Below are 115,343 nucleotides of genomic sequence, written 5' to 3' on the forward strand. Positions count from 1 at the left end.
ACACCGGGAAAAGTCATTAAACCGAAAAATCCCTATTTAATGGAAGAAGAGTCGGTTTGTGCAGAGAAACAATCAGAAGCACAGGCAAAAGAGCCTAAAAGCTCAAAAATTAGTAACGAGCAACGTGCAAAGACTGTGATTCGTCTACCTGATTTTGATACCGTCAAAGATGATCCGATACAATATGCCCATGCCTCACGCGTGATGCATGGTGAGACGAATCCAGGCAATGCACGGCCTTTATTGCAAAAACACATGCAACGCTATATTTGGGTAAATCCGCCGCCTATACCGCTCACCATGAGTGAAATGGATGGCGTATTTGATTTATCCTATTCACGTTTGCCGCATACAGGATATGGGAAAGCCAACATACCTGCGTTTGAAATGATTCAGCATTCAGTGAACATCATGCGCGGATGTTTTGGTGGCTGTTCGTTTTGTTCGATAACCGAGCATGAAGGACGTATTATTCAAAGCCGTTCAGAAGACTCGATTATCAAAGAAATTGAAGCGATTAGAGATACTTCGCCTAACTTTACTGGGCATATATCCGACTTGGGTGGGCCTACGGCGAATATGTATCGCCTGGCTTGTAAAGATGAAAAGATAGAGCAAGCCTGTCGCAGGCCTTCCTGTGTATTCCCGGGTATTTGTGAAAACCTGAATACTGATCATACCCCGTTAATTAAACTATACCGGCGTGCACGAGCCTTACCGGGAATTAAGAAAATATTAATCGCATCAGGGTTACGCTACGATCTGGCTGTTGAATCACCTGAATATGTTAAAGAGCTGGTTACCCATCATGTTGGTGGTTATTTAAAAATTGCACCGGAACATACTGAGCAAGGTCCTTTATCTAAAATGATGAAACCAGGTATGGGCAGCTATGACTCATTCAAACAAATGTTTGAGAAATATTCGAAGGAAGCCGGCAAAGAACAATATCTTATCCCTTATTTTATTGCAGCACACCCCGGTACAGAAGATCTGGATATGCTTAACCTTGCATTATGGTTAAAGCGGCATGATTTCCGAGCTGATCAGGTACAGGCCTTTTTGCCTTCACCGATGTCAATTGCTACCGCGATGTACCATTCAGGTAAAGATACCTTGAATAAAGTAAGTCGTAGGGAAGTATCCAATATGACTATTCCCAAAGGTATAAAACAACGCCGTTTGCATAAAGCTTTTTTACGTTACCACGACCCCAAAAACTGGCCGTTACTGAGAGAAGCTCTGAAAAATATGGGGCGCGCAGATTTAATTGGCAATGGTAAGCAACAGCTTATTCCCAATTGGCAACCTAAAGAAGGAGGGAAAGATGACAGAATTAAGGGTAAAGGGAATACTTTTAGAACTCAGAGGGTAGATAATAACCCACGCCGCGCACCTGCGAAAAAAAGCTATAATAAAACCAGATAAAAGGCTTTTCAAAAGACAAATAAGCGCATATAATACTCGCTCTTTAGCTGGTGTAGCTCAATCGGTAGAGCAACTGATTTGTAATCAGTAGGTCGCGGGTTCGATTCCCATCACCAGCTCCATATTTCAACTTACTCATGGATAAGAGTGGGCGTATAAACAGTTTATACGCTGGTGTAGCTCAATCGGTAGAGCAACTGATTTGTAATCAGTAGGTCGCGGGTTCGATTCCCATCACCAGCTCCATATATAAAGCCCTGTTGCATATTAATGTAACAGGGCTTTTTTTTTGCCTGCCATTGTAGCCAATTTCAGATATTTATCTTGAGTGCCCCTGCCTTATAGACCTCTGAACCTTTGCCTGGTTTTTTACCGGAGAAAGGAGGCTTGTCTTACCGTATGACACAGAAGTGATATATCTCGATATTAAGGGTGACTGAAAGGGTATAGCTAAATGCTATGAAGCAAATATTTACAGAGCAACACGGATGCATACCTTAAACAAATAAAGGCGCCATTTGTCGCCAATAACGGCCACTATGTGCTCTTTCATGCCAGTGCTGTAGTTTATGGCTAACGCCTTTGCTGGCTAAAATTGAGCTCAAATGGTGGTTGTTATCCAGAAAAGGGTCTTGCTCACCAATCACCAAAGTAATATCCATTGCCCTTAAATGGTCTATATGCCAGGCGCAATCAAGATTCGGCAAAAAATGGGTAGGGGTATTAAAGTAAATATCCTCGTTGTAATATCCATCGAACAGATTCTTAAAGCAATCGACATCAAGTGTTAAATCGTAACGCCCTGAAAAGGCGACCAGTTTTTTAAATAGCTGAGGGTGACGAAAGGCAATATTTGCAGCCTGGAAAGCACCTAAACTTAGGCCATGCGAAATTACACAATCAAACTGATTTTTATGCTGCATAAAAGGAAACACTTCCTGCAAAACATAAGCTTCATAGTTTTTTTGGCGTTCTATACGCCCATGGGGATGTGCCCACCAGCAATAAAAACTTTCTGTATCCACACTATCAATGCAATATAATTGCAAGCACCCTTGGTCGATTTTATTTTGTAAGGCGTTGACCATACCCAGTTGTTCATATTCATAAAAGCGCCCGCCCCGGGTAGGAAATACCAGCACTTTTGCACCTGCATGACCAAAAATCAGTAATTCCATATCACGTTGTAAATGCTCACTCCACCATTTGTGATATTCACGATTCATTATCAACTCCGCAATAAGTAGTCATCAGTTTGGTTTATCAAGTGGTTTAAAAAAATCATCTATTTCCTGCAGTAATTGTTGTTCCTGTTGTTCACGCTCAGGATAGTCAAAATGACCAGCATTCAAAACAAATAAACGTTTGTATTTATGAGTGGCATTATAAATAGTAAATTGGCCAGGCGGTGCCACGCAAGGATCATAAAGTGCACAAGCATAATGCACCGGCATTCTAATGCGTTTTGCTGCAGTTGCGGCATCGTAATAACCTAACACTTTTAGCGTCTGTTTTTTATGCATACAGTAAAACTGTTGCTGACTTAACGCACTACCAATAGTGGGCAGACGCAAGCGCAACGGATGATGTCCAAAAGTCGGTACATTAAAATGACCCCTGGCAATACGTTGCTCATAAGCTAAAGCCAGAGCGCCAATACCACCACTAAAGCTAATACCTAAATAACCCAGGTGTCCTGATAATTGGGGAAATAAGCGCAATATTGCGCTGACGCCTAACCATATATCCTCAACACACCCACCGATAATATATTGGTTTAATGTGTCAATATTATGTAAAACATGCCATTTAGGATCAGTAGAAATAGATTTATGACTGCTTAAAGATAAACCGCGAGAGCAAGGAAACAGTAACGCGGCATCTTTAAAGGGAAGATGAAAATCCGGTGTATCGCGGCCACCATAGCCATGCCCAATAATAAACCCCCGCTTAAACACGCCAGACTCGGGGAGCAACAACCAGCCACGGATATTAAATTGTCCGGTAGATAAATAACTAACATCAAAGATACGCCACCCAGAATGATTCTTGCCGGTATCCTTAATTTGTGGCATTGCCTGCAGGCTTAAAGCATCCTGATAACGCTTTTGCCAAAATGTATCAAATCCAGCTGGTTCTCTGGGTGGTTTTATTTGTAGTAATTGTTTTAATTTATAACCATAAGTGGGGTCAAACTCGTAGGTATCAGACATATCATTTAATAGAGCATGAGAAAATTAAAAAGCATTCCAATACTTTCAAATTTAGCATATCATTATTACATCTCTTAGTGGATTATATTCGTGAGTTGAATTATTCTAAATGGTTTTTCAGACTGATGCAGGGAGGCTTTGGAAAATCTTTCTTGACCTCTTTAGGCTCCTCGGCTACTCTGCAAAGCAAGAAATAGTTAGCTCCATTCGTGTACATTGCTGAGAAGTGATGCTTAAAACTTACCTACCTGATATTAATCATAATTTATGTGGCAACTTCTTCTTCCAAACGTAGTCGGTCTTTGGGTGGTAATAGATCCTATCGGCACCATTCCAGTTTTTATTTCGGTAACAAAAAATTTATCCCCGAAACATCGTAGAAAAACCGCCATAAAAGCCGTTGCATTTGCAGCCTTGATTTTGTTATTTTTTTTATGTGTAGGACAGATATTACTGGAAGCTTTAGATATTCCGCTGGTTTCTTTCCAAATTACTGGTGGAATCATCTTGTTTTTGTTTGCCCTGACCATGATCTTCGGAGATTCCAAGCCGCAACAAGAAGAGCAATTGGAAATTGAAGCAGGGAAGGATTGTGCTGTATTTCCTTTGGCCATGCCTTCCATTGCTTCGCCAGGAGCCATGCTTGCCGTTGTGGTATTGACGGATAATAACCGATATGACCTGTACAGTCAGATGGTTACCGCTTCGGCGATGATGATAGTGTTATTGGCTACCTTGATATTGTTGCTGAGTGCGGGCTGGATTTTACGCATTATTGGTAAGTCAGGAGCTGGTATCATAAGTCGAGTGATGGGGCTGATACTGGCTACTGTGGCGACAGAATACATTTTATCAGGATTGAAACTCTATTTTCAGTCAGTATAATCAGTATAAAAGGAGTGATAAATAATGAGAGCAAGTGCTAGTCCTAGTCCTGTGCATACAATATTTGTATCTTTGCTATGCAGTTTTATTTTAACGGCTTGTGATGATTGGACGCTGGAAAATGAGGTTTTACAGCCCAACAATACGGATGATAGCTCTTTTTTTTATTTGTTAAAAGAAAATAATCTTTCATTAACTCAAGAAAAGACTGTTTATGTTCCTGTTTATTCAGATATTTTTGTATCGGGAGGGGGTAAGCTGAATCTGGCGATTACCTTGAGTATCCGTAATACGGATTTTAAATACCCGCTGATTGTTAATAATGTAAATTATTACAATACCGCTGGAAAATTAATCGAAAATTACCTGAAAGTACCGTATCTTTTAGAACCCATGGCATCGACACATTTTTTTGTTAGTCAGGCTGATGCACGCGGCGGGATAGGCGCTAACTTTATTGTAAAATGGTCGGCAAACAAACTCGCCAATAAACCGGTTGTTGAAGCTGTTATGGCTGGCTCTACGGGAACACAGGGAATGTCTTTTATGAGCACTGGGCGAGAAATAGAAGATAACGAGCAAGCCTCATTTGCCCCTAAAAGCGAATGACCGCGCGAAATATCTGTTCGCTTAAAATGCGTTAGCCGCTAAAAAATCAATGGTTCTGATGATTCTGTCCATGGGGAATATTTCTCCATAACACTCATAAATAGCTGACACTGGATAAAATGATCCAGCCAGGCTTGTAAATTATGATAAGGCGACAGGTAGAACCAGTCTCTATCAACCAAAGCAAACTGGCGAATAAAAGGGAAAATGCCTATGTCAGCCATGGAAACGTTATCACCCATCAAAAAATGATGCTGACCAAGCCGATGTTCTAATAAAGTGAGAAACTGCTCTCCCTGACTCCGGTAATATTCAGCAGATTGTTCCGGGTGCTGATCTGCGTATTTGTAACGGTCTAGCCAGTTTTTAAAGATGAAGTCATTGTCATCTAACAGGCTATAAATTAGACCTGAGGCATCAGCATTTTCTTTAGGCAGCCATGCGTAGGGATCATTTTGTTCTAATGCCCAATGCATAATATCGCGACTTTCATCAATGATAGTTCCATTGCCTAGCAGCAACACTGGAACAGTCCCTTTTGCGGAGCTTTGTAACATTTCCGCAGGCTTGTTTTTTAATTCGATTTCACGTAGGTATACTTTAATTCCGCTATATTTTAGTGCCATACGAGCACGAATCGCATAGGGGCAGCGACGAAAGGAATACAGTATTGCTCGATCTGGAGCTAGGTGTTGACGTTTTTTAGTCATATATCAATTTGATATTTCTTAGCTGGCCTAATGAAGACTGTTTTTCAATCCAGACTGGCTTTTGATTGCATCAAAAGCCAGTCACTGCGTGGCGTGAATTAAGCATTATTTATTTAACGTTTCAGCTTTGCCTGGAGAATCTTATTAACTTCACCAGGGTTTGCTTTACCCTTTGAAGCTTGCATGGTTTGTCCGACAAAAAAGCCAAACACTTTATCTTTGCCGCTTAAATATTGCTCAACCTGCCCAGGATTATCGGCGATTATTTTATCAATAATCGCTTCAATCGCTCCGCTATCAGTGATTTGTTTTAGACCTTGTGCTTCAATAATGGTATCGGCATTATCGTCACTGGTCCACATAGCTTCAAATACCCGCTTGGCAATTTTACCAGAGATGGTATTGTCGGCAATACGCTTCAATAGGCCTGCCATACGTTTATATGCAACAGGTGACTGGCTAATCTCCAGTCCTTGCTTATTGAGTGCGCCTAATAGGTCACTCGTCACCCAGTTGCTGCATATTTTTGCATCGCAGCCGGACTCCTTGACTAAATCCTCAAAGTAATTCGCCAGGTCTTTGGAGCTGGATAAGTTTGTTGCAGTTTCAGCGTCTAACTTATAGTCTGCTATAAAACGTTCTCTTTTACGCTGAGGTAATTCAGGTAATTCTGCTTTGACCTCCGCACGCAACTCTTTACTGATAAATACTGGTAATAAGTCAGGATCAGGGAAGTAACGGTAATCGTTTGCTTCTTCCTTGCTGCGCATGGAGCGTGTTTCATTTTTATCCGCATCATACAGGCGCGTTTCCTGTGTAATTTTTCCTCCGGCTTCAATAATATCAATCTGACGTTCAACTTCGATATTAATGGCTTTTTCCACAAATTTGAAGGAGTTAATATTTTTCAGCTCGGTACGTGTACCATATTCTTCCTGGCCTACTCGGCGCACTGAGACATTGGCATCACAGCGGAATGAGCCTTCCTGCATATTACCATCACAAATATCCAGATATTGCACCAGTTCGTGAATTTTGCGCATATAAGCAACTGCATCTTTGGCAGAGCGCATATCAGGTTCTGATACAATTTCTAGTAAAGGGGTGCCCGCACGGTTCAAGTCGATGCCTGTTAAGCCATGAAAGTCTTCATGTAATGACTTTCCCGCATCCTCTTCTAAATGCGCACGCGTGACACCCACGCGTTTAGTTTTGCCATCGACCTGAATGTCCATGTGACCGATACCGACGATAGGGTGATCCATCTGGCTGATTTGGTAGCCTTTGGGTAAATCCGGGTAGAAGTAATTTTTTCTGGCAAACACTGAGTAGTCGGCAATTTCAGCTTCAATTGCCATGCCAAATTTGACCGCCATACGCACGGCTTCCTTATTCAATACAGGTAATACGCCTGGAAAGCCTAAATCAACGGCACAGGCTTGCGTATTTGGTTCAGCACCGTAGGCAGTCGATGCACCCGAAAATATTTTTGATTTTGTTGCCAGTTGGGCATGTATTTCCAGCCCGATAACAGTTTCCCATTGCATAGTATGACTCCTTACGCAAATCCTTGCGGTGTGTGTTGATGCCAGTCGGTGACTTGCTGATATTGGTGTGCCACATTGAGCAGTTTTGCTTCGGCAAAGTAATTGCCAATAATCTGTAAGCCTACTGGTTTATTCTCTATAAAGCCTGCAGGAATAGACATGGCAGGCAAGCCAGCCAGATTAATGGCAATGGTATAGATATCCGCCAGATACATTTCGATAGGATCACTGGTTTTTTCACCGATACCAAATGCCGGAGTAGGGGAGACAGGGCCCATAATGACATCGACTTGTTCCAGTGCTTTATTAAAATCATCACTGATTAAGCGACGAATTTTTTGTGCCTTGATGTAATAGGCATCGTAATAACCTTCAGATAAAGCATAGGTGCCTACTAGAATACGGCGTTTTACTTCTGTGCCAAAGCCTTCGCCCCTTGAGCGAATATACAGGTCGCTCAGGTCTACTGGATTAGCGCAACGATAGCCAAAACGCACGCCATCCATACGCGAAAGGTTTGCTGAACATTCCGCGGGGGCAATGACATAATAAGCTGGAATAGCGAGCTTTAAATTAGGCATGGAAACTTCGATGACTTCCGCGCCCATTTTTTTATATTCATTAATCGCTGTTTCAATAACGGTGCCCATATCGCTGTTTAATGCGGCATCGAAGAATTCTTTAGGTAGACCAATTTTTAAACCTGCAAGGCTATTGTTTAGGCCTGCACTATAATCGGGAACTTCGAGTTCAACGCTAGTTGAATCTTTGGGATCAAATCCTGCCATCGCCTGGAGCATTAAAGCTGCATCTTCGGCAGTTTGGGTCATTGGGCCGCCTTGATCCAGGCTGGATGCATAAGCAATCATGCCATAGCGTGAAACACGCCCATAAGTAGGCTTTAAACCGGTAATACCGCAGAGAGCAGCAGGCTGGCGAATAGAACCGCCGGTATCTGTTCCAGTTGCTCCGGGAATTAAACGTGCGGCAATAGCAGCGGCAGAACCGCCGGATGAACCGCCGGGTACCGTATTAGTTGCCCAGGGGTTGTGTACTGCACCATAAAAACTGGTTTCATTGGACGAGCCCATGGCGAATTCGTCCATATTTAATTTACCCAGAGTCACAGTGCCAGCCGCATTAAGTTTTTCTACAACGGTAGCATTATAGGGCGCAATAAAATTATCCAGCATTTTTGAACCACAACTGGTTTTTATGCCCTGGGTGCAAAATATATCTTTATGAGCGATGGGTACCCCTGTTAGCAACGGTGCGTTACCTTTTGAAAGCGCTATATCAGCTTGCTGCGCAGTCGAAAGAGCCTGTGCTTCTGTAATGCTTATAAAGCTATTCAGGTTTTGGTGCTGCTTGATACGGTCAAGATAGGTCCGGGTTAGTTCTGTACTGGAATAGTCCCCGGCTTGTAATCCCTTAACCAGTTGTGCAATAGTGTTAGTGTGCATGTATAATTTCCTTATTCGATAACTTTGGGAACAAGATACAGGTTTGCTTCAACTTGCGGGGCAATAGCCTGAAAAGCTTCTCGTTGATTGATTTCGCTGACTTGATCAGTACGTAAACGTTGTGCCTGATCAAGAGGGTGCGCCATAGGTGCGACGTTATCGGTGTTGATAGTGCCCATCTGGGCAACTAAATCTAACATACCTGATAAATCTTTGGCATAGGACTCGGTGTCCTGGGTATCAATTCCCAGGCGTGCTAAATAGGCAATTTTATTAACATCATCAGCTGTTAACGACATTTTAACTCCACTAAACTATAGGGTTCTCAACTAATTTTTTCACCTTTTTCTGACCTGTGTTTTGGTCTGAAAAATAACGAATAATGCAATATGATACTTTATATCTTGCCCAAATGCCTCATTGATTGTTAAAGTATCAAGATTTTCTATGTGTTCAGGAACAGAAATTAATGTTTAATAAAATACGTGGCATGTTTTCTAATGATTTATCAATTGATTTAGGAACGGCCAATACACTAATTTATATACCCGGACAAGGTATAGTCCTCAATGAGCCTTCTGTGGTTGCTATTAAAGAAGACAGGTTACGCGGTTCAAAAATGATTGCTGCTGTCGGTTCGGATGCAAAGCTGATGTTAGGCCGTACGCCTGGAAATATCACTGCTATTCGCCCATTAAAAGATGGGGTGATTGCTGATTTTGCAGTAACTGAGCGGATGTTGCGCGAATTTATCAAAAAAGTTCATCAGAACAAATTTTTTCGTCCTAGCCCACGTATTTTAATTTGTGTGCCTTGCGGTTCTACTCAAGTTGAACGGCGAGCCATTAGAGAGTCAGCTGCGATGGCAGGTGCGCGTGAGGTATATCTTATCGAAGAGCCTATGTCCGCGGCTATTGGCGCTGGTTTACCGGTTGATGAAGCGCATGGATCTATGGTACTGGATATAGGCGGCGGTACATCTGAAGTGGCAATTATCTCACTTAATGGTATCGTGTATTCAGCTTCAGTCAGAATTGGCGGAGATCGGTTTGATGAGGCTATCATTAATTATGTACGTAGAAATTACGGTACATTAATTGGTGAAGCAACCGCTGAAAGAATTAAGCATGAAATCGGTACCGCTTACCCGGGTAGTGAAATCATGGAGATCGAAGTTAAAGGACGTAATTTAGCTGAGGGTGTACCACGCAGTTTTACTTTGAACAGTAATGAAATTTTGGAAGCTTTACAAGAGCCTTTGTCAGGTATTGTAGGCGCCGTGAAAGTTGCGCTGGAACAAACTCCGCCTGAATTGGGTGCCGATGTCGCGACTCGTGGTATCGTGTTAACAGGCGGGGGCGCTTTATTAAAAGATATTGATCGATTGATTGCTGAAGAAACTGGTTTGCCTGTTTTTATAGCAGATGACCCTCTAACTTGCGTTGCCCGGGGAGGAGGTATGGTTCTGGAAATGCTGGATGAAAAGGGCTTATCTGCTTTTTCCTTAGAATAATATGATTTAAGTGAAAAAAGGGTGTAACTCTTAAAATAGGAACCTGCATATATCAGCTTTAAGATAGGTGGCATTGATTTTTTAGTCTGCGAATTCATTCAGCAGACTAAAGAGCTGCCTCAAGATTACTAATAACGTTTATTGCTTAGTAACAATAAATGCAACGCCAAGCTAATAACTAGCTGGCTGCAGAACTTTATTTTTCCCTTTTTATCAGGTAAACGACTATAAAACTTTTATTTGCTACGGGCCCGTCCATTAATACACGTTTTCTTATCGTGCTTCTGTTGTCTATTGCCCTGATTGTGGCTGAACAAAACAGCAACACGTTAAAGCCTCTGCGCGACTTGTTATCGGTATTTGTTTATCCTGTCCAGTACGTAGTCGACCTTCCTAAAAGTCTATTTAAAAATACTATCGAATCATTTAAGGGCTATGAAGAACTACTCAGTGAGAATAAAAATCTAAAAAGACAGCAACTTATTTATAGTGCAAAATTATTAAAGTTTGCTGACTTAGAGAAAGAAAATATTCGTTTGCGTTCATTATTAGACAGTTCATTTAAACTGGGTGAGCAAGTACTGGTAGCTGAGTTATTATCTGTAAATCTTGCACCTTATGAGCATGTGGTAGTGGTTAACAAGGGCAGTCGCTTTGGAGTTTCTAAAGGACAGGCCGTGTTAGATGAAAATGGCATAGTTGGCCAGGTTGCCAGAGCACTGCCATTAAGTTCTGAAATTATTTTAATTACCGATCCAAATCATGCCATTCCAGTGCAGGTAAACCGGAATGGATTGCATACTATTGCTATTGGTAGTGGGCAGTTAAATAAATTGAATTTACCTTTTTTACCTAATAATGCAGATATAGTACCCGGTGATTTATTAGTCACTTCAGGGTTGGGCGGGGTGTTTCCTCAAGGCTACCCTGTCGCAGTAGTGAGTTCCTTTGTTGAACAGCCGGATAAACCCTTTGCTATTATTCAGGCTGAGCCTACCGCGGCTTTAAACACCAGTAGAGAACTGTTAATTGTGTGGAATAATGATCAGGTCATTCCTCTCAGCAATCCAGTAGTGGTTGAAAAAAATGGTACAGATTAGGGAGGTATCATTGTTAGGATATTGGTTAACAATAGTCCTTGCCATGGCCTTAACAATTATCCCCTGGTCTACACCCATATTAGACTTGACTCCTGACTGGGTTTTACTGGTTTTAATCTATTGGGCCTTGGCCTCACCTGAAACAGCAAGTGTCGGTAAAGCCTGGTTTGCCGGTTTACTTGTTGATGTTTTGACCGGACAATTGTTAGGACAGTATGCACTTGCTTATGCTTTCAGTATCTATCTGAGTGTCAAGCAGCAAAAACGCATCAGGCATACACCTATTATTCAACAAAGTTTATTTGTTAGTCTTATCCTGCTGGTTGCCCAGATAATTATTTTTTGGGTGGAACGCATTAATGGACAGACTCTACCAATGCAATTCTGGCTATCCGTTCTGACAGGTGGATTAGTCTGGCCAATTATATTAATGTTAATGCGCAAAATACGTTTCTTTTCATACTAATGCATCGATACCAGGGAATAAAAGACAGTTTTGTAGAGAACCATATTTTTTTAAGTAGAACGGTTATCCTGTTTATATTGATGCTGCTATTAATAGCTGTGCTAATAGCACGGCTTATTTATTTACAGGTAGTTGGGCACAGCCAGTATCACGGTATGGCAACTAATAACCGCATTAAGGTGACGTCAGTACCACCCACCCGCGGAATTATTTATGATAAGCACGGGCGGATTCTTGCTGAAAATTTACCGTCTTATAGTCTGGAGATTATTCCAGATCAGGTTGTTGATATGGACGATACCTTGCAGCGTTTGCAATCGGCATTAGCCATTCCTGAAGAAAAAATAGAGGCCTTTAAAAAACATAGGAATCGTTATAAGCATTTCGATAGTATCCCTTTGTTAATGCAACTGAGTCAACTTGAGGTTGCCAAGTTCGCGGTGCTAAGGCATACCTTTCCAGGTGTCGATATACAGGCACGTCTAATCCGCCATTATCCTTATGCAGAGTTGACTGCGCATGTCGTTGGCTATGTTGGACGGATTAATGAACAAGAATTAAAAGTACTTCCCGAATCTGAGTATCGTTCTATACATACCATTGGCAAAGTTGGGGTAGAGCTTGCTTATGAAGATATTTTACGGGGGCATGCGGGATATTCTGAAATAGAAACCAACGCGCTGGGCAAACCAATTAATGAGTTAGGTAAAATTAAGCCGACCCCCGGTGCAGATATCTATCTGACATTAGATGTTGATTTGCAAAAGGTTGCTTATGATGCTTTGGCAGAATATAACGGTGCTGTAGTCGCAATTGATTTGCAAACCGGTGGCGTGCTGGTGCAGGTAAGTAAAGCAAGTTTTGACCCGAACTCATTTGTTTCAGGCATCAGTTATGCTGACTATAAGGCACTCAATACGTCTAAAAATAAACCTTTATTTGATCGTGTGTTGCGCGGACAGTATCCGCCAGGTTCAACTTTAAAGCCGTTTATTGGTTTGGCAGGCCTGGAATATAACGTGACCAATATGCATCAGACATTGTTTTGCCCTGGCTATTATAAGTTGCCAAATCAATCGCATAAATATAGAGACTGGAAAAAATGGGGCCATGGTAGGGTTAATCTGGATATTGCCATTACCCAATCTTGTGATGTCTATTTTTATGATATGTCTCTTGCTTTAGGGATCGATAAATTATCCACTTTTTTACATAAATTTGGTTTTGGTCAACAAACAGGGATTGACTTAAAAGGGGAGAAGGCAGGTTTATTGCCTTCCAGAGAATGGAAACGTATCCACCGTGAGCAAGCCTGGTTTCCTGGTGAGACACTCATTACTGGAATCGGACAAGGATTCACTCAGGTGACGCCCATACAATTAGCTCAGGCAACCGCAACACTGGCGAATCAAGGGAAAATCCTTACCCCTTATTTAGCCGAACGAATTATTGATAATGAGAGAGAAATAGTAGCCAAACACACTGTACAGCAAGATATCGGGCTAAAGCCAGCTAATGTTAAGGATATAATTAATGCTATGGTGCATGTGGTCCATTCTCCTAGAGGAACAGCAAAACGAATAGCAAATGACATAGACTATCAGATCGCTGGTAAAACCGGAACGGCTCAGGTGTATACCATTAAGCAAGATGAGGAGTATGACGAGGAGGAGATAGCCTTCAATATGCGTGATCATGCCCTGTTTATTGCCTTTGCCCCCGCTGATAACCCGAAAATTGCAGTTGCTGTGATAGCTGAACATGGTAGCCATGGGAGTTCAATTGCTGCTCCTATTGCTGCCACAGTGATTAAGCAATATCTGGCAGATAAATAGGCCAATATTAATAAAACTATATGTAGGGCTATTACGGCACTACTAAAGATACATTTATGTAGCGAAACAATCGAGAAAACGATTCATGAAGATAGAACACAGAGCCGAACAATTTAAAGAGTATTCTTTAATTGGCCGCTTATTACGTAAGTTACATATAGATATTCCACTCCTGATCGGTTTGCTACTGCTATTGATATTAAGTTCTATGATGCTTTATAGCACCGGTAATAAAGAAATGGCTTTGTTGATTCGCCAGTCTGCTCGTATGGGGGTGGCGGGTGTGTTAATGATCATTTTAGCGCATGTAGATCCCAAGCAATTTCAACGTTCTTCAATCTTACTTTATAGTATTGGAGTGATTTTATTAGCCGCAGTTTTATTGGTTGGCGATGTTGGGAAAGGAGCGCAGCGCTGGCTAGATTTAGGCATATTTCGTTTTCAACCCTCAGAAATGATTAAAATCACTACGCCTATGATGGTCGCCTGGTATTTGTCGAGGCATGAGATTCCTCCGAAATGGCGGCATATTTTTATAGCGACGGCCTTAATTTTAATACCTACCATATTAATAGTACGCCAGCCAGATTTAGGGACATCATTATTAGTTGCAAGTTCCGGTGCCTCAGTATTGTATTTTGCTGGATTGTCCTGGCGTTTTTTATTAATCAGTATGATCAGCTTAGCAGCACTTGCTCCAGTATATTGGCAGTTTTTTATGCGCGAATATCAAAAGGATAGGGTACTTACCTTTTTAGATCCAGAAGCAGACCCTATGGGTAAAGGCTATCATATTATACAATCGAAAATTGCTATTGGTTCAGGGGGCGTCTACGGTAAAGGCTGGCAAGGAAATACCCAGTCACAATTAGATTTTTTACCGGAAAGTTCAACCGATTTTATTTTTGCTGTGTTTGCCGAGGAATTTGGTTTGATAGGCTGCCTGGGTTTATTAGCCGTGTATATATTTATTATTGCACGAGGCTTATATATTGCAGTACAAGCGCAAGATACCTATGGGCGCTTATTAGCCGGTAGTCTGGTGTGTACATTTTTCGTCTATGCCTTCGTCAATATCGGCATGGTTATCGGTATTTTACCGGTAGTCGGGGTTCCGCTACCTTTAATAAGTTACGGAGGAACCTCCATGGTCACTCTATTTGCCGGATTTGGTATCTTGATGTCTATCCACACACATAAGAAAATGCTGCCTAGTTGAGTAATGTACATCAAATCAGTTTTTTGGGAGCGGAGACGGCCAGCCTGCATTATGCAGGAAAGCAGCCAGTTTTCCCGGAATAAAGCAATTATTCTATGCATATCCTAATGCCATCAAAAAGATGCCTATCGTGCTTTTATAGCCTTAACCGAAAGAGGAGCATAGTGGCTTAAAAAGAATTAAAGGTTAGAGCACCCTTTGAAGCCCTTTAATGCTGGTATAGAATAAAACCAGAAATATTCAAAAAATCACCTGATATGTTTCAAGCTGACCTATTTGAAATCATGGTGCTACGTGGTGAAACCTGACAGTCAAGGAAAAGGAATACTAGTGAGAAAGAGTAGTGGGGGAGTAATACGGCAGCATAATTCAAAACTAATTATCATTGGGCGCCTAGTAGATACTTTCGTTATTGGGTTGACTTTTTGGTCAGTATTGGAAATGAATTATATGAACTGGCAGCCCGAATATACGTGGTGGTTACTGATTTCAATTTTTAGTTTTCAAATATTTTCGGAATTCAATGACCTATATAAGGAGAGCAGAGGTGTAGCGCTTAGTGATTTGACCTATAACGTTGCTATCTCCTGGGTTTGTGCAATATTTATTTTAGTTGTCGTTAACCAAGTGAATCAAGTCATTAGCGACATAGACAAGAGAATATTTTTTTATTGGATTGTAGCAGTGCCGATTGAGTTAATGTCCTGGCACATTATACTTTCTGAGATAGCGGGTAAGTTTAGAAGCATGGGGAGAAATACTCGCAAAGTGGCTATTGTTGGTAACACACGCATAGGACGCGAGTTAAGCGATGTTTTTATTAATGAAAGCTGGATGGGGCTTAATTTTGTAGGTTTTTTTGATGACAGAATAAAGCAACGAGAAGAACAAGAACAAGAACAAGAGTGCGTAGGAAATTTCAGTCAGGTCATTAGTCAAGCAAAGTCAGGGGAGGTAGACTTAGTGTATATTGCCTTGCCTTTAAAAGCAGAAAACAGAATTAAAGTAATATTGGCCGAATTGTCGGATACTACGGCCTCTGTTTACTATGTGCCGGACTTATTTGTTTTTGATTTATTGCGGTCTAAGTTTAGTTTCATGAAAGGAATTCCCATTGTTAGTGTGCATGATACGCCATTCTATGGGGTGGGCGGCGTGCTTAAACGGATATTTGATGTTGTTGTTGGCTTTTTGATTTTATGTGTCATTTTGGTGCCTATGATAATAATAGCTTTAGCTATTAAAGTAACGTCGCCAGGGAATGTGCTTTTTAAGCAACGCAGATATGGGTTTCGAGGTGAAGAGATTGTGGTGTGGAAATTTCGGTCTATGACAGTGACTGAAGATGGCCATAATGTTCGGCAAGCTCAAAAACACGATCCGAGAATTACTAAATTAGGCGCTTTTTTAAGACGAACTTCTCTGGATGAGCTGCCGCAGTTCATTAATGTTCTTCAGGGACGAATGTCAATTGTGGGGCCCAGGCCGCACGCTGTGACCCATAATGAATTTTATCGAGGCCAAATAAAAGGCTATATGCTTAGGCATAAAGTCAAACCAGGAATAACTGGGTTGGCACAAATAAGCGGTTTTCGTGGAGAAACCAATACCTTGGATAAAATGGAAGGTAGAGTGCGGTATGATCTGGAATATATACGTAAATGGTCTTTATGGCTGGATGTAAAAATTGTGTTTTTGACTGTATTTAAAGGTTTTGTAGGTGCAAAAGCTTACTGAGTTGTTAAATAAAAAATGCGTTTATTGCTTTGTCTTTATTGATAATCTGTTCCTTATCTCGGTTTCTTTTGATTATTTATTATGGCGTTTGTTTTAAATCAAGGGGTTATATTTTTTTAGGTGAGAAATAGGATGTAAAAGCATTAACCTGTCCCTTAGTACAGTAGAAGTAGTTGTATTTTCTTGATAAACTTAGTTCCAAAGTTAGGTCTTAGGGTATTTGATCGATACTTTATTGAAGGCGTATGATTTTTATTTTTTGCCAAACATTTTGTGAGGTGGGGACGGAAAGCTTCAGGTCTCATTAATGATGATGAGATAGCTGAGTTGCATATATATCATGAAAACTTAAACTTACCGTAGGTAAGAACATTATTTTGGAGATTTAAAATGTTAAAAAAATTTAGTATGAAAGCTATATTCTTGTTAGCAAGTTTGCTACTTATGACAGGTACTGCGCAAGCATCTACTATGGCAGGTGCTATTAATATTATTGGAGCAATGAACGTTTGGACAGCATCAAGCACAAGTGTTTCTGCAGCGCCTAATCAATATGGTGATATGGGAGTGGTTCAAAGCTCAAACGGTGATTTTGCTAATTTGAGTAGTGCTCGACTAAATGTATTCAGTATTTTTTCTGATGTACTTACCACTGCTGGTCCAGTAACGCCTCCAACTATTATAAATATTGGTGGCTTTAATAATGGCTCTTCGAGTATTTCTGATTTGCTATTTACAGTAACAAACATTAAAGACCTTACGTTTTCAGCGACTAGTTTGAGAATGATTTTGGTTGCTACGGCAACAGCTACAGGTTTTGATGATACTGCGATTGAATTTCTTTTTGAAGCATCGAATAATGGTATTTCAGGAAGTTACTCTCTTACTACTCCTGTTTCTTCAGTTCCCTTGCCTGCTGCTGTATGGTTATTTAGTTCTGCTTTAGCTGGTTTGGTTGGCGTATCACGTCGTAAATCAACATCTGTTGCTGCTTAATTACAATAAGGCTACGATTTAAAAGAAGGGGGGGCTATAAGCTCTCCTTTTTTTTGCCTGAAAAATAGTAGTTTACATTACGTTTTGGTCTGATTTTAGCTAAAGAACTATTCTAAGCTATTGATAGTTCGTTTCAGCGATGAAAAATTGGTAAAATTTCTAGGGGGTGTCTGAATATTTACGATTTCAGCTGTAATGTTAATAACTAAGAAAAGAACGGAATTCAATATGTTTAAGCAAATAATAAAAATACTTTTTTGCTGGGTGTTGCTTGCTTTATGCACTGTATCGGCAAGTGAAGAATATACCTATAAAGTTAATCCAGGTGATATTCTGGAAATTTCGGTATGGAATGAAGAGAATCTGACGCGGGAAGTGCGCGTTTTACCTGATGGTACGATCAGCTTTCCGTTAGCGGGTAATTTTAGTGTACTAGGTAAGTCTGTGTTCATGATTCGTACGGAATTAGCCAGGCATTTGGCTGCGTTCGTTGCTGACCCTGAAGTCAATGTTGCGATTAAGTCGGTAGATGGCAATGTAGTTTATGTGATTGGCAAAGTCAGTAATCCAGGCCAATTTGTTATGTATCAACCGATGAGTATTATGCAATTGCTCAGTTTGGCTGGTGGACTAACAACCTATGCCAAAGCCAATGATATTATTATTTTAAGGCGTACTGAAAAAGGCCAGGAAGCCATTGAATTTGAATATGGTGAGCTAGAAGACGGCAACGATCTAGATAAAAATCACGTTTTAAAGAGTGGCGATGTTGTTGTTGTGCCTTAGTATTTGTTGAAAGATCGTACCATGAGGTTTTATTTATTACTGCTGGGGATATTTATTGTCAACACCAGCCATGCAGCCGAGTGGTCAACTGATGCCAGTATTAATCAAGAGTTTTCTTATGATGATAATGTCAGAATGCTTGAAGATAAACAGGGTTCGTTTGTCTATCGGTTAATACCCGTGCTTAATGCGGCTTATGAAACTCAAAATTCTTCCCTGGCGACTTCAGTCTCATATGGTACACAACAATATGAAGCAATGCCTGAACAGAGTAGCGATATTCAGAATTATAGTCTACTTGGAAATTATCAAACTGAGACGACAATATACTCTCTATCAACCAGCTATAGCAAAGCACCTGCACGTAATTCAGCAGAGACCGATACAGGAAACTTTGCGACTAATGCTGATAAAACAAACTGGTCAGTAGTTCCAGCTATTTCTTATCGTATAACGCCTAACGACAGCTTGAGCCTGCAAGGTAGTTATGGAAAAACCATGTATTCAACGAATACACTTGCCGGCAATCAAAACTCAGTACTTAGTCTAGGTTGGTCCCGGCAATGGAGCGAACGTTATTCGGGGGGGATTAATATTACGTATAATTATTATGCGTCAGAGCCTGCATTATTTGCAATAACAAACAATATAGTCAGCAATAGTTATGGCGTTAACTTCTCAAATAATTATTTGTTGAGTGAAAAGTGGCAAATAGGTATTAACGTAGGCTATCGATACACAGATACGCAAAATAATTTTAGCTCAGACGTAGGAAATATTGAAATTTCGGAAGGTTCGCATGGTTTTTTAACGGATTCTAGTCTTAAGTATTTAGGGGAGCAGTTGATGGCAGAGGTTTCAGTGGGCCAGTCACTTGTGCCAGATGGGCAAGGACAGCTAAACCAGCAAACTAGAGTCAATTTTAGTTTGGGTTATACGTTAACGGAGCGATTATCTACGACATTTCAAACGAGCTACCAAAATAGTGTGCCCATTAGTGGCGTTCAAAATCTAATAGGGTATGATCGACAGAATTTTGACGCGAGCTATTCTCTTAACTATAAAATAGCACCTGACTGGAATCTAGGCTGTAGTTATAGGTATCGGCAGCAAATGAGTAATTATATTGCCAGCTCTAATACAGCGATGTTAACTCTCGGTTATAATTGGCAAGGCTTAAGTTTATCTAGGTAACGAAATGGAAGAAGACGTAAAATCACTGGTTGATTATTGGAATATTATACGTAGACGAAAGAAATTAGTCATAGTACCTACACTGATATTATTGTTGATAACGGTTGTAGTGGCTTTAGTCTTGCCACCTGTATACCAATCTCAAGCAACTATACTAATTGAACAGCAACATATTCCTACTGACTTAGTAAAGTCAACAGTGGTAAGTTTTGCTGATGAACGGATTAAACAGATAGAACAAAAGGTAATGACAGTTGACAATGTGACTAAAATTATCGAAAAATATAGTCTTTATCCAGAGCAGAAAGATAAAGTAGCAAACTTTGAATTGGCTGAGGAATTTAGAAAAAACACGGTTTTGACTTTAATTAATGCAAATGTTGTAAGTCAAGGTAGAGATAAGAAAGCAACATTAGCATTTTCACTCTCTTTCAGTCATAAAAACGCTATAGTCGCACAGAAAATTACCAATGAAATTGTTACTTTATATTTGGCTGCGAATATTAAAAACCGAACTGAAAGAGCCATTGAGGCCACAAAATTTCTAGAAGAAGAGGCAGATAAATTTAAGTTAGAGATTCAAAAGATTGAAAATCAGATAGCAGATTACAAAGAGAAATACAGTGATAGTTTGCCGGAATTATTGGCGGCTAATACTTCTGCAATTAGTCGTACCGAAAGTGAGTTACAGCAATTAGATTTGCGCGAAAGCATGTTGAATGAGCGCAGGATAAACTTACGTAATCAGTTAAGTCTGACAAGTCCCAATATTATAATGTCGGACAATTCAAATAATATAGTTGAATCCTTGTCTTCATTAGAAACACAGTATAGCTATTTATTAGGCAAGTACTCTGCTATGCATCCTGATGTTAAAGCGATAAAGCGCAAAATTGATAATGTTGCTCGTTCGAGCAGCGCTACAAAAGAGAATATAGCACAAAATATTAATAACCCCGTTTATCTGCAGTTACAAAGTGAAATAGAGATTTCGGGCCTTGAATTACAGAATATTTCTCAGCATAAACAAAAGTTACGTAATAGCTTAAAAGAGATTGAAGTTAGAGTATCTCAGACACATCAGGTGGAAAGGGGGTATTATGATTTAATGCGGGATTTGGATAATCAAAGACTAAAATATAAAGAATTAAAGTCCAAAGCGCTAGAGGCTAAATTATCTCAGACATTAGAAGAAGAACAAAAAGCAGAGAAATTTTCCTTAATTGAGCCTGCTAGAGTGCCGTCAAAACCAGAAAAACCTAATCGTTTTAAAATTTTAGTCTTGGGCTTTGTTTTATCTATAGGGATAGGTCTTGGGTTGGCACTTTTAGCGGAGATGCTGGATAGTAGCATTAGAGGGCATAAGCAGCTAGAAAGGGTGACAGGTATTGTCCCCATAGCGGTTATCCCTTATATAAAAAACCAAAACGATAAAGATCAGCACAAAAAGAATAAAAAGCAGATTGCCATGCTGGCTATTATTTTAGTGGTGGGCGCTATAGTTGCAACCCACTTTTTATATCAGCCATTAGATATTTTATGGTTTAAAGTATGGCATAGGATTAGTATGATATAGTTTGACTTAGAATGTAGGGTAATAGACTGATGTAGTAATAATGCCTAATTGAAACAAAATAACCTACGAAGGAACGGTTTCTTAAAACTGTTAGAAGGTTTTAGCGCAAGACTCTATATTATTTTAGCGGTAATTTTTTATAAGGTGAAAGCCGAGATGGAACGAGTAGAAAAAGCACTTAAAAAAATACAGGATGCTAAAAATAAAGTAGTACAACCAACGATTAAGGCATCGGAAGAGTCGTTAGTTATTAACTACACGCAAACTAAAACGCACGAAATCAACCATGAGCTATTAAGGGAACGTAGAGTAGTTTCGCTAGAAAAATATGGCGCGGAAGCAGAAACTTTTAAACTTTTACGGACTAAAGTACTTAAACAACTCAGAGTTAATAACTGGAACAGTGTTGGCATTACTGGCCCAACACAAGGTGTAGGGAAAACTATGGTATCGGTTAATTTAGCGATTGCGATGGCAAGAGAAGTTAACCAAACAGTATTATTAGTTGATTTGGACTTAAGGGTGCCTAGAATACAGTGGTACTTTGATGTCGAAGTTGAAAAAGGACTTAGTGATTGTTTAATGCAGAATATACCTATCAGCGAGGTATTAATTAACCCAAGTATAGAAAGGTTAGTTATTCTTCCTGGACGAGGGCGAAGTGAAAGCTCATCAGAATTATTGAGTGGTCCACTGATGCGTCAAATAGTTGAAGAGATTAAACAGCGTTATCAATCAAGAATCATCATTTTTGATTTACCGCCAATTTTAGCGAGTGATGATGTTTTGGCCTGTATGGATTTTTTTGATGCCGCATTGCTAGTCGTTGCAGAAGGTGAAAGCAAGCCCGAAGATGTAACTAAGTCATTGCACATGTTATCTGGATCTAACCTGCTGGGTATGGTTCTTAATAAGGCAGAAAACATTCCAGATCATATAGGATACTATTAAAAGCTTCTTCTAATTTAGTCCCATAGATCGATAAATAAGGCAGTTATGTATACCAGCTATTTTGGCTTAAGCAAAAAACCATTTTCACTGACTTCAGATGCAGATTTTTTATATTTAAGTCCTCCGCATAAAAAAGCCTTATCTATTTTAGAATATGGGCTAATGAGTCAGGCAGAATTTACCGTGATTACCGGCCAAATAGGTTTGGGTAAAACCACGTTGTTACAACGAGTATTAAAAACAGAAAGTGATGAATATATTGTTGGCTTAATAACCAATACGCATGCCGCATTTGGCGACTTGTTATCCTGGGTTCTTGCTGCCTTTAATATTAAAGACAAAGGTGGAAGTGAGGCGCAGCGCTATCAATTATTAGTAGACTTTCTGCGTCACTCTTATGCTAATCAGCGCCGAGCGGTGTTGATTATTGATGAAGCGCAAAATATGGACATAGCAACGCTAGAAGAATTACGATTACTGACAAATATTAATAGTGGTAGCCATATTCTGTTGCAATTAGTCTTAGTGGGTCACCCTGAATTAAAAGATAAGCTAAGAGATCCAAGACTCATTCAATTTGCACAGAGGATTTCTATAGAGTTTCATTTAAAACCATTAAATTTCGTAGAAACAGAAAAATATATTAATCATCGTCTTGAGGTCGTGGGTGGAATGGGTTTATTTACTAGTGCTGCTTGCACTGTAATATATTATTTTACCGGTGGTGTGCCACGGCTGATTAATAATATTTGTGAACTATGTTTAGTGTTTACCTTTGCAGATGATGAAAAGCAAGCCACATTAGAAACAGTGATACAGGTCGTTCAGGAAAACAAGACAGATGGAATTTTGCCATTAGTCGCGCAGAAAAATGAAGAAAATGAAAAGATAAGGCAGTTAGTACTTAAAAGTAATGGGATTGATTTAGAGCAGTTGTAATATTAATTACAGCCCCTTGACATTACGTACAGTTTAAAAAAGTGTCGAGGGTAGTGCTGGATCAGCTTAATAGTCGTCGTTTCTTAAGTTAAGGTGTTAGTTCATAGGGCGCAGCAGCACTACTACTTCACATTTGCAAAGTCGAAGTTACAGTAATTTGTGGCTAGGATGTAACTTTTTTATAACGTATTAATTTGATTTAAGGAATTATATATGAAATTTATTTTAATTATAGTAGGTAGTCTTTGTGCTCTGCTTCTTGGTTGTAATGATTCCAGTAACGGTCCTGAAGTTATTAGGGAGATTAATACAGCAATTAGTTCATTTCCTGCTGCAGCAGGAGGATCAGAAGAGCAAACAATGGATGTCGGTGTGAATACGAATTGGCTATCTTCCTGGGATACACCTCTATATTTAGCCAATCTTGCCGCAAATCTTGGTAAATGGGTGAAAGTCGATCCATCATCTGGACAACGAATAGGGGATGTAAAGGCCTCGGATCAGCATAGAGGGGCTGTGTTTCCTTATGATCCAGGGGATATACATAGGGCATACATAACTAATTTGGGCACGGGGATCCCTGCTGGCATATATACTGTGCGATGGAGTGGTAATGGTGAATTTGCTATTGGAGGCTACTCACTCACATCAGCAGTAGTATGGGATACTTCAGGTGCTTTTACATTTGAATATAGCGGTAGTGGGCTCATGGGGGCATGGTTTAAAGGGGAAAGCCTCACTTCTCTTGAAATTATTCATGAAGATAATGTTGCGGCATATGATGCTGGGAATAAGTGGAATCCTGCGTATATTGAGTTTGTTCAAAATGCAGGTATAAAAGTTTTACGTGCAATGAACTGGGGCGATACAAGCACTACAGTTGAATCACAATGGTCGGACAGAACTTTACCAACTGATATAGCTTATGGAGAAGGCTTTCCGATAGAACTTATGGCTGACTTTGTTACGCGCACTGGTATTGATATTTGGTGGTGTATTCCCGCTAGAGCAGATGATAATTACATAGAACAGGCTGGTGCGTTATGGAAAGCACTACTACCACCTACAGCTAAATTATATGTTGAGTTTGGTAATGAAGTATGGAACTATAGTGTCCCTTGGGGTGAAGGCACCCAGTGGTTACGCTACCCTAATGCTACTCGATATACAGCAGTTGCAGACCCTGTGACGGATACTTTTTATATGCCTAGTCATGGATTAGTTACGGGTGATAAGATTAGAAGTTTCAGTACTTTTGAAGACTATATAAATAAAGTTAACCACTATTGGATAATGGCAAATGGGGCTAATCCATTTGTAACAGTTGTTGATAGTGATAATTTCTATGTTAGTTATCCAGAGGGAGCGGCTAAAGCATTAATCTCATACGATCAAACAGAAATGATCTACATTAAAGACACAGGTCTTGTAGATACTCTGAATGAAAACTTCGTCTCTAGAAATGAAGCTGCTTGGGATGCCTTAGAGTTGAATATGGATCGTGCAAATATGCATTATATATTAAGTTCATGGGCTAATAGTGTATCTACTACGGAGGAACGGGTTAATGCCCTTGTAGACAAAACTAGACCGGACTCTGTAGCAGTTGCATTTTACTATACCCCCCATGTTGTAGCAGCTAAGCTAGACCAAGACACCACTGTGATGACTCCTAATATAATAGGCTTTCCTGCACATTTTGGTTTATACCTTGCTACAGATAATCCAACTAATGCAGAGGTAATATCTGGTGCTGGTGCAATAGCTAGTCAAGATTTTGCAAGTGTATCAGTTAATTCCTATACAGTAGGTAGTCAGGTTACAGGCTTAACAGATGGGGTTGCTTATAAGGCTATATTTATAGTTCATACTGATTTTGATATGCGTTTTGAAGTACCTTACACGCAGTCTGAAACTCCAATATCAGAAACATTCTTTGAGTCCCATGAGCAGCACCTAAAACGTGAAAGGTACGATATCGCTGATAAGGGTGATTCAGCTTTGGCGCATGCAGCAGTATCGCAAAGTATTCCAATCGTTGGCTATGAAGGTGGTTTAGCTTTTGATTATACAAAACCTGTAGATGTTGAGCCTTTCTGGGATGCCTACGCGCTGTCCCCAGAGGCAGAGCAGTCAACGTTGGAACACTTTCTACGACTCGCTGGTGCAGGTGTGGCTGAATATAATGTATATAAGGACGTTTCAACATCAGCATTTCACTTATCTAAGAACATAGAAACGCCATTAGATTATGGGCCTTATCGTGCGTATGTAGAAATGGGAGGCGAAATAACATCTAATGGTAATACTGTTTTTTCAGATAACCATAATATTGAGGTTTTATCGAAGCCCGACTCGCTAGAAACTATCTATGATTTAAGAGCAGATACTTCTGGAGCTGTCCCCTGGTCATTTGAAATACTATCCGGAAACGAGGAGGGTGTTTTTACGCTTAATTCCAATGGTCAATTATCTGTAACTGATGTTAATGCTCTGGATTGGAATGTCCCTAATATTTTCAATTTGAAGACAGCTGTTTATAACGGTGAGACTTATGATATGGCCAGCCAAACAATTAAGCTATGGGATATTGGAAAAGTAGTGTCATTCAATAAGGTCAACAATGCCGGGGCAACATTTGGAGATAGAGTCTTTAATCCAGGCGATACAATATCATTCACATTTTGGTATACCGATAAACCATATGAAATACCTGCAAAAGACAGTCATTTTATTGAATATCTAGGGTGGGATTTTTTATTGCATCCTTCGGGGAAAGTTTTGCTAGGGCCAAGTTTTTCTGTGACTATAGATGGAAATAGTATCTCTGATAATTATAATTTTAGTGAAAATGTATCGAAAGATTATCCGCATAGGATGGTGATCACAGTTAACGAAACGTACACTATATCAGGCATAAGTAAAACAAGCATAGCGCAGCTTGGCTGGGATGGCGTTATGCGTGATTTAACCTTGAATCAGGGCGGGGTTGAAACGGCTTGGGCAATGGACTCCGGTGCATTTGGTGCTGTATCACCACAGAACCAAGAGACAGCAACTATCGGTTCAGGAGTGCTGACTTATGTGAATGTGCTTGAAACCGACTGGTCAAATATCGAAAAGTGACAGATAGAAAGCATTCAAATTCAATTGCCTAAGATTCTGAAATTAAGTGTTGGTGCGATACGGTTTCATGCTGTGACATGGAGTGGGAAATTACTTCAGCATTATATATAATTTAGGGTTAAAATGCTTCGGATAAGAGAATTTTCTTAAACTACGTTAGATTTTATACTGCCTCGTCACCATGATTTTAGGTGGTATTTTTGAGTTGACTGTATATCAATTTCTTATGTGATATGGCTATTGAAATGGATTCATTGGTGTGAATTCGATGAGTTATTTAATACTTAGGAACGCACATGAAGTAACTTTGACACAATGGGACGCCGGATCTTTAGTCCGCCTTTTACAATGCAGGCTAAAGACCTACGTTCCATTTTAAGGTGCATACCTTATTTCGTGCACGCTCATTAGGATTCAATTTTTAATAAGACCCGAAACTATAGCGAAATACTGGCAAGTAAATAGGCTGCTTTTCCTGTATTCCGCAAGCTTCATACAGACTTGTATTTCAGGAAATTATGAAATCCCCATTCATTAGTTTGAATAATTCTCTATTTAGGATTGAAAAATGTATTATTTAATGGATGTCATGAATTCTAATGCCTGAACACATAAGGGCTTATTTTTTTCATACTAACGCTTTCATTAATGATTTTTGAGTATAGTAAAAAGACTATTTGTAGATTATCTTCATACCATAACTTTGACAGCAGACGGAATGCTTGGTTATTTTTGACTTCAGTAGCATTTTTACAGCTAACTTTTGGTTTTATAGTCTGATAGCAGCAGTTGTATTCTTTATATACTGCGTCTCGTGATGAAAATAAATTAGGATTATATTATTTTCTATTGTTTATTCTGCCTCCAGTTTCAATGTCAATTTCTGGTGGGGGAGGCATTAATCAGCTCATAGCTATTAGTCATCCACGCATGTTGCCTATGTGTATTTTAGTGCCTCTAATTTTCAAAACATCTGGGTTAACATTCAAAATTAATAACAGAGTAAATCTCTTTGTTATCGCGTATTTTGCGTTGTCCGCTTTTCTGAATTTTAGAGACTCATTATCATTTGCGGATGCAATTCGTTATGTACTGTATGATTTTACGGATTTTTTTGTTCCATACATGATTTTTTAGTAGATATTTGGGATCAATAAAGCAATTGTACGATGTGTTTCTGCCCTATATTGCTGCAACAGGTTTACTATCAGCGATTGCAAGTTTTGAATTCGTGAGAGGTTGGCTAGTTTATGATGTGTTTGCACACTCAATGAGGCTTGACTTGGGAGTGAACGAATATATTGCTCGTGCCGGTAATGTTAGGGCGATGGCTTCTACTACGCAACCTATTGCATCAGCTTATGTGTTAATGGTAGCGGTTGGTTTTTAAAGAGTCAATAAAGCTGAAGAGTACTTGGGTTTTAAGGGCTGCTTTACTTCGTGCATGACTCCTTGTAACTCTTTCAAGAGGGCCGTGGTTTGGTTTAGCCATTCTATTATTTATGTTTGTCATTACAGGGCGACATCAGGTATTGAATCTTTTGAAATTGACTGCTGGAGCGTTTGCAGGACTCATGATTTCATTACTGACTTCGATGGGAAGGAATATCGTTGCCACACTGCCATTTATTGGTGATAGTGAACAAGACAATGTCGAGTTTCGAAATGTTCTTATTGATGTTGCATATACAATAATAATGCGTAATCCTTTGTTCGGATCTGGTGACTATAGGAGTGTCCCAGAATTTCTGGAAATCACTTCGGGGCAATTAGACATTGTTAACTCATACTTAAATATAGCTTTGAGCTCTGGTTTAGTCGGGCTGTTTGTATTTTGTATGGCTTTTGTTGTGGCCATTATTTCTATTCGGAGCTACGGTTATGTTCTCAATACTTGCGTTTAAGGAGATGCGCTTCGTGCCGCACAGCACATCCTAGGTATTTTGAGCTAACAATAGGGCTACTGTATTCAGATGCGATAAATAAAGCATCTTTTTCATTCACGCTAACAGTATCTAAAGCAAAGCAAAGAGTACTTTGAATACTTAAGTACAAAACAAGATAAGATTTAGAAAAAATGTGCACGTGTAACCCCATAATAAATTCTATAACTCTAGTGTATACACTTACACTTAGGGTATACTTTTTTAAATTTTCTTGGAAAGGTCAATTTGATTGCTTAGCAAACGACGATAGACTCTTTTTATGATACCCACTACAGTTAAAGGCTTAACTTTGAAGCAGTATTTTTTCTTAAGGCGTTTATAGATGGAAGGTAATATATTTGCTTTCGCGATGTTGATAATATGGCCATTAATATCTATTAGATTATATCAAACCCAAACCATACAAAACGCTAGCTTCTGGACGATAGTGGGTGGTTTTATGACTTTGCCCGTAAGGACTGAAGTGGATTTACCACTGATCCCTGCCTTAGGTAAACATTCAATTCCTGTTGTCGCTGCAATAGTCGGTTGTTGGCTGGTAAAAGGACGTCGTATTAAGTATTTTGCTAATAAAGGTTGGCTTAAATTTTTAGTCTTATTAATGATTATTGCGCCATTTATCACAGTTATGCTGAATGGAGATAGAGTGATTGTTGGAGGGGATTTTATACAAGGATTAACGCTCCACGATGGATTATCAGCGGTTATAAATCAGCTATTGTTGATAACGCCATTTTTCATGGGCAAGCAGTTTTTTCGGACTTATGAAGATCACTTATTAATATTTAAAAGTCTAGTTGTCGCTGGATTGATTTATTCCATACCAATGTTATTTGAAATACGTATGAGCCCGCAGCTACATAGCTGGTTATATGGTTATTTTCCACATGAATTTGTGCAACAAATGCGGGCAGGTGGATTTCGCCCTGTAGTGTTTATGGGGCATGGTTTATTAGTAGCTTTTTTTACCGTCGTTGTCTTACTTTCTTCCACAGTATTATGGAAAAACAATGAAAAAATACGGCAATTTTCAGCAACAAAGTTAAGTTATTTTTTTATAATTCTCTTGTTCTTATGTAAAAGCATGGCTTCGCTTATGTATGGTTTGTTTGCTGTGCTTATGATTAAAAAAACATCATATAAAGTGCAATTACGGATGGCTTTAATTTTAGCGATATTAGCAGTAAGTTATCCTATGTTGTCAATTTTGAATATTTTTCCTCATCAGCAGTTATCAGATTTAGCCGTTGAATACATGGGTGAAGAGCGGGCTCAATCTTTAACGTATCGTTTTGATAATGAAAAAGTTTTGTTGGATCATGGACGAAAAAGATTTTTCTTCGGTTGGGGGGGGTGGGGGCGTAATCGTGTGTATAATGAAGAAACAGGAAAAGATGAAACAGTAACAGATGGCCGTTGGATTATTACTTTTGGAACAGCAGGTTGGTTAGGGTTTATAGCGGAGTTCGGTTTTTTGTTAGTGAGTGTTTTACAAGCTAATAAAGCTGCGAAGATAATTAAATTATCTACTAAGGAATTAACCTTATTAGCGGCTCATGCCCTCTTGGTCAGTTTTATTATGATTGATCAACTTCCTAATGCCTCTTTCGCGCCTTGGCTTTGGTTGTTAGTTGGTATTTTATTAGGGCGTTCAGAAGATATAATGAATAAGAATCAATTACAACGTAATAAACCGATAATAACTCAATGAGTAAAACATTAAAGCAGCGTGCGGTACGTTCAGGAAGTTGGGTTATATTCGGTCATTTATTTTCTCAGGGCTTGCGTTTAGGCAGTAACCTCATTTTAACGCGACTACTTGTGCCTGAAATATTTGGCGTGATGACAATCGTAACTGTCATTATGGTGGGCTTAGCCATGTTTTCGGATGTGGGATTATTGCAAAATATCGTACAAAGTAAACGAGGTGAAGAGCGAAAGTATCTAAACACGGCGTGGACTATTCAGATTATCAGAGGTTTGGCAATTTTTTTAATTGCATTGGTATTAAGCTTTGGCCTATATGTCTTAGGGCAGCTAGGTTGGTTAAACTCAGACACTGTTTATGGTAATGCTCAATTGCCAGTCATTCTTGCTGTTGTATCACTGACCGCAATTGTTGCGGCATTTAATTCTATTAATATATTAGTGTTAAATAGAAAATTGATGATGAGTAAGTTGATAATGATTGATTTGGTCAGTCAAGTGGCAGGCCTTATGTTTATGTTGATGTGGGCATGGTATCAGCGAGACGTTTGGGCCTTAGTTTTTGGTGGCATCCTAAGTGCTGTTGTGAAAATGCTGTTGTCACATAATGTCAGTATCGGTGAGAGATGTCATTTTAATTGGGATAAAAAGGCTGTTCATGAGATTATCCATTTTGGTAAATGGATATTTTTGTCCTCAATCTTTGGCTTCCTGCTCAATCAAGGAGACAGGATATTATTGGGTGGCATGATTAGTGCTGAATTGCTTGGTGTTTATAGTATCGCATTTTTTCTAGCCAATGCACTGAAAGATGCATTATTAAAACTGATTTCCTCAGTTTTTTTCCCAGTGCTTAGTGAAACAGTGAGGAATTCACCCGAGAGATTAGAAAGTACTTATTACAAAATACGTAATAAGATTGATACGATAACATTTTTTATAGCTGGATTTATATTCGCATCAGGCGAAACTATTGTCAGATTTTTTTATGATTCACGATATCAAGATGCTGGATGGATGTTGCAAATATTGTCACTATCGCTTGTTGCGACAGGTTTTTTTCTTTCAGGACAGTGTTTTTTGGCTCAAGGTAATTCAAAAATTCTAACATTAATGACACTTATACAAACAGCTTCACTGTATATCCTGCTACCATTTTTATACTATGAATATGGCATGCTAGGTGCCGTGTGGTCAATAGTTGCAATTTCGCTTATTCGAATTATCGTTTCGAGTATGTATATGAAAATATATTTCTTTTATAACATAAAGAAAGAGTTTTTGATGTTACCGGTTATTTTTATCGGATACGGCATAGGAGTGTTCTTGTGAGTTTTAAACCACAGTATATGATGATGACAAAGGTAGGTGTTATGCAGTTTTCCTTTTCGAAGGAAACTACAATGTTTATGATGAGAATCTTTTTATATTTTTATTTCGTATTACCGGTTTAATAAACACTAGTAAAGTAGGTTGTTAATAAATGAATTTACCATCAGTATTTATAATCGGAGCAGCAAAGTCGGCAACTACAACGCTAGCCGAATTATTGAGCATGCATCCTAGAATTTGTCTTGGTGAGCAAAAAGAACCTGAGTTCTTTTCTCATGATGATCATTTTAGTCTAGGTTTTAAACATTATAGTGAAAATTATAAATATGCCTCAAAAGAAGACATCATAATTGATGCATCAACCTCATATTCACGATCGCCTCAATTTCCATTGTCGGCTCAACGCATCTATCACTTTAACCCTCAAGCAAAAATTATTTACGTTTTACGAAATCCAATAGATAGATCATATTCACATTATGTTCACCGATACAGTAAAGAATTGTATCCCAATCAGCCGTTTAATATTTCATTCTCCGAATTTGTTAAACAAGAACCCGTCTGTTTGGACTCTAGTCTTTATCAATATCAGTTGGCATGCTATTTAAAATATTTTGATTCTGATTCGATACACATTGTATTTACAGAAGATATTAAGGAAAATCAATTTAAGTGTTTAGAGAATGTATGTAGCTTTATAGGCGTTGAATATCAACCTGAATGGTTTAAAGTTACTTCAAGTAATGTTGGGCAGAGTTTTCTTGATAGCAGAAAAAAAGTGGCAATATCAAATATATTTAGGAGCTTACCTTTTTATCATAAATTACGAGGTAATATATCTAAGCCTTTGAAGGAAAAAATATATAAATTATTGCTCATGTCATTCGCTAAATCTATTGATCAAGATTTTACACCAAACCCATTAATCAGAGAAGACGTCTTAATGATGAAGGTTCTGTTTAAAGACTCTAATGATTGGCTAGAAAAATATACAGGAAGAACACTTGAGCATTGGGACTGTTACGGTAAAGAAAGTGAATGAAAAAAACTTAGTATTCATTTGTGGGGCATTACGATCTGGATCTTCGCTTACCCATTTAATCCTTGACCATCATCCAGAGATAAATAACCCAGGTGAATTTGATTTTCTATTTGATCAAATATCAGCAGGTGTTACGTTTCCAGTTATGGCAGCATATGAGGAATGGTTATCTGTTCATCGTATCTTTCAATCTAAACTATTGAGCATAGACTCCTCATTAGATTACCCTGAACTTTTTGATTCGTTTATAGCTCAGCTGGCACAAGCTAATTGTGCATTGACATTGAATGTTCATAGACATTTTGATTTGATTCCCTATTTGTTTCCTAATGTTAAATTTATACATTTAATACGTGATCCTAGAGATGTTGCTAGGTCTAGTATAGGAATGGGCTGGGCGGGTAATGTTTATTATGGTGTTGATCATTGGATTGAAACTGAAAAATCATGGGAGCGTCTTCAGGAAAAGGTTGCGCCAGAACAATATATGGAATTAAGCTTTGAAGAATTGATTTTATCACCTCAGCCCGTTTTACAAAAAGCCTGTGATTTTATAGGGGTACCCTATTCTGAATCAATGCTAAATTTTTCTGATAGTTCAACTTATAGTGAACTTGATCCATCATTGGTTTATCAGTGGCAAAAGAAATTATCAAAAAGAGAAATTCAGTACGTTGAATCAAAAGCGCATATATTTATGGAATCACTTGGTTATACTTTAAGTGGGCATCCTCTGATAACTTTTGGAATACTTGAAAAAATAAAGTTAAAAATTGCAAATAAACTCTTTAAATTACAATTTAGCATTAGGCGACATGGCTTAGTGCTTGTATTTAAACATCGGTTATCTCGTTTATTGAATTTAAAGTCTATGAATAAGCAGGTAACACTCAAAATGAATGATATTAACAAATTGTATTTAAAATAGTGAAAGATAAAAATCAACGTATTGTTGTCGTTATTATTAATTATAAAACAGCTGATTTAATCATTGATTGTCTGGAGTCGCTACTTCCAGAATTAAGTAGTTTGAAAGCTAACGTCATCATCGTTGATAATAATTCTAATGATAATTCTTGTAATGAAATTTCTGATTGGATCATTAAAAACGATATTTTGAAAAAAGTTGAATTAATTGCTTCATATGAGAATACTGGTTTTTCAGGGGGAAATAATCGCGGCATTAGTCATATTGAAGCTGACTATTATCTATTATTAAATAGCGATACCTTGCTGCGCAAAGGTGCGATTAGCTTATTACTTGAAGCAGCTAAAAAGGATAAAAGCGTTGGTTTAGTCAGTCCGCGCTTAGAATGGACAGATACAACACCACAAGAAAGTTGTTTTCGTTTTCATTCGCCAATTAGTGAATTAATCTCATCAGCGAATACAGGCTTAATTACGCGCTTATTTAAATCATATAATGTGCCTTTTTTAGTTTCTGATACAGCTGATTGTTACGATTGGACGAGCTTTGCTTGTGTATTAGTTAAGTCTGAGGTCTTTAAAGATATAGGGCTGATGGATGATGGCTATTTTATGTATTACGAAGATGTGGCTTTTGCCTATCATGCTCAAAAGGCAGGTTGGAAAGTATTAAATGTGCCAGATGCTCATGTGGTGCATTTACGTGGTGGTAGTTCCCCCGTGAAATCACAAACAAAATTACGTAAGCGTTTACCGCGTTATTATTATGAATCGAGAACCCGTTGTTTTTATCAGTTATACGGCCGATTAGGTTTGTTGGCGGCTAATCTATTGTGGACAATAGGCTGGGGAATATCAACATTACGTCAGTTATTAACATCTAGCTTTGAGCCTTCGGTTTCTGAGGCTCAATGGAAGGATATTTGGATTAATTTTAGTAATCCTTTAAAATCTTATATTCATCCTGATCATTATGATAAATCTTGATGTTGTGCTGAAAAATGAGCACAAATTTGGGGCGCGGATCTTTAGTCCGCTTTTTAAAATGCAGGCTAAAGACCTGCGCCCCTTTAAGTCATTTCCTTACACACATCTTTTTGAACAATAATAATCAATGACTTACAGAAAGATAGTGAAAATTGAGAATCCAGAAAAATCAGGAGCTACAAGAAATCGTGTGAAAATAATACAATGTTGTAACTCATTGATTTACATTATGTCTAATACTTGTGTGTAAGGAGATGCCTTTAAGTATGTACAGGTAATTTTATGTCCACTCCTTAGTTTATGGACTTAATAGAATTGGAGTCTGTATTAAAACATTGGCTCAGTGAGCATACTGAAATTGAATTAGCTATTTTGTTTGGCTCTTATGCGAAAGGAACAGCAACAGACCATAGTGATATTGATTTTGCAATTAAATTATCATCTAGGCAAGGTATAAAGGCTGGTGATAAGCTCGCTTATATTCAGCAACTGTCAATATTGCTTAGTCGAGATATTGATTTGATTGACTTAAGATCGGTAGGGCAACCTTTATTAGCCCAGATTATAAAGTACGGTAAGCGGCTATTAGGATCTGATGCAGACTATGCACAACTGGCTATCAATAATATTAATAGCATACAAGATTTTACGCCTTATATTGAACGAATGTTAACGGAAAGAAGAAAGCGGTGGTTGGTTAATGGATAATATTAGATAAAAAAGTCGATTTTCATCATTTAAATGATTTTAAACGTTATATTGAAGAAATTACGCGATAACGAGGATTTATGACGAAACCTGATTTTATTATTATCGGTGCTATGAAAAGTGCAACGAGCACTTTACATGAGCAGTTAGCTTTGCAGGATGGTATTTTTATGACCACTCCTAAAGAGCCTAATTATTTTAGTGATGATGAGCAGTATGCGCGTGGTGAGGCTTGGTATGAGGGTTTATTTGCTAATGCGGAGGCTAATGATTTATGTGGTGAGTCGAGTACGCATTATACAAAATTACCTGATTACCCATTAACGATTGAGCGCATGGCTAAGCGGCTTAAAAAGGTTAAATTGATTTATGTGCTGCGTCATCCCGTGGATCGTTTAATTTCTCATTATATACATCAATGGTCACAGAATGTTATCAAGTGTGATATTAATGAGGCCATTGATCAATATGAAGAGTTAACGGCTTATAGTTGTTATGCAAGGCAGTTGCAGCCTTATATTGAGCAGTTTGGACGTGAAAATATTTTACTTTTATTTAATGAATCAATAAGAAAAAATCAGCAAAAAGAACTTGAAAAAGCAGCTGAATTTATTGGTTATAAAGAGAAGGTTGTTTGGCAAGAAGATCTTGCAGCACAAAATGTATCAAATGAACGGATACGAGCCTTTCCAGGTTATAGTTGGATTGTTGAATCTGAAATTATGACTTTTTTACGTCGTGTGTTGATACCTAAATGGCTTAGAAATAAAATTAAAAGTGAAATGACATTAAAAGAACGTCCTGTGATTGATCCGGTGCACCTTGCTCAAAATACGACTATATTTGATCAGGATTTAGCTCGTTTGGGACATGCGTTGAATGTTGAATTATCTTGTGAAACGTATAAAACTATTGTGATTAACCAAGAATTGAGTTTGCAACACGATATAGAGGAAAAATAATGGTATCTATTACTGATGCAGATTGGAGTCGAGAAGTTCCTCGTAAGTTTTGGGATCCGAGTAGAAAATTGTTGCTGTCTATTAGGTGCTATCAAAAATGTAAACAAAAGAAAGGTTTTATTGCATTAGTCATATCAAAAATTTGTGTGATTCAACATGCTTTTTGGTCGGCAATTTCTGGAGCTGATATTCCTATTTCTTGTAATATTGGAGGAGGGCTGTTAATTCCTCATCCAAATGGGATTGTTATTCATCCACAGTCTGAAATAGGCATTAACTGTTTAATACATCAGCAGGTTACGGTCGGAGTAAAAAGAGGAAATGCTATTCCACCAAAGATTAGCGCTCATGTTGATATAGGTGCTGGCGCTAAAATTATAGGTAATATTAATATTGGTGACCATAGTTTAATTGGTGCAAATGCTGTTGTAGTTAAAGATGTTGAAGCAGGTGTCATCGTGGCAGGTATTCCGGCTAGAGCGATAGGTTTTACGCAAGATAAATACAATAACCATGACTGATAGAGCACGAATCGGTGCTGTGGTAATTGGCCGTAATGAAGGTCAACGTCTTGTTACTTGTCTTCAATCGTTGGTAAATAGTCTTGATTATATTGTGTATGTTGATTCTGGTTCTAACGATAGTAGTTTGCACGAAGCGGAGTCTTTAGGTGTTGCAACGATTTCACTTAATATGTCTATTCCCTTTACTGCTGCACGGGCACGAAATGAAGGTGCGCAGTATCTTTTAAGTAATTTTGTTGAGTTAGATTATATTCAGTTTATTGACAGCGACTGTGAGATTCAGCCTGAGTGGATTGTTACTGCGGCCCATTTTTTAGATGAGCATGCTGATTATGCCGTTGCTTGTGGTCGTAGGCGTGAACGATTTCCTGAACAATCAATATACAACCAGTTATGTGATATTGAGTGGAATACGCCTGTTGGTGATGCGTTTGCTTGTGGTGGCGATGCTTTAATTCGTGTCGAGGCTTATAAGCAGGTTAATGGTTATCGCGATGATTTAATTGCCGGTGAAGAGCCTGAAATGTGCTTTCGACTTAGGGCAAAGGATTGGAAAATAAAGCGATTAGATGCTGAGATGACTTTACATGATGCAGCGATGATAAAGTTTTCTCAATGGTGGAAAAGAACCACTCGTACAGGGTACGCTTTTACACTAGGCAGTTCGATTCATGGTAAATCAGAAGAACGTTATTGGGTGAAGGAAACTCAAAGAATAATGTTATGGGGTTTATTTTTACCTGTGTTTATTGTTGTTTTAGCCTTTGTTAATCCTCTTTTTCTATTTTTATATTTAATTTATTTTGTTCAGATTGTAAGGGTGGGTTTGAAACGACGAGATTTAGGAACAATAAAATTTAAATGGGCGGCTAGTGTTGTGCTAGGGAAAATACCAGAGGCTATAGGATTAATTAATTGTTTATTGGATAGGTTAAGAAATATTACGCCTAATATTATTGAATATAAGTAATGGAGTGTAGATGTAATGATTAATGAAATAACTCGTACTTTTTATGAGATAAGGACAGATTCTTATCGGTACAGTAGATGGCTTTTGGTTTTCTTGTTCATATCGAATACGTAGATACTCTATTAAAACGCAAGCGTGAATGCATAAAAATTTATATTTTTATGCATTTATAGTGATAGGTAACGTATAAAAACGAGCCCCATCGAATTTTTTGTTAGTACGTAACATGCCATGGATGGCGTGTAATAATTTACGCATCACAGCACAGACCGCTTGTACTTTCTTTAAGCCATTATCCTCAATCAAGTGATGATAATAGCCTTGAATATTCGGCTCGAATCGGCTGGCAACCAAAGCTGGCATATACAAGGCCTGACGAATATATTTATTACCCACTTTGCTAATGCGTGGCTTTTTAGATACGCTACTACCTGAATCAAATATCCTTGGATCCAACCCTGCATGAGCAACCCACTGCCGCGCAGTCATATCCTTAGGCAAGATCATCAGTTCACTCAGTATTTGTACCGCTGAGGCTTGTGCAATCCCTTTGATGCCGGTGATTAATGTATAAGCTTGCTTCAGATCTTCATTTTGATGAATAAGGTTAAGTGCACTGTCGCGCAAGGTTTTAATTTGTGCGTCTAAAATATCAATCAACTGCTCTGTCTGTTCAATCACCAGCACAGGTGTTTCCACTGTTGATTCCAAAGCATGAAGCTGGTTTTTAGTTTGTGTTTTTTGCTTACTTAAGGCGGCAATACGACGCGCAGTCGCTCTTAAGCTAATACATTCATCGGCTGGACGCTCCCAGGCTTCAAAAGGCATTCTTTCAGCATAAATCGCTAAATTCTCTGCATCAATCGCATCGGTTTTGCTGCGCGTCATTAAGGCTTTAGCAAAGTTGTGTGCGGCTTTGGGGTTAATCACCATCACTTCAATACCGTCTGCTCGACTAAGAGCGACAGCTAAATCAAAATGATAGATGCCTGTTGCCTCGATGCAAACCTTTGTTTCTCCTTTAAGTTTTGTTAAAGACTGAATAATTGATTGATGACCTAAAGGGGTATTATCAAAGGATTTCGCTTTACGTGCCTTACCATTAACCATGACGACAACAACTAATTCCTTGCAACTCACATCAATTCCGACAGTATTCATTTTTTATCCCATATTAAGTATTATAATGATCACTGGTTTCCCAACCCTGACACTTCACCTACCGTCCTTGTGAATGCAGACTCAGAAGCATAGCTTACAGGTCTCAGATACTCCACGGCATGGATGACGAGGGTGGGGAGCCAATCTACGAGCAAGCTCAAAGCTTAAGGTTGGGCCGGCTTCCCCAGAAAATCAGTTATTACTATAATTGTTTTGTGTTAAATAATCTTGTGTTTAAGAGATATGTTTAATATACAAGGTTAAGGAAATCAAAGCCTAGTTTTTTGGTACTGCTTCCTTTAGATCTTTTTTGGGGGATTGTTCGTGCCTTAGTATCTAGTACGAAAATTTCTTCTGAGATAAAAAATGGAACTGCATTTTATCTTCCTCATCCTGATGGAGTTATTCTCAATGGTATGTGTGTCATAGGTGATAATGTATCCATATACCAGCAAGTTACAATCGGTGAGTGGTGGGGAGCAGCCCCATGTATAAAAAATGGTACTTCTATTTTTGCTGGAGCTAAGGTCTTTGGAGGTATTACTATTGGAGGAAACTGTAAAATAGGTGCAAATACAGTTATTAATGTTGATATACCAGATAATTCATCAGTATCGGTGCAAAGTGTAGTTATTCGTTCTCGATCTATAGAAAATAGTATACCCAATCCAGATTGAAACACGTAGTTCAGTAATTTCAATAAATTATGTCAATGTAGTTTTAGTTTATTAAGCATGGAGATTTTTTTACATTGATTAATTGGCAACCTCAAATAGGTGATCCTACAGCTATGGGCTGGATCACCGTTGCTTTATACTTTTTTATGGCACTTGTAGCCTTTAAGGTTATTGTGTCTGTTCCTGTTCTTTTTTCTGCTGAAACAGCCGTCAAACAAAAATGGTTTTGGTCGCTTGTTACATTGATATTACTAATTCTTGGTATTAATAAGCAGTTAGATTTACAGTCTTTATTTACGGCGATAGGGAAGTATTACGCCCATCGAGATGGTTGGTATGAGCATTGGTGATTCATTCAGGTATCAGGTATTATCGGTTTGCTGGTGGCTATGGGGCTGGTGATGAGTGTTTTTGTTTATTTTATGAAAGCTATTGCTAAGGTTAATCGCTTGGTTTTTGTAGGCTAAGGTTTTTTATTGTTGTATGTTGCCTTTAGAGCAACCTCTTTTCATCACATGGATATTCTAATTAATATGACTTTTTTGGACGTGCGCATGAATTGGGTTTTTGAGTTATCCGGCATTCTATTGATTGCGCTGTGTACAATGAATTTGTTAAGACTTAAGGTAGAGTAATAATGAAAGTAGCTTATTTTACCAATCAGTACCCTAAGGTTAGTCATAGTTTTATTCGGCGTGAGATTCTTGCTTTAGAGCAGTTGGGTTATGAAATTGAACGTTTTGCTTTGCGTTCTGATGCAGCTGAGTTAGTTGATAGGCTTGATCAGGATGAATTTACCAAGACGGCTTATATTCTTTCTGAACCTAAAGTTGCGCTTATTTTTTCTGGTTTGACTGTTTTTTTACGTCAGCCTGTAAAATTTATAAAGACGCTATTACTTGTGGTTAAGATGGGGTTTCGCTCGGATCGCGGCGTATTAAAGCATATTGCTTATTTGTTAGAGGCTTGTGTTTTATTGAAGTGGCAGAAACAAAAACAGATTCAACATATTCATGCTCATTTTGGGACTAACTCTACTGCTGTAGTGATGTTTGCCTATTTACTTGGTGGAGCTGGTTATAGTTTTACTGTGCATGGGCCAGAAGAGTTTGATAAGCCTGAATTTATTGCATTGTCAGAAAAAATTAAACATAGCCGTTTCGTCGTCGCTATTAGTTCTTTTGGGCGTAGTCAATTATTTCGTTGGATTCCTGCGGAACAATGGCCGAAAGTAAAAATTGTGCGTTGTGGATTGGGAGCTGATTTTTTAGGTGTTAATGAAGAACGTGTACCGAATACGAGTCATCAATTAATTTGTGTGGGCCGATTATGCGAGCAAAAAGGCCAGTTATTGTTGTTGGAATCAATGCGAACCCTTAAGCAAGAAGGCATTGAATGTCAGCTTGTTTTGGCTGGTGATGGCCCAATGCGACCCGAAGTTGAACGACGTATTACTGAGTATGAGTTGCAGGATAGGGTAAAAATTACAGGATGGATTAGTAGTGAACAAGTAAAAAGTTTGTTAATTGAATCGCGGGGTCTTGTGTTGCCCAGCTTTGCAGAGGGTTTGCCTGTTGTGATTATGGAGGCATTGGCTTTGTCTCGGCCTGTTATTTCAACGTACATTGCAGGTATTCCTGAGTTAGTGATTAATGGTAAAAATGGTTGGTTGGTGTCTGCGGGTGATAGCGATGCATTGACGAAGGCTATGCGCGATTTATTGAGTACAGAAGAAGCTATGTTATTGAGTATGGGGAGAGGTGGTTATGAGGCTGTTAATACTCAGCATAATATTGATACTGAAGCGGCTATATTGGCTCGTCATTTTGCAGAGGCATTAAGTGAATGATCGCTAATGAGTTTGGTGTTATTTCTTTGGCAGCTTTATTTTCAGTACCTTTAGTGGTGATTGGCTTTGAGCTTTTGCTTGCGTTGTTACATAAAGAATCAATAGATGAACTGGATGATAATATTGGTATAAATTCCGCCTATACGATATTGATGCCAGCACATAATGAAGCTAGTATTATTGCTATAACCTTGGGTAAATTGCTTAAACAAAAAGCGTTAGCTAAATCTATTGTGGTTGTGGCTGATAATTGCACCGATAAGACGGCTGAGATAGCACAAAGATTAGGTGTTACGGTACTTGAACGTTTTAATAATAAGCAAAAGGGCAAAGGTTTCGCGCTGGATTATGGATTAAATTATTTAAAAACGACGCAACCACCAGAGGTATTAATCATATTGGATGCTGATTGCGAAATAGATAGTCACAGTTTGAAGTATTTGTTTAAGAAATGTATTCAGCAATCTACTCCATTTCAATCTTTATATTTAATGCGTCAGGGTCGTAATGCTTCGCTTAAACAGCGTGTAGCTGGGTTTGCTTGGTTGGTAAAAAACAAATTACGACCCATTGCTGTTAATAAATTAGGCTTAGCGGTGACTTTAACAGGAACGGGAATGGCGTTTCCTTGGTCTGTTATTGCAGATATTAATATCGCGCATGGGAATATTGTCGAAGATATGCAATTAGGTATTGATTGTACTTTGAAAGGTTTCGCCCCTGTATTTTGTGAGCAGGCAATTGTTTATAGTGATTTTCCTGAGCAGAGTGAGGCAGAAACTACGCAGAGAACTCGTTGGGAGCATGGGCATTTAATGACGATTACTCAGCAAGTGCCTAAATTAATGAAGCAAGCGCTTATTCGTAGGGATTGGCGTTTATTAGGCCTGGCTTTGGATATTGGTGTACCACCATTGGCTTTATTGGTGATGTTATCTTTATTTGGTTTAGTATTTTTTGCTGGAATGGCCCATTTTATGGGGCATTATGCAGCGTTTTTCATGTTTTCAAGTAGTTTTATCTTTTTTTCTAGCATGATAATGCTAACCTGGTGGCGATATGGGCGTGATTATTTAACTCTACAAGAATTGTGTAGTATTCCCGTGTATATCGTTTCGAAACTGTCTATTTATGTTAGTTTTATTTTTAAACGCCAAAAAACATGGGTTAGAACTTCACGAGGTGCAAATGATAAAAGGAAATAGTGCGATTGATTATTATGACTGGGTTGATTATGCAAAAGGAATTGGCATTATTATTGTGGTTTATGGCCATGTTGCTCGGGGCGTATTTAATGCTAGGATGATAATTAATAAGGTCGATACGATTGTATCCCTATTTGATCTAGTCTTTGATTCAGCTCGTAGGTCCGATTAGCGCAGCATAATCGGACGCTTGTTACCCTGTCAGCAAGCCATATATTTTAAAAAGTGATAAGTCATGCCCAATTATCGACGTGTATTTATAGCTGGAGGGGCGTATTTTTTACGGTTAATCTTTTGCAGAGATATGATAATAACTTATTAATTCAAGAAATAAATCTCCTGCGTGATACGGTAAGGCAAGTACGTGCACGTTACCCTTTTCACATAGACGCCTGGGTTGTTTTGCCAGAGCATTTGCATTGTGTTTGGATATTTCCTCTGGAGACAGCAATTTCAGCATGCGTTGGCGATTAATAAACAGTGGATTCTCACGAGATTTACCTGTTCAAAGGTAAGGTGAGCGGCAGGAGAACGAGGGATATGGCAGCGACATTATTGGTGGCATGCCATTTGTGATGATGTGGATTATGTTCATGTAAATCCTGTATAACATGGTCATGTAGAGCGTGTTGCGGATTGGCCTTATTCTACTTTTCATCATTATGTCGTTCAGGGTATTTATTCATTGAGTCGGTGTGGAGGTGTTGATGTTTCGGTTAGTGGTGACGAATAGTGGGTGTCCGATTACGCTGCGCTAATCGGACCAACGAGTACGAGTTAATCTGACTTACGAATTGAGCGATGGAAACGAGGGTTTATCTTTGGAGATTTTATGAGCAAGCGTAATGCATTATCACGTAATGTCTGGTCGATTTTAGGCTTGCCGTTTGATCTTGTTAATCTTGCAGAAGCAGTTGTTGTGACGCAGTCGGCTGTTGATAATGCGCAACGTTGCTTTCTGACTACGCCAAATCTTAATTTCCTTATTGCTGCGCAATCTGATCAGGCTTTCTTTCAGTCTGTTGTGGATAGTGATTTAAGTATTGCCGATGGTATGCCAATTGTTTGGGTGGCTAAGTTGTTGGGCATACCTATTGCAGAGCGGGTGGCTGGCTCGGATTTATTTGCTCATTTGTCTAAATTACAAGGCCGTGAAAAAAAAATATCGGTATTCTTTTTCGGCGGTCAAGCTGGGATTGCAGAGCGAGCCAGTCAGGCAATAAATGCGAATAGTGTGGCTATGTCGTGTTGTGGCTTTTATGATCCTGGCTTTGTTTCTGTGGATAAGATGAGTTCACCGGAGATTATTGAATTGATTAATCAGGCTAATCCTGATTTTTTGGTCGTAGCATTAGGGGCTGGAAAAGGGCAGTCTTGGATTCAAAAAAAACGATTAGCGTTAAATGCACCTGTCATTAGTCATTTAGGCGCGGTGATTAATTTTGTCGCAGGGCATGTTGAGCGTGCGCCCGTATTTTGGCAGCGGTTGGGTGTGGAATGGCTATGGCGAATTAAACAAGAACCTGATTTATGGCAGCGTTATTTTTTTGATGGTTTGGCTTTTTTGAAATTACTGTTATGTAAGGTCTTGCCTTTAGCTGTGTATGATGGGTATTTGAAACGAACATCAGATTTTAACGAGCCAGCTAGCATTGCTTATGATGCGGGGGCGCAAGTCATTCATCTGATGGGGAGTGTGAAGTTTGCTGAATTGCAGGCCATAAAAGCTTTTTTAAAAGCAGTTTTAGAGGGTGAAAACGGTGATGTGGTTTTGGCGTGTGGGCAGTTAACTTATATTGATGGGGCATTTATAGGTTCACTTTTGTTATTTCAACGTCACTTAAATGAGCAAGACCGGCAACTTTATTTGTTAGGGCTTACGAAACGAGTGAGTTATTTGATGAACCTTAATAATGTTTTGAATAGATTTCAGCTTAAGGCAGATTGCATTTAATATAGCTTGGATATTTATTGAGACTTCATAAATATTGCGATGTATATTTCAATGTGGAATGAACTAATTACATTCCCACATCATGGCATGGGAATGTAACTGGCTTAAACTGCTATTATCTTTTTCCTTTAACTGTAGTCTACTTTCAGCTCTGTTACTACTTGTATTAGACGTAATAGCAGTGTTATTACTCTTAGGTGCATTATGACACCGTAGGAGGGAGAGGAGTCCATATCATTATTTGAGATAACTAAATAAAAACCTCTTTAGGTTGTTTATAAATGGACGCAGGGCGAATCAGGGCATCGCAGATTTTAATCAGTCCCGTTAGGCTTTTGTCGCGTTGTGTGCCTGGATACCCAGAATGCGCTTTCGTAAAAGTAGGGACTCCTCGCATCTATATGGAAGTATTGGATAAAATATACAAGATCATAAATTTACCTGATTACCCACAAGTTTCAGCTATCTGTAAAAAATGCTTATAAATCTAATGTAGCCCGTTATGAAGTTTACGGAATGCGGAGAATAGGTATCATGAATATCCCGTATTCCTCTAGCGCCATAACGGGCTACAAAGAATTTTAGTGATAGGCTGAAAGTTATACGTAATCAGGTCAATTTATGGTGAAGCTGTACTCAAGTACAATATTGTTATTGTTATTGATATGCTAATATAGATTGATATTTTTATTCAGCTAATCCTGTTGTGAGATTAGTACTGAAAATTACAGATCTTTAATTTATGTTGAAGATGGCTGGGTTGCATTATTTGAGGTTATTGACAATGAAAATTTATTTTAATGATGTTTTTTTGGGGCTGATGAGTTTGTTTATGCTGATTAGTTCTTCAATAGTTACGGCTGCAACTGCAACAACCTGTGGTAGCGTTTCAATGACTCCAAGTGATTCCTCAACAGGATCGATTGCTTGTCAAGCTTATGGACCTGGTAATATTGAGCATACTAATGGTTTAGTTGATATTAAATCGGGGGCGCTTTCCTTATTCAGCACTCTTCCGACTAGTTATGGCGCTCCTTTGGCTTATTTTCCTTTGGCTTATTTGGGGGGTGAGGGAACTAATAATGGGTTCACCTTGGACAACGGGAATTTTAGTATTGGCGCAAGTATATGGGATACTTGGGACTCTATTTACGTTACAATCAAGCAAGGGGACGGACATTCTGGCGGTGGGTGGGCTATGTTTCTAGTCAGCGCAGAGGTAAACACTGGGACATATGCAACAAAACTACAAGGGAAAAAAAGCGGCTATGGTATATCACACTTTTTTGTTGTAGGTGGTGAAGCAGTTGGCGAAGTGCCTATCCCTGCAGCAGCATGGTTGTTTGGTTCTGCTTTAGTTGGGTTGTTTGTCGTAGGTAGAAAGCGTTCAAATAATATCGTTTAAAATTAAAGTGTTATTTAGATAAAAAAGGGGGAGCTTGGAGCTCCCTTTTTATTGTGTGTTCCAGAAAATATTAGATTCAATAAAATAAGCATTCTTACAGTTGCTGGTTTTTTTATAGAGTGGGTTATGAATTTATTGTGTCTTTGTATCGAAGTTATCAATAAGAGCGCATATAAAATATGAGCAATATAAAAATATGGCAAATGGGTCTGAAAAACTGGGCATGGATGCTAGTGGCTTTGTCATTATTAACCATTGTATATTGGGGAGGTATCGAGCAACTCATAGTGCGTTGGGATAAGCAGGAAGAATATAGTCATGGCTATATGTTGCCATTTCTCAGTTTGTATTTTATTTGGTTAAAGAAATATGAATTGCAGCAAAGTGAGTTTTCTCCTTCTTGGTTGTCGCTGTTTATAGTAATACCTGCGCTAGCTATTTTTTTAGTTGGCGAGATAAGCGCTCTTTTTATTCTGATTCATTATTCGTTAATCGCTGTTTTAATCGGTATGGCTTTTTCAATTATGGGCTGGCCAGCAGTTAAGCCGGTTTTACTGCCGTTGCTGTTATTGATTTTTGCTATTCCTATCCCTTACTTTTTAGAAGCCAGTTTATCCGCTAATTTACAGTTGTTATCTTCTCAATTGGGCGTCGCTTTTATTCGCTGGTGCCAAATTCCGGTTTTTTTAGAAGGTAATGTTATAGATTTAGGGGTTTATAAGTTGCAAGTGGTCGAGGCTTGTAGCGGTTTGCGTTACTTATTTCCTTTAATGAGTTTAGGCTTTATTTGCGCTTATTTATTCGACACTGCGGTATGGAAAAGAGTGGTGGTTTTTTTATCAACTATTCCTATTACTTTGATGATGAATAGTTTTCGTATTGGGATGATTGGTGTCCTTGTCGATAACTGGGGTATTTCTATGGCTGAAGGCTTTCTGCATGATTTTGAAGGCTGGATAATTTTTATGGCCTGCATGGTGATCTTGTTTATAGAAATGTTCATCTTAAATAAAATGACGCGTGGCGTTTCCGTCTCATTTTTTGAGGTGTTTGGTTTAATGCCCGTTGGTGTTTTTCCTGAAGGTGAGGTGGTGACAAGAAAATCATCGCGACCTTTGTACGCTATTATTGTTTTGTTGGCTGTTTGTGTCGTGGTGGTTAATTCGCTTGATACTCGAGAAGAAATTACTCCAGAGCGAAAGTCATTTCCTGAATTCCCCGACCATATAGCTGATTGGACGGGGGGGCAAAATTCTCTAGAAACAAATGTAATTAATGCATTGCAGTTGTCGGACTATATTATGTCTGATTATTCAAAGCCAGACTCTTTGCCGATAAATTTTTATGTGGCTTACTATCAATCACAACGTAAAGGTGTTTCACCGCATTCGCCGAGAGTTTGTATTCCGGGGGGCGGATGGCAAATTTCAGGTATTAGTCGTACCGTAGTTAATAGCGTTCCTGTCAATAGAATTGTGATCAAAAAAGGACCAAATAAGGAATTAGTTTATTATTGGTTTCAGCAGCGAGGGCGGTTGATTGCAAATGAGTATGTTATGAAATGGTATTTATTTGAAGATGCGCTCTTATTAAATCGAACCGATGGCGCTTTAGTGCGAATTACTACGCCGGTGGGTAAAATGGAAAATATTGCAGATGCAGATAAGCGTTTGACTGGTTTTTTACAAGAATTGATGCCTGTTTTGCCGGAATACCTGCCGGAATAAGTGTTTTATTTAATGGATTCATATATGAAAAAGATAGTTTTGTGTGTTTTTGTATTTTCTATGCTCTTGCAGGGGTGTGGTGATTCTGCGAAAAAAGGTGAAGAGTATTTGCAGAGTGGTAAGTCATATTATGACCAAGGCAACCTCATTAAAGCTCGAGTAGAATTAAAGAATGCATTGCAGATTGATGGTAAGCTTGCAGATGCGTATTATTATTTGGCATTAATTAATGAAAAAAATCAAGAGTGGAAACAAATGTTTGCTAACCTGGTAAAGGTTATTGAGCTTTCTCCATCTAATTATGATGCCCGATTGAAACTTGCTCGATTGTATTTGTTATCTGGTGAGTTACAAAAAGCTAATAATGAAGTCGCTTATGTCCTTATGCGGGTTCCTGACAGTCTAGATGCGATGGCACTAAAGGGTGCTATTCTTCTTAAGCAAGGTGATCATACCGCTGCTTTAGCAGAGGCTAATAGGGCTTTGGTAATTAATCCTGCGCATATTGATTCGGTGAGCTTGAAGGCTGTAATTTATATGAATCAACAAGATTATACGATTGCTGAAGCTGTGCTAGATAAGGCTTTAGGTGAAGTGCCTAATGAATTGTCGCTACATTTGCTTAAATTACAGGTGCATTCGTTAAGTAAAAATGATGTGGCGATCGAACAGGATTATAAGACATTAATTAAAAATTTTCCTGCCGAGAATGAGTTTACATATCACTTGGCTGCTTTTTATAAAGAGCATGGACGTGAAGCACATGCTTTATCTGTGTTGAACGCTTTGATTGCACAAAATACAGAGAAGATTAAACCTAAATTGGCTTTAGTAGATTTTTTGGTTGCGACTGATCCAAAAAATGCAGAAATAACTTTGCTAGAATTACTTGAAAAGTATCCCGAGGAAACTGACCTGCACCTAAGAGTTGCAAATTTATATATTCAACAAAAAAGATTGATGGAGGCGAAAAAGCCTCTTACTTGGGTTGTTGAACATAAAGGGCAAGATAAGGAAGGTTTAGCAGCAAAAATTTCATTAGCCAAGCTTTCTATACAGGATGGGGATTATAATGGCGCATCTGTTATGATAAATGAGGTGCTAGCTGTCGATGCTAAGCAATATGATGCATTGATTTTGAAAACTAGAATTAGTTTGATCAATGGTCATTATGATGAAGCGATTGCTGAGTTGCGTGGGGTTTTAAGAGATTATTCTAAGTCTGATGAAGCAATGGTGTTATTGGCTCAAGCTTACCTTAAGAAGAATTCTCCAGAGCTAGCAGAGGAGAATTTCCGCAAAGCCCTGGATTTGAATCCCGGAAACTTTTCTGCTGTGATGCCGGTGGTTTCTCGAATGGTTCAGAGTAAAGATATTATGCGTGCTGATGAGGTGTTACAGAACGCACTTAAGATTCAACCTGACCATGCAGGTGCTTTGCAGGCACTGGCAACGATAAGGTTATTAGAAAAGGATTGGTTGGGAGCTCAAAAAGTAGCCGAGTTAATTTCAACTAAGCCTATGGGAGAAGGATTCTCGAATTACCTGAGTGGTAAAATTTCCCAAGGGCAGGGTTTTAACAAGCAGGCGATTGAAAAGTATAAACTTGCTTTATCTCAAGATCCAGGATTGTCTGATGCTTTAAAAAGTATGTCTGTTTGTTATGAAGCGTTAAATCAAAGAAAAGAAATGTTTGCCTATCTGGACGAATTTATACAAAATAATTCTAAAAATCCTTATCCAGTCATTCTTAAAAGTCAGCTATTTGTTCTTGAAAAAAACTGGGATAAGTCTTTAGGTATTTTAAATGAGGGAATATTAAAGTGGCCAGAAGTTCCTCAGTTTTATGTAGCTTTGGCGGAAATATATAAACAGAAAAATGACCATGAAAAAGAAATCAATACTTATAAAAAGGGGCTGGAAAAGCTACCTGATAATATTTCATTAAGTATTTCTTTGGCATCGGCATATGAAACTTCTGAAGATTATGATAATGCTTTGCAAAGTTATGAAGCGATTATTGCTAAGCGACCAGACATTGATTTTGCGGTAAATAATTTGGTTTCATTGTTGCTTGATTATTACCCAAGTAAAGATAACCACGAGCGCGCAGTGAAATTGGCTCGCCGGTTTGAAAATTCTGCAACACCTTATTATCTTGATACCTATGGCTGGGCTTTATTGCATAACGGGAAGATAGCTGAGCCAGTGAAGATATTCGAAAAAGTAGTACTTCAAATGCCTGATATTGCTGTTTTTAAATACCATTTAGGCTTCGCTTATCTTAAGGCTGGCGAAAAGTTAAAAGCGCTTGATATGCTAGATGCGGCATTAGTAACCGGTTCTAAACAGCCTGTTTTTCTTGAAAAAGATAAGGTTGTGACATTAATTGGAGAAGTTAAACCTACAATGTAGTATTAGAAGATACCGATGGCATGTGGGTTGCGCATACCTGGAGATTTTGTTGAAAAGTAAGGAATAATTTCAAAATGCGATTAATTAAATGACAAGTAATCTGAGGATGTCGGCTTATAATATTATATCTAGCTTATTTTCTGAGCTTTTTTGTGGAATGGTGAATTTGTATTATGAATGTTAGGGTCCAAATAATTTCTCCAACTCACGTTGGTTTTTTGGATAATAGTCCGTTTAATATGTTGGGTTATTATCAGTGTTATCAAGAAGGGTTAAGCGCGGTTAAACACAATAAACCTTTAGTGATTTTGCTCGAATATAATGAAGGTAATATCAGTATGGAGTTATTTATTGCTTCCTTACTTCGTGAGTGTCCCACTAGTAAAATTATACTGCTTGGGGAGAACTTGAGGGATGAGGATGTTTTGTGTTGCTTACTTAGTGGTATTTATGGATATCTTGATGTAAAGGATATGTATAAATTTCAAACTAAAGCAGTTAAAGCGGTTGCAAATGGCGAGGCGTGGATTAGTCGTAGGCTCGTAGCGTTATTGATCGAGGGCATACGTGGATAAGTTACTAATGGCATCTCATCAGAGGGCAGAACTTCAATGCTGGATTGAGGCTTTAAGCGAGAAATATACTATTGTTTTCTATGATAATCTTGAGACTATTCAGGAGGAAGGACAAGAGATTAATAATAGATTTCTATTGATTATTGATGCCTCACTTTTAGTTGATATGAATTGTATTAATAGGATGTCTAAATGTATTAAGAAAATTATAATTGTGGGTGATGTTCTTTCGCCCATTCAGCAAATTAACATGATTCATGCCGGTGCATGTGGATGCTCTGAAAGATTTATTGATAAAAAATTAATGTTTCGTGCCATTGCAGCTGTATTAAAGAATGAAATTTGGTTGGAACGTCGGATTATTCCTAAAATGCTTAAAAGTATAGTGGATAAAAATTTCGCTTCAATGAATAATAAAAAATTTAATCATGCGAGTTTTGATTCACTTTTAGTTTTAACGCCAAGAGAAATTGAGGTTATTGATTTGATTTATGATGGTATAGATAACATTGAAATTGCAAATAAATTGAATATTAGTGTTCGTACTGTGAAAGCACATTTAAGCGCAATATATCGAAAGTTGAAAGTTCAAGATCGTTTTCAGTTAATTGTTTACTTAAAAGATCTCCATGTGAATCGTTTGACTACTATGTGATGCGATCAAAAATCAGCGCCGAATGGAGTTTAGAAAGGCCGCTATAGAGGGCAAAGAACTCATGAAAGGATGCTCTCTTACTTACTGCTCAAAAATGCAGATAAACTAACAGAAATTCAGTCTAAAAAAATTAATTATTTACGGGCTCCTGAATTTAACTCATCAGTGCACCTGATTACGTATAACTTTCAGCCTATCACTAATATTCTTTGTAGCCCGTTATGGCGCTAGCGGAATACGGGATATTCATGGCACCTATTCTTTAAAAGGATCCATAACCAAAGCATCACTGATCCAGTGCCTGAATAAGGCCAGTAAACAGCCACAATCCAAAGTCGACGGCAAACCCTTGGGGGACAATAATCCTAGAAACCGCAGTTGACCGCTATAAAACATTATAAGTGACTAAATATAAAATATAATGATCGTAAATGCTTGTCACCTGTTGGGTGACTCTACTCCGCTTTACGGTTTTGTGGATAAATCTGGGCACGAAATACGGCGTTACAGTTCTTGCTAAGGGCTACGGTCATTGCCTGCGAGCTGTGCCTTGTCTTTCACACTCAGATTTTCACAAAATCCGTGCTCCACTGAGGTTTCCAGGATAATGGCTATGTAACCGTCGATTCTTACCACCTAGACAAGCTACTCCACTTACTTTAAAGGCTTAACTTTTTCAATCAAGTTCCAGGGTAGAAACTGATCTAACGCCTCTGGTTCATAATGCCTACCAAGCTTGGGTAGCTCAGTAAGTAAATACTTCAGATAATCAAAAGGCTCCAGATTATTGGCAACCGCTGTTTGCACCAGGCTGTATAGCAGTGCACTGGCATTTGCTCCACGAGGTGTTTGATTAAACAACCAGTTTTTACGCCCAATCACAAACGGTTTGATACGACGTTCAGCTGCATTATTATCAATGTGTATATTTCCGTCATCAATATAGCGAATCAGGCTACTCCACTGGTTAAGGGTGTAACGAATGGCTTTACCTATCGTGCTGTCTTTTGCTGTCCTGGTAACATGGTCATCGCACCACTGCTTTAAGTCATCCAGCAAAGGTTTACATTTTTCCTGACGTAACAAATAACGCTGCTCTATTGTCAGATCTTTAAATTGTTTCTCAAACGCATAAAGACGAGTGAACTTGCGTAATGCCGTTTGAGCCATGCCCATTTTATTTTTGCGGCTCGCTTTGGGAAGTGCTTTCAGTGCTTCATCGAATTTACGACGCGCATGCGCCATACAACCGACGAGGAGACAGTCATCTGATGCAAGGGCGTGATAGCCGGCATAGCCATCCACTTGCAAGTGGCCTGAAAAGCCCTGTAAAAAGCTCGCCGCATGTGCACCCGCCCGGGTTGCCTGATACTCATACAAAACAATTGGGCATTCAGCTTCATGACCACCACTTTGATAGAGCCACATATAGGATTTTGATTTCGTCTCTCGTCCATCCTGAATAACATTCAAAGTTGTTTCATCAGCCTGGAGAATTTTCTGCAGGATCAGTAATTCATGCAGTCGATCATAAAAGGGGGCAAGCAATTCAGCGGACTTCAATACCCAGATTGATAACGTTGCACGCGAAAGGTCGATACTTAAGCGCTTGAAAATCGTTTCCTGGCGATAGAGTGGCAAGCTATCCATAAACTTGGCTACAATAATGTAGGCTAGTAAGCTGGCCGAAGCAAAACTGCGTGGAATGGGCTGTGCCGGTTTAGGCGCATTAATAATGCCATTTTCGCAGGCACGACAGGCATACTTTACCTGCACATGCTCAATCAGCTTGATTTGAGCAGGAATGATTTCTAACTGCTCTGACGTGTCTTCGCCAGCCTCATGCAAGGCATGACCACAGTCACACACACGTTCTGCTTCAGGTAATTCATAGCGAACGACTTCTCGCGGGAGATGTCTGGAGAGCGGTTTACGACCTGGCTTTTTGCGTTGATAGCTAACCGTTTCTTCAAGATCAGTCTCCTCTTGCTTTAAGGCGTCAAGAATCGATTCCGCTTCATTAAACAACTCCATTTGGTCAGGACACTTTTCACTGGATGCTCCAAAGCGCTGGTGTTGAAACAAACGAAACTGCTCCTCATACCACGTCAGTTTTTCCTGTAATTGATCTACTGTCGACTGATAGTCCAGCACCATTTTTTGCAGTGCATTCGTCTCATCTGGCAGTGTCTCAGGAAGTGAGTTCGTGGTGATTATTATACCACTAAAAGGCTGATAAATAAGGTTTAACTTGCTGTTTTATTGATTCTTTTTATGCAGAATAGAGTCGCTTGATCAGTTGTTTTTTAGACCAGAAACAGCCGTGTGCGCTTGCACTTGGTGATAGGATAAACCATCCAGTAACCAGTGTAATTCACGTGAGGTTAGTGACACAGCCTGCTCGTTCAATTCGCTTGGCCACTGGAACGTCCCCTTATCCAGGCGGCGATAATAAAGCCAGAAGCCATTACATTCCCAATAGAGTAGTTTTAGTTTATCGCGAGAGCGATTACAAAAGACAAAAACACTCCCGGTAAAGGGATCATGGCCCAACTGCTCTGAAACGATCAGCGACAAGCCATTAATGGACTTACGCATATCCGTAACACCTGTCGCCAGATACACCTGATTAACAGCAAGACCGTTTATCATGAGATGGACCTCACCAACTCCAATAACGGTTTTAAAATACTGAGTTCCGTATTGGCCTGTATTTCCAGGCCAAAGCCATTGGTATGAGTGACTTTGATAACCGACGATAGCCTTGGGCCACTTAAATTGTCTTCGGCAACAAATTTTACCGGAACCAGTTGGCTGGTTTGTTGCACTGACGAGCTGGCCGAACCGAATTTCTTTTTGTAATAACTGAAGATATGCGGCTTGATATCATGGACCTTGCAATACTCAGCCTGAGTTAAACGACTGGCTTGCCATTGTGGTATATGCTCTTGCATAGTCGCTTTATTTTGAGATGGGCTCATAAATACCTCTGAAGTTAAATGGAGGTATTAGTGTGCCCTTTTTTATAGGGGTTTAGAATGTGTGGTTTAATTGACGCTTACACTGATAGCGCCGGAAAATATTTTAACAACCTGTGCAGTTGCCTCCGCAACCCCTCTATCAACCCCACTGTTAATGCACTCGCGCCCAATGTAGTCACCAAAAAAACCGGCAATAAACTGTGTATCAGCTCAGATGATAAATCCATAAACAGACTGACAAAGCCCAGCGCCCAGATGGTTGGAGGAGTGGGGGTGGTAGATTTTTTTAGCATCGTATTCAAGTAATCCAGTCATAAATCAAGCCATCATAATACTAATAACACATGATCTACTGCTAAATTACCCCCCCCTTTTTTTTCTTAGAAAAAATAACGCTACATCCTTCTTTAGACAAAATAGCTAATCAACACAGATTATTTTTCGGAAATTAAAGAAAACTGATTTCATTACCAACAAAGTCGTTTCAACACTCGCTTTAGCATTCACATCAATCTTATTTTTTCAGTTTACAAGCAGTATCCGTCATTCCTTATTTGAATAAACTGGATAACATATTTTCTGATTATGAGAGAGTTATTTGGATAATATCTTGCGTAAAATGAAAGGCAACAGCCAGGTTTTTCTCTGTACCGGATAATCGATATTTCAAACGCCAATACTGTCCGGCTTGAGTGCTTTTACTTTCTGGTTTGTAAGCATTTGGCGGGGATCTAATGAGGGTGTTGAACTAAGCTCCTCCATTTAATACTGGATTGCAATGGATTTGCTCGGATGTTTAAAAGCATCAGGCATAAAAAAACCAGCAATTACGCTGGCTTAATGTACGTCCTGAGACGTTATTGATCAATTCTATGGTACCGAGGGCCGGAATCGAACCGGCACTTCCGAAGAAACCGGATTTTGAATCCGGCGTGTCTACCAGTTTCACCACCCCGGCATAGAACAGCTGCTAATTATAAGTAATCTTTTTTTATATTGCCAGAAAATTCTATAAAATAGACGCTTTTAATATTAAGAGCCGTCTAAGTGGCAAATATGGCATGCATGAAAAAAAGTGATTTTTACTATGAGCTTCCAGATGAGTTGATTGCTCAGCAACCTTTACCTGAACGTAGTGCAAGCCGATTATTATATCTGCATAAAGATAGTGATGCTATTGAAGATAAACAGTTTATTGATTTGCTGGCGTTACTGAATAAGGATGATTTATTGGTATTAAACAATACCAAGGTTATTCCTGCTCGTTTGTTTGGTCATAAGCAATCAGGCGGCAAGGTTGAGATTTTACTAGAGCGAGTGTTGAATGAGCGCGAGGTTTTGGCACATATGCGTTCCAGTAAATCCCCCAAAGCGGGTGCATTGATTGAGTTAGATGCCGGTTTTCAGTGTCAGGTGCTGGGTCGTGTTGATGATTTATTTCATTTACAGTTTAAGGGTGAACAGCTACTGGCAGATATTTTAGATCGCATCGGGCACATGCCTCTGCCGCCTTATATAGAACGTGCTGATAATATTAGCGATCAGACGCGGTATCAAACTGTTTTTGCTCAGCAAAGCGGTGCTGTTGCGGCACCGACTGCGGGTTTACATTTCGATGCCGCGATGATGGCAAAAATTCAGGCCAAAGGCATTGCGATTGCATTTGTCACTTTGCATGTGGCAAGCGGTACCTTTCGACCTGTAAAAGTTGAGAATCTGGCTGATCATGTCATGCACAAGGAATACTTTGAAGTGCCTGAACAAACGGTTGTAGCGGTAGAGAAAGCTAAAAAACGAGGTGGACGTGTTATAGCAATCGGTACGACGGCGATGCGTTCTCTGGAGTCTGCTTCACGCAGTGGTCAATTAGCAAGCGCATGTGGCGATACTGATTTATTTATTACTCCTGGTTATCAATTTAAAACGGTTGATGCCATGCTCACTAATTTTCATTTGCCTGAATCGACTTTATTGATGCTGGTGTCTGCTTTTGCAGGCTATGAGCGAATTAAAAAAGTGTATCAACATGCTATTGCAGCAAAATACCGTTTTTTTAGCTATGGAGATGCGATGTTTATTCAGCGGGCTAGCCTATAATAGACAGCGTTTGATGAGAGCTACTTGTTCATGTACGTGGTAAACTACCCGCAATTTTTGCATTTACTGGCGGACAAAAATCCGCGTGACCCTTTTTATAAATTCAGCATACAACACTAGATTTTTAGCCTTTAATAATGTCTGACAAGCAAGCCATTTTCTTACTGAAAGTACCGCATAAAATTAAACAGCCTGTATTCTGGTCTGGAATGAAGGGTTGTGCAGACTCTCTGGCAATAGCAACAGCGATCAAACAGGAGTCACGATTGTTTGTTGTTCTGACTCCTGATAGCCAGACTGCCTTGCGCTTAGAACATGAGCTGTCTTTTTTCCTGGAAGATGAATACCCCATATTACATTTTCCCGACTGGGAAATTCTGCCGTATGATGTTTTTTCGCCATTGCCTGAAATTGTTTCCGAGCGTTTAAAATCTTTAGCTAATTTACCCGAGGTAACGCGTGGCGCGCTCGTGTTATCAGTGGCGACTTTAATGCATCGTCTGGCACCTAGAGAGCATATTTTAGCCAATAGTTTTTCCATAGAAATTGGCAGTACCTTTAATCTGGATTTAAACCGCATCAAGCTGGAAGCCGTCGGGTATCAATGTGTCTCGCAAGTGGTGCAACATGCTGAGTTTGCAGTGCGCGGCTCTATTGTCGATTTATTTCCTATGGGTAGTAAATATCCGTTTCGGATTGAGTTGTTTGATGAAGAAGTTGAATCGATCAGAACTTTTGATCCTGAAACCCAGCTTTCGATAGCTAAAGTTGATGCAATACAGCTTTTTCCTGCTCGAGAGTTTCCCTTTACTGATGAAGCCATCAAGCATTTTCGGCAGTCATTTCGGGAAGCATTCCCGGATAACTATCAACATAATACTTTGTATCAGGATGTCAGTAAAGGCATTACTCCGAGCGGGATAGAAGCCTATTTGCCCCTGTTTGTTGATAAAACTGAAACGTTGTTTGATTATATTCCGACCACGACGACTTTTGTGTTGCCGGATACTTTGCAGCAATCAGCTGAACAATTTATTGAAGAGATTGATGAGCGTTTTCAGCAACGTAAATATGATCTGGAACGTCCACTGTTAGCACCTGAAAAGCTGTATATTCAAACTGACGAATTTATTCAGCATATCAATGAATTTCGGCGTATTTATTTAACTACGCAAACAGAAGAAAGTGCATGGCAGGCAGGTAGCATAAGTTTACCTGAGGTGACTATAGATCAGCGGTTGCGTGAACCAGCCAGCCGCTTAAAGGCCTTTGTTGCAAATAGTGAGAGCAGAGTGCTGTTTGTTGCTGAAACGGCAGGGCATAGAGAAGCATTAGTCGATAAGTTACGTAGCTATAAAATCAGCGTCAAACAAGTTGATAATTGGAGTACGTTTCTACAAATTAATGAATCCCCCTGTATCGTAGTTGCATCCTTAGATCATAGTTTATATCTACAACACGCTGGTTTGGCGATTATTACCGAAAGCCAGCTAAGCGGTGATAAAGTGCAGCAACGACGCAGGCGTAAAAAGTCTGCTGCTCGTGAGCTGGAAAAAATTGTTAATAATCTGAATGAGCTCACAGTAGGCTCGCCGGTGGTTCATCAGGAGCATGGTGTCGGGCGCTATTTAGGTTTACAGGTTTTAAAATTTGGTGATATTGACGCGGAGTTTCTTACTCTGGAATATGCCAATGAAGATAAGCTCTACGTGCCTGTATCGGCCCTGGATGTTATCGGACGTTATACCGGGGTTAATCCTGATACGGCACCGTTGCATAAACTGGGTGGTGATCAGTGGAGTAAAACGAAGAAAAAAGCGCTGGAAAAAATCCATGATGTGGCGGCCGAATTATTGGATATTCATGCCAAACGGGCTTTGAACAAAGGACATGCATTTGTTTATCAGGAAAGTGAATATCTGGCTTTTGCCGATGCGTTTCCATTTGAAGAAACTCCGGATCAGCAAACATCGATTGATAGTATTCTTGAAGATATGAGCTCAGCACAGCCGATGGACCGAGTGATTTGTGGCGATGTTGGCTTTGGCAAAACTGAGGTGGCTATGCGAGCTACTTACATTGCGGCACAAAGCGGAGCGCAAATAGCGGTGTTGGTACCGACAACCTTATTGGCACAACAGCATTTTGAAAATTTTCGTGATCGCTTTGCCGATTGGCCTTTTAGGGTGGAAGTATTATCGCGCTTTGTCACGCCTAAGCAGCAAAAAGCAATTATTGCAGACCTGGCAGCAGGAAAAGTTGATATTGTGATTGGTACTCATAAATTACTCTCGAAAGAAATAAAATATCAACAGCTGGGTTTGGTGATTATTGATGAAGAGCATCGCTTTGGCGTACGCCAGAAAGAGCATTTTAAAGCAATTCGCCAGGAAGTGGATTTATTAACCCTGACGGCCACACCGATCCCGCGTACTTTGAATATGGCGATGTCAGGTTTAAGGGATGTTTCGATTATAGCGACTCCACCACCTAATCGTCATTCTATCAGGACTTTTATTTCTGAATGGATTGACTCATTGGTAAAAGAGGCCTGCCAGCGAGAGATTAAACGCGGTGGGCAGATGTATTTTCTGCATAATGACGTCAAATCGATGGACAAGATGGCGCGTGACCTGGAAAAATTAGTGCCGGAAGCACGGGTGGAAATCGCCCACGGGCAAATGCCAGAACGTGAGTTAGAACGCATTATGCTGGATTTTTATCATCAACGCTTTAATGTGTTATTAAGTACCACAATTATAGAAAGTGGTATTGATATACCTACCGCAAATACCATTATTATTAACCGTGCCGATAAGCTTGGACTGGCTCAACTGCATCAGCTTCGAGGGCGGGTAGGGCGCTCGCATCATCGCGCCTATGCTTATTTTATTACGCCACCCAAAAAATTAATCAGTAAAGACGCAGTAAAGCGTATAGAAGCATTAGAAACTTCAGGTGAATTAGGTGCCGGATTTTTATTATCTACACATGATATGGAAATTCGTGGTGCCGGTGAATTATTGGGTGATGGTCAGAGTGGACAAATCCAGGAAATTGGCTTTACTTTATATACTGAATTACTGGATCGTGCTGTTAAAGCCTTAAAATCAGGAAAGCAGCCGGAACTAGATGCCCCCTTGCATACCGGTACCGAAGTGGATTTGCAAGCGGCCGCATTGATACCCGAAGACTATTTACCCGATATACATGCGCGGCTAGTGTTATATAAACGTATCTCCAGTGCTGATAGTAAAGATGATTTACGTGAGTTACAGATAGAAATGATTGACCGCTTTGGTCTGTTACCTGAACAAGTAAAAGTGCTGTTTTCAGTGGCAGAATTAAAGCAGCAAGCCGATAAAATAGGCGTCAAGAAAATTGATGTATACAGTGAAGGAGGGCGAATATTATTTGGCTCTGATCCTAAACTGAATATGCAGCAATTATTGATTTTGATCCAGAAGCAGGCGCATATTTATAAATTTGAAAGCGGAGATAAACTACGCTTCACTCAAAAATTCGTTACTACAGAAGAAAAAATAGCATTTACAGCCTCATTATTGGCGCAATTAACGGAAGAAAATTTATGAGGAATAGTTTGAAACTTCAGTTTGCAGTACTCATTTTTTGCTTTAATAATCTGGCTTTAGCTGATCAGCGCTGGTTTCAGGTCGAGTTAATCGTTTTTCAGCAACAAGCCCCTAATACTGAAATCTTCGAGCAGACAACAACAAAAATTGGCTCTGTAAATAGATATGCACAAGCCAGTGCGGGCAGTAAGACTCTGCAATATACTTATAATAGATTAAAAAGAGCACGTTCCTATCGACCTTTTTATTATAAATCATGGCGAATTCCCGTGGCTGCTGGAAGTGTCAGCTTACCGATAGATGTCTCGGAGCCTGAAGCACATTTAAACGGCTGGGTAAAAATTCAACGTGGCAACTTACTGCATGTTATTGCTGATCTGGAATTCAGCCCAGCTGTATCTAGCGACAAGAGATATCATTTAAATGAAAAAAGGCGGGTGCTTTTAAATGAAGTACATTATTTAGATCATCCAAAATTTGGTGCTGTGGTGAAAGTGTCACCTGTTGAATAGGGGAATTTACAATGAAAGTCAGAAATAGTGTGTTTTTAATGATATTGATGTCAGTCAGTGCCTGTCAAAGTACACCTAAAAGCCCGGGTAATTTAGTTGATTGCCCGGAAGTAAGACCGCACGTGTGTACCATGATTTATGCACCTGTTTGCGCGATGGAAAAGAACGGGCAATTTACCAGCTATTCTAGCGACTGTACAGCGTGTAGCCATGAGGAAGTTGTTGGCTATCAACCCGGCGTGTGCACTATGGAAAGTAACAAGAAGCAATAAAATCAAAAACTCTGAACCTCTATATTTAACTTGGCAGTTAATGATCAGTGGCTAGTGTGTTTTCCCTTGCAACAAGGGACTACTGAGCAGGAAGACCTATTTGTCATTGAGCCTCTGGATGCTGACCTGGAGACTGCGCTGGACTTTAAATCGCACTCTTGAACATGCGCTGCTTTAGTTCTGTCCACATATTTAATTGGCCTGCACTACCGACTTTTTCACCTCTACCTCTGGATTTTGCCAGCCATAAACCGGAGCCATTAAAACTATAGACAGGCAATAAATCCATGCGCTCAGTTGCCAGTTTAATTCTGGGTATTAAATTATCCAGTAACACAGGTATTGCTCGCGGCGATGAATAATAAGCTAATACCATATGCGCCTGATTTAGCTTTACCGCTTTAACATAGACGATACGCATCTTCTTCTCGGGCACTCCTAGCTCTAATAAAGTAAAGTACTTGGCAATTGAATAGTCTTCACAATCTCCCATCCCTTTAGTCAAAAGCTCCAATGGCGTTGCCCAATAATCATTGACACCCCAGGTATAAATATCTTCGGTAAATTTAATGTGCTGATTAAAGAAATCATTAACCCTTTGTAATTTATCCTGTTCTGACAAAAACACACCCGATTGCATTAGTGACTGCCATTGCTCTACTCTAGCGGAGGCTTCCGCTCCGTATTTATTTTCAATTTTTGGTAAAAATGCAGCACTGATATTCAGCTCTGCAGAGACATCAAAAATTAAAGTTAGACTGAGCAGACAGAGCAATCGCGGGATTATTTGCAGATTATGTAGCATTAATAGCTCATTGCTTAGGGCGACTATCGACTCGCACCTGCAATGCCAGAATTCTTAATGTAAATGTAATCATCCTCTGCCTGAATGTTTTCAGCCAGAATATCAATATCCAACAACTCTCCTATAGCCAGAATGGTTTCCACAAAAGCTTTTTTTTCCTGGTCTTTGGCAATGCCTTCACTCAAGTCTCTTGATAGACGAATAAAATCCGGTCTTAATTCTTCGATAACTTCAGCAGACATGGATTGCGTGTCAAATCGCTTGATCATGACTCGTGCATTCAGTTTATGTAAAAAATCAATAAACTCTTGATAAACCTTGACTTCTTTAGTTACGGCATAGGCTGAAATACTAAAAACCAGTTGCTGACTAATCTTTTTATTCCGCATTAAAACGCTACTTAACCAGGACCGGAAGGCAATATTTTTTATGGTATTAATAGACAAATTAATGGCTATGGCATGCCGTATGTTATTAGTTTTTATATATTCAATGACTTTTAAACCAATACCTTGATCTAGGTCAGCAATTTTTTCAAGTTGCTCTGCAATAGAAACAAAGGTTCCGATAGCAATTAATTTACCTTGTGCATCAAATGCCTGAGTAAAAACTTCTTCCATTAATAACTGTCCTGTCGGAAAATCTTCTGTCTGACCTATAAAGTTAAGCTGATAACTCTGATCATCCACGATCTTAAAAATCAGATTTTTCCATTCCTCAATATCCTTGGCCTGATCCCCTCTGGTACGTATATAGTAACCATTATTAGCAATTAACCGTGCCTGTTTATAAGCTTCATTAGCAGCCAGTAAAATACTTTCGCTGGAATTTAGATGATTGACAGCTGTAACACCAATATGCGCGATATCGGCCTGTTGATGTTTTTTTCCCAGTTCTGAAAAATAATGGCTGAGTTGCAGAGCAACTTGCTCAGCTTGCTTCTGTGTGGCTTGTTGCATTAATAAGGCGAATTTAGAGCCCCCAAAACGGTAGGCCAATATTTCTCCCTGATTAGTCTGCTCTGTTACACGAATGAGTATATCGGCAAACTCATTAATAAACTGATCGATAGAAGCATCATTCAGCTTTAATGCCAGGGCGCTTAACTGATCAATTTTTATAAACATGACAAAAGCATCAATACCACTAACGCGTAACCGTTCCATCTCAGTATGAAAGCTTTCTTTCTTGTTCAAACCTGTCAGTTCATCCTGCTGTAACTTCCTGCCTATACCATCCAGTTTAGTATTAAGATTGTTAATCACTGCAGCAAGTTTGCTCGACATTATATTCATAGACAGAGTGACATTCCTGACCTCCGTGGTCCAGGGCAGGTGTTCGATGACCTGAAAATGCCCCTTGGCTATATTTAATGCCATCTGGTTAATCTTCTTTAAAGGTGACAATGTAATGCGTAATAACAGAAATAATAAACTAATAGAAAGAATAAATGCGGAAAGTGAGTAATAAAAACTTCTGACGGCTTGCTGATAGAGTTTCAAATAGGCATAACTAGGATTAAGCGTCACATAGATCATGCCACTAATACTCCAGCTGGTACTGATCTCGCTTTCTGCCACTACTGTCTTCATTGGAATCAGCTTTACAAACCAGTCAGGCACACCTTCAAAGACTTTTTTGTTACTTAGCGTCACCAGAACCTGATCTTCGACATTTAACAACCTGATCTGCTGATAATAGCCTCTATCAAAAATAGCGTTCATGATGGTTTTAATAACCGGATCCGTTTCATTGTGCATATACGGGCTCAGAGACAAACCCAGAGACGTGGCGGTATCCTGCGCATGAATTTTAGCCTCTCCTTCCAGATAGCTTCTGCTGTTATTAATACTTAAGATAATATTGACACTAAAAATCATTAAGAACAGGGCTGAAATAAGTACTAACAATTGTTTAGATAATGACATACCGGTTTTCCTGATATTAATAGTAAATCTCAATAGATGCAGGTATAGGCAATACAATCCAGTGAGCTAGCTTACTCTTTGGCGATAAACTGTTTAATTCTCTTTATATTATTGATATAAAAATTTTTCCCGGTATTAATCACCATTTTGCTTGAAACCCTCGAGATCTTCTTTGCTCAAGCTACCTATCCCGACATATTCGCCTGTAGTCTGCTCATTACTTAGGAACGCGCATGAAGTAACTTCGACACAATGGGGCGCGGATCTTTAGTCCGCCTTTTACAATGCAGGCTAAAGACCTGCGCCCCCATTTTAAGATGCATGCCTTATTTCGTGCACGCTCCTTAGCTGTTTACCGTATTTTTTAGCCGATCACCCTTGCCAGTTGAACCTTGTAAACGGCATCATCAATTCTCGAGCTATCACTAAGCATCTATGGCGGCCGGGTTTCCTGCAGTAATAGGTCCAGCACTTTTTCTTCCATAAAATTATCGGCATTTATAATCATGATATGCGGTCAGAAAGTCACGGGCAAACCAGACTGAAGAAATAGAATTAGCCACCCGCCCAATGGGTTGCAATAACGCGCGCACAGACAAACTTTCAGTGCCCGATGAATATAGCGCTCCTGGTATCCAGTGTAAATGTCAGCTAAGTTTCCTACGCCTGCCGCCATCAATAAAGCACTCTTATTATTGTTTCTCGTAGCATTTGTATAAAGCATTGAGCAATACTTCGGTATAGCTTCTATCCTTATTACCCATATGCACAACCCTAAAAATACTATTTTTCAAGTCACTGCCAATGGGCGCCACAACGACATTAAATTGCTGTTCAACACCCTGGACAATATCAAACGCTGAACGTCCGCCAGCTGGCGTAAGTGTCTTTATGGTATTGGGCATAAATGCAGTATATCCCTTTTAAAGGTAGATCTCGAATTTGCTGTCTAAAATAATACGCAACACCCCTGGTTTTTTCTATATGTTGAACGACACCCTGTTCTTAAATTTGCTTAAGCCGGGCTGTAGTGGTCATAAGGATGGAGATAAATATCAGTGTAGTCTTCAATCAATAGCAGCTATCACCACACCTTTTCCATCACCCCCTATTGGCTGCTGGTCAGTTACAACAACTTCAGGCTTTACGACCTTAGTGCATGATCTAACAACATCAGAAACAACCTTGTCACTAGCAGGATCAGTTGATGTTTCCTATTTCGACCCTGCTGGAGTACCTATTGATGATAATGTTGCTCCGCTACCAATATTTAAAAAAATCAAAAGTTTTGTTTCTGGTGACACAATAAATGTAGTCGATTGCGAGGCAGTGCCTTATCCAGAAATCCCTCCCTTTTTTATACCTGAAGCTCTTTAGCCATAACAGTTTTTCTTTAAGTCATTTAGATTGACGCTCAACATACTTCAAGCTTGGGTCGATACCGACCAAAGTCATTCTCCTGTATAACATCGGTTTTTTCAGAGCTATTATCTAATAATCATGAAAAAATCAATGAAGTCAAAATCAACAAATCAATTGCGTATATCTAGGGGTATGCGGGCGAACTAGGTCGATAATTCTAGTAAAAGTCTCAGGTAGGCCAGTCAACAGATAGTAAGTGCATTGTAAGTTTTTGTGTTTTAGGATGTTGAGGTACTAACTCACCAAATTCTGCAACACTAATAGTATTACCGATAGTTACTATTTTATGATTGAATATACGCATTGCTTGGCAAGTTTTAGTACCATTTTTTCCTGGATATATGGAAAAAAGAGCAGAAGTCATGCGGGTCCTAAAAACTATTGAAAAAAATACATCAAAATGCTTCGCTGCAGTATACTTAATTAAGGAAAATTACCCCAAAACATTAGATGTTGGATTAGAGCTAATGTGGTGTGTTTTTTATGCAGCAAGTTTTTATTAATCTTTTTTATCGATAGGTGGAATCATGTCTGACAATGCAACTTTAGAAATACAAGGTAAACGCTACTCACTCCCGTTGATCGTCGGATCAGAACAGGAAATGGCACTGGATATTTCCCGACTGAGGGCCGAATCGGCGTGTATTACTCTGGATAATGGTTTCGGCAATACAGGTTCATGTGAGTCGGCTATTACTTTTCTTAATGGAGAAAAGGGAATTTTGCATTATCGCGGCTACCCGATAGAACAATTGGCTGAGAAATCTGTGTTTCAGGAGGTGGCTTATTTACTTTATTATGGCGAGTTACCTAGCCAGTCTGAATTAAATCTCTTTAAACAGAAGGTGGCTTCGTATTCGAGTTTACCGCAGGGTATTTATAATATTATCGACCAATTCCCGCTTGAGGCGCATCCTATGGGAGTTGTCTCAGCAGCAGTATCGGCTCTATCGGCTTTTTATCCGGAATTTATCAACCCGACTTCGCTTTCACAGGCTGATATAGATCGAGCGATCGCACAGTTGATGGGTCAGATAAAAATTATTATTGCTTATTTTTTCCGGCGCACTCAGTCTCAGGCCCCCGTTCCATCGGATCCGTCTTTAATTTATGCTGCTGATTTTTTAAATATGCTACAGGGTGGAGAGGGCAATCCAATTGACCCTGAAGTTGCGGACGCACTGGATACATTGTTGATTTTGCATGCTGATCATGAGCAAAACTGTTCAACTTCTACAGTCAGGGTGATTGGTTCATCGAAGGCTAATATTTTTGCTACGGTTTCCGGAGGTATAGATGCCTTATGGGGTCAATTACATGGTGGAGCCAATCAGGCAGTGCTGGAAATGTTAAACGAAATTCAAAATAATGGCGGAGATTACCAAAAATATCTGCATAAAGCGAAAGATAAAAACGATCCTTTCCGCTTGATGGGATTTGGACACCGCGTATATAAAAACTTCGATCCCAGAGCAAAAATCATAAAAAATGCCTGTGATTCCGTGTTGCAAAAATTAGGTATTCATGATCCTCTGCTTGATATCGCCAGAGGTCTGGAGGAGCAGGCGTTGAAGGATCCGTATTTTATTGAGCGGCATTTATATCCGAATGTCGATTTTTATTCCGGCATTATTTATCAGGCATTAGGCATTCCAGCCAATATGTTTACCACGATGTTTGCTATGGGCAGGATGCCAGGCTGGTTATCGCAGTGGAAAGAAATGCGTGCCAGCGAGGCGACTAGAATTGCCCGTCCTCGACAGGTCTATATCGGAGCAACAGCAAGAGATTATGTCGCAATTAATCAGCGATAGTTGAATGTACGTTGTAGATGTCGGCACGCTTTAATGCGGTGGCTTGTTTAATTTAATCAGCAATACGGCATTGTTCTTTCAATGCCCAAATGATGCGTCTTAGCTTCTGTGGGATTGGGATTATGGTGCAGAAAAATGGCATGTGGCAGCCACTTTTTCCGCGCGTTAGTGATTTGTATTTATACGCGCACGTCGACAACATTCCTATTTTGCGGGAAGCTTTGGGGTTAAATCAAGAACCACCCGTAGAATAGAGTGGTTTGTCGAAATGTTGCGCCTGTCTGATGAATATTAAACAAATATCGGACTTACAATAAATGTTTAATGGCTTTCCGCTCTTCTTTTAATTCCAATGCAGATTCTTTGATACATGCTTTGCTAAAGGCATCTAATTCAAGGTCTTGTACAATTGATAATTCGCCAGCGCTTGAAACTTTGACCGGGAAAGAATAAAACAAGCCTTTTTCTACGCCATAACTGCCATCAGAGATGACCGCCATGCTGATCCAGTCACTCCAGCTACTGACTTCGGTACCAAAAACCCATGAGCGCATCTGGCAAATCGCTGCATTTGCGGCAGAGGCAGCACTCGATAAGCCCCCGCGTTCTTCAATAACGCTGGCGCCACGATTTTGTACTGTGGGAATAAATTCATCTTTAATCCAGGTTTGATCGACTAACGTTAAAGCTTCCAGACCTTTAACAGTTGCATGAGTCAAGTCGGGGTATTGCGTTTCGGAGTGATTTCCCCAAACAATAATATTTTTGACTTCTTTAGAACGTACACCACACTTTTTAGCTAATTGAAAGATTGCCCGGTTATGATCCAGCATACTCATGGCAGAAAAGCAGCTTGGGCTTAAATCGGGAGCATTCATTTGGGTAATCAAGGCATTGGTATTGGCCGGGTTTCCAGTAATTAACACCTTTACATGCTGATGTGCAACCTCATTCAGTGCCTTGCCTTGCTCTGCGAAAATAGCGGCATTACATTCCAGTAAATCTTTGCGCTTCATTCCTGGCCCGCGAGGCCTCGCGCCAACTAAAAAGGCATAATCCACGTCTTTGAATGCAACTTTCGCATCATCTGTCAGGATAACTTTTTGTAATAAAGGGTAGGCGCAGTCATTGAGTTCCATCTGTACGCCGTGTAGACGATGTAAAGCGGGCGTTATTTCTAGTAGTCTCAATACAATGGGTTGATCCAGGCCAAATAATTCGCCTGATGCCAAACGAAATAGCAATGAATAACTAATTTGTCCTGCAGCTCCGGTAACCGCTATATCAATGGGTGTTTTCATTTATCATCCTTCCTTATAGTTATTATAATTATATGAGGTTGTTCTAGTTAACTATCGGCAGCATTATATCTACGCGACTAAACAGGATTTACTTTTTTTATACGTTATAATAACGCGAATTTATATTCGTTTAAACGCATAATTGTTCTAAAACTTTTACACTGACTAATGAAGAAGCTGCTTTTCCAATTTGATACCGATAATTACCCTTCTGTTTTTGACACTGTCGTTGCTTATGATGGCGGTGCTGATCATGTGATTGGCCATGCTAAACTGACTGCTGATAATGTCAGATCTTTGGTAGAGGGCGCTATCTTTACGCGTCCTCCTAAAGAGAAAAAAAATACCGCAATTTTTGTTGGTGGTAGTGATATGGCTGCAGGTCAGGCTTTATTTAATGCAGTACAATCCTATTTTTTTTCCGGCTTCCAGGTTTCTGTGATGCTGGACAGTAATGGCAGTAATACAACGGCTGCGGCCGCAGTAGCCAAATTAGCAACTAGTGGCACTTTAATAGGCAAAAAAGCGGTGATTCTTGCCGGTACAGGTCCGGTTGGTCAGCGCGCTGCGGTTATGCTGGCATATGAAGGCGCAGACGTGACTATCGTATCGCGTAATAAATTAAATGCTGAACAAGCTTGCCTTGCCATGAAGCAACGCTTTAATGTTAATTTAAGCGCTGTCGGAGCAGCTGATAGCGACGCTCGAGGTGACGCCATAAAGCATGCCAATATAGTCCTGGCAACCGGTGCGGCTGGTATTGAGCTATTAAATACAGAGCATTGGCAAAATAACACAAATCTTGAAATGCTGGCCGATGCTAATGCCACACCACCAGCAGGTATAGGTGGTACAGATATGATGGATAAAGGTATTGAGCGGCACGGGAAAATAGTCTGGGGAGCCATTGGCTTTGGTGCTTTAAAGCTTGCTTTGCATCGTGCTTGTATTGCCCGGTTGTTTGAGGATAATAAGCAGGTATTAGATGCAGAATTAATTTATAAATTAGCCAAAGAAATGGCTTGATCCAGTATTAAAATTATGCCAAAAATTGATCAATTACGTCTCGATGCTGAGCAGATTTTTCTGTCAGGAATTAGTGCTGCAGATCCTTACCTGGCTGTAAAACGCTGTTTACATAGTGATGCGCAACAGCTGCAAATATCATTAGATATGAATAGTAGTGGTAATAAGCGCAATGGTGCATGGCAAAAAATTCATCTGATTGCTTTTGGCAAAGCCGCCTGTACTATGGTCAAAGCAGCACAAGAAGTGATTCCAGCACATTTATTAGCAGGGCCTGGCATAGCCGTTTGTAATTATGAAAATATAACAGCTATTGATAATATCGATGTGATTGGGGCGAGTCACCCATTGCCTGATCAGGCGGGATTCTCGGGAGCACTGCGCATAGCAGAAATTGCGCAACAAGCCCATGCTGGTGAGCTGGTTCTGGTTTTGGTTTCAGGGGGAGGTTCGGCATTGATCCCTTATCCTGCAGAGGGCATTAGTCTGGAGCAAAAAATAGCCACTACTAATTTGTTACTCGCTTCCGGTGCAAGTATTAATGATGTCAATTGCGTACGCAAGCATTTATCCCGCCTTAAAGGAGGAGGGCTTGCGAAAATGGCCGCTCCTGCAGATTTACATGCGCTTATTTTATCTGATGTGTTGGGTGATGAACTCAGTGCGATAGCCAGTGGACCCACTGTCGCCGATAGCACGACATTTAGTGATGCGATAAAAGTTTTTACTGATAAGCAGCTTTGGGATAAAGTGCCAGTTTCTGTACAAAATCACCTGAAGCAAGGCGAGCAAGGATTTATCGACGAAACACCGAAAGCTGATGCCCAACTATTTAAGCATACAGCTTATACACTGGTTGGCAGTAATGCTATTAGCGTGCATGCGATTATGCACGCAGCGGAAAGTTTAAATTATCAGCTGCATTTATACAGTGATCAATTGACCGGCGAAGCTACAAAAGTGGCTGAAGATCTGGTGCAATATGCACAGGCTTTGCTCGCGCAAGGCATTAATAAACCGTGCGCTATTTTAGCGGGTGGAGAAACGACCGTCACTTTGCACGGCACCGGCTTAGGTGGGCGCAATCAGGAAATGGCGCTGGCATTTGCACTGGCAGCTGAACAGCAGCAGTTTCAAGCAGACTGGGTTTTTTTAAGCGGTGGAACAGACGGCCGAGACGGTCCAACCGATGCTGCTGGCGGCATAGTAGATAGCCAGACAATTTCACGCTGGCATAATGCAGCCATTGAAGCAGAGCAATATTTAGCCAATAATGATTCTTATCATGCCTTACAGATATCCAAGGATTTGCTGATCACAGGCGCAACGGGTACTAATGTAGCCGACTTACAAATTTTGCTAATCCAACCAAAATCATAAATATCTCAACCAGGAGACCATAAATGTATAAAAAATCTATGTCCATAGAAGGCTTTGATGATGAAATTTTTCAAGCTATAGCTGAAGAGCATCAACGTCAGGAAGATCACATAGAGCTTATTGCATCAGAAAACTACACTAGCCCACGTGTGCTAGAAGCACTAGGTTCACAATTAACCAATAAATATGCAGAAGGCTATCCAGGTAAGCGTTATTATGGTGGTTGTGAATTTGTCGATAGAGCAGAACAACTGGCTATAGATCGCGCCAAGGAACTATTTGGTGCAGATTATGCCAATGTTCAACCGCATTCAGGTTCGCAAGCGAATATGGCAGCTTTTATGGCGATGATTCAACCTGGTGATACTATATTGGGCTTAAGTCTGGCAGATGGCGGACATTTAACGCATGGTGCAAAACCCAATTTTTCAGGCAAAATTTATAATGCTATTCAGTATGGCTTGCACCCTGAAACAGGTGAAATTGATTATGATGAGGTCGAAAGGCTTACTCTAGAGCATAAACCTAAAGTATTGGTTGCAGGATTTTCAGCCTATTCACGTATCTGGGACTGGCAACGTTTCAGAGATATTGCCGATAAAGTGGGCGCTTATTTATTAGTTGATATGGCCCATGTCGCCGGGCTTGTTGCGGCAGGTTTGTACCCAAATCCTGTACCGATTGCTGATATTGTGACTAGCACAACACATAAGTCACTACGCGGCCCTCGCGGTGGATTGATTCTGTGTAAAAGTAATCCTGATTTAGAAAAAAAGTTAAATTCAAATATCTTTCCAGGTATACAGGGTGGTCCCTTAATGCATGTGATCGCTGCTAAAGCCGTTTCCTTTAAAGAAGCGATGTTACCAGAGTTTAAAACCTATCAGGCACAAGTCATTAAAAATGCTCAAGCCATGGCAGAAGTTTTTATCAATCGTGGCTTCGATGTTGTTTCAGGCGGGACAGACAATCATTTAATGCTGGTTTCCTTGATTCCCAAAGGTATTACCGGTAAAGCGGCGGATGCCGCATTAAGTAAAGCGCATATCACGGTGAACAAAAATGCTGTGCCAAACGACCCTGAGTCGCCGTTTGTCACCAGCGGTATTCGTGTTGGAACCCCGGCCCCAACCACACGTGGGTTTAAAGAAGTTGAAGTAATTGAAATTGCAAACTGGATGTGTGATGTGATGGAAAATATGGAAGATGATGCAGTGATTGCTGCAGTACGCGAAAAAGTCACTAACCTGTGTGCGCGTTTTCCAGTGTATAGTCATTAAAGGAAAATAACATATCCTTAATCCTGCGCTTTGCGTGGAATGACGCTCAAAAGACCCCGCGGGCTGCATGGAAAAGGAATTATAAATAAAGCCCGCTTTATGCTTAAGCGGGCTTTTTGCGTTTAATGAATACTTGATATTATCTGGAGATGTAAGCATGTCAGACATTGAAATCGCCCAACAGGCAAAAATGCTGCCTATTATTGATTTAGCGGCAAAAAAACTGGCGATTCCCGCCGAGCACCTGGATCCCTATGGTCATTACAAAGCTAAAGTCTCTTTAGAATATATTGATAGCCTCCGCGATAAACAAGATGGCAAATTAATTCTAGTAACCGCAGTCAGTCCCACACCGGCCGGAGAAGGTAAAACCACAACCACTGTTGGTCTGGGCGATGCCATGAACCGTTTGGGTAAAAGCACGATTATGTGTTTACGTGAACCTTCCTTGGGACCTTGTTTTGGTATGAAAGGCGGGGCCGCAGGGGGAGGCTACTCACAAGTGGTCCCTATGGAAGATATTAACCTGCATTTTACCGGTGATTTTCACGCAATTGGGGTTGCGCATAATTTATTATCGGCGATGATTGATAACCATATCACTCATGGTAATGCTTTAGATATTGATTCCCGGCGTATCAAGTGGAAACGTGTGGTTGATATGAATGATCGCGCTTTGCGTGAGATCACTGTTGGGCAGGGTGGTCCGGCAAATGGGTATTTACGAGAGGACGGATATGATATTGTGGTCGCATCAGAAGTGATGGCGATTTTATGTCTGGCTACTAGTCGTGCTGATTTAAAAGAACGTTTAGGACGTATTGTTGTTGCGTATAAAACCGATGCAGTAACTCCTGTGTATGCCAGAGACTTGAGAGCGCATGGCGCAATGGCGGCTTTATTAAAAGAAGCAATAAAACCGAATTTAGTTCAAACGCTGGAAAACAATCTTGCCATTATTCATGGCGGGCCATTTGCCAATATTGCCCATGGCTGCAATACCGTCACTGCCACTAAGGCAGCCTTAAAATTGGCCGATTATACTGTTACCGAAGCAGGTTTTGGTGCTGATCTGGGCGCAGAAAAATTTATTGATATTAAATGTCGTATTGCGGGGTTGAAACCTTCGGCTGTCGTTTTGGTGGCTACGGTAAGAGCATTAAAATCACATGGCGGTGTCGCCAAAGCTGACTTAAATAATGAAAACCTGCAAGCTTTAGACGCTGGGTTTGTCAATTTAGAGCGTCATTTAAATAATATTACTCAACATTATGGTTTACCGTGTGTTGTGTGTATTAATCATTTTACTTTTGATACCGAAGCGGAACTGGCTTTAATCAAAGATAAATGTGCTGCTTTAGGCGCAAAGTGTGTGGTTTCAAAACATTGGGCAGAAGGTGGGTCAGGCGCAGAAGAATTAGCTCAGGAAGTATTAAATATTGTCGATAATCGTGAGCCCGGGTGTAGCTTCGTTTACGATGATCAGTTGCCGCTTTGGGATAAAATTGAAACCATCGCGACAAAACTTTATGGAGCGGCGAACATTACTGCCAGTGTGAAAGTAAAAGCTGAAATTCAGCAATTACAACAGCAATATGGACACTTTCCGATCTGTATAGCAAAAACGCAAATGTCTTTTTCTACTGATCCAATGGCAAAAGGTGCTCCTTCTGGTCATACTGTGGAAATAACCGAAGTAAGACTAGCTAACGGAGCCGGTTTTATAGTTGTGATAGCCGGTAATATGATGACGATGCCTGGCTTGCCTAAAGTACCGGCTGCAGAACGTATTGATATTACAGATGCAGGAGTGATTACGGGCTTGTTTTAAGCCCAGCCCTAACTTACGACGTAGGCTGGGTTAGATTTGCAAGCGAAGCGCGGCAAACGTAACTCGGCATTTTATGCTTAATGGCAGTGACGCGGAGCATGGGAACGAGATTCAAATAAACTTCTCCAGGTACCTGAAACTTAGCTGATAAGATCTTTGTTTACAGACTACATAGTAAAGGATATTACCTAATGATTTCACCACCAATACGTATTCATTATTTTACTGATGTTTTATGTGTCTGGGCCTATCTGGCTCAGGTGCGACTTGATGAACTGATTAAGCATCATGCATCTGAAATAGAGATCAGTTATCATTTTATGCCTATCTTCGGCTGTACCGAACATCGAATCGAGGATGGCTGGAAAGATAAAGGAGGCTATGCAGGGTTTGGAGAGCATACTCATCAGGTATGCAAAGCGTATCCTTATCTAGCCTTGCATCAGGATGTGTGGAAAATAAATGCCCCTAAAACGTCGGCGACCAGTCATTTGTTTATTAAAGCGGTTCAGTCTCTTGTTGGTGCTGGTATGATCAATAATGAAGCCTGTGCAGACCTGCAGCATAGAACACTCTTTGAGGAATTTGTCTGGCAGGTTCGACTGGCCTTTTTTCAAGATGCTAAAGATATCGGTAATATGCAGGTGTTAAAGGAAATTGCCCGGACGATGCAATTACCGGTTGCTCAAATAGAACGTGCTATGGATGATGGTACGGCACTGGCGGCATTGTTTCGTGATATTGAATTAAGAGACGAATTTCGGGTGGAAGGGAGTCCCACCTACATTCTTAATGAAGGGCGGCAAAAACTTTATGGTAATGTCGGCTATCGAATTATTGAGGCAAACCTGCATGAAATATTGAGGCAGCCAAAGGTCGAAGCGAGTTGGTGCTAGTTAAGTGAAATTGTATTTTATCGAAAAATAATATAAAGAATTTTCAACCTAGAAACCGCAGTTGAGCACGAATTTTGTGGACAATTCGGGTGTGAAAGACAAGGCACTGCTCGCAGGCAATGGCCGTAGCCCTTGGCAAGAGCTGTAACGCAGTATTTCGTGCTCAGAATTATCCACAAAACCGTGCAGCGGAGTAGAGTCACCCAACAGGTGACAAGTATTTACAATCATTATATTTTATATTCAGTCACTTATAATTATTTATAGCGGTCAACTGCGGTTTCTAGGTTCAACATATCCATAGAGAAAACAGAGATTTGATAACAAAAAACTCACCCGAATTCATATAATAACTGCAACACCTCTTTAAAGGGTTAGATGGTATAGTTTCCGTCGACTAAAACCTGAAACTAAAAAGAGGTGCTCAATGAACACGTTTAACCATCTAACCCAAGAGGAAAGATTTTACATTTATACGCAACTAAAACAAGGCGTTTCTAAGAATCAAATAGCCATCACATTGGGGCGTCATAAATCGACTATTGGACGTGAAATTACGCGTAATACAGGTCAGTGTGGTTATCGTTACAAGCAAGCTGAGAGAATAGCTAAACAACGCCATATTGATAAGCCCAAAAACATCAAGATGACGGCTGAGTTACAACAGATAATAACGCCTTTAATCAAAGAGAAATGGAGTCCTGACTGTATTTCAGGACGCTTAAAACAACAAGGTAAGGACTCCGTCAGTCATGAGACTATTTACCGTTATATTTTAGCTAACAAAGCAGCCGGTGGCGATTTGTATACTTATTTGAGGCATCAAGCCAAACCTTATCGTAAGCGATATGGAAAAAATGATTATCGCGGAACGATACCCAGCCGTGTTGATATTGATGAGCGACCACAAGTGGTTGATGATAAAACGCGTTTAGGTGATTGGGAAGCAGATACTGTTATCGGTAAAGGACATAAAGGCGTATTGGTGACGCTGACTGAACGGGTCTCAAAGCTCAACTTCGCCATCTCAATTGAGCGTAAAGAATCTGAATTAACGAAAGAGGCGATTATCAATGCTCTTGAGCCTTTTAAACGTTGGGTTCACACGATTACCTTTGATAATGGACGTGAGTTTTGTGGGCATGAAGCCATTGCAAAAACACTCGACTGCGGCACTTATTTTGCCAAACCGTATCATTCGTGGCAACGAGGTTTAAATGAAAACCACAATGGCTTATTAAGGCAATACTTCCCTAAAAAAGAACCTTTGGATAAGGTAACTCAAGATGAGGTTGATAGTGCAATTACAGCACTTAATCATCGTCCAAGAAAAGGGTTAAATTACAGAACTCCATGGGAAGTATTTTGCCAAATAACGGGGGTTGATATAAATAAATCACAGGGTGTTGCATTAATTGCTTGAATTCGCGTCTGTTTCTTTTGTGGTAAATATGATAAATATTTTATGTTCGTTTAACCAGGAATGTGTATGAAAGAGCTATTCATCTCAGGAGCGCAGGCAGCTTGCCTACGTTATTTTAGGCACATCCTTTAGGCGTATAATTCAAGCAAAAAGTTCCTTCCCTGGAAGGACTGGTTTTGAACCATAGGATAAATTGAAAGTATGTACTACGGTGAAAGATTTAACAGCATTACCCATTTGATTGGTGCTATTTTAGCGTTGGTCGGTCTGGGGTCATTATTGACTATTGGTATTCAGCAGAATGAGCCTTTGATCATTATAAGTTTTACTGTATTTGGACTGACACTGGTTTTGCTTTATACCATGTCTACTCTTTACCACAGTTTTCATCCTCCGGAACTTAAGCAGATTTTCCAGAAGCTTGATCATCTGTCTATTTATCTGCTTATTGCGGGTACATATACACCTTATATGCTGGTGTCGTTGGTAGATAGTAACGGCCCGTTAATGCTCAGCGTAGTCTGGGGACTTGCAGCGACAGGTATATTGCTGGAAATCTATAGCCCTAAGCGAAATGAGTCCCTGCAAATTGTCATTTATTTATTGATGGGGTGGGTATGTACCCTGGAGTATTCAACTCTTAAAGCGGCTATTACCACCGCCGGAATTGCGTGGCTTACGGCTGGCGGCATAGCCTATACTGTGGGCATAGTATTTTACGTTATGGATGATATGAACAAGCTGCGCCATGCACATGGTATCTGGCATCTTTTTGTACTCATAGGCTCGATCTGTCATTTTATTTCCATTATCGGCTATGTCAGATAATCAGATAAGGCGATTAATAACTGAGCCAGTTCAAGGCAGCCCTAATGACTTATAGCTCTATCATACGCAAACGGATATTTTCGCTGTCACACACAACAGCGCCAAATTCATTTTCCGATAGGTTCAAAGTATAAATCCGCCACTTATCCGCTAAACAGGCCAGCTCGGGTACGCGTAAAAATGATGTAAAATCCTCGGGATTAACCACGCACTGATCTAAACCCAGGGTAATGCCTTTCCCCACGGCTTTAACAAAGGCTTCTTTTTTAACCCAGAATTGATAAAAAGCATGACTACGCTCAGCTTTATCTAAGCTATACCAAAAATCGGCTTCTTCGGGTGCAAAGCATTTTTTTACCAGACCTTCCCATGCGTTACGCGGTTTGTAGCATTCTACATCAACCCCTAGCTGACATTGCCAGCTAATTGCGACAGCCAGAATATCGCCTGAATGTGACATATTAAAACTTAAATCCGGAGTGCCGGGTAAAAAGGGCTTACCGAATTCAGTTTTTTCAATGCGCAAGTCTGCTGCTGCTTCAGTAACTCGTTCTGCTAATAATTGTCTGAGTATTCCATGGCAAATAATATAGCGCTCTCTAAGCTCGGCAAATTTAAACCGTTCAGCAGTCGCTAATTCATCTTTATCCAGGCTAGCCTGATAATCAGCTAGCCCGGGTGCAAAACTTGATACTGATGAAGCATAGTAAATATCAATATTACTCATTAATATTCTGCACACTGGCAAAGCCTTCACCACGATGGTCGCTAACGGCTGATAGGCTGTCATTAGCTTTATCCAGTTGTACCGCCTGCATATTGCCATAGTTATAAGTTTGTTTAAGCTGATGTCCCAAGGCTTGTAGACCTTCTATTTCCTGTAGATCCAAGCCGCCTTTTTCATACAAAATCTGATCAGGTATATATTGGTGATGAAAGCGCTTTACCTTGACCCATGATTCGGGAGAATGATCAGCGGCAAAATCCAGTGATGCCAGTAGAACCATGGAGATAATCCGGCTGCCACCCGGTGTGCCTAAGACAGCAATGCGTTCACTATCTTCTAAAAAAGTAGGGGTCATGCTGGATAACATGCGTTTTTCCGGAGCTATCGAATTGGCATCGCCACCGACCAAGCCATAGCCATTGCCGCTATTTTTAGCGCTGACAAAATCATCCATTTCATTATTTAGTAATACACCTGTACCCTCTGCGACCAGTCCGGCACCAAAAGGAAAGTTAATACTTAAAGTAGCTGCAACACGATTGCCTTGATTATCCATAATGGAAAAATGCGTGGTATTTCGGCCGCCTTGTTTTGCGGGTGTGTGCCCGGTTAAATATTCGCTGGGTAAGGCCTGATCGGCGCGTATAGTATTAGACAAGCCTTGTGCATAGTGTTTATCAATCAAGCGATCGACTGGTACATCGATAAAATCACTATCACCTAAATATAATGCCCTGTCATGATAAGCACGGCGCATCGCTTCAACTATCATGTGTTTTCGCGTTACGCTATCCATTGTTTCCAGGTCGATATTTTCCAGAATATTTAAAGCTTCTAATAAAACGATACCCCCTGATGAAGGCAGGGCGGCACTGGTGATTTTTATACCTTTATAGCTACCGGTGACGGGTTTGCGTTCGACAACCTGATAGTTAAGTAAATCTTTTAACGTCCAGATGCCACCCTCCTGTTGTACTGCATGCACTAATTTATCCGCAACCGTACCCGCATAGAATCCTGATTTGCCTTGATCCGCAAGGTGCTTTAACGTTTGTGCCAGATCCGTTTGTATCAGCAAGCTGTCCTTATCAGGAATTTGTCCATGTTTTAAAAAAATTGCTGCTGTTTCCGGGTGCTGATTTAAAACGCCTTTACGAAAACCTAATAACTTTTGGTGTCTTGTACCGATTATAAAGCCTTGCTCGGCATAGCGAATGGCTGGCTGTAAACTGGTCGCCAGCGGGAGATTGCCATACTTTTTTGACAAATGCACCAAGCCGGCAGGCATACCAGGAATGCCTGCCGCTAAAGCACCATTTAATGAGAGCACTGTATTAACCTCTCCCGAGGCATCAATAAACATCTCTTTCCGGGCGGCAATGGGCGCTTTTTCACGGCCATCAATCATGATGTCCAGGCCGTCACTTTGGCGATGTAATAACCAGAACCCACCACCGCCAAGTCCGGAGCCAGAGGGTTCAACTACCGCTAATGCAGCGCTTACAGCCACAGCCGCATCATACACATTACCACCCTGACGTAATATTTCAAAGCCTGCCTGTGTTGCTAAAGGATGGGCTGAAGCAATCGCTACTTGTCGTGGTTGTTTTACACTGCAGCCTGTTATACTGAGCACTATTATCAATAGTAGGCTGGAAAAGCCTGGGTATTTCACCCGTTTATTTTGCTTCCAAAAAGAACTTAACATGACTGCACCTTTCACTAATATACACGCATTGATCATCGATATGGATGGCGTATTATGGCATGGTGACCAGGCCATTGCCGGATTAAAAGAATTCTTTCAGCTAATACGCGAGCAACAAATTCCGTTTGTATTGGCCACCAATAACGCCAGCCATACCAACGAACAATATATCAAAAAACTGGCACGCATGGGAGTGGCAGTGGTAGCCCAAGAAATTTTAACCTCAGGCATGGCAACGGCACTTTATCTTGCTCAACATAAAGACCCTGCTCAAACGCGGGTGTTTGTTTTAGGTGAAGATGGAGCAATTCAGCCATTATTAGAGCAGGGATTTACTCTAACTGATCTCTATCAATTAAATACCGAAGCTACGCCCGGGCAGGGTGCGGATATTGTTGTTTGTGGTAAGGATGAGTCGATTAACTGGGATAAATTATCAACAGCCACGCTGAACTTACGAGCCGGAGCAGAGTTTATTGCCACCAATGGCGATACCACATTGCCAACAGAACTTGGCCTGATACAGGGCAATGGTGCTATTTTAGCAGCGTTACATGCAGCTACAGGTTGCACGCCAAAAGTGATAGGTAAACCCGAACCGATCATTTATCAGCAGGCACTTGCGCTGTTAGGCAGCAGTGCTGAAAACACGATTGCCATTGGTGATCGTCTGGATACCGATATTTTAGGTGCCGTACGTACAGGTATGCGCAGTTTAATGGTATTAACAGGTGCTTCAACACGTGAAGATATAGAACTGATTGATTATGCGCCTACCTGGGTTATGGATGATTTACAGGCCGTGACAGAAGCTTTGCGCAATAGGCGCTAAAAACAATCAAAGTATTCTGGTTTTAGATTGTGATTTTAGCCAGATCGATGCACCAGCTTAATGATGACCTGAGTCAGGTGATCGGCTGATATCTAAGAGCTGGTGAGCTGATTATTCGACTTTAAAATTAAAATACTTTTGCGGATAAGTCTCATTCTGGAACGTAAAATGCCACCATTCCTCTTTAAGATTCTTGAAGCCATTGCGTTCCATTGCAGATTTCAGAGTCACTCTATTTTCATGTTGAGATTTGCTTATACGACTATTGGCTGTGTGAGAGAGGGGATCAAAGAAATCAAAGTGTGTTCCCATGTCCAACTCCTGATTGCTATGCAAATCTATTATTGTCAAATCTACAGTGCTGCCCCGGCTATGCCCGGATTTTTCGGCGATATAACCCTCTTTAAATAGATTCTTCTTATCAACTGACGGGTAATATTCGGATTTCATCTTCAAATCACTTAAGTCTTTTGCCCATCTAACGAAATTATCTACTGCCCTCTGGGGACGATAGCAATCGAAAATCTTCAGTGACTGTTGATCGGCTGCAAGCTCCTTTTGTACGTTCCTGAGTGCCAGGGCCGTCTCTCTCGTTAGTAAGCATTTAGGCGCATCGTACCCATCAATCCTTGACCCAACAAAATTGTTTTTACTGTAATACCTGATATCTAAATGAACTGAAGGAATAATTTTCTTTATGTCTACAAATTGATCGTCGTGTTTAATCCAGTCTGCCTCCTTTCTCCCTGTGCAAGCATTCAATAGAATAACCACGGCCAGCAATACCAAAATTGATAAGTTCTTCATATTCCCCCTCCATTCTTTTTCAGCTAACACATAAATCTCCGCCTTAATCGGGTGGGTTTTCAAGTTATAAATTTTAGGGAAAACATTATGCTGCTTTTCCTCTCAAAACTAAACTCAAGTTGGCGTATCCTTGATTTTCGAAAAGTTTTAAAGGTAATAATATCAATCAAGCTTGAACTTATTGCTTCCTTGGCCACATAAATTTCTTTTTTCTTGCTCTCACCAGAGAGTGTGCATTATTTACACCAGATACTGGTATTATATTGCGTATGACTTTATCTTGAGTAACAGGAAAAACAATTATGCACGCTGACAACAGTATTCTGTTGTATATACTCGAGCTTTTAGCGGCTGCTGTGATAGCTATTCCCATCTTTCATCGCCTAGGGCTAGGTTCTGTACTTGGCTATCTGTTTGCCGGAGCAGCGCTGGGGCCCTGGGGGTTAAAGCTGATTAACGAGGTCGAAGATTTACGCCATTTGGCTGAGTTTGGTGTTGTCTTTTTATTATTTTTAATCGGTCTGGAGATGAAAGCCGAGCGTTTGTGGGTTATGCGCCGTCTGGTCTTTGGCCTGGGGATTGCCCAGGTATTAATCACTGCATTATTACTATTCTGTGTCGCTCAGCTCTTAGATTTTCCTTTAAAAGTCAGTGTTATTGCGGCTTTTGGATTAGCTTTATCCTCAACTGCCTTTGGCCTGCAGATTTTATCAGAGAAAGGAAATCTCACCTGCGTATATGGCAGAGCATCGTTCGCGGTACTGCTACTGCAGGATCTTGCTGTGGTGCCGCTGATGGCAATGGTATCACTTTTATCAGGTGGTGAAACATTAACTAGCAGTGCCGGGGTTGGATTTCTGGAAGTGACCGGCGGTATTCTCCTGGTTATTCTGGTCGGGCGTTTTTTGCTTAATCCAATTTTAGATCGGGTTGCTGCTAGCCGAAATTCGGAAGTTTTCATTGCTGCAACGATATTAATGGTGCTGGGAATTGGTCGTGCGATGGAGTTATTGCACTTATCAATGGCGCTTGGCGCATTTTTAGCCGGGCTTATGCTTGCCGAATCACATTATCGGCATCAAATTGAAGCTGATATTGAGCCGGTTCGCGGCACACTATTAGGCTTGTTTTTTATGACCGTAGGCATGAGCATTGATTTCGGCCTACTGATCAGAGAATGGCATTGGGTTTTATTGGCAGTTGCAGGTCTATTGCTAATTAAAGCAAGCGTGCTCTGGCTATTATCCAGGCTAAGCGGTCTCGATAGTCGCAATTCCTTACGTACAGCATTACTATTATCACAAGCCGGTGAATTTGGCTTTGTTTTATTTGGCTACGCTATGATTGCAGGCGTTCTAATGCCTGAGCGGGTGCAATTTCTTACCTTGGTCATCGCCTTGAGCATGGTGTCCACACCTTTTATCGTTAAGCTGGGTGACTGGTGGCTAAAACTGACGGCGCTAGATGAGGGCGAAACTGCCATAATCAATACAGCTGTGCCCACACCTGATGCAACTGAAATTCATGGAAAAGTTATTATCGCAGGCTTTGGCCGAGTGGGTCGACGTGTGGCTCAGTTATTAGATCGTGCCGGAGTAGAGTATATCGCTTTAGATAATAATCATGAGCGTGTTAATCAATTTCGTGGCGAAGGTTTTAATGTGTTTTTTGGTGATGCCCGCAAATTAAAAGTACTCAAATCTGCAGGCGCAGCACATGCCACCATGCTGCTTTTTTCACTGGATAATTTCTCTAATCTTGAGCATTTGGTTAAAGATGTACGGCGTCATTATCCTAATATTCAAATTCATGCGCGCGCACATGATATTGCCCATTGTGAGCAATTACTCAATGACGGCGCAAATCAGGTTGTGGCAGAAACACTGGAAGCCGGATTACGACTAGGGGAAATGGCTCTAATCAATAGTGGTTTTGATAAAGACAAAGCGCAAGCTGTCGTTGCAAATTTTCGCCTGGAATTGTATACCGCGCTCAACGACAATGTAATATACAAATCCAAACCGTCCAATTAAGCTTGCACAATTGATCATGGCTCGCTTCGATCCGGTGTTGACCTTAACACATTGGCATAAACCAAGATAACTGCACACATTTCTCTTATGCAAACGATACTTATCCTTGGCGCTACAGGTCAGGTCGGACAACAGATACTACAACTGGCCTTATGCCACCCTGAAATATTCAGAGTAATTGCGCCTACACGACGACCGCTTACGCATCATGAGAAGCTGGACAATCCTATCGTCGATTTTGAGGAATTACCTGCAACAGCGCAGTGCTGGAAAGCCGACCTTGCCCTGTGCGCGCTTGGGACCACACTGAGGCAGGCAAAGTCCAGAGCGGGATTTTATCGTGTGGATCACGATTACGTTATGACCGCGGCAAGACTGAGCCAGAATGCAGGAACTCCAGCGTTTGGCCTGGTCTCTTCGCTAGGTGCAGACCTTTCATCCCGAGTATTTTATTTAAATGTCAAAGGCGAGACTGAACGAGATATTAGCGCTGTAGGTTTTGCTTCGCTAACAATTGCAAGACCCTCGCTATTAATCGGCGGGCCACGATCCACCGGTCGTCCCCTTGAAGCCATCGGTTTGTTTCTAGGTAAGCACCTAGCATCGTTACTTCCTCAACGTTATCAAGCGGTATCGACTCTCCAGCTGGCAGGCGCTTTACTGGAAGCCGGGCTCGATGCTACACCAGGATTACATATCCTCGAATCTGAGCAACTATCTACTTAAAACACAAATCCAATAATGAGTCTGTTAATTTTACAAATAGTGATTAAACTCGGGTAAGAACCGGTTTCTCTCCGGTTCTCCCCACACTACTCTGCATGCGGCTCCGCACCGGGCGGTTCATCAGTCATTATTCTTTTTCATTATCCTGCTCCTGCTTTTAGTTTATACTGCGATTATTGCCAGGCTCTTGAAATTAGGTATGTGTCTTGGGTAATAAGGAAATTCTAGTTAGCAACAGTGACACTGATTAGGTAGAAAGTATCGGATGCAGATCAACAGGGAATAGCAATTATTTCTATGTATGACTTAAGTAATAATCGAAATAGCTGCTTAGGTGCCTGGAAAAGTTAAAACTCTGGTAGTCGTTGTTTCGCTTATAGCGATAGTTAGAAATTAAAAAAGCTTATAAAGTTACCTGAGATGAATGAAAATCAAACAAAATTACCTGAGTATATTGCTTCACTACTTCATCCTGAGGTATATGATCATGCAATTGAAAATATACAACTCATAGAAACGCATATTTCATGGGTTATTCTGACAGGTCCTTTTGCATACAAAATTAAAAAACCAGTCAATCTTGGCTTTCTTGATTTCTCTACACTTGAAAAACGTCACTTTTATTGCAATGAGGAGTTGCGATTAAATTCCAGGTTGGCGCCTGCTCTCTACCTTAAAGTTGTTCCAATTACTGATACGGAAGGAAATATCGTTTTTTCTGGTTCTGGTAAGGTCATCGAATACGCCATTAAAATGGTTCAGTTCCCACAGGAAATACAACTGGATCGTATGCTTGCTGCTAATATTTTACAGATGGATCACATTCAAGCCCTTGCTGTTATGGTGGCAGAGTTTCATCAACAAATCGATGTCGCTAACCAGGAGGATAACTATGGAAGTCCCGAACAAATCTATCACCCCGTTAAAGAGAACTTTATTCAGCTTCGCCAACTGCTCAATGACAAATCCGCTATTACTTTACTCACTGACATAGAAATCTGGACTCAGACGCTATTTGAACTATTAAAGCTCATATTGCTGCAGCGCAAACACGATGGCTTTATACGTGAATGTCATGGCGACTTACATTTACGTAATCTGATTATTCTTGATGACAAGCCCGTCGCTTTCGATAGTATTGAATTTGACCCAAAGCTACGCTGGATTGACACCATTAGCGACGTTGCTTTTTTGATAATGGACTTTCAAGATCGTCATCACCCTGAGTTTGGGCTGAGTTTTTTAAATCATTATCTTGAACAAACGGGTGATTATGCGGCAATGCAATTACTCAGTTTTTATCTGGTCTACCGCGCTATGGTACGCGCTAAAGTTGAAGCTATCCGTGCAGCACAAACAGGGAGTCATTCACAAGTACAAAATGAAGCTAATATGGCGTGCTATGGTTACCTTGAATTAGCTCAAGCTTACTTGCACGTTACCAAACCGGGGTTAATCATCACCTGTGGTATGTCGGCATCAGGAAAATCCACACTGACACAGCCGTTAGTAGAAAAATTGTCTGCGATTAGAATTCGTTCTGATGTTGAACGCAAGCGATTGTTTAAGGTAGCGCCTGAATGCGATAGTTCAGCAGCTGTTAATGAGGGTTTATATTCATCTGAAGCAACACAACAAACCTATCGCCATCTAGCTGAATTGGCTGAGCAGGTATTAAATGCTGATTATCCAGTCATTATTGATGCGACATGTCTGGAATATCAGCAACGAAACCAGTTTCGTCAAGTTGCCAGCAGAAATAAAGTGCCATTTATCATTATTGAGTTCACAGCTCAACCCAATACACTACGCCAACGCATCAATGCAAGAGAAAAAGGCGTTTCAGATGCAGACCTCTCTATACTTGAGCATCAGTTGCTTAACTGGCAACCACTAAATAAAAGTGAACTGCCTGAGGTGATAAGTATTGATACCGAATCGTTAACTGACATTAATTCTTTAATCAATAAGATAGAGTCTGTATTGCAAGGCAGATAAATTATCATGATGATAGTTTTTTAATTTAATAAAAGATGTAGTGATCAAATAGAACCAGGCACTTTAATAAGAGAATACTAAGCAAATATTGTCGCTTATTTTTAAGTATCCGTGAAACTCTAGGGGAGCCTCACTTTTTTCTGTGACTCCTTTTTTCTCAAGGGCTCAACGAAGGGGAATCGTCAAACCACTGTCTGAATATGCTGAAAAATATATTCAAAATGATGCTATTACTAATGCTTATGCCATTGGGAGTTATAGTATGAAAGAAAATTTGAAATTATTTTGGTCTGCATTATTCCATGATTAGTGGAATTATTAATAACCATAAATCAAAGACCCGAACATCCCTCTGGAATTTGCAAGTTATTTTTCTAAATCAACTCATAAATTTGACGCAATTATCCGCCTCTCTACAAATCAGAGAAAAAGATATACCTGAATTCAATCCATCATTATCATACACGTCAGCATAAGTGAACACTTCTCATTAGCTGTTAAGCCGTCTTTTCATTTATACTCGCAAGTTCAATGTAATCTCGGTCATGACGCAACATAGACCAGATGACTCGTGATATATGTCGCCCCAATGCCCGAACGGCGTTGTTGTGCGTCTTTCCTTCGGAACGTTTTTTATCATAGTAAGCGCGAGATTCAGGCACATAAGCCATGTGACGACAAACTGCGGTCATCATCGCTTTACGAGCTCGGGTATTGACGTGTTTAGGTGATTTAGTTCCTTGGTAGCCTCCAGATTGTTTGTCCAGAGGTGCCATGCCGATATAGATTGAAAAGCTACTCTGTTTCGGAAAGCGGTCTAAAGTACCGATTTCACCCGCCAATTCGGCACTACAGACCAAACCAAAGCCAGGAATCGAATCAATATGCTGAGCATATGCAGACTTTTGAATCTGTGAGTCGATTTTTGCATCCATGGTTTTAATTGATGCCATCAAGGCTAACAAGCGGCGTGCATCCTCTTGGATCATCGGGCCGACTTCTTCGATTTCATTAGAAAATTCTGCCTGTTTCTGCCAGTCAAGAATGAGGTTGAGATATTTCCGGCCAACCCCTTGAATGGCAAGCAGGCTTTTGGTTTGTAGTCGCATTAATTTTGTCAAATCATCGCGACAAGTTAGAAAGTGCAGAAACCATAGATTATCAATACTTCCTGTTATCTCCAGAAGAGTCGGGCAGGTGGCTTGCAGGTCAGGCTGTATACGGTTTTGCAGGGCAACCTTTTCATTGGTCAACTGACGTCGCCGCCGTGTCAGACGCTTTAACCGCCGATTGGCATCGGGTACCGGTAGCACTGCCTGCAGAACACCTTTAGCGAGCGGCAAGTGATCCTGAAGTTGAAACAACTCAAGCATTTTGTGAGTATCAACCAAATCAGATTTTGCGGGTGCGGGAAAGATCTCTTTAAACCGGGCGAGCTTGAGGTTGTTGACGTTGTAAAGCTGATAACCGTGGCTCTGAATCTGGCTATCCAATGGTCGAGCCCAGCCATTGTAACCTTCCATAGCAACGTCTACAGGTAGATTGTATAAATGCTCTTGCAGCTTAATACGGCTAAAAAAATACTGAAACCCTGCTGGTGTATGCGTAATCGAAAATTCATCCAGAATCCCTCCCTCAGAAAGGCCAATAGCCACATAATGCTCGTGACTACCGATATCAACTGCAACTTGTAAATGGGCTAAATTATGAATGTTCATGACGGTCTCCATAGGTCAACGTTAACAGTGGATACAACACCATCCTGCGTCTCGTCTACTTAGTAGAGCCACAAATGACCCCAAAAAAAGCCACATGAAATCACTCGGCACCATCCCAATAAAGACGTCTCGGACGGCGCAAGTGGCGGGGGCGGCATTTCAAGTTCGAGCCGTTACCCTAAAGTACGACGGACCCCGTGAGCCACACCCCCACCAGGTTCAATTTTACACCCCTGGCAAGATGCCCGCCACTTGCTTTGAAGAGAATTCCTGGTTGCTAAATAATCAAAAAAAATTCGGCTTGCACTTGTAGATATAAATATATAGATAACTTTTCCTATAAACATCATATCTATTACTCACTTGTCATTTCTCTCCATAATTCTATAGTAGACCCTGTATACCCCTTAAATAAAGGCTCTGTCACCGTTAAGTGTGGGAAATATAACTCGAAACTTTTGAATGCTTGATCTACCTCACTTTAAGCAGTATTTCATCAGATTCTTAAGTGATTGAAAAGTTAAGTTTTTTGAAGATTCCACACTTAACGGTGACAGAGCCTAAATAAAGGATCTCTTCCTGTATAGAGCCCATTCGTTACTACTTCTCAAATCCTTTTGAGATTATTTTATACTGTTGGCATATAGCGCAGTAAAAGGTCCTATTGATTAAATTGTTAAGTGATTTTTCCACAGCAATTTTTGAACCTTTTTCCACTTCCGCATAAACAAAGAGCGTTTCGATTCATCAGAGGTTTTGGGGTGAGTTGCTTTTGAACAGCTATTTCGAGTTTTAATAGTTCTTTTGCATGTATCACTAGACCTAAATTATTAGGAATATGGCTAGTGATGGTTTTAGTGTCTGTTGGTACTTCAATAACTTCAATTTCACCTGTAGTTGTATGCTGGGCTACAGCATAAAGGGTTCCTAATAGAGCAATTCTCGAACCTGTACACAAAGCCCCTGAAGCATCTACAAAACTACCGATATTAGCCAAGAAAACCGGGGAACCTGATGAACCAGGAAAACAGGCTGCGTCAATCATAAACTCCGATTTTCCATTTAGAGGAAGCCTTGGGTGTGTTGCTGTAATCCCACGCCGAATAATCGGGAGATTGTGTTTTGCGTCCCAAATTCCATTTGGATAACCAATCATTACAATATCTTCCATAGACGGTAAGGAGTTTAGCAATTCTTCGCTAGCAAGTATGCCCTTATTGATATAAATATAATGATAATGTTTTCCTTCCAATTGTGCATTATTCAAGATTGGACCAATTGGAATTGCCACAAGATCAATATCTGGACTGGGGTGTGGAATACAAAAATTGGGTAAATCATTTAGAATGATTTCTTCGTGATTCCCTAAAATAGGTCTATTTTTATCATCTTGAATTGTTAAATTAAAAATACCTCTAGATGCACCACTCACGACATGCTTATTTGTAACTATGCAAGGATAGCCTTGATTTCCGTTTTCACAAAAAAAGAATATATATCCAGTACCAGACGAAAATATATTTTTATCATCTCCACATTGAATACGAACAGTACTATGTATAAGTTGTTCTATAGGATTAATGTAATCAGACATATTAGTTTTTTTCTTTATAAATAGGTTTAATTTCCGTCATCACATAACTACTTAGTATTTATACGTTGTGCGGAGCATTACGTATAAATGTTTGTTGGACAAATTCATTTGGATTGTCTCACTATTTATATAAGGGAAATTGTTTTTGATAGCCAAGGCGGAAAGACATTTTTTAAAATTTCTGTGGCTGATATTCACTAAGAAAATAAAGATATGTAAGCCTATCCTCATGATTTACAGTATCTAGTGCGAATCATTATGCGCCATTTTTTTACGATGAACAATATTAAGACCTCAATCCGATAAGTTGCTTTTTTCACCTTATAGCTATCAGAATAACTATTGATCAGGTTAAACATTGTTATTTTTGATCCCAGTTTTTCCGAAGATTATCTAAACAATCTGGCTGTGCTTAATAATGGCAAGATATTCTCAATTAAAATTTCTCAGCTCACTGGACGCAAGTCTACAGGCTGTATATAGAAGGAAATTTATCTCTATGGCTTGTAACATATGCTACTATGCACAAGGGCTAAAAAGGTGTCGAAGAACACCGTGTAGCGCCCGGATCTTTTCAAAGTATTTTACGGGGATTGTACATGACTGAAATTATTTATTTGCTGACTATAATGTATTCTATGTATGTCATTAGTGAAGTCATTGGTGACATGCATATATTTATCTATTCGACTTTTTTAATCTTGATGTTTCTGATAAGTGTGCAAGTATAAATAATTATTTCGGGCCGAGTCCCGTCTGACTGCAGACGGGAGCATTTAATGCTTAAGCTGTCAGCAATGTTTATTGCGCGACTTTTGATTCCGGGGAATCCTCTTCATGTACGGGAATCCAGTCGGCATCTGGATTGTAAGTCGGCATTGATTCTGCAATATTGGCGCTATCCGGACCGAGATCCTGTTGATAGACTATGCCGTCATGGCTCACTATAAAACTCATAATTCCGCTGTCACCATACTTTTCAGGCCAGGCGATAACTGCAAATCCTGCACGCATATTTTCTCCCATCATGTAACTGTATGCGCCTCCTTTGGCATTTGGGCCCTGAGCTTTAAGTATACGGAAGAAATATCCGTGATATCCCCCTCCCTCAGAACGATCTGCAAGTAATTTCCCTAATGGGCTGAGTACCTCACCCGGCGCTGCATCCCAATATAAGCCATCTTGTGTTCCAGGGGTACTGATGAATTTCTGTGCATACTCTAATACACCATTGTTATCATGATCCTGTGTAGCATATTCCATCTGGGCATCGTAGTAGGCAAGAACAGATTGTATACTAGCCAGTTCGTTTCTGCCTATGCGCCTGATACGCATAAGTTCCAGGCCTTGATCTACATCAAAGTACCAGCCTGCTTTGCCTTCGACAATGGGAACAGGTAGGGTCCATTCTTCTTTTCCGATAGCAAGCAGTGTCTTTTTATCGCCCTGTGCTAATAAGGTATGATGCTTTTCCCAGGCATTATTAAAGTTATCAAGATCCTCTGGCGAAACATCATCCAGTGGCAATATGTCACGGAAATCAGCACCGAGTAATTTGTTGAACAGGGCCTGGTCATCATTTCTAACAGCCTGCGCAAAGGTATTAGCGGCAGCCTCAGGCGTTTTAAATACTGCCTGCTGTAGAGTCGGGTCAATTTCAGGTTCCGCAACTGGTTTTACAGGACTTGAGCAAGACAGGGTGATTAATATAGTGCATATTGCAAGCAAACTGGTAAGGTATTTATTCATAATCGGTAACGGACGGGCATTAGCCATTTGTTTGAATTTAGTGTCGTTCATATCTTTCTCCTGTTATCGCCTGCGTCCGCCACCACGGCTACCGCCACTACGTTGAGCACCTCCAGAACGGTTGGCACTGCTGCGATTTTGCATGGACCGGTTACTTGAATTGCCTCGATTAAAGTCTTGCCGCGTTTTGTTTGCTTTACCTGCATCTCTCAAGGCATTATCTCGTGAACGCTTTGATTGATTGCTATAATTGCCTGCTTGTCTGGTATCGCGAGTTTTACCTGTAGCAGATTTTTGGAAAGAGCTGCTGCGCTGATTGTTGCCTAATTTACCCTGAGCAACATTACGATTGGCCTTATTGACTGAAGAGCGGGCTTTATCACCGCCTGAGCCTTGTAGTTGTTCGCGACCTTTAGCTGGATTAACGGCACGTTTGTCCAGGGTTGTGCGCGCTTGAGCACGTTGCGCATCACGGCCACGGTAATCCTGACGCTGATCGGCGCCACTGCGTTTGTTCTCAAATTGTTTGCGGCTTTTACTGTCTGCATAAGGTACGCCACGACGATTATTTACATTATGCTGCCAGTTTGAGTTCCTGGAATTAGCATTTATTTTGTTGCGATTGACATTAATATTATTGTATTTATTGACATTAATATTGACGTTGGCATGTCCTCGGCCCCAGTTACAATTACCCCACAGAGCATTAGTGATACCAATGCCGATACCAAAGCCAATTCCTCCGATGACTGCAGAACCATAACCGTATCGGTAGCTCGGAGGGTAGTAGTACCAGGGTCGATAATGTGGCCACCACCAGGTGCCGTAAACTACTGTCGAGTTATACACTGGAACATAAACGACTTGAGGATTAGCGGGTTCTATTATGATAATGGTCTCGGAGGGCTGTTTTTCGACAATTACTTTTTGTTGCTTGGTCGTTTTCAGATTGCCTTCGTCCTTGGCTTTATTGCGTAACTTCTGGACTGAATCCATCACTGCGTCAGGATTTGCCAGAAAAGCATCGCCAACATTTTGGACCCAGTCCGGTTTTTCTCCCATCATGGCCAGTACTTGTGGAAAAGCAACCAGGGACATAACGCTAGGGTCCCATAACTTGTCCTGTACTGCTTTTACAGCGGCATCACCCTCTTGATCGGGATGGTCTTTTGACCATTTGACAGCATCATTTACATCGGCAGGGTAGGTACTCGCCATCAGAATTTGAGAGAGTAATGAGTCAGGATACAACGCTATAGGAGCCATCATTTGATCGAGCTCGGCTTCGCTGAAGGTTTTGTCATCGGCTAGCGCCATCCCGAGTGGTATGTAAAGCAGGGCGGCAAGCAAGGTGTTAGCAAAAATTGCAAACAGTTTTTTCATAAGTCGTGCTCCTTTTTGACTGGGTGTGGAAGGCAATACATATTAAATTGAAGTTGCTTTTGGACTGGCATGCCTTTAAGTTGATTGTACTTCTGCGCAGCATACACTTCAACAACTAGCTTGATCTTGCCAGATCCAGGGCTTGGGCATTAATTTAAATTACCAAAGTGATAATCTCCAGAATTCAGGGTACGCAAGGCATGGATTTTTAAGCTTTATGATCTTTCCAATAACTATTGATTCCAGAGTCTAAATTTTCTCTCCCGGCATTATTAATACTGTCGTGATTAGTAATTGATCCTAATATTTAGATTGAGCTGATCAATTCCCTGTTTGATTCGTTTGCGCCAGTCGCTATGAATTCCGCCAGATAAATAAATAGTGTAGTACATTGCGATTCCTTTGATTGAATAAGTATTTACTTAGGCTTATTATTATGGTGAATATGAGAGTTGGGCCTGTTTCCTACAACAGGTTTTTTAGTTAATTTACCCGGAGTTCGTTATGCAGGAACAGAATATCAATACCTCAAATAAAGTTACTTTAGTAATTATAGGCATACTCGTTACGGTGTTGCTGGTTGCGTTATTATTATTTTTATTGGCGGATGAGGATGATGATGCAGGTTCGACTGCTCAGAATACAGAACAGGTGCTAGTGATCCCTGAGGTTGAGTCCCCATCCTCAGCAGATACTTCAGCTGAAAATATGGATTTTGCCAGTCAAGTACCGCGCTATGATGGCGAAGCTTTGCAGTTTGACTCGAGTAAACCATTGCCTGAGTTGGTAAATAGCGATGCAGAATTTACTCAGGATTTATTGTCTATCTCAGCACAGTTGCAGCCTAGTCTGTTTAAAAAGCAGTTGATCAGAAAAAGCATCTTTTCTATTAATGATATGGCTCAGGGTATGCTTCCTCCGGTAAAACGCTTACGTGAATTATCCTTTAGCCAGCCTTTTACCGTGAACATAAAAGAAAACAGGATGTTTATGTCACAGGCATCTTATCAGCGCTATGACCAATTGGCTCTCGCAATTGATGCCATAGATAATCAGGCTGCTGTTGCCTTGTATCATAAATATTTGCCGCTTTTTCAGCAGGTTTTTACTGAGCTTTCTTACCCGGATAATTACCAGGTACTGGATATTATTAAATCAGCAACTTCCCGGGTATTAGACGCACCTGTGATTAATAACGATATCGAAGTCATTCGAACATCGGTACAGTATAAATTTGCGAGTCCTGAGTTAGAGAAATTAAGTCCTTTAGATAAGCAAATGCTGCGTATGGGGCCAGAAAATACACATTTGATACAAAATAAATTACGTGAATTGGTTGAGGCTTTAATAGCATCTGAAAAAGATTAAGTATTAGGCAATACGCACTCCATAAAGAAGCCCGGATCACTTTTTGCATTCGGGCTTTAGTTTCACACCTGACAGCCAGGCTAAGTAATGAATTAGGCCGCAGCTTTAGCCTGGTGTTCATGCAATCTTAACGGTCTAAAGCAGCACTCTAAAGAGTCCCCGTTCCTGGTTTCACTTTCCTTCTTTATATTCAGAAAAGCAAAGTATTTCTCTATTCAAAATAACCACAAAACCAGATAAATCACCTTAGGGTGTCACAAAAATGTCATGCAAATGTCATGGTAACGTCATGGTTATGTCATAAATCGAGGCTATTCTAGCAACCTTGATTTTGCAGATTTATCCACATTAGAGAGATATTACTATGTTACATTTTAAACGCGCTAACGCCAATCTGGCCGCAGCGGCTATCAGCTTGTTAAGCGCAGTGTCTTTTAGTTCCTATGCTGATACTGCGAGTTTTAATTTTGCCACTTCTATTCTAGACCTTCCTGTTGTTGAAGTACTAAATGGTAAAGATTCAAGTTCATGGAATGCGCAACTAAAGCTGGTTGATGCTGTGAATTTTGAATTTGAATTGACAACTGCTTCTGTTATTGCACCAGTCACTGGTCAACGTGTTGTATTTGATGCAACTACGAGTGCAGTGCATATTCCTGCTATCAGCATTGGTGCAGATGAGTATTATGCCAAGCTAAAACTGATTCCTGGTTCAAACCCATTACGATTTTCTTTAGATCAATTTGTTAATAATGCATTTCAAGGTTGTCCTGCTTTCTCTGTAGATGGACCTGTTAATGGGTCTTGTGTCTTAAGCGGTGAAATTAAACAAAATATTACGTTAACTAAAAATACGCAATGGATTTTATCTGGCGGTGTTTTTATTGGTGGCGATAAAGTCGACAATGCAACATTAACCATTAACCCGGGTACGAAAATATTCGGTCAACAAGGTGCGGATTATTTGTGGATTAGACGTGGCTCTAAAATTATGTCAGAAGGAACGCCTGATAACCCGGTTGTTATGACAGGTCCATTACAGCAATCTGCTGGTGAGTGGGGCGGCTTGGTATTAGCGGGATTTGCGCCTGTAAATGGTTGTAATGTAGATGTTGCTTTATGTGAAGTTGCTTTTGAAGCGATAACTTCTGAATTTTATGGTGGTAATGAGCCGAACGATAATAGTGGTGTATTGAAATACACTCAAATTCTTTTTGCTGGTTTTGCAGTACGTCCGGATGAAGAGTTAAACGGCTTAACATTAACGGGTGTCGGTGCAGGCACTGTTATTGATTTCGTTCACGTTCATGCTGGCCTGGATGACGGTGTTGAAATGTTCGGTGGTACAGCGCAAATGAAGCATATGCTACTCACGCACATTGGAGATGATAGTCTGGACTGGGGTGGTGGCTGGAGAGGTAAGGCACAATACGTTGTAGTCCAGCAAGCTGCTGATGATGGTGATCGTGGTATTGAAGCAGATAACAATCCTGACAACCCTGATTCAGGCCCTCGTTCTAAACCAGTTCTTTCTAACATGACTATGTTAGGTTCAGCAGTAGGTTCTCAGGGAGCTTTACTACGTCGTGGTACGGGTGTTGAAATCTGGAATTCAGTATTCACTGGCTTCGGTAGTTCATGTCTGGAAATTGATGGTGAAGCAACTTATCTGAATGCAGGTACACCAGAAGCATTATCAGGTGAACTACTTATAGTTCATTCTTATGTTGACTGTGCGACAAATTTCGCTGATGGCAATGGCGCTACATTTGCAGTAAGTGACTGGTTTGCTGCGCAAATGATGAACCAGGAAGCTGATCCGGTTCTTAATGGATATTTGCCAGGTGATGGTTCGCTTCTACCTACAGGTGGAGCGCCAGTAGCAGGAGACGCATTCTTTGATAGTGTTAGTTATGTTGGTGCATTTGCAACTGCAAATGATGACTGGACTAAAGAGTGGACTTACGCTTATTAAGTTTAATTAATTATATAAGTATCAGAGAGGGGGCCTCTGTATAGAGGCCCTTTTTTCTTGTTTTGTTTGCGCTTTATATTTTTATATACAGTGTCTTTAAAGCAATACTCCGAGTATTCAGGTTTGCGGTTTTGATCCTGAGTTGATTTTTGCTGAAATCAGGGTACTGAAATAGGGACATAGCTAGCTAAGCATCAATGTTCTACTCATCTAAAGATCGAATAAATTCCCTGGCAACAAGGGGGCAGCATTGCCTGTCCATAAAGATGAGTTTCATTCTGCGCATTCGTAAGTCACTTACTCTAAGCAACCTGTTCAAGAATTTAAAAAAATTAATCTAGTTACTATGTTGGTAAAAATATTCAAAATTTCCTATCTGGTTTGCATATCGATATGCATGGCCTGGCTTGGCAATGCCAATGCCGAAGAGCATGAAAATCTGGCTAAATCCTTGTCTAAAGTGCGTGGTGAAGTTGAAGAGTTACAAATGCAGTTTGATCTTGCCAAAGAAAATCATCATAACCAGATGTCTTCTCTGGCATCACAAATGACTGATCTGGGAGTTGAGGAGCGTCGTCAGAATATCAGTATTGAGAAACTGCAGCAATCACTGGAAAAATTTCAGCAGGAATCCCAAAAGGCAGCTGTCTCAAATGATGGCCTAAAGCCAGTATTGATTGAACTTATCACGCGTTATCGTGTGTATGTCAGAAATGGTTTTCCGTTTAAAGTCGAAGATCGGCTGAGCGATGTCAATAAGTTGGAAAGTCAACTGAATAATAACTTGATTGATGCCAAAAAAGTCGTTAACAGGATGTGGGCATTTATTGAAGATGAAATACGTTTGAGTAAAGAAAATGGTATTTATCAGCAAACCATAGAACTAGATAATGAAAAAGTGCTCGCAGATATTGCCAAGCTGGGCACCGCATTAATGTACTTCCAGACGGGTGATAAACGCGTGGGAATGGCCAGTCGCAAAAGCGATGGTAACTGGCAATATCTGGAAACGACTAACAATCAGGAAATTGAACAAATAGCGATGCTATTTGATTCCCTGAAAAAACAAATCCGCCAAGGCTATTTTGAATTACCTAATCCGCTGAAGTCATAATGAAGAAATTACTGTTATTCCTGACGCTACTTTTTATCAGCGTAGCGCAATCCGCTGAACCCACAGGCACACAAGCTACAGGTGTAAATACTGACGGCACTCCAGGGCCTGCCGCTGAAGCAAAAAAAGATCCAGTGGGTCCTGTGGTGGAGCCGATCGACTTAAAAACGGCTTATAAACGCGAGTATGCTTTTTTAGATGCGCAAAAAAGAGAGCTGCAAAAGCGCTTGCTTAATTTCAAGAAGAAGTCGGCCAGTGATGAACGTAAATTAATTAATAAAATTGATTCATTGGAACGTGGTTCGGTCAGTCGCGCAGAAAAAATTGATCAGATTTCCGCGCAGTTAAATACAGCAGAACAAAATAATACAGCAGGGATGGAACGTGATGAAGTGCTACAAATGACTTATTCACAGGCTGAAGCTACGCTAAAAAAGTATAACATTGAGACGGATACCAAAGTTAATTACACCTTGGGTACGGATGAAGAAAAAGTAAGTTTTCTGTTTGATAATGCGTTGGCATTGGTAAAAAGTCTCGGTGAACTACGTAAAACGGAAGGTAAATTCTTTCTCAACAGTGGCAAGGAAGTTGAAGGTGATCTCGTTCTGTTAGGCAATATCGCTGCCTATGGCATCAGTAAAGAAGGTAGTGGTGCTTTAGTGCCTGCAGGCGCAGATAATCTGAAATTATGGCGCCAACCGGCACAGACGACAGCCATAGCATTAGATAAAAATGAACAGCCTGAGCAGTTGAAAATATTTTTGTTTGAATCACGCGAAAAGGCCATAGAAGAAACGCCTGAAAAAACCTGGCTAAGTGTAATTGAATCGGGTGGTGTGATTGGCTGGATTATTGTCTGTTTAGGTGGCTTTGCTGCGATACTGATTTTTGTACGTATTTATCTTTTATACATCAATAGTTCTGATACACAAAAATTGACCGAACAGATTACCCGTCTTTTATATGCAGGGAAAATGGAAAAGGCGAAGCAAATATGCCAGACAGGGCATTGTGCAATTACTCGCGTTATGGAATCAACCTTGCGCCATATTAAAGATGACCGTGACCATATGGAAGATATTATTTCCGAGGCAATTTTACAGGAATCGACAGTCTTGAATCGCTTCGGCACATCAATTCTGGTCATTGCTTCAGTCTCCCCCTTACTTGGATTGTTAGGCACTGTGACTGGGATGATTTCAACTTTCGATATTATTACCGAATTTGGTACGGGTGATCCTAAACTGTTATCTGGTGGTATTTCTATTGCATTGGTCACAACTGAACTCGGGTTGATTGTTGCTATTCCAACATTATTGTTTGGTTCTTTATTATCGGCCTGGTCGGAAAATATTAAGCTGGATATGGAAGTCGCGGCTTTGCGTATTACAAATACACTTTTAAGCGCCACTGAACAAGGTAAAGTCGTGACAGACATGATCGATAGCGGCGGAAAAAATGATTATTTACTAAATACTGCTCAAACTAGCTAATAATCATGGACTTAAACGATATTTTCTTATCCGTTAAAAGCCTGTTTGTCTCGGGTGGTTTTGTTATGCCACCGTTGCTGATATGTACTATGTTGCTTTGGTATGGTCTTGGCTATCGCTACTGGACGCTAAAGGAAACCTACCGTATAGGTGTGCGTGATATGTTGATTTTTTACCAGAAAAACCCGCAAGCACCTGTATCAGGAATTCTTGATACTGCTGTTAAGCAGGGTTTGGCGCTTCAGCAGCAAGGCTATCTTAATTTACGCCGTCATCTGGATAGTGCATTTTCTGACTATGACAAGGAAATGCGTAAATATGCCGTATTGATCAAGATTATTGTCATGATTTCTCCCTTACTGGGGCTTTTAGGTACTGTGTCAGGCATGATCGAAACCTTTGATTCTTTAGCTTCTATGGCCTTATTTACCCAGTCGGGCGGCATTGCAGGGGGAATTTCCCAGGCTTTATTTACCACGCAGATGGGTCTGGCGGTCGCGATTCCCGGAGTATTAATTCAAAGCGTCTTGAACAGACGACAAATCAATCTGCAAACCGATCTGGCACAAGTCAAAGATTTGCTTTGTAGCAACGTCTAACTTTCTAACTTAATCCCTACAATGTATTATGCGACGCAGAGAAACCCAACAACTAGATACTAGCATTGATATTGGCCCATTGATTGATATCGTATTTATTTTATTGATATTTTTTATGGTGACGACAACTTTTGTCAAGGACATGACGCTAGAACTGGAACGTCCAAGTGCCAGTAGTTCGACGATGGCTTCCAGCAAAGCCATTCGCCTGTTTATTGATAAAACCGGAGATATCTATTTAGACGGCGAACCTATCAGAGTCTGGCTTATACAAAGTAAATTGCGTGATTTATTAAGCACTTCTACGCAAAAATCAATTTTAGTCGTCATTGATGAAGGTGTGCCCTCTGGCAAACTGGTTGAAGTCGTTGATCAGGCCCGTTTAGCGGGTGCGAAAAGTGTTGGTGTCGCAACTGAAAAAGAAGCGGGTTAAAGAATTGTAGTATGAAGGTTAATAAAAATGTGGTGGCCGTCATCTCGATGATGATTGGTCCTATTCTCGTGTTTGGCTTAGTGCTGGTAATGAACCGCTATGCTTCAGATCTGGATCAGGAAAAGGCCGTTAAAACAACACAGCTTGATATCGTTAAGCAAATTAAACCCAAGGCAGAAAAGAAAGTTAAAAAGGTGCAACCCAAACGCGTGCGCAAGACTGCACGGGCACCGGTTCCATTTAAAGGCTTAAACTCATCTCTATCTGGGATAGACCTTGGCATTCCTGGCTTAGGAGGCGCTCTGGATGATTTAAACAATAGCTTACTGGGTAAGACCGGCTCGTCTATTATGACTGAAGACTTAGTCGATGTGGCTCCGAAACCGAAAATAAGGGGCTCTTTTAAATACCCGGCTGCAGCCAAGAAAAAAGGGATTAAAGGCTATGTGGTGCTATCCATTCTGATTGATGAGAATGGTGCAGTGGATCAGGTGCAAATACTGGAATCCAGTCCGTCCGGTGTATTTGATGAAGCTGCTTTACAGGGTATTAATGCCTGGCGTTTTGAACCCGCAAAATATGAAGGCAAGAAAGTTAAAGTCTGGGCAAAACAAAAAATCCGCTTTGATCTGTCATAAGTTTTTGGTGCTACAAATCTATATCTATTGCTATGAAAATAATTACTAAACCAATCCTGCTGTTATCAATGGCGATGATTTTGTTATCTGCTGCGCAAGCTGGCTGGGCTAAAAAAGCACCCAAAACAGATTTTATTTCCTTGGCAGCCACGATGCTCAAAGATGGTCACTATGATCGTGCTTTACTGGCCTTGCAGAGTGTCGATTTGGAGGATGAAACAATCGACCTGAAGCGCTTCTATACCTTGCAAGGTCTGGCGTATATGAATCTGAATGATATGTTTGCAGCAAAAGGTAGCTTGCAATTAGCCATTAAAAATGGCCAGCAAGACCCCGTTATCTATGTCTATCTGGCACAGGTAAATTATGCATTGAAGGAATATCAGCAGGTTATCGTTGCGGTAGATAAAGCGGGAGATATCGTGAGCAATTATCCGACGCTAATGGAAATGAAAGCGCAATCTCACTGGCAGTTAAAACAAAGCAATTTGGCCATAGAAACATTAAATACAGCACAGCAAATGTTTAGCGCTGATTACCGTTTTATGCGCCGTAAGGTTTTCTATCTGGTGGAATTAAAGTTATACCAGCAAGCAGCACAATTAGGTCAGCAATACCTTAACCTTTCAGCAGGGAAAGCGAGTGATTATATTGCCATTGGCAATGCCTTGCGTCTGAGTAAGGAATATCAGCAAACATTGCTTATTATGGAAGCTGCGCGTTTGAAGTTTCCAGATAATGTCACTATAGCCAAAGTATTAGCGCATACCTATATGGATATGGGTCAATTGAATTCGGGTGCTTTTATTCTAGAACAGGCGGCGCAATATGATCCCAAACTGATTGCTGAAGCTGCCGAAGTCTATCGCCGGGCAGGGCGTTTATATAAGGCATTGACCCTAAACCCCGTTATTCGTGACCATAAGGCCAAGCTGAAACAACGTCTGGCAATTTTTCTGGCTTTAAAACGCTATGAAAAAGCAGCAAATATGCAAAAAAGTTTATACCGCACCGGTTTACTGGATGATCAGAATATTCGCTATGCCCTGGCTTACGCGTATTTTTCCAGTGGTCAATTTACTGCGGCGAGTAAGCAAATCGATTATTTAACCGAAACTGATTTGTTTAAAAAAGGGCTCGAATTACGTCGCATGATGGAAGCCTGTAAAGAGGAACCTTGGCAATGTGCCTAAAACAATCAGCAAATAGCTAAGGCTTAGCTGTTGTTACTACTAGTGCGCCACCATAGCCATTAACTAAATCCTACTCAATCAATCCCGGTACTGTTCACTGCTGTTGCATTGCTTTGTTTAATAAAAGCAGCCTCTTTATTAATGTACACAATAACCACACATAAATCATGAAACTTCTGTATCGTCCTATTGTCATTTTTTTACTATTGGTAACGAGCAGTACTATGGCTTGGGCTGGTGACAAAGCTGAATTTTCCATCTTTCTGTTTCTTAAAGGCAGGCCCGTAAATGATGCGGAATTATTAATCAACGGTAAATCTTTTGCTGATTTTAGTGAAAGCGGAAGTGTCTTTGGTCGTCTTGCTCCGGGAAATTATCAACTGACGATCAATCGCCAGAATAAATCATTCGGTTTCGCGCTCACCTTACGCAAGAATGAAAATGTACAGGTTATTCTGACATTTCCTGAGTTTAAAGGAGAGCCGATACTGCATATAGAAAGTAATATCGCAGCAGGTACTAATATTGGCGGCAGTGCCGAAGACATGATTAAGGCCGAAAAACTCGGCGAAGGCTATATCACCGCAACAGTTGTTTCTGCAGAAACCAATAAGCCGGTTAAAGATGTACAGGTGTTTCTTAGCGGTCTAAGTGAGCGCTATAGAACTAATGCGCAAGGAAAGTTTAAAGCCAAAGTTCCTGTCAGGGAATACAGTATTTCCTTATTGCATTCTGCTTTTAATACGCAAACTAAAGACAAGGTTGCTGTAACGAAAGACCAAACCACCGACTTAAGCTTTAAACTAACCCCTGCCGGGGTTGAACTAGCTGAGTATGTGGTTCTAGAACCTTTTCTTGCAGGCTCGGTGGCATCTGTTATTGAAGAACAAAGAACCTCGGCATCGGTGACTACGGTAATGGGTTCAGAGCAAATCAGCCGCAATGGTGATTCGGATGTGGCCAGTGCCTTAAAAAGAGCTGCAGGGTTAACAGTTGTTGGTGGACGTTTTGTTTTTATTCGTGGCCTGGGTGAGAGATATTCTTCAACACTGGTGAATGGTGCTGCGATCCCGAGTCCCGATCCGACTCGTAGGGTTGTCCCGCTGGATTTATTTCCCACCAGTTTTCTGGATAGTTTACTGGTGCAAAAATCTTATTCTGTGGATCGGCCTGGTGAATTTGCCGGAGGCACCCTGGATATGCGTACCAAGCAGGTCCCGGAAGATTTCTTTTTGAACATTTCTGGACAAATAGGATTTATCACCGATACAACATTCTCAGATGGCTTACGCTATGATGGTGGCTCAACTGACTGGATCACTTTCGATGATGGTACGCGTAAGCTTCCTGATTCCATTGCCGCTGCAACATCCGGTGGTTCAACCTTAAAGCCGCAAACGCCATTTAATCCTGATGGGTTTACATCTAAGGAATTAGAAACCTTTGGCCAGGATTTATCTAATGTATGGGATGTCGAACCTGAAACTATAAATCCGAATGGCCGTTTTGAAGCATCGATGGGAGATTTGTTTAATATTGGAGATTTTACTCTGGGTTATACCACTGCGACGCGCTGGAAACAGCAATGGAATACAGTCGATGAGCAAAGAAAACAATATTCATCCTCTGGTAGTGATGGTAAAGGCGGATTGATATTGACCGAGGAGTCTAATTTAAACAAAACCCTGCGTGAAACTCAGATAAATGCCTATTTAGGACTGGAAGCAAGCTATAAAGAAAATCACCGTCTGTATACAACGACCATGTGGTTACGCCAGGCCTTTGATCAAGCGAGTATTGAACAAGGTTATAGTGAAGGCGAAACGGGTAGTCGATACACACAATTAAGGTGGACAACTAATCAATTATTTATGCAGCAAGTTGGAGGCGATCATTTATTTCCAGAGCTGCATAATCTTAAATTCGACTGGTTATACAGTAATTCAACCGCTGATTGGGAACAGCCCAAAACAAGAGATTATCGTTACGATGAAAATCCTGATGGCTCCTACTCTTTTTCTCGTCGGGCGGACAGTAACCAGACTTCGTTTGGTCAACTAACCGATAAGGATGCAAGCTGGCGTTTTGATATTAAACTGCCTTTTGAGTTTGATAATAATTTTGCTATCTCATTAAATAGTGGCTTTATTGACCAGCAAAAAACTCGTGAATCCTCGATCCAGCGCTTTACTTACACACCTGTTGGACCTGATGCCAGGAACCCAGCCGTACTGGCTCAGCCTTCATTGGAAGATATTTTGCAGCCTGAATATATTACTCCCGATGGTTTCCAGATCAGGGAAACAACTCGCTCGACAGATAATTATAATGCCAGCCAAGCATTGATTTCTTACTACGGCCAACTGGATATGAACTTTTTTGATAATGTTCGTCTAACCGGTGGATTGCGTTGGGAAGATAACGATATGTTTGTCGAAACTTTTGCGATATCGGGTGCTAACAGTGATCCTGTTACTACGGTAGTAAAGAGAACAGATATGCTGCCTGCTGTCGCGACTACCTGGTTTATTACTGACAAACAACAGCTCCGTGCGAGTTTTAGTCAGACGCTGTCCAGGCCCGATTTTAGAGAATTGTCCCCGGCCCCGTTTACTGATCCAAGTACTGGAAATGAAACCACGGGTAATCCCGATTTATTGCAAACAGGGATTGATAACTATGATGCCCGTTGGGAATATTATATGTCAGCAAATGAAAACTTTTCGCTTGGATTTTTCTGGAAAAATATGACTGACCCGATAGAGACTGTTTTTTTGCCGGGAACAGCGGGTTTATTAACCTTTCAGAATGCGGAAGCGGCCACTCTATATGGTATCGAGGTTGAAGTATTAAAAAATCTGGATATTATTCATCCTGCTTTAGAGGACTTCTTTATAGGCAGCAACTATACCTGGTCGCAGTCTACAGTTCAATTGAGCGAAAAAAACACCGAAGCACAAACGTCTAGCAATCGTCCTTTACAAGGGCATTCACCGCATGTGTTCAATTTTCAGCTGGGTTTTGATAATGCCGATTGGGGAACACGTGCCACCTTGCTTTATAATATTACTGCAGAACGGATCGTCGCAGTTGGTTTATTAGGCGCACCGGATAAATATGCACAACCCTTTAATCAACTGGACTTTATTGCTACCCAGCAGATCAATGACTGGTTGTCGGTAAAAATTAAAATGAAAAACCTGATTAATGATGAAGTACAAATAACACAGGGTGATAAAACGACGCGATCATTTACTATCGGACGTGAATTTACTCTGGGGATTGATCTAAGGTTTTAAGTTATATTTCGCGCGGCCGCTAGAAAACTGCATCCGTGGCCGCGCGAAGTATATTAGTACGAAAAACACAAAAAAGCAGGATGGGCATGCAGAGCATCTGCTCATCCCGCATAACTCAAGTAGACATCTTTGGGCTTGAAGGGGAGGGGCAAGCACTCAAAACTATTCTCCGGCGATCGCCATTTCTTCAATTAAAATAGAGCCGGTGCGAATATTCCCACGCAAATCTATATCATTGCCTACCGCCAAAATATGTTGATACATATCTTTAAGGTTTCCAGCAATAGTAATTTCTTGCACAGGGTATTGAATTTCGCCATGCTCAATCCAAAAACCTGAAGCGCCTCTGGAATAGTCACCGGTAACGGGGTTAACACCTTGACCCATTAATTCAGTGACTAGCAAGCCGGTATCCATTTGCTTGAGCAACTGGCTTAGATCTTTATCACCTGCTGTAATACATAAATTATGCACACCACCAGCATGCCCCGTTGTTTGCATAGCCAATTTACGGGCGGAATAAGTGCTTAACAGGTAGGTATTAAGAATGCCCTCCGTAACAATATTATTGGCTTTGGTTGCTACTCCTTCAGCGTCGTAACAGGCACTGCCCAATGCGCCTGGTAAGTGCGGCTGTTCATAAATATGGATAAAATCAGGAAAGATTTTTGTATCCAGGCTGTCAAGTAAAAATGATGATTTACGATACACACTGCCACCACTGATAGCACCGAGAAATGAGCTGATGAGTCCGCTTGCTACTTCGGCAGAATATAGCACCGGGGATTTGCGTGTACTTAAACTACGTGCCCCAAGGCGCTGTATCGTTCTTTGCGCTGCTTTAGTGCCTACTAATTCAGCACTTTCCAGGTCTTCATGCTTACGTGCTACGCTGTACCAGTAATCGCGCTCCATATTGCCATCGCGTTCACCCAATACTGAACAACTAATGGAATGGCGGGTTGATGCATAACCGTGTAAAAAACCTAAACTATTACCAAAGATACGTATGCCCTGATAGGTATCAACTGAGGCACCTTCAGAATTGCTAATATGCGGATGGTAATGACGCGCGCTATCTTCGCAGTTTATGGCAAGATTAATGGCGTCTGTGGCACTAATATCCCAGGGGTGATATAGATCCAGGTCCTTAAAATCGGTGGCAAGTTTATCTGGATCGGGTAAGCCGGCATAGGGATCTTCACTCGCGTAACGCGCAATACTGCATGCGGCTGTAACGGTCTCTCTGATTGACTGGGCTGATAAATCGGTACTACTTGCGGAGCCTTTTTTCTGACCAAAATAAACTGTTACGCCCAGACCTTGAGAGCAGTGATGTTCTATGGTTTCTACCTCACCCAGGCGAGCATTGACTGATAAACCGGTATCGACACTTAATCCAGCATCTGCAGCAGTGGCACCCTGGTTTTTAGCTTCTAGCAGTAAATCGTGAATAGTTGATTCCAGGCTGCTGATTTCTTCTTGAATTTGCATAATCTATAAGAGTGTGGGCTATGCGCTACATAGTCTATAAAAATGAGAATAAGACCAAAACCACAGTTTTTAAACTGTTTCTCGAGTTTAGTTTAGGTAGGGGATACTCTCGATTTTTGTAATTTTTAGTAAAAAATATAATTCTGATACCGTCTCTGGGCCGTCACTATACGTTAGTGCCACCAACAGTCAGGGCATCAATTTTCAACGTGGGCTGACCGACACCAACCGGGACACTTTGACCTTCTTTGCCGCAAGTGCCAACACCACTGTCTAAAGCCAGGTCATTACCCACCATGCTGACACGTGTGAGTACGTCAGGGCCGTTGCCAATCAGTGTTGCTCCTTTGACTGGCCGGGTTATTTTTCCGTTTTCAATTAAATAGGCCTCGCTGGCTGAAAAAACAAATTTTCCTGAAGTTATATCGACTTGTCCGCCGCCAAAATTCTTGGCGTAAAGGCCATTTTTAACCGATTGCAGAATTTCCTCAGGATCACTTTCGCCTGGAAGCATGTAAGTATTGGTCATACGTGGCATCGGAGTATGAGCATAGGATTCGCGTCTACCATTCCCTGTTGGCTGAACACCCATTAAACGGGCATTAAGTTTGTCCTGCATATAACCCTTGAGAATACCGTTCTCAATTAAAGTCGTGCATTGTGTGGGTGTACCTTCATCATCAATAGACAGTGAGCCACGACGACCCTGTAAAGTGCCGTCATCAACCACGGTACATAGCGGTGAGGCGACACGTTCACCTACCCGGCCACTAAAGGCAGACGTTCCCTTACGATTAAAATCGCCTTCCAGTCCATGACCGATGGCTTCATGTAATAAAATACCTGGCCAGCCTGAACCCAGCACAACAGTCATAGTACCTGCAGGGGCAGGTACAGCATCCAGGTTAACCAATGCCTGTCTAACCGCTTCCCGGGCATAGCCCAGTGCCCGGTCATGATCAAGGAAATAGAGATAATCAGCGCGTGCGCCACCCCCCATACTGCCTTGTTCGCGACGGCCTTTATCTTCGACAATTACACTGACATTCAAACGTACTAAAGGGCGTACGTCTCCGGCCAGTGAATCGCCCTGATTGGCAATCAGGATATGATCCTGTACTCCGACCAGGCTGATGATGACTTGTTCAATACGCGGGTCCAGTTTTCGCGTCTCGGTATCAATTCTACGTAAGAAGTCTACTTTTTCCTGATCGCTTAATGAGCTTAAGGGATTGATAGGTGTATACAGCTGCGGGTAAGATTTATGCGCGGGCATTGGCACATTTGCCGTCTGGCCCTGGCGTGCAATGGCTTGCACATTATTTACGGCGGCCAAAAGTTCGGTCAGGTCAATTTTATCACTGTAGGCAAAGCCAGTTTTTTCACCTGATAATGCACGTACACCAGCACCTTGTTCTATATTATGACTGCCTTCTTTGATAATGCCATCTTCCAGTACCCAGGATTCATAATGGCTGGATTGAAAGTAAATGTCGCCGCTATCAACGGCACCATTTAGCAATTGATCCATTACCCGGTAAATATGACTTTCCTGTAAGCCAGTGGGGACTAATATAGCCTGTTTGGCGGTGTGTAAAGCTGAGTTGTGCATTATTTATCCACAAATAATTTGACGGTGCTGGAGCACGGGAAAGGTTTCTCGTGTTTTACGTAAACGAACGAGATCAATATCTGCAGCAACAAAGCCTGCATTGGTTTTTAGACATTCCAGGATGCTCCCCCAGGGGTCAATGATCATACTATGACCATAAGTCTGTCGACCGTTGACATGAAATCCACCTTGATTGGGTGCAATAACATAGCATAGATTTTCTACCGCACGAGCTCTGAGTAACAACTCCCAATGAGCTGCCCCGGTTTTTTGCGTGAAAGCGGACGGGATTATCAGCACTTCCATGCCTTGTACTTGCATGTTGCGGAATAGCTCTGGAAAACGCAGGTCGTAACACACGGCTATCCCCAGTTTACCAAAAGGGCTGTCAATAACTAAAGGCACGTTACCTTTGGAAATAGTGTCGGATTCACGGTATATCTCGTCACTTCCTGGCACGTGGACATCAAATAAATGAATTTTGTCATAACGGGCAACACGTTCACCGAGATCATTGTAGATCAGGCAAGCTGCCATAACTTTGTTGGCATTGTCTGGGTCAGCAATAGGTATGGTGCCAGCAACAATCCAGACAGCATATTTTTTTGCAGTCGTTGCTAGAAAGTCTTGAATCAGGCCGGACCCGTCTTGTTCCTTCTGCTTGATTTTATCTAATTCATGGTGTCCCATTAAAGCGAAGTTTTCTGGTAAGGCGACTAATTTTGCACCTGCCTTGACAGCTTCGCTAATTAAACGCTCGACTTCTGTTAAATTAGAACTGATATTGGGGCTGGATGCCATTTGAATGGCGGCACATCTACTCATATAAAATCTCGAATAACGGTGGGTCTTTATTTATGGCGTGGTTGTGGGGTCGTCATTTAAGACGGAGCTAAATTGGCGATTTATCGTGAAGTGTTCCCAGGTGCCTTTTATTTGATATAGCAAGCTTACGATAAGGCCACCTGGTTGTTCATTCCCAATAAAGGTTTTACTCACTGCATTAGCAACATTTCCGATAATTGTACCAGCTATTGGAAATTTAGGCAGGACTGTTGCCAGTAGGTCAATTTGTTCGCTGGCCAGGTTGGTGGAACCAGAAATATAAATTTTTGCCGGCATGGCATTAATTATCAAGTCTTTAGTTTTGACTGAGCCTTGATCGATGGCGAAATGCCCCGTTGATTCAGAAAAGCTTAAGCCTGATTCGGTAATATCAGAAAAATCAAAACTTAGACGTTTACCTAGCTTCCAAATATCCAGTGCTCCCAGAACTCGGCCTAAACCTGGGTTTACACCTAAAATACGACCGTTGCTTAGCTGGGTGTCCACTGTCCCTGACAGGATGGACTTTGAAACCTCATAAGGGGCTGCAGGCCAATTTAGAACAAAATTAAGTTCGGCTGTGGTGTCAACAATATCGTTAAAAAGCTTTGTTCTGGTTAAAAAAGTACCAAAATCCTGACTCAGGAACTGCCCGGAAATAGAGCTGGAATTTTGCTGATTATGTTGCTGCCAGAATCCTGAGAGGGATAGGCTATTGTTCAATGAAGAAAGATCAAATTGTTTAATTGCTAAACCTTGATCAGTGGGCTGTGTTTGTAGTTTCAGTCTTCCAAGATTAGTGTTGTTCCAGTAAAGTTCCTCGCTGTTTAGCTTGATACTGGGCAGATTTTTGACTATTAAGGATGCGCCATCGCTTTTCATGTCAATTTCTTGTAATGCAGAAAGGTCTAATTCTTTTAACGATAAACTTATATCAGATTTGTTATTAAATTCGAGTGGTATAAAAACACTGCCACTTGCTATGGGCGAATGAATAATACCTTGCCAGTGAGGGGGGATTTTTTTGAGTTTGATATTCACCCTGTTTTGTAGTTTGAGTGGGTTCTCATAAGCGATATTAAAAGTATCCAGGCCTGATGGTGCAATACCAAGTTTTATTGACAGCGAGTGGATTTGCGCTTTTGGCTTGGATAAGGGCGAGAAGTGTATTGCTGTGCCGACTAAATCCGAGTTTAATTGAATAGTGCATATTTGCTCACTATTTTTCGGGAACTCAATTTGTGTATGGTAGTCAGAGCTTCCGCTAGCATAAGCCCATGCAGGGTTTGGGAATTGTTTAGCCAGTTGTTTAATGGATGTTCGTCCTGAGACCTTTGTAGATATAGCTTGATTATTACTGCTAATTTCGGCAGTTAATGGAAATCCCAGAGAAATTGCGCTGATGTGCTTGCTAAATACGCCATTTTCAGTAAACAGAAAATCAGCTGTTATATCTGAAATAGCAAGATCTATAGGGGTAATAATAGCGCTGGCATCTTTTGTTTTGGCTTTAATATTAGCTTTCAGAGCTTGATTGGCCAGAGGGATTTTTAGATCAACATGGATATCAGTTGAGCCTTGTATATCAACAACATCATTGATTGCAGTGACCTGATCCTTGAAGGGCGAATGCGTTAAATAAAGGACTGTATCGGATAAACTGCTTTTTATATTACCCTGAATATCTATATATTGACTCTTTCCAAAAGAGTCTATAGAAACGGTTGCATTTTGAATTGTCGAATCATTGGCGCGGCCTTGGTGAATGTCAATATTCATGCTATCAGAAAAAAAACGCACTTGTGCAGCTACATTCTGTATGTCTTGCCAGTCAGGTGTGTAGTGTAATTCAACATCTTTAGCAGCAAATAATATTTCAAAAACACCTTTATGCTGCGCGAAAGGGTAATCGGCTAATGCTCCTCGAAGGATTACCCCGCCTTGTTTTGCTGTGCCTTTAACAAAGGCGTGGTCTAGCCAGTCCACTACTTCGGGGTCAAGAATGCCACTGGGGAGATACTGTGGTGTGTGTGAAGCATCCAGTATATCAAAAGAGCTTTGCATACTCAGTGTAGGCTCATCCTGTTGCGGTAAAGTGAGTACAAATTTAGTACTGGTTTTAAAGTGCTCTGTATTGAGTTCTACCAGAGGGCTGCTGATCACCCATGCATCTGAGTGCTGCCAGTGTAATTCGCCCAACGCGTGGTTAAAATCAAAAGGGTTTCTAAATAAATTGGGTGCTGCAAAATTGAGCCGGGATGAACTTATCTGAATTAGACCTTGTTGCTCAGAACCTTTGATATAGGCTTCCAGGTTATTAATACCTGGAATATTCTCCATAGGTCGGGTTTTGATGCCTGATAGCTGGGCATTAACTGCAAAGGTTTCCTGGCTTGGGTTGGAGATTAAAAGCAGGTCTTTTACTTCTCCTTCTAGGGCAATTGTTTTTAATTGCTGAAGTAAATTATCGGGTAATAGTTTATTAAGCAGGATGATTTTGCTTATCGGTTCCAGGGGTAACAGCGGACTGTTAATTGCAAGATGAGTTACATCATCTTCAGTATTGAACTCTATTGCAAGCGCCAGTTGAGCCAGTGCAAGGTTGATATTTTTTGACTTTAGCACCGAGTCTTTAATGCCAAGACGCCATTGTTGTTGATGTTTTTGTAATATGAAATTCAGATCTAGCAGGTCTATAGGAAATTGAGCGTTGTTATTATCTTTTATCTCGGCATGCACAAGATTTATTGACCCGCGCATTTGCGTCATTTGTGCTGCTTGCCACTTGCTCCAGATACTAAAATTGCCACTGCCCTGAGTAAATGCAAAATCAAAGGGCAGGTCTCCAGTAATAAATTTATCAAAATGAATGCCTAGTCCCTGAACAAACAGCCGGGCATTAATACTTTCCGGAACAAAAAAATCACCGCTAAAATCTATGACCATGTGTAATGATTTGCCTAAAGATTCAGGAAGGTCGGTGCTAATAAATATTTTGTGCTGACCGGCATCATTATTCAGGGTGATATTGATCTGTTTAAATTGCACGGGGGCAGCATTACGTTTTTCGTCATGCCATAGTATTTCACTATTAATAAGCTTGTATTGTTTTCCACGCATAAGCCAGGTAGGCTGCTTGTTGTCATCCGTGTTTGGCAATCCCTTTATATTGATAGCGCCTGATTCCATGCGGGTTACCGACAGATCTGCACCTATTATTGATATTTGTATTGCTTCCAGGAATGACTGTTGTATGGCTGCGAGCATACTGAAACCCAGATGAATTTCCTGTAAATGTACAGGTGTGGCATTGTTTTGTTCGGAATGTACGGCAATATTTTGCAAGGAAAGTTCAGGCTTGAGACCATTTAATACACCTTGTATATTCGCAATGGTAACTGGCGCCCCCAGGTGTTTACTGAGCAGAGCTTCAATATCTGTTTTGAAAAAATCCAGCTCTGAAAGAGCATAACGCAAGCCACTGATACTGATGGCAAAAATCAGAATAGTCCAGAAAAGTACACGGACAAATCCCCATTGAATATGCTTTATCATTATATCTTGTGACTATTAAAGTAAAACCACATCATATTGTTCCTGGCTATATTCGGACTCTGATCTGAATTTGATGCGAATATTTAAAAAGGCTTCTAATTCAGCTAATACATCAGCCTCTTCATCAAGTAATTTTTCGACCACAGGATGAGAGGCTAATACCAGAATTTCCTGCACATTGTACTGCTTTACTTCACGAATGATTTCACGAAAAATTTCCAGACAAATAGTTTCTGCTGTTTTAAGTTCGCCTCTGCCAGCACAGGTAGAGCAAGGTTCACAAAGGATATGTGCCAAACTTTCACGGGTCCGCTTGCGGGTCATTTCCACCAGTCCCAGAGCCGATACTTCAGTGATTTTGGTTTTTGAATGACATTTATCCAGGGTTCTTTCCAGTGCTCGTAAAACCAGTGATTTATGTTCTTCGCTTTGCATATCAATAAAATCAATAATAATAATACCACCGAGATTACGCAATCTTAATTGACGAGAAATCGCCTGGGCAGCCTCAAGATTGGTTTTAAATATAGTCTCTTCCAGGCTTTTACCTCCAACATACCCCCCGGTATTAACATCGACTGTGGTCATTGCTTCGGTCTGGTCAAAAACAAGATGACCGCCTGATTTTAAGCCAACCTTTCGCCCAAGCGCTTTTTCGATTTCTTCTTCGATATTATAAATATCGAATAAAGGCCTCTCGCGCGTGTAATGTTCAATGATGGGTACAATATCGGGGACAAATTCTTCAGCAAATTCTATCAGGCGCTGATAGGTTATGCGTGAATCAACTTTTACCTTTTCAATATTATCAGTATATAGATCACGTAAAGTACGGACACTTAACGGTAAGTCAGAATGAATAAGTGCTCTAGGCTTTGCGAGTGGAATTTTTTCCTGAATGGAGTCCCATAATTGCAGTAGAAATAGCATATCGGATTCTAAAATAGATTCATCAATACATTCTGCTGCGGTTCTGGCGATAAATCCGCCGGACTGGTGTTCTATCTGGAATGCATTTTGAAAACTACGTAAACGATCTCTTTCAGGTTCATGCTCTATGCGCTGAGAAACGCCACCTTTTACAGCATAAGGCATATATACCTGATAACGGGATGGAATGGAAATTTCCGTCGTTAAACGTGCGCCTTTGCTACCAATAGGGTCTTTGGTGACTTGCACAATGATGTGTTGATTTTCAATTAAATAATGCTCGATATTTTCTGAGCCTTTTTGTTCTAATTCCTTGCTGGATAAACCAGAGATATGTAAAAAGGCGGCACGCTCCAAACCAACGTCAACAAAGGCTGCCTGCATTCCAGGCAAAACACGGCAAACAACACCTTTATAAATATTGCCGATTAAACCTAGCTGACGTGTACGTTCAATGATAACTTCCTGGACGACACCATTTTCAACGATGGCAACCCGTGTTTCCGGTGGGGTAACATTAATCAGAATTTCTTCACTCATTGAAAATATTTATTCCTTCATTGCTTAATAGTTGTGCAGTCTCAAACAAGGGCAACCCCATAATGCCTGAGAAACTACCGTTAATGTTTTTGATAAAGGTACTGGCTAACCCCTGAATGGCGTATGCGCCTGCCTTGTCATCCGGTTCACCTGTATGCCAGTATTGTATAATTTCCTGTGCAGTAATGGCACGAAAAGTAACATCAGAGACACTTAAACAGTGCTGGGTGTATCGTCCGCGTATTGATACAGCGCTAAATACCTGGTGTGTATTGGCTGATAAGAGGCTTAACATTTCCATGGCATGTTCCAGACTTTCCGGCTTGCCCATGATTTTATCACCCAGAACAACAGATGTGTCTGCTGCTATAACAACGCTATCTTCCGGATAATGCTGGTGTATGGTATGAGATTTTTCATCAGCGACCCGCAGGACATAGTCGGCAGGAGATTCGTTGCACAAAGGTGTTTCATCAATATCGGCCACGTGTATAGTATGTGCCAGACCCAATTGTTTAAGTAACTCACTTCTGCGCGGTGAGGCAGATGCTAAAATTAAAGCAGGCATAATTAACGATGATAAGGGTGATTATTAATAATGCTCCAGGCACGGTAGATTTGTTCTGCTACTATTATGCGTACCAGGGGATGAGGGAAAGTCAGTTTAGATAAGCTCCACGACTGTTGCGCTGCCTCTTTTACTGAATCAGCTAAACCTTCAGGCCCTCCGACCATTAGCGCAATATCCTGTCCGCTGTCTAGCCAGTTTTGCAAAGCTTCTGCCAGTTTCTCTGTTGTCCAGGCTTTGCCGGGGACATCCAGAGTAACGATATGACAGTTTTTAGGTATCGCAGCCAGCATCCTTTCTCCTTCATCATGGACGATACGTTTAACATCGCTGTTTTTTCCGCGTTTGCCGGCAGCAATTTCTTTAACAATCAGTTGACACTCCCGGGGCATACGTTTGGTGTATTCTTCGTAGCCTTGCTTTACCCAGCCAGGCATTTTCTGCCCGATGGTAATTAAATATATTTGCACTCTTAATAGCCGCCTGATGTGTTTTAAAAAGAGAATTAAATTAACTCAGTATTTATATTTACTGACGATCTGGTCATAACTACCGTCTTGTTGCATCTCTTTAATCGCTTGATTAAAATCTTCAATAATTGTTTGTGCTGCTTTATTCGACCTGCTGACGGCCAGATAGAGTTTTTTTGAAGTCAATGCGGGTTTGATAAATTCAAAAGAGTCAACATGCTTAGGTAAAAATTTCTCTAGCATATAATTAATCGCACGTTCATCACCCAGCGTGAGATCTATAGTGCCGTTATTAAGTTTTTGTAAATTTTGTACAATAAAATTCTCTGGAATTTTAATCAAACCACGCGCATTGTTAAAGCTTTCATCGTAAGCATAATTACGCACCACGCCTATTATCAAACCCTGTAAATCTGCAAGGCTATGGTACTCTATGGGTAGATTTTTCTTTTTAATAAAACTGATAGTGTTGGTCAGATAAGGCTCGCTATAGACCAGATACCGTTCACGTTCGGGTGTTTTCCAGATTGCACAGGTGGCATCAAATACACCTATTTCGACGCCTTCCAGGGCTCTTTTCCAATTGTAAATATGCAAGGTTGGCTGATAGCCTTTGCGTTGTAATGCCTTATCAACCAGTTCCACAGCTAAACCCTTTCTCTGGAGAGAATCATCCACATAAGGTGCCCACTGGCTGCTGACGATGCTAATTGCCTGGGCTGAACAAGATTGTATGAACAGGTTGAGTAAGATCAGGAGCAGAAGAGGACGTAGAATCATAAGTCAATAAGAGGCTGGAATATTGATAAAGTTTTTCTGCCGCTATTCTATTATGAATTGAGATTTACAGCTATCTTACAAGATTATAAATTGAATTTATAACTGGAATTGATGGACCGAATATGGGTTGTTTCGAGACCTGGTTGTAAAATATTTAGTGTCATATCCAAATAGTCATCATTTGTCGATACTGCTAGTTAAGATATTTGATACGCCCATCTTTTAAAATTCCATAAATGAAATCCTGTGAAGTTATATAATGAGTTTTTTAATTTTGATGAATGAAACGTTATGGCAATCAATAATCAACACAATATGAGTGCATCAGCGCGACTTGTTGCTGAGGCACGTAAACACCAGACAGACCGTGAAAAAACCTATCGTGGCCAGGCATTGAAAATGTACCCCTGGGTTTGTGGACGCTGCTCTCGAGAATTTACCAATGCCAATCTGCAGGAATTAACGGTACATCATAAAAATCATAACCATGATGATAATCCGGCCGATGGCAGTAACTGGGAATTATTATGCCTCTACTGTCATGATAATGAACATTCAAAATATGAAGAAATGCGCTTTGGCAGTGCTAAACAAGAACAGCAAGATAACTCAGGCGGTTCACATAACCCTTTTGCAGGTTTGGCTGATCTGTTAAAAAAGTGAATAAATGTCCCTGGGCACTCTCCAGTGAAATGGAAGAGCACTACCATGACACACAATGGGGTGTGCCGGTACACGATGACCGGTTATTGTTTGAGATGCTTATTTT

Annotated in this window: 96 protein-coding genes, 3 tRNA genes, 2 pseudogenes and 1 riboswitch (2 of these 102 running past the window's edge); of the genes and pseudogenes, 68 read left to right on the forward strand and 33 right to left on the reverse strand. The window is 40.5% G+C overall.

The window, feature by feature from the left end; all coding sequences use genetic code 11:
- The 3 genes from AU255_RS03705 to AU255_RS03715 all read left to right on the forward strand — a co-directional run.
- On the forward strand, positions 1–1,428 hold the 3' portion of the coding sequence (locus AU255_RS03705) for a YgiQ family radical SAM protein (RefSeq protein WP_080521624.1). 717 nt of this gene lie to the left of the window's left edge; the window shows 1,428 of its 2,145 coding nt (coding positions 718–2,145); its start codon lies beyond the left edge, outside the window; the stop codon is at positions 1,426–1,428.
- A gap of 46 nt (positions 1,429–1,474) precedes the next feature.
- A tRNA-Thr gene (locus AU255_RS03710) sits at positions 1,475–1,550 on the forward strand.
- A gap of 48 nt (positions 1,551–1,598) precedes the next feature.
- Positions 1,599–1,674 (forward strand) — tRNA-Thr (locus AU255_RS03715).
- Positions 1,675–1,925: 251 nt separating this feature from the next.
- On the opposite strand, the gene AU255_RS03720 is transcribed toward AU255_RS03715, so the two are convergent.
- Positions 1,926–2,654 (reverse strand): esterase family protein, encoded by a 729-nt coding sequence (locus AU255_RS03720; protein WP_080521625.1) that lies wholly within the window; start codon positions 2,652–2,654, stop codon positions 1,926–1,928.
- A 24-nt stretch (positions 2,655–2,678) separates the two neighbouring features.
- Complete coding sequence (locus tag AU255_RS03725) at positions 2,679–3,641, reverse strand: acetylxylan esterase (protein WP_080521626.1); 963 nt, start codon at positions 3,639–3,641, stop codon at positions 2,679–2,681.
- Positions 3,642–3,908: 267 nt separating this feature from the next.
- Between AU255_RS03725 and AU255_RS03730 the strand changes: the two genes are divergently transcribed.
- Positions 3,909–4,526: a MarC family protein gene (locus AU255_RS03730; RefSeq protein WP_080521627.1), complete on the forward strand. Its 618-nt coding sequence runs from the start codon at positions 3,909–3,911 to the stop codon at positions 4,524–4,526.
- A 24-nt stretch (positions 4,527–4,550) separates the two neighbouring features.
- Positions 4,551–5,135: a DUF3124 domain-containing protein gene (locus AU255_RS03735; RefSeq protein ID WP_080521628.1), complete on the forward strand. Its 585-nt coding sequence runs from the start codon at positions 4,551–4,553 to the stop codon at positions 5,133–5,135.
- A 38-nt stretch (positions 5,136–5,173) separates the two neighbouring features.
- On the opposite strand, the gene AU255_RS03740 is transcribed toward AU255_RS03735, so the two are convergent.
- The 4 genes from AU255_RS03740 to gatC form a co-directional block, all read right to left on the reverse strand.
- Positions 5,174–5,845, reverse strand: a complete 672-nt coding sequence (locus AU255_RS03740) for a glutathione S-transferase (protein ID WP_080521629.1) — start codon at positions 5,843–5,845, stop codon at positions 5,174–5,176.
- 113 nt (positions 5,846–5,958) lie between these two features.
- The gene (gene gatB, locus AU255_RS03745; RefSeq protein WP_080521630.1) at positions 5,959–7,392 is read right to left on the reverse strand and encodes an Asp-tRNA(Asn)/Glu-tRNA(Gln) amidotransferase subunit GatB; all 1,434 of its coding nucleotides are present in this window, start codon (positions 7,390–7,392) and stop codon (positions 5,959–5,961) included.
- 11 nt (positions 7,393–7,403) lie between these two features.
- Entirely contained in the window at positions 7,404–8,855 is a 1,452-nt protein-coding gene (gene gatA, locus AU255_RS03750) for an Asp-tRNA(Asn)/Glu-tRNA(Gln) amidotransferase subunit GatA (protein ID WP_080521631.1), read from the reverse strand.
- An 11-nt stretch (positions 8,856–8,866) separates the two neighbouring features.
- The gene (gene gatC / locus AU255_RS03755; protein ID WP_080521632.1) at positions 8,867–9,154 is read right to left on the reverse strand and encodes an Asp-tRNA(Asn)/Glu-tRNA(Gln) amidotransferase subunit GatC; all 288 of its coding nucleotides are present in this window, start codon (positions 9,152–9,154) and stop codon (positions 8,867–8,869) included.
- A gap of 170 nt (positions 9,155–9,324) precedes the next feature.
- On the opposite strand from gatC, the gene AU255_RS03760 reads away from it, so the two are divergent.
- From AU255_RS03760 to AU255_RS03880, 23 genes and pseudogenes are all read left to right on the forward strand, one after another.
- The gene (locus AU255_RS03760; protein WP_080521633.1) at positions 9,325–10,368 is read left to right on the forward strand and encodes a rod shape-determining protein; all 1,044 of its coding nucleotides are present in this window, start codon (positions 9,325–9,327) and stop codon (positions 10,366–10,368) included.
- A gap of 227 nt (positions 10,369–10,595) precedes the next feature.
- On the forward strand, positions 10,596–11,468 hold the full coding sequence (gene mreC / locus AU255_RS03765) for a rod shape-determining protein MreC (RefSeq protein ID WP_080521634.1): 873 nt from the start codon (positions 10,596–10,598) through the stop codon (positions 11,466–11,468).
- Complete coding sequence (gene mreD, locus AU255_RS03770; RefSeq protein WP_080521635.1) at positions 11,455–11,934, forward strand: rod shape-determining protein MreD; 480 nt, start codon at positions 11,455–11,457, stop codon at positions 11,932–11,934. Before mreC ends, mreD begins: the two co-directional genes overlap by 14 nt.
- Positions 11,934–13,769: a penicillin-binding protein 2 gene (gene mrdA / locus AU255_RS03775; RefSeq protein WP_080521636.1), complete on the forward strand. Its 1,836-nt coding sequence runs from the start codon at positions 11,934–11,936 to the stop codon at positions 13,767–13,769. Before mreD ends, mrdA begins: the two co-directional genes overlap by 1 nt.
- Before the next feature lie 85 nt (positions 13,770–13,854).
- Positions 13,855–14,988: a rod shape-determining protein RodA gene (gene rodA, locus AU255_RS03780; RefSeq protein WP_080521637.1), complete on the forward strand. Its 1,134-nt coding sequence runs from the start codon at positions 13,855–13,857 to the stop codon at positions 14,986–14,988.
- Between the two features lie 330 nt (positions 14,989–15,318).
- Positions 15,319–16,725 carry an undecaprenyl-phosphate glucose phosphotransferase gene (locus tag AU255_RS03785; RefSeq protein WP_269844766.1) on the forward strand — a complete coding sequence of 469 codons (1,407 nt, stop codon included), beginning with the start codon at positions 15,319–15,321 and terminating at the stop codon, positions 16,723–16,725.
- Positions 16,726–16,976: 251 nt separating this feature from the next.
- A riboswitch (cyclic di-GMP riboswitch) is annotated at positions 16,977–17,060 on the forward strand.
- A 55-nt stretch (positions 17,061–17,115) separates the two neighbouring features.
- Positions 17,116–17,721 (forward strand): VPLPA-CTERM sorting domain-containing protein, encoded by a 606-nt coding sequence (locus AU255_RS03790; protein ID WP_080521638.1) that lies wholly within the window; start codon positions 17,116–17,118, stop codon positions 17,719–17,721.
- A 228-nt stretch (positions 17,722–17,949) separates the two neighbouring features.
- Positions 17,950–18,507: a polysaccharide biosynthesis/export family protein gene (locus tag AU255_RS03795; RefSeq protein ID WP_080521639.1), complete on the forward strand. Its 558-nt coding sequence runs from the start codon at positions 17,950–17,952 to the stop codon at positions 18,505–18,507.
- Between the two features lie 21 nt (positions 18,508–18,528).
- Positions 18,529–19,701 carry a porin family protein gene (locus AU255_RS03800; RefSeq protein ID WP_080521640.1) on the forward strand — a complete coding sequence of 391 codons (1,173 nt, stop codon included), beginning with the start codon at positions 18,529–18,531 and terminating at the stop codon, positions 19,699–19,701.
- Positions 19,702–19,705: 4 nt separating this feature from the next.
- Complete coding sequence (locus AU255_RS03805; RefSeq protein ID WP_080521641.1) at positions 19,706–21,277, forward strand: GumC family protein; 1,572 nt, start codon at positions 19,706–19,708, stop codon at positions 21,275–21,277.
- A 48-nt stretch (positions 21,278–21,325) separates the two neighbouring features.
- On the forward strand, positions 21,326–22,228 hold the full coding sequence (locus AU255_RS03810; protein WP_233144545.1) for a CpsD/CapB family tyrosine-protein kinase: 903 nt from the start codon (positions 21,326–21,328) through the stop codon (positions 22,226–22,228).
- Between the two features lie 45 nt (positions 22,229–22,273).
- Positions 22,274–23,167 carry an ExeA family protein gene (locus AU255_RS03815; RefSeq protein WP_080521643.1) on the forward strand — a complete coding sequence of 298 codons (894 nt, stop codon included), beginning with the start codon at positions 22,274–22,276 and terminating at the stop codon, positions 23,165–23,167.
- A gap of 213 nt (positions 23,168–23,380) precedes the next feature.
- Entirely contained in the window at positions 23,381–26,293 is a 2,913-nt protein-coding gene (locus AU255_RS03820; RefSeq protein WP_080521644.1) for a hypothetical protein, read from the forward strand.
- A 1,460-nt stretch (positions 26,294–27,753) separates the two neighbouring features.
- Positions 27,754–28,197, forward strand: a pseudogene (locus tag AU255_RS03835) (O-antigen ligase family protein); the annotation flags it as partial.
- A 364-nt stretch (positions 28,198–28,561) separates the two neighbouring features.
- Positions 28,562–29,950: a hypothetical protein gene (locus AU255_RS03840; protein WP_080521648.1), complete on the forward strand. Its 1,389-nt coding sequence runs from the start codon at positions 28,562–28,564 to the stop codon at positions 29,948–29,950.
- Complete coding sequence (locus AU255_RS03845) at positions 29,947–31,278, forward strand: oligosaccharide flippase family protein (RefSeq protein WP_080521649.1); 1,332 nt, start codon at positions 29,947–29,949, stop codon at positions 31,276–31,278. Before AU255_RS03840 ends, AU255_RS03845 begins: the two co-directional genes overlap by 4 nt.
- A gap of 151 nt (positions 31,279–31,429) precedes the next feature.
- Positions 31,430–32,320 (forward strand): sulfotransferase domain-containing protein, encoded by an 891-nt coding sequence (locus AU255_RS03850; RefSeq protein ID WP_080521650.1) that lies wholly within the window; start codon positions 31,430–31,432, stop codon positions 32,318–32,320.
- Positions 32,313–33,248, forward strand: a complete 936-nt coding sequence (locus AU255_RS03855; protein WP_158083043.1) for a sulfotransferase family protein — start codon at positions 32,313–32,315, stop codon at positions 33,246–33,248. Before AU255_RS03850 ends, AU255_RS03855 begins: the two co-directional genes overlap by 8 nt.
- Positions 33,248–34,234 carry a glycosyltransferase family 2 protein gene (locus AU255_RS03860; protein WP_198942529.1) on the forward strand — a complete coding sequence of 329 codons (987 nt, stop codon included), beginning with the start codon at positions 33,248–33,250 and terminating at the stop codon, positions 34,232–34,234. Before AU255_RS03855 ends, AU255_RS03860 begins: the two co-directional genes overlap by 1 nt.
- Before the next feature lie 300 nt (positions 34,235–34,534).
- On the forward strand, positions 34,535–34,942 hold the full coding sequence (gene mntA / locus AU255_RS03865) for a type VII toxin-antitoxin system MntA family adenylyltransferase antitoxin (protein WP_080521652.1): 408 nt from the start codon (positions 34,535–34,537) through the stop codon (positions 34,940–34,942).
- Between the two features lie 80 nt (positions 34,943–35,022).
- Positions 35,023–35,904, forward strand: a complete 882-nt coding sequence (locus AU255_RS03870; protein WP_080521653.1) for a sulfotransferase domain-containing protein — start codon at positions 35,023–35,025, stop codon at positions 35,902–35,904.
- The gene (locus AU255_RS03875; protein WP_080521654.1) at positions 35,904–36,425 is read left to right on the forward strand and encodes a serine O-acetyltransferase; all 522 of its coding nucleotides are present in this window, start codon (positions 35,904–35,906) and stop codon (positions 36,423–36,425) included. The genes AU255_RS03870 and AU255_RS03875 overlap by 1 nt, the downstream gene beginning before the upstream one ends.
- Positions 36,418–37,398: a glycosyltransferase gene (locus AU255_RS03880; protein ID WP_080521655.1), complete on the forward strand. Its 981-nt coding sequence runs from the start codon at positions 36,418–36,420 to the stop codon at positions 37,396–37,398. Before AU255_RS03875 ends, AU255_RS03880 begins: the two co-directional genes overlap by 8 nt.
- Before the next feature lie 159 nt (positions 37,399–37,557).
- Here AU255_RS03880 and AU255_RS03885 read toward each other — a convergent pair whose 3' ends face one another.
- Entirely contained in the window at positions 37,558–38,559 is a 1,002-nt protein-coding gene (locus tag AU255_RS03885) for an IS110 family RNA-guided transposase (RefSeq protein WP_080521378.1), read from the reverse strand.
- A 284-nt stretch (positions 38,560–38,843) separates the two neighbouring features.
- On the opposite strand from AU255_RS03885, the gene AU255_RS03890 reads away from it, so the two are divergent.
- The 11 genes and pseudogenes from AU255_RS03890 to AU255_RS03945 all read left to right on the forward strand — a co-directional run bounded on the left by AU255_RS03890 (position 38,844) and on the right by AU255_RS03945 (position 51,021).
- Complete coding sequence (locus tag AU255_RS03890) at positions 38,844–39,236, forward strand: LbetaH domain-containing protein (protein ID WP_080521656.1); 393 nt, start codon at positions 38,844–38,846, stop codon at positions 39,234–39,236.
- Between the two features lie 74 nt (positions 39,237–39,310).
- The gene (locus tag AU255_RS03895; RefSeq protein ID WP_080521657.1) at positions 39,311–39,586 is read left to right on the forward strand and encodes a hypothetical protein; all 276 of its coding nucleotides are present in this window, start codon (positions 39,311–39,313) and stop codon (positions 39,584–39,586) included.
- Between the two features lie 287 nt (positions 39,587–39,873).
- Positions 39,874–41,085 carry a glycosyltransferase gene (locus AU255_RS03900; protein ID WP_080521658.1) on the forward strand — a complete coding sequence of 404 codons (1,212 nt, stop codon included), beginning with the start codon at positions 39,874–39,876 and terminating at the stop codon, positions 41,083–41,085.
- A complete protein-coding gene (locus tag AU255_RS03905) occupies positions 41,082–42,290 on the forward strand; it encodes a glycosyltransferase family 2 protein (RefSeq protein WP_080521659.1) in 1,209 nt (402 codons plus the stop codon). The genes AU255_RS03900 and AU255_RS03905 overlap by 4 nt, the downstream gene beginning before the upstream one ends.
- Before the next feature lie 235 nt (positions 42,291–42,525).
- Positions 42,526–43,023, forward strand: a pseudogene (locus AU255_RS21290) (REP-associated tyrosine transposase).
- Between the two features lie 99 nt (positions 43,024–43,122).
- Entirely contained in the window at positions 43,123–44,244 is a 1,122-nt protein-coding gene (locus AU255_RS03920; RefSeq protein WP_080521661.1) for a WecB/TagA/CpsF family glycosyltransferase, read from the forward strand.
- A 784-nt stretch (positions 44,245–45,028) separates the two neighbouring features.
- A complete protein-coding gene (locus AU255_RS03925) occupies positions 45,029–45,649 on the forward strand; it encodes a VPLPA-CTERM sorting domain-containing protein (protein WP_080521662.1) in 621 nt (206 codons plus the stop codon).
- Between the two features lie 179 nt (positions 45,650–45,828).
- Positions 45,829–47,376: a VPLPA-CTERM-specific exosortase XrtD gene (gene xrtD, locus AU255_RS03930; RefSeq protein ID WP_080521663.1), complete on the forward strand. Its 1,548-nt coding sequence runs from the start codon at positions 45,829–45,831 to the stop codon at positions 47,374–47,376.
- 24 nt (positions 47,377–47,400) lie between these two features.
- Positions 47,401–49,791 (forward strand): tetratricopeptide repeat protein, encoded by a 2,391-nt coding sequence (locus AU255_RS03935; RefSeq protein ID WP_158083045.1) that lies wholly within the window; start codon positions 47,401–47,403, stop codon positions 49,789–49,791.
- Between the two features lie 239 nt (positions 49,792–50,030).
- Positions 50,031–50,366 carry a transcriptional regulator gene (locus AU255_RS03940; protein WP_158083046.1) on the forward strand — a complete coding sequence of 112 codons (336 nt, stop codon included), beginning with the start codon at positions 50,031–50,033 and terminating at the stop codon, positions 50,364–50,366.
- Entirely contained in the window at positions 50,359–51,021 is a 663-nt protein-coding gene (locus AU255_RS03945) for a helix-turn-helix domain-containing protein (protein WP_143735846.1), read from the forward strand. Before AU255_RS03940 ends, AU255_RS03945 begins: the two co-directional genes overlap by 8 nt.
- A 654-nt stretch (positions 51,022–51,675) precedes the next feature.
- Here AU255_RS03945 and tnpC read toward each other — a convergent pair.
- The 5 genes from tnpC to AU255_RS03970 all read right to left on the reverse strand — a co-directional run bounded on the left by tnpC (position 51,676) and on the right by AU255_RS03970 (position 54,960).
- Complete coding sequence (tnpC, locus tag AU255_RS03950) at positions 51,676–53,178, reverse strand: IS66 family transposase (protein ID WP_080521667.1); 1,503 nt, start codon at positions 53,176–53,178, stop codon at positions 51,676–51,678.
- Between the two features lie 138 nt (positions 53,179–53,316).
- A complete protein-coding gene (tnpB, locus tag AU255_RS03955; protein ID WP_080521668.1) occupies positions 53,317–53,673 on the reverse strand; it encodes an IS66 family insertion sequence element accessory protein TnpB in 357 nt (118 codons plus the stop codon).
- Positions 53,670–54,002, reverse strand: coding sequence for an IS66 family insertion sequence element accessory protein TnpA (gene tnpA, locus AU255_RS03960; protein ID WP_080521669.1), 333 nt, complete (start codon positions 54,000–54,002; stop codon positions 53,670–53,672). The genes tnpB and tnpA overlap by 4 nt, the downstream gene beginning before the upstream one ends.
- Before the next feature lie 77 nt (positions 54,003–54,079).
- Entirely contained in the window at positions 54,080–54,295 is a 216-nt protein-coding gene (locus AU255_RS03965) for a hypothetical protein (protein ID WP_233144547.1), read from the reverse strand.
- 580 nt (positions 54,296–54,875) lie between these two features.
- Positions 54,876–54,960: transfer RNA gene (locus tag AU255_RS03970), tRNA-Leu, on the reverse strand.
- 107 nt (positions 54,961–55,067) lie between these two features.
- On the opposite strand from AU255_RS03970, the gene queA reads away from it, so the two are divergent.
- The 5 genes from queA (at position 55,068) to AU255_RS21040 (ending at position 60,638) form a co-directional block, all read left to right on the forward strand.
- A complete protein-coding gene (gene queA / locus AU255_RS03975; RefSeq protein WP_080521670.1) occupies positions 55,068–56,099 on the forward strand; it encodes a tRNA preQ1(34) S-adenosylmethionine ribosyltransferase-isomerase QueA in 1,032 nt (343 codons plus the stop codon).
- Between the two features lie 137 nt (positions 56,100–56,236).
- Positions 56,237–59,692 (forward strand): transcription-repair coupling factor, encoded by a 3,456-nt coding sequence (gene mfd / locus AU255_RS03980; protein WP_080521671.1) that lies wholly within the window; start codon positions 56,237–56,239, stop codon positions 59,690–59,692.
- A complete protein-coding gene (locus AU255_RS03985; RefSeq protein WP_080521672.1) occupies positions 59,689–60,204 on the forward strand; it encodes a CsiV family protein in 516 nt (171 codons plus the stop codon). The genes mfd and AU255_RS03985 overlap by 4 nt, the downstream gene beginning before the upstream one ends.
- 11 nt (positions 60,205–60,215) lie before the next feature.
- The gene (locus tag AU255_RS03990) at positions 60,216–60,476 is read left to right on the forward strand and encodes a hypothetical protein (protein WP_080521673.1); all 261 of its coding nucleotides are present in this window, start codon (positions 60,216–60,218) and stop codon (positions 60,474–60,476) included.
- Between the two features lie 30 nt (positions 60,477–60,506).
- The gene (locus AU255_RS21040) at positions 60,507–60,638 is read left to right on the forward strand and encodes a hypothetical protein (RefSeq protein WP_269844767.1); all 132 of its coding nucleotides are present in this window, start codon (positions 60,507–60,509) and stop codon (positions 60,636–60,638) included.
- On the opposite strand, the gene AU255_RS03995 is transcribed toward AU255_RS21040, so the two are convergent.
- The 3 genes from AU255_RS03995 to AU255_RS04005 all read right to left on the reverse strand — a co-directional run bounded on the left by AU255_RS03995 (position 60,622) and on the right by AU255_RS04005 (position 64,114).
- A complete protein-coding gene (locus AU255_RS03995) occupies positions 60,622–61,281 on the reverse strand; it encodes a transglutaminase-like cysteine peptidase (RefSeq protein WP_080521674.1) in 660 nt (219 codons plus the stop codon). The two genes, AU255_RS21040 and AU255_RS03995, sit on opposite strands and share 17 nt — an antisense overlap.
- Before the next feature lie 23 nt (positions 61,282–61,304).
- Complete coding sequence (locus AU255_RS04000) at positions 61,305–63,209, reverse strand: bifunctional diguanylate cyclase/phosphodiesterase (RefSeq protein WP_080521675.1); 1,905 nt, start codon at positions 63,207–63,209, stop codon at positions 61,305–61,307.
- A 692-nt stretch (positions 63,210–63,901) separates the two neighbouring features.
- Positions 63,902–64,114 (reverse strand): hypothetical protein, encoded by a 213-nt coding sequence (locus AU255_RS04005; protein WP_080521676.1) that lies wholly within the window; start codon positions 64,112–64,114, stop codon positions 63,902–63,904.
- Positions 64,115–64,193: 79 nt separating this feature from the next.
- On the opposite strand from AU255_RS04005, the gene AU255_RS04010 reads away from it, so the two are divergent.
- Positions 64,194–64,586 (forward strand): hypothetical protein, encoded by a 393-nt coding sequence (locus tag AU255_RS04010; RefSeq protein ID WP_080521677.1) that lies wholly within the window; start codon positions 64,194–64,196, stop codon positions 64,584–64,586.
- A gap of 214 nt (positions 64,587–64,800) precedes the next feature.
- Here AU255_RS04010 and AU255_RS04015 read toward each other — a convergent pair whose 3' ends face one another.
- Positions 64,801–64,995: a hypothetical protein gene (locus AU255_RS04015; protein ID WP_080521678.1), complete on the reverse strand. Its 195-nt coding sequence runs from the start codon at positions 64,993–64,995 to the stop codon at positions 64,801–64,803.
- 163 nt (positions 64,996–65,158) lie between these two features.
- Here AU255_RS04015 and AU255_RS04020 point away from each other — a divergent pair, with 163 nt between their 5' ends.
- Complete coding sequence (locus AU255_RS04020; RefSeq protein ID WP_080521679.1) at positions 65,159–66,445, forward strand: citrate synthase; 1,287 nt, start codon at positions 65,159–65,161, stop codon at positions 66,443–66,445.
- A gap of 308 nt (positions 66,446–66,753) precedes the next feature.
- On the opposite strand, the gene AU255_RS04025 is transcribed toward AU255_RS04020, so the two are convergent.
- Positions 66,754–67,746: a malate dehydrogenase gene (locus AU255_RS04025; RefSeq protein ID WP_080521680.1), complete on the reverse strand. Its 993-nt coding sequence runs from the start codon at positions 67,744–67,746 to the stop codon at positions 66,754–66,756.
- Between the two features lie 168 nt (positions 67,747–67,914).
- Between AU255_RS04025 and AU255_RS04030 the strand changes: the two genes are divergently transcribed.
- The 7 genes from AU255_RS04030 to trhA all read left to right on the forward strand — a co-directional run bounded on the left by AU255_RS04030 (position 67,915) and on the right by trhA (position 76,410).
- A complete protein-coding gene (locus tag AU255_RS04030) occupies positions 67,915–68,772 on the forward strand; it encodes an NADP-dependent methylenetetrahydromethanopterin/methylenetetrahydrofolate dehydrogenase (protein ID WP_080521681.1) in 858 nt (285 codons plus the stop codon).
- 15 nt (positions 68,773–68,787) lie between these two features.
- Positions 68,788–70,152 carry a glycerate kinase type-2 family protein gene (locus AU255_RS04035; RefSeq protein WP_080521682.1) on the forward strand — a complete coding sequence of 455 codons (1,365 nt, stop codon included), beginning with the start codon at positions 68,788–68,790 and terminating at the stop codon, positions 70,150–70,152.
- Between the two features lie 23 nt (positions 70,153–70,175).
- Positions 70,176–71,432, forward strand: a complete 1,257-nt coding sequence (gene glyA, locus AU255_RS04040) for a serine hydroxymethyltransferase (RefSeq protein WP_080521683.1) — start codon at positions 70,176–70,178, stop codon at positions 71,430–71,432.
- 157 nt (positions 71,433–71,589) lie between these two features.
- The gene (locus AU255_RS04045; protein ID WP_080521684.1) at positions 71,590–73,263 is read left to right on the forward strand and encodes a formate--tetrahydrofolate ligase; all 1,674 of its coding nucleotides are present in this window, start codon (positions 71,590–71,592) and stop codon (positions 73,261–73,263) included.
- Between the two features lie 191 nt (positions 73,264–73,454).
- The gene (locus tag AU255_RS04050) at positions 73,455–74,159 is read left to right on the forward strand and encodes a DsbA family oxidoreductase (RefSeq protein ID WP_080521685.1); all 705 of its coding nucleotides are present in this window, start codon (positions 73,455–73,457) and stop codon (positions 74,157–74,159) included.
- Positions 74,160–74,586: 427 nt separating this feature from the next.
- Positions 74,587–75,582: an IS30 family transposase gene (locus AU255_RS04055; protein ID WP_143735847.1), complete on the forward strand. Its 996-nt coding sequence runs from the start codon at positions 74,587–74,589 to the stop codon at positions 75,580–75,582.
- Between the two features lie 201 nt (positions 75,583–75,783).
- Positions 75,784–76,410, forward strand: a complete 627-nt coding sequence (trhA, locus tag AU255_RS04060; RefSeq protein WP_080521686.1) for a PAQR family membrane homeostasis protein TrhA — start codon at positions 75,784–75,786, stop codon at positions 76,408–76,410.
- A gap of 49 nt (positions 76,411–76,459) precedes the next feature.
- Here the strand turns inward: trhA and AU255_RS04065 are convergent, their stop codons facing one another.
- Both AU255_RS04065 and ggt read right to left on the reverse strand, forming a co-directional pair.
- Positions 76,460–77,137 carry a 4'-phosphopantetheinyl transferase family protein gene (locus AU255_RS04065; RefSeq protein ID WP_158083047.1) on the reverse strand — a complete coding sequence of 226 codons (678 nt, stop codon included), beginning with the start codon at positions 77,135–77,137 and terminating at the stop codon, positions 76,460–76,462.
- Entirely contained in the window at positions 77,130–78,845 is a 1,716-nt protein-coding gene (ggt, locus tag AU255_RS04070) for a gamma-glutamyltransferase (protein ID WP_080521688.1), read from the reverse strand. The genes AU255_RS04065 and ggt overlap by 8 nt, the downstream gene beginning before the upstream one ends.
- Here ggt and AU255_RS04075 point away from each other — a divergent pair.
- Positions 78,844–79,677: an HAD-IIA family hydrolase gene (locus tag AU255_RS04075; RefSeq protein ID WP_080521689.1), complete on the forward strand. Its 834-nt coding sequence runs from the start codon at positions 78,844–78,846 to the stop codon at positions 79,675–79,677. The two genes, ggt and AU255_RS04075, sit on opposite strands and share 2 nt — an antisense overlap.
- A 111-nt stretch (positions 79,678–79,788) precedes the next feature.
- Here AU255_RS04075 and AU255_RS04080 read toward each other — a convergent pair whose 3' ends face one another.
- Positions 79,789–80,514, reverse strand: coding sequence for a M15 family metallopeptidase (locus tag AU255_RS04080; protein WP_233144548.1), 726 nt, complete (start codon positions 80,512–80,514; stop codon positions 79,789–79,791).
- A 272-nt stretch (positions 80,515–80,786) separates the two neighbouring features.
- On the opposite strand from AU255_RS04080, the gene AU255_RS04085 reads away from it, so the two are divergent.
- The 3 genes from AU255_RS04085 (at position 80,787) to AU255_RS04095 (ending at position 85,241) form a co-directional block, all read left to right on the forward strand.
- Complete coding sequence (locus AU255_RS04085) at positions 80,787–82,517, forward strand: monovalent cation:proton antiporter-2 (CPA2) family protein (protein ID WP_080521690.1); 1,731 nt, start codon at positions 80,787–80,789, stop codon at positions 82,515–82,517.
- Positions 82,518–82,604: 87 nt separating this feature from the next.
- Positions 82,605–83,243: a Rossmann-fold NAD(P)-binding domain-containing protein gene (locus tag AU255_RS04090; protein ID WP_080521691.1), complete on the forward strand. Its 639-nt coding sequence runs from the start codon at positions 82,605–82,607 to the stop codon at positions 83,241–83,243.
- 420 nt (positions 83,244–83,663) lie between these two features.
- On the forward strand, positions 83,664–85,241 hold the full coding sequence (locus tag AU255_RS04095) for a bifunctional aminoglycoside phosphotransferase/ATP-binding protein (RefSeq protein WP_080521692.1): 1,578 nt from the start codon (positions 83,664–83,666) through the stop codon (positions 85,239–85,241).
- A 497-nt stretch (positions 85,242–85,738) separates the two neighbouring features.
- Here the strand turns inward: AU255_RS04095 and AU255_RS04100 are convergent, their stop codons facing one another.
- The 5 genes from AU255_RS04100 to AU255_RS21295 form a co-directional block, all read right to left on the reverse strand.
- Positions 85,739–86,959: an IS110 family RNA-guided transposase gene (locus tag AU255_RS04100; protein ID WP_080521693.1), complete on the reverse strand. Its 1,221-nt coding sequence runs from the start codon at positions 86,957–86,959 to the stop codon at positions 85,739–85,741.
- 676 nt (positions 86,960–87,635) lie between these two features.
- Positions 87,636–88,553, reverse strand: coding sequence for a trypsin-like peptidase domain-containing protein (locus AU255_RS04105; RefSeq protein WP_080521694.1), 918 nt, complete (start codon positions 88,551–88,553; stop codon positions 87,636–87,638).
- Between the two features lie 801 nt (positions 88,554–89,354).
- Positions 89,355–90,353 carry a DUF2950 domain-containing protein gene (locus AU255_RS04110; protein WP_198942530.1) on the reverse strand — a complete coding sequence of 333 codons (999 nt, stop codon included), beginning with the start codon at positions 90,351–90,353 and terminating at the stop codon, positions 89,355–89,357.
- A 12-nt stretch (positions 90,354–90,365) separates the two neighbouring features.
- Entirely contained in the window at positions 90,366–91,685 is a 1,320-nt protein-coding gene (locus AU255_RS04115; RefSeq protein ID WP_080521695.1) for a DUF3300 domain-containing protein, read from the reverse strand.
- A 287-nt stretch (positions 91,686–91,972) separates the two neighbouring features.
- Positions 91,973–92,077: a YtoQ family protein gene (locus AU255_RS21295; RefSeq protein ID WP_143735848.1), complete on the reverse strand. Its 105-nt coding sequence runs from the start codon at positions 92,075–92,077 to the stop codon at positions 91,973–91,975.
- A gap of 112 nt (positions 92,078–92,189) precedes the next feature.
- Between AU255_RS21295 and AU255_RS04120 the strand changes: the two genes are divergently transcribed.
- The 9 genes from AU255_RS04120 to AU255_RS04160 all read left to right on the forward strand — a co-directional run bounded on the left by AU255_RS04120 (position 92,190) and on the right by AU255_RS04160 (position 103,800).
- A complete protein-coding gene (locus tag AU255_RS04120; RefSeq protein ID WP_080521696.1) occupies positions 92,190–93,053 on the forward strand; it encodes a DUF3014 domain-containing protein in 864 nt (287 codons plus the stop codon).
- A gap of 364 nt (positions 93,054–93,417) precedes the next feature.
- Entirely contained in the window at positions 93,418–95,028 is a 1,611-nt protein-coding gene (locus tag AU255_RS04125; RefSeq protein ID WP_080521697.1) for a hypothetical protein, read from the forward strand.
- Positions 95,029–95,374: 346 nt separating this feature from the next.
- On the forward strand, positions 95,375–96,142 hold the full coding sequence (locus AU255_RS04130) for a DUF3450 family protein (RefSeq protein WP_080521698.1): 768 nt from the start codon (positions 95,375–95,377) through the stop codon (positions 96,140–96,142).
- Positions 96,142–97,638 (forward strand): MotA/TolQ/ExbB proton channel family protein, encoded by a 1,497-nt coding sequence (locus tag AU255_RS04135; protein ID WP_080521699.1) that lies wholly within the window; start codon positions 96,142–96,144, stop codon positions 97,636–97,638. Before AU255_RS04130 ends, AU255_RS04135 begins: the two co-directional genes overlap by 1 nt.
- Before the next feature lie 5 nt (positions 97,639–97,643).
- Positions 97,644–98,237, forward strand: a complete 594-nt coding sequence (locus AU255_RS04140) for a MotA/TolQ/ExbB proton channel family protein (protein WP_080521700.1) — start codon at positions 97,644–97,646, stop codon at positions 98,235–98,237.
- 28 nt (positions 98,238–98,265) lie between these two features.
- Entirely contained in the window at positions 98,266–98,670 is a 405-nt protein-coding gene (locus AU255_RS04145; RefSeq protein WP_080521701.1) for an ExbD/TolR family protein, read from the forward strand.
- An 11-nt stretch (positions 98,671–98,681) separates the two neighbouring features.
- Entirely contained in the window at positions 98,682–99,308 is a 627-nt protein-coding gene (locus tag AU255_RS04150) for an energy transducer TonB (RefSeq protein WP_080521702.1), read from the forward strand.
- 32 nt (positions 99,309–99,340) lie between these two features.
- Positions 99,341–100,501: a tetratricopeptide repeat protein gene (locus AU255_RS04155; RefSeq protein ID WP_143735849.1), complete on the forward strand. Its 1,161-nt coding sequence runs from the start codon at positions 99,341–99,343 to the stop codon at positions 100,499–100,501.
- Between the two features lie 167 nt (positions 100,502–100,668).
- The gene (locus tag AU255_RS04160) at positions 100,669–103,800 is read left to right on the forward strand and encodes a TonB-dependent receptor domain-containing protein (RefSeq protein WP_080521704.1); all 3,132 of its coding nucleotides are present in this window, start codon (positions 100,669–100,671) and stop codon (positions 103,798–103,800) included.
- 162 nt (positions 103,801–103,962) lie between these two features.
- Here AU255_RS04160 and pmbA read toward each other — a convergent pair whose 3' ends face one another.
- The 8 genes from pmbA to AU255_RS04200 form a co-directional block, all read right to left on the reverse strand.
- Positions 103,963–105,294, reverse strand: a complete 1,332-nt coding sequence (gene pmbA / locus AU255_RS04165) for a metalloprotease PmbA (protein ID WP_080521705.1) — start codon at positions 105,292–105,294, stop codon at positions 103,963–103,965.
- Between the two features lie 166 nt (positions 105,295–105,460).
- A complete protein-coding gene (gene tldD, locus AU255_RS04170; protein ID WP_080521706.1) occupies positions 105,461–106,906 on the reverse strand; it encodes a metalloprotease TldD in 1,446 nt (481 codons plus the stop codon).
- 3 nt (positions 106,907–106,909) lie between these two features.
- Positions 106,910–107,731, reverse strand: coding sequence for a carbon-nitrogen hydrolase family protein (locus AU255_RS04175; protein WP_080521707.1), 822 nt, complete (start codon positions 107,729–107,731; stop codon positions 106,910–106,912).
- Between the two features lie 30 nt (positions 107,732–107,761).
- Positions 107,762–111,286, reverse strand: coding sequence for a YhdP family phospholipid transporter (locus AU255_RS04180; RefSeq protein WP_080521708.1), 3,525 nt, complete (start codon positions 111,284–111,286; stop codon positions 107,762–107,764).
- Between the two features lie 15 nt (positions 111,287–111,301).
- Positions 111,302–112,756 carry a ribonuclease G gene (gene rng / locus AU255_RS04185; protein WP_080521709.1) on the reverse strand — a complete coding sequence of 485 codons (1,455 nt, stop codon included), beginning with the start codon at positions 112,754–112,756 and terminating at the stop codon, positions 111,302–111,304.
- Complete coding sequence (locus AU255_RS04190) at positions 112,749–113,324, reverse strand: Maf family protein (protein WP_080521710.1); 576 nt, start codon at positions 113,322–113,324, stop codon at positions 112,749–112,751. The genes rng and AU255_RS04190 overlap by 8 nt, the downstream gene beginning before the upstream one ends.
- Positions 113,325–113,326: 2 nt before the next feature.
- Entirely contained in the window at positions 113,327–113,794 is a 468-nt protein-coding gene (gene rlmH / locus AU255_RS04195) for a 23S rRNA (pseudouridine(1915)-N(3))-methyltransferase RlmH (RefSeq protein ID WP_080521711.1), read from the reverse strand.
- A 45-nt stretch (positions 113,795–113,839) separates the two neighbouring features.
- Positions 113,840–114,574, reverse strand: coding sequence for a substrate-binding periplasmic protein (locus AU255_RS04200; RefSeq protein WP_080521712.1), 735 nt, complete (start codon positions 114,572–114,574; stop codon positions 113,840–113,842).
- A 291-nt stretch (positions 114,575–114,865) separates the two neighbouring features.
- Between AU255_RS04200 and AU255_RS04205 the strand changes: the two genes are divergently transcribed.
- The gene (locus AU255_RS04205; RefSeq protein ID WP_080521713.1) at positions 114,866–115,237 is read left to right on the forward strand and encodes a YajD family HNH nuclease; all 372 of its coding nucleotides are present in this window, start codon (positions 114,866–114,868) and stop codon (positions 115,235–115,237) included.
- Positions 115,234–115,343: the start of a DNA-3-methyladenine glycosylase I gene (locus AU255_RS04210; protein ID WP_080521714.1), read on the forward strand. Its footprint extends 448 nt past the window's final position; 110 of the gene's 558 nt are visible here — the first part of the coding sequence; the start codon lies at positions 115,234–115,236; its stop codon lies beyond the right edge, outside the window. The genes AU255_RS04205 and AU255_RS04210 overlap by 4 nt, the downstream gene beginning before the upstream one ends.

Source organism: Methyloprofundus sedimenti, assembly GCF_002072955.1.
GTDB classification, from domain to species: Bacteria; Pseudomonadota; Gammaproteobacteria; order Methylococcales; family Methylomonadaceae; genus Methyloprofundus; species Methyloprofundus sedimenti.

Bases quoted from the DNA above. Each gene is read 5' to 3' on its own strand.
- AU255_RS04000 (WP_080521675.1), bottom strand. From the start codon at position 63,209: ATGTCATTATCTAAACAATTGTTAGTACTTATTTCAGCCCTGTTCTTA.
- queA (WP_080521670.1), top strand. From the start codon at position 55,068: ATGAAAAAAAGTGATTTTTACTATGAGCTTCCAGATGAGTTGATTGCT.
- xrtD (WP_080521663.1), top strand. From the start codon at position 45,829: ATGAGCAATATAAAAATATGGCAAATGGGTCTGAAAAACTGGGCATGG.
- AU255_RS03990 (WP_080521673.1), top strand. From the start codon at position 60,216: ATGAAAGTCAGAAATAGTGTGTTTTTAATGATATTGATGTCAGTCAGT.
- AU255_RS03940 (WP_158083046.1), top strand. From the start codon at position 50,031: ATGTTGGGTTATTATCAGTGTTATCAAGAAGGGTTAAGCGCGGTTAAA.
- AU255_RS04015 (WP_080521678.1), bottom strand. From the start codon at position 64,995: ATGACTTCTGCTCTTTTTTCCATATATCCAGGAAAAAATGGTACTAAA.
- AU255_RS04140 (WP_080521700.1), top strand. From the start codon at position 97,644: ATGGACTTAAACGATATTTTCTTATCCGTTAAAAGCCTGTTTGTCTCG.
- AU255_RS03725 (WP_080521626.1), bottom strand. From the start codon at position 3,641: ATGTCTGATACCTACGAGTTTGACCCCACTTATGGTTATAAATTAAAA.
- rng (WP_080521709.1), bottom strand. From the start codon at position 112,756: ATGAGTGAAGAAATTCTGATTAATGTTACCCCACCGGAAACACGGGTT.
- mrdA (WP_080521636.1), top strand. From the start codon at position 11,934: ATGCATCGATACCAGGGAATAAAAGACAGTTTTGTAGAGAACCATATT.
- AU255_RS04075 (WP_080521689.1), top strand. From the start codon at position 78,844: ATGACTGCACCTTTCACTAATATACACGCATTGATCATCGATATGGAT.
- AU255_RS03995 (WP_080521674.1), bottom strand. From the start codon at position 61,281: ATGCTACATAATCTGCAAATAATCCCGCGATTGCTCTGTCTGCTCAGT.
- ggt (WP_080521688.1), bottom strand. From the start codon at position 78,845: ATGTTAAGTTCTTTTTGGAAGCAAAATAAACGGGTGAAATACCCAGGC.
- tnpB (WP_080521668.1), bottom strand. From the start codon at position 53,673: ATGATAAACGGTCTTGCTGTTAATCAGGTGTATCTGGCGACAGGTGTT.
- AU255_RS03730 (WP_080521627.1), top strand. From the start codon at position 3,909: ATGTGGCAACTTCTTCTTCCAAACGTAGTCGGTCTTTGGGTGGTAATA.
- AU255_RS04115 (WP_080521695.1), bottom strand. From the start codon at position 91,685: ATGAAAAAACTGTTTGCAATTTTTGCTAACACCTTGCTTGCCGCCCTG.
- AU255_RS04105 (WP_080521694.1), bottom strand. From the start codon at position 88,553: ATGTCTGATTACATTAATCCTATAGAACAACTTATACATAGTACTGTT.
- AU255_RS03815 (WP_080521643.1), top strand. From the start codon at position 22,274: ATGTATACCAGCTATTTTGGCTTAAGCAAAAAACCATTTTCACTGACT.
- AU255_RS04180 (WP_080521708.1), bottom strand. From the start codon at position 111,286: ATGATAAAGCATATTCAATGGGGATTTGTCCGTGTACTTTTCTGGACT.
- AU255_RS04045 (WP_080521684.1), top strand. From the start codon at position 71,590: ATGTCAGACATTGAAATCGCCCAACAGGCAAAAATGCTGCCTATTATT.
- AU255_RS04005 (WP_080521676.1), bottom strand. From the start codon at position 64,114: ATGCCCAATACCATAAAGACACTTACGCCAGCTGGCGGACGTTCAGCG.
- AU255_RS04050 (WP_080521685.1), top strand. From the start codon at position 73,455: ATGATTTCACCACCAATACGTATTCATTATTTTACTGATGTTTTATGT.
- AU255_RS04030 (WP_080521681.1), top strand. From the start codon at position 67,915: ATGAAGAAGCTGCTTTTCCAATTTGATACCGATAATTACCCTTCTGTT.
- AU255_RS04155 (WP_143735849.1), top strand. From the start codon at position 99,341: ATGAAAATAATTACTAAACCAATCCTGCTGTTATCAATGGCGATGATT.
- mreD (WP_080521635.1), top strand. From the start codon at position 11,455: ATGGTACAGATTAGGGAGGTATCATTGTTAGGATATTGGTTAACAATA.
- gatC (WP_080521632.1), bottom strand. From the start codon at position 9,154: ATGTCGTTAACAGCTGATGATGTTAATAAAATTGCCTATTTAGCACGC.
- AU255_RS04160 (WP_080521704.1), top strand. From the start codon at position 100,669: ATGAAACTTCTGTATCGTCCTATTGTCATTTTTTTACTATTGGTAACG.
- AU255_RS03790 (WP_080521638.1), top strand. From the start codon at position 17,116: ATGTTAAAAAAATTTAGTATGAAAGCTATATTCTTGTTAGCAAGTTTG.
- AU255_RS03760 (WP_080521633.1), top strand. From the start codon at position 9,325: ATGTTTAATAAAATACGTGGCATGTTTTCTAATGATTTATCAATTGAT.
- AU255_RS03740 (WP_080521629.1), bottom strand. From the start codon at position 5,845: ATGACTAAAAAACGTCAACACCTAGCTCCAGATCGAGCAATACTGTAT.
- AU255_RS03850 (WP_080521650.1), top strand. From the start codon at position 31,430: ATGAATTTACCATCAGTATTTATAATCGGAGCAGCAAAGTCGGCAACT.
- AU255_RS04190 (WP_080521710.1), bottom strand. From the start codon at position 113,324: ATGCCTGCTTTAATTTTAGCATCTGCCTCACCGCGCAGAAGTGAGTTA.
- gatB (WP_080521630.1), bottom strand. From the start codon at position 7,392: ATGCAATGGGAAACTGTTATCGGGCTGGAAATACATGCCCAACTGGCA.
- AU255_RS04150 (WP_080521702.1), top strand. From the start codon at position 98,682: ATGAAGGTTAATAAAAATGTGGTGGCCGTCATCTCGATGATGATTGGT.
- AU255_RS04135 (WP_080521699.1), top strand. From the start codon at position 96,142: ATGAAGAAATTACTGTTATTCCTGACGCTACTTTTTATCAGCGTAGCG.
- AU255_RS03920 (WP_080521661.1), top strand. From the start codon at position 43,123: ATGAGCAAGCGTAATGCATTATCACGTAATGTCTGGTCGATTTTAGGC.
- AU255_RS04125 (WP_080521697.1), top strand. From the start codon at position 93,418: ATGTTACATTTTAAACGCGCTAACGCCAATCTGGCCGCAGCGGCTATC.
- AU255_RS03820 (WP_080521644.1), top strand. From the start codon at position 23,381: ATGAAATTTATTTTAATTATAGTAGGTAGTCTTTGTGCTCTGCTTCTT.
- AU255_RS04205 (WP_080521713.1), top strand. From the start codon at position 114,866: ATGGCAATCAATAATCAACACAATATGAGTGCATCAGCGCGACTTGTT.
- mfd (WP_080521671.1), top strand. From the start codon at position 56,237: ATGTCTGACAAGCAAGCCATTTTCTTACTGAAAGTACCGCATAAAATT.
- AU255_RS04175 (WP_080521707.1), bottom strand. From the start codon at position 107,731: ATGAGTAGATGTGCCGCCATTCAAATGGCATCCAGCCCCAATATCAGT.
- AU255_RS03845 (WP_080521649.1), top strand. From the start codon at position 29,947: ATGAGTAAAACATTAAAGCAGCGTGCGGTACGTTCAGGAAGTTGGGTT.
- AU255_RS03965 (WP_233144547.1), bottom strand. From the start codon at position 54,295: ATGCTAAAAAAATCTACCACCCCCACTCCTCCAACCATCTGGGCGCTG.
- AU255_RS03875 (WP_080521654.1), top strand. From the start codon at position 35,904: ATGGTATCTATTACTGATGCAGATTGGAGTCGAGAAGTTCCTCGTAAG.
- AU255_RS04010 (WP_080521677.1), top strand. From the start codon at position 64,194: ATGTTGAACGACACCCTGTTCTTAAATTTGCTTAAGCCGGGCTGTAGT.
- AU255_RS03935 (WP_158083045.1), top strand. From the start codon at position 47,401: ATGAAAAAGATAGTTTTGTGTGTTTTTGTATTTTCTATGCTCTTGCAG.
- AU255_RS03800 (WP_080521640.1), top strand. From the start codon at position 18,529: ATGAGGTTTTATTTATTACTGCTGGGGATATTTATTGTCAACACCAGC.
- AU255_RS03900 (WP_080521658.1), top strand. From the start codon at position 39,874: ATGAAAGTAGCTTATTTTACCAATCAGTACCCTAAGGTTAGTCATAGT.
- tnpC (WP_080521667.1), bottom strand. From the start codon at position 53,178: ATGGTGCTGGACTATCAGTCGACAGTAGATCAATTACAGGAAAAACTG.
- rodA (WP_080521637.1), top strand. From the start codon at position 13,855: ATGAAGATAGAACACAGAGCCGAACAATTTAAAGAGTATTCTTTAATT.
- AU255_RS21295 (WP_143735848.1), bottom strand. From the start codon at position 92,077: ATGTACTACACTATTTATTTATCTGGCGGAATTCATAGCGACTGGCGC.
- AU255_RS03795 (WP_080521639.1), top strand. From the start codon at position 17,950: ATGTTTAAGCAAATAATAAAAATACTTTTTTGCTGGGTGTTGCTTGCT.
- AU255_RS04100 (WP_080521693.1), bottom strand. From the start codon at position 86,959: ATGAACATTCATAATTTAGCCCATTTACAAGTTGCAGTTGATATCGGT.
- AU255_RS04130 (WP_080521698.1), top strand. From the start codon at position 95,375: ATGTTGGTAAAAATATTCAAAATTTCCTATCTGGTTTGCATATCGATA.
- AU255_RS03985 (WP_080521672.1), top strand. From the start codon at position 59,689: ATGAGGAATAGTTTGAAACTTCAGTTTGCAGTACTCATTTTTTGCTTT.
- AU255_RS04085 (WP_080521690.1), top strand. From the start codon at position 80,787: ATGCACGCTGACAACAGTATTCTGTTGTATATACTCGAGCTTTTAGCG.
- AU255_RS03925 (WP_080521662.1), top strand. From the start codon at position 45,029: ATGAAAATTTATTTTAATGATGTTTTTTTGGGGCTGATGAGTTTGTTT.
- glyA (WP_080521683.1), top strand. From the start codon at position 70,176: ATGTATAAAAAATCTATGTCCATAGAAGGCTTTGATGATGAAATTTTT.
- AU255_RS04020 (WP_080521679.1), top strand. From the start codon at position 65,159: ATGTCTGACAATGCAACTTTAGAAATACAAGGTAAACGCTACTCACTC.
- tnpA (WP_080521669.1), bottom strand. From the start codon at position 54,002: ATGAGCCCATCTCAAAATAAAGCGACTATGCAAGAGCATATACCACAA.
- AU255_RS04145 (WP_080521701.1), top strand. From the start codon at position 98,266: ATGCGACGCAGAGAAACCCAACAACTAGATACTAGCATTGATATTGGC.
- AU255_RS04095 (WP_080521692.1), top strand. From the start codon at position 83,664: ATGAATGAAAATCAAACAAAATTACCTGAGTATATTGCTTCACTACTT.
- AU255_RS04120 (WP_080521696.1), top strand. From the start codon at position 92,190: ATGCAGGAACAGAATATCAATACCTCAAATAAAGTTACTTTAGTAATT.
- AU255_RS04055 (WP_143735847.1), top strand. From the start codon at position 74,587: ATGAACACGTTTAACCATCTAACCCAAGAGGAAAGATTTTACATTTAT.
- AU255_RS03840 (WP_080521648.1), top strand. From the start codon at position 28,562: ATGGAAGGTAATATATTTGCTTTCGCGATGTTGATAATATGGCCATTA.
- tldD (WP_080521706.1), bottom strand. From the start codon at position 106,906: ATGCACAACTCAGCTTTACACACCGCCAAACAGGCTATATTAGTCCCC.
- AU255_RS04035 (WP_080521682.1), top strand. From the start codon at position 68,788: ATGCCAAAAATTGATCAATTACGTCTCGATGCTGAGCAGATTTTTCTG.
- pmbA (WP_080521705.1), bottom strand. From the start codon at position 105,294: ATGCAAATTCAAGAAGAAATCAGCAGCCTGGAATCAACTATTCACGAT.
- mntA (WP_080521652.1), top strand. From the start codon at position 34,535: ATGGACTTAATAGAATTGGAGTCTGTATTAAAACATTGGCTCAGTGAG.
- AU255_RS04110 (WP_198942530.1), bottom strand. From the start codon at position 90,353: ATGAACGACACTAAATTCAAACAAATGGCTAATGCCCGTCCGTTACCG.
- AU255_RS03870 (WP_080521653.1), top strand. From the start codon at position 35,023: ATGACGAAACCTGATTTTATTATTATCGGTGCTATGAAAAGTGCAACG.
- trhA (WP_080521686.1), top strand. From the start codon at position 75,784: ATGTACTACGGTGAAAGATTTAACAGCATTACCCATTTGATTGGTGCT.
- AU255_RS03735 (WP_080521628.1), top strand. From the start codon at position 4,551: ATGAGAGCAAGTGCTAGTCCTAGTCCTGTGCATACAATATTTGTATCT.
- gatA (WP_080521631.1), bottom strand. From the start codon at position 8,855: ATGCACACTAACACTATTGCACAACTGGTTAAGGGATTACAAGCCGGG.
- AU255_RS04065 (WP_158083047.1), bottom strand. From the start codon at position 77,137: ATGAGTAATATTGATATTTACTATGCTTCATCAGTATCAAGTTTTGCA.
- AU255_RS04090 (WP_080521691.1), top strand. From the start codon at position 82,605: ATGCAAACGATACTTATCCTTGGCGCTACAGGTCAGGTCGGACAACAG.
- AU255_RS03805 (WP_080521641.1), top strand. From the start codon at position 19,706: ATGGAAGAAGACGTAAAATCACTGGTTGATTATTGGAATATTATACGT.
- AU255_RS03880 (WP_080521655.1), top strand. From the start codon at position 36,418: ATGACTGATAGAGCACGAATCGGTGCTGTGGTAATTGGCCGTAATGAA.
- AU255_RS04200 (WP_080521712.1), bottom strand. From the start codon at position 114,574: ATGATTCTACGTCCTCTTCTGCTCCTGATCTTACTCAACCTGTTCATA.
- AU255_RS04025 (WP_080521680.1), bottom strand. From the start codon at position 67,746: ATGAAAACACCCATTGATATAGCGGTTACCGGAGCTGCAGGACAAATT.
- AU255_RS03905 (WP_080521659.1), top strand. From the start codon at position 41,082: ATGATCGCTAATGAGTTTGGTGTTATTTCTTTGGCAGCTTTATTTTCA.
- AU255_RS03720 (WP_080521625.1), bottom strand. From the start codon at position 2,654: ATGAATCGTGAATATCACAAATGGTGGAGTGAGCATTTACAACGTGAT.
- AU255_RS03885 (WP_080521378.1), bottom strand. From the start codon at position 38,559: ATGAATACTGTCGGAATTGATGTGAGTTGCAAGGAATTAGTTGTTGTC.